At 64.2% G+C, this 111711-nt stretch carries 97 protein-coding genes and 1 pseudogene; 35 read left to right on the top strand and 63 right to left on the bottom strand.

The genetic code is table 11. The features are described from left to right. Positions 1-306 precede the first annotated feature (306 nt). Entirely contained in the window at positions 307-1899 is a 1593-nt protein-coding gene (locus FKZ61_RS16365) for an NAD(P)H-hydrate dehydratase (protein ID WP_141611209.1), read from the top strand. Between the two features lie 37 nt (positions 1900-1936). Here FKZ61_RS16365 and FKZ61_RS16360 read toward each other — a convergent pair whose 3' ends face one another. From FKZ61_RS16360 to FKZ61_RS16320, 9 genes are all read right to left on the bottom strand, one after another. Next, the gene (locus FKZ61_RS16360) at positions 1937-3220 is read right to left on the bottom strand and encodes an MFS transporter (RefSeq protein WP_141611208.1); all 1284 of its coding nucleotides are present in this window, start codon (positions 3218-3220) and stop codon (positions 1937-1939) included. A 253-nt stretch (positions 3221-3473) separates the two neighbouring features. Next, positions 3474-4205, bottom strand: a complete 732-nt coding sequence (locus tag FKZ61_RS16355; RefSeq protein WP_141611207.1) for an SDR family oxidoreductase — start codon at positions 4203-4205, stop codon at positions 3474-3476. A 60-nt stretch (positions 4206-4265) separates the two neighbouring features. Next, entirely contained in the window at positions 4266-5081 is an 816-nt protein-coding gene (locus FKZ61_RS16350; RefSeq protein ID WP_141611206.1) for an aldo/keto reductase, read from the bottom strand. Between the two features lie 193 nt (positions 5082-5274). Next, a complete protein-coding gene (locus FKZ61_RS16345; protein WP_141611205.1) occupies positions 5275-6264 on the bottom strand; it encodes a zinc-dependent alcohol dehydrogenase in 990 nt (329 codons plus the stop codon). A gap of 46 nt (positions 6265-6310) precedes the next feature. Next, a complete protein-coding gene (locus tag FKZ61_RS16340) occupies positions 6311-7456 on the bottom strand; it encodes a mandelate racemase family protein (RefSeq protein WP_141611204.1) in 1146 nt (381 codons plus the stop codon). Positions 7457-7648: 192 nt separating this feature from the next. After that, entirely contained in the window at positions 7649-8503 is an 855-nt protein-coding gene (locus FKZ61_RS16335; protein ID WP_141611203.1) for an NAD-dependent epimerase/dehydratase family protein, read from the bottom strand. Positions 8504-8669: 166 nt separating this feature from the next. Next, positions 8670-9725 carry an alpha/beta hydrolase family protein gene (locus FKZ61_RS16330; protein WP_170199843.1) on the bottom strand — a complete coding sequence of 352 codons (1056 nt, stop codon included), beginning with the start codon at positions 9723-9725 and terminating at the stop codon, positions 8670-8672. 402 nt (positions 9726-10127) lie between these two features. Then, the gene (locus FKZ61_RS16325; RefSeq protein ID WP_141611201.1) at positions 10128-11282 is read right to left on the bottom strand and encodes an ABC transporter ATP-binding protein; all 1155 of its coding nucleotides are present in this window, start codon (positions 11280-11282) and stop codon (positions 10128-10130) included. A 33-nt stretch (positions 11283-11315) separates the two neighbouring features. Continuing rightward, positions 11316-12182, bottom strand: a complete 867-nt coding sequence (locus FKZ61_RS16320) for an aldose epimerase family protein (protein ID WP_141611200.1) — start codon at positions 12180-12182, stop codon at positions 11316-11318. 264 nt (positions 12183-12446) lie between these two features. On the opposite strand from FKZ61_RS16320, the gene FKZ61_RS16315 reads away from it, so the two are divergent. Further along, positions 12447-13457 (top strand): Ldh family oxidoreductase, encoded by a 1011-nt coding sequence (locus FKZ61_RS16315; protein ID WP_141611199.1) that lies wholly within the window; start codon positions 12447-12449, stop codon positions 13455-13457. A gap of 50 nt (positions 13458-13507) precedes the next feature. Here FKZ61_RS16315 and FKZ61_RS16310 read toward each other — a convergent pair whose 3' ends face one another. Further along, positions 13508-15118, bottom strand: a complete 1611-nt coding sequence (locus tag FKZ61_RS16310) for an FAD-dependent oxidoreductase (protein WP_141611198.1) — start codon at positions 15116-15118, stop codon at positions 13508-13510. Positions 15119-15429: 311 nt separating this feature from the next. Here FKZ61_RS16310 and FKZ61_RS16305 point away from each other — a divergent pair, with 311 nt between their 5' ends. Further along, a complete protein-coding gene (locus FKZ61_RS16305) occupies positions 15430-15759 on the top strand; it encodes a hypothetical protein (protein WP_141611197.1) in 330 nt (109 codons plus the stop codon). 187 nt (positions 15760-15946) lie between these two features. Here FKZ61_RS16305 and FKZ61_RS16300 read toward each other — a convergent pair whose 3' ends face one another. The 6 genes from FKZ61_RS16300 to FKZ61_RS16275 form a co-directional block, all read right to left on the bottom strand. Next, positions 15947-17209: a mandelate racemase/muconate lactonizing enzyme family protein gene (locus FKZ61_RS16300; RefSeq protein ID WP_141611196.1), complete on the bottom strand. Its 1263-nt coding sequence runs from the start codon at positions 17207-17209 to the stop codon at positions 15947-15949. Positions 17210-17211: 2 nt separating this feature from the next. Further along, positions 17212-18684: a sulfatase-like hydrolase/transferase gene (locus FKZ61_RS16295; RefSeq protein WP_141611195.1), complete on the bottom strand. Its 1473-nt coding sequence runs from the start codon at positions 18682-18684 to the stop codon at positions 17212-17214. A gap of 12 nt (positions 18685-18696) precedes the next feature. Further along, positions 18697-19554 (bottom strand): carbohydrate ABC transporter permease, encoded by an 858-nt coding sequence (locus tag FKZ61_RS16290; protein ID WP_141611194.1) that lies wholly within the window; start codon positions 19552-19554, stop codon positions 18697-18699. Between the two features lie 91 nt (positions 19555-19645). Next, positions 19646-20575 (bottom strand): carbohydrate ABC transporter permease, encoded by a 930-nt coding sequence (locus FKZ61_RS16285; RefSeq protein ID WP_141611193.1) that lies wholly within the window; start codon positions 20573-20575, stop codon positions 19646-19648. Then, positions 20572-21960, bottom strand: coding sequence for an extracellular solute-binding protein (locus tag FKZ61_RS16280; protein WP_141611192.1), 1389 nt, complete (start codon positions 21958-21960; stop codon positions 20572-20574). The genes FKZ61_RS16285 and FKZ61_RS16280 overlap by 4 nt, the downstream gene beginning before the upstream one ends. 129 nt (positions 21961-22089) lie before the next feature. After that, positions 22090-23166 carry a LacI family DNA-binding transcriptional regulator gene (locus FKZ61_RS16275; RefSeq protein WP_141611191.1) on the bottom strand — a complete coding sequence of 359 codons (1077 nt, stop codon included), beginning with the start codon at positions 23164-23166 and terminating at the stop codon, positions 22090-22092. Positions 23167-23476: 310 nt separating this feature from the next. Between FKZ61_RS16275 and FKZ61_RS16270 the strand changes: the two genes are divergently transcribed. Further along, positions 23477-24874, top strand: a complete 1398-nt coding sequence (locus FKZ61_RS16270; protein ID WP_170199841.1) for an ABC transporter substrate-binding protein — start codon at positions 23477-23479, stop codon at positions 24872-24874. Between the two features lie 160 nt (positions 24875-25034). After that, a complete protein-coding gene (locus FKZ61_RS16265) occupies positions 25035-26282 on the top strand; it encodes a serine hydrolase domain-containing protein (protein WP_141611189.1) in 1248 nt (415 codons plus the stop codon). On the opposite strand, the gene hepT is transcribed toward FKZ61_RS16265, so the two are convergent. Together hepT and mntA are read right to left on the bottom strand one after the other, a co-directional pair. Beyond that, positions 26212-26637 (bottom strand): type VII toxin-antitoxin system HepT family RNase toxin, encoded by a 426-nt coding sequence (hepT, locus tag FKZ61_RS24485; RefSeq protein WP_141611188.1) that lies wholly within the window; start codon positions 26635-26637, stop codon positions 26212-26214. The two genes, FKZ61_RS16265 and hepT, sit on opposite strands and share 71 nt — an antisense overlap. Continuing rightward, positions 26537-27055 (bottom strand): type VII toxin-antitoxin system MntA family adenylyltransferase antitoxin, encoded by a 519-nt coding sequence (gene mntA, locus FKZ61_RS16260; RefSeq protein WP_141611187.1) that lies wholly within the window; start codon positions 27053-27055, stop codon positions 26537-26539. The genes hepT and mntA overlap by 101 nt, the downstream gene beginning before the upstream one ends. Before the next feature lie 86 nt (positions 27056-27141). Here mntA and FKZ61_RS16255 point away from each other — a divergent pair, with 86 nt between their 5' ends. The 4 genes from FKZ61_RS16255 to FKZ61_RS16240 are packed head-to-tail and all read left to right on the top strand — an operon-like array spanning position 27142 to position 30956. Then, the gene (locus tag FKZ61_RS16255) at positions 27142-28332 is read left to right on the top strand and encodes a hypothetical protein (RefSeq protein ID WP_141611186.1); all 1191 of its coding nucleotides are present in this window, start codon (positions 27142-27144) and stop codon (positions 28330-28332) included. Positions 28333-28355: 23 nt separating this feature from the next. After that, positions 28356-29549: a hypothetical protein gene (locus FKZ61_RS16250; protein ID WP_141611185.1), complete on the top strand. Its 1194-nt coding sequence runs from the start codon at positions 28356-28358 to the stop codon at positions 29547-29549. Positions 29550-29574: 25 nt separating this feature from the next. Beyond that, a complete protein-coding gene (locus tag FKZ61_RS16245; protein ID WP_141611184.1) occupies positions 29575-30717 on the top strand; it encodes an enolase C-terminal domain-like protein in 1143 nt (380 codons plus the stop codon). A 23-nt stretch (positions 30718-30740) separates the two neighbouring features. After that, a complete protein-coding gene (locus tag FKZ61_RS16240) occupies positions 30741-30956 on the top strand; it encodes a hypothetical protein (protein WP_141611183.1) in 216 nt (71 codons plus the stop codon). 102 nt (positions 30957-31058) lie between these two features. Here the strand turns inward: FKZ61_RS16240 and FKZ61_RS16235 are convergent, their stop codons facing one another. From FKZ61_RS16235 to FKZ61_RS16105, 27 genes and pseudogenes are all read right to left on the bottom strand, one after another. Continuing rightward, positions 31059-31859: a sugar phosphate isomerase/epimerase family protein gene (locus FKZ61_RS16235; protein WP_407659935.1), complete on the bottom strand. Its 801-nt coding sequence runs from the start codon at positions 31857-31859 to the stop codon at positions 31059-31061. A gap of 31 nt (positions 31860-31890) precedes the next feature. After that, positions 31891-32925, bottom strand: a complete 1035-nt coding sequence (locus tag FKZ61_RS16230) for a zinc-dependent alcohol dehydrogenase (RefSeq protein ID WP_141611181.1) — start codon at positions 32923-32925, stop codon at positions 31891-31893. An 18-nt stretch (positions 32926-32943) separates the two neighbouring features. Then, the gene (locus tag FKZ61_RS16225; protein WP_141611180.1) at positions 32944-34323 is read right to left on the bottom strand and encodes a sulfatase-like hydrolase/transferase; all 1380 of its coding nucleotides are present in this window, start codon (positions 34321-34323) and stop codon (positions 32944-32946) included. Positions 34324-34338: 15 nt separating this feature from the next. Then, on the bottom strand, positions 34339-35073 hold the full coding sequence (locus FKZ61_RS16220; RefSeq protein WP_141611179.1) for a sulfotransferase family protein: 735 nt from the start codon (positions 35071-35073) through the stop codon (positions 34339-34341). A 101-nt stretch (positions 35074-35174) separates the two neighbouring features. Next, entirely contained in the window at positions 35175-36029 is an 855-nt protein-coding gene (locus FKZ61_RS16215) for an amidohydrolase family protein (RefSeq protein ID WP_170199837.1), read from the bottom strand. Positions 36030-36129: 100 nt separating this feature from the next. Continuing rightward, the gene (locus FKZ61_RS16210) at positions 36130-37542 is read right to left on the bottom strand and encodes a sulfatase family protein (protein WP_141611177.1); all 1413 of its coding nucleotides are present in this window, start codon (positions 37540-37542) and stop codon (positions 36130-36132) included. 168 nt (positions 37543-37710) lie between these two features. Further along, positions 37711-38763: a Gfo/Idh/MocA family protein gene (locus FKZ61_RS16205; RefSeq protein WP_141611176.1), complete on the bottom strand. Its 1053-nt coding sequence runs from the start codon at positions 38761-38763 to the stop codon at positions 37711-37713. 110 nt (positions 38764-38873) lie between these two features. Next, a complete protein-coding gene (locus tag FKZ61_RS16200; RefSeq protein ID WP_141611175.1) occupies positions 38874-42527 on the bottom strand; it encodes a UvrD-helicase domain-containing protein in 3654 nt (1217 codons plus the stop codon). A gap of 52 nt (positions 42528-42579) precedes the next feature. Next, positions 42580-43572, bottom strand: a complete 993-nt coding sequence (locus FKZ61_RS16195) for a Gfo/Idh/MocA family protein (RefSeq protein ID WP_141611174.1) — start codon at positions 43570-43572, stop codon at positions 42580-42582. Positions 43573-43692: 120 nt separating this feature from the next. After that, complete coding sequence (locus tag FKZ61_RS16190; protein ID WP_141611173.1) at positions 43693-44706, bottom strand: Gfo/Idh/MocA family protein; 1014 nt, start codon at positions 44704-44706, stop codon at positions 43693-43695. Between the two features lie 224 nt (positions 44707-44930). Then, a complete protein-coding gene (locus FKZ61_RS16185) occupies positions 44931-45731 on the bottom strand; it encodes a class I SAM-dependent methyltransferase (RefSeq protein ID WP_170199835.1) in 801 nt (266 codons plus the stop codon). Positions 45732-45788: 57 nt separating this feature from the next. Further along, entirely contained in the window at positions 45789-46841 is a 1053-nt protein-coding gene (locus tag FKZ61_RS16180; RefSeq protein WP_141611171.1) for an ABC transporter ATP-binding protein, read from the bottom strand. Next, positions 46804-47844 (bottom strand): ABC transporter ATP-binding protein, encoded by a 1041-nt coding sequence (locus FKZ61_RS16175; protein WP_141611170.1) that lies wholly within the window; start codon positions 47842-47844, stop codon positions 46804-46806. The genes FKZ61_RS16180 and FKZ61_RS16175 overlap by 38 nt, the downstream gene beginning before the upstream one ends. Positions 47845-47848: 4 nt before the next feature. Continuing rightward, the gene (locus FKZ61_RS16170; protein ID WP_141611169.1) at positions 47849-48709 is read right to left on the bottom strand and encodes an ABC transporter permease; all 861 of its coding nucleotides are present in this window, start codon (positions 48707-48709) and stop codon (positions 47849-47851) included. A gap of 20 nt (positions 48710-48729) precedes the next feature. After that, the gene (locus tag FKZ61_RS16165; protein WP_141611168.1) at positions 48730-49728 is read right to left on the bottom strand and encodes an ABC transporter permease; all 999 of its coding nucleotides are present in this window, start codon (positions 49726-49728) and stop codon (positions 48730-48732) included. 121 nt (positions 49729-49849) lie between these two features. Beyond that, positions 49850-51823 (bottom strand): ABC transporter substrate-binding protein, encoded by a 1974-nt coding sequence (locus tag FKZ61_RS16160; protein WP_141611167.1) that lies wholly within the window; start codon positions 51821-51823, stop codon positions 49850-49852. Between the two features lie 671 nt (positions 51824-52494). Beyond that, entirely contained in the window at positions 52495-53220 is a 726-nt protein-coding gene (gene rsmI, locus FKZ61_RS16155; protein ID WP_141611166.1) for a 16S rRNA (cytidine(1402)-2'-O)-methyltransferase, read from the bottom strand. 17 nt (positions 53221-53237) lie between these two features. Continuing rightward, positions 53238-53831 carry an imidazoleglycerol-phosphate dehydratase HisB gene (gene hisB / locus FKZ61_RS16150; RefSeq protein ID WP_141611165.1) on the bottom strand — a complete coding sequence of 198 codons (594 nt, stop codon included), beginning with the start codon at positions 53829-53831 and terminating at the stop codon, positions 53238-53240. A gap of 60 nt (positions 53832-53891) precedes the next feature. Beyond that, positions 53892-55454 (bottom strand): N-acyl-D-amino-acid deacylase family protein, encoded by a 1563-nt coding sequence (locus tag FKZ61_RS16145; RefSeq protein ID WP_141611164.1) that lies wholly within the window; start codon positions 55452-55454, stop codon positions 53892-53894. An 83-nt stretch (positions 55455-55537) separates the two neighbouring features. Next, on the bottom strand, positions 55538-56659 hold the full coding sequence (gene hisC, locus FKZ61_RS16140) for a histidinol-phosphate transaminase (RefSeq protein WP_141611163.1): 1122 nt from the start codon (positions 56657-56659) through the stop codon (positions 55538-55540). 69 nt (positions 56660-56728) lie between these two features. Then, positions 56729-58057 (bottom strand): histidinol dehydrogenase, encoded by a 1329-nt coding sequence (gene hisD / locus FKZ61_RS16135; protein ID WP_170199845.1) that lies wholly within the window; start codon positions 58055-58057, stop codon positions 56729-56731. Positions 58058-58152: 95 nt separating this feature from the next. Then, the gene (locus tag FKZ61_RS16130) at positions 58153-58935 is read right to left on the bottom strand and encodes a potassium channel family protein (protein ID WP_141611162.1); all 783 of its coding nucleotides are present in this window, start codon (positions 58933-58935) and stop codon (positions 58153-58155) included. Positions 58936-59215: 280 nt separating this feature from the next. Continuing rightward, positions 59216-59671, bottom strand: a pseudogene (locus FKZ61_RS24325) (NUDIX hydrolase); the annotation flags it as partial. A 60-nt stretch (positions 59672-59731) separates the two neighbouring features. Further along, positions 59732-60700, bottom strand: a complete 969-nt coding sequence (locus tag FKZ61_RS16120) for an alpha-ketoacid dehydrogenase subunit beta (protein ID WP_407659937.1) — start codon at positions 60698-60700, stop codon at positions 59732-59734. Between the two features lie 230 nt (positions 60701-60930). Beyond that, a complete protein-coding gene (locus FKZ61_RS16115; protein WP_141611159.1) occupies positions 60931-61905 on the bottom strand; it encodes a thiamine pyrophosphate-dependent dehydrogenase E1 component subunit alpha in 975 nt (324 codons plus the stop codon). Between the two features lie 66 nt (positions 61906-61971). Beyond that, a complete protein-coding gene (gene cmk, locus FKZ61_RS16110; protein ID WP_141611158.1) occupies positions 61972-62781 on the bottom strand; it encodes a (d)CMP kinase in 810 nt (269 codons plus the stop codon). 85 nt (positions 62782-62866) lie between these two features. Beyond that, positions 62867-63664: a pseudouridine synthase gene (locus tag FKZ61_RS16105; RefSeq protein WP_141611157.1), complete on the bottom strand. Its 798-nt coding sequence runs from the start codon at positions 63662-63664 to the stop codon at positions 62867-62869. A gap of 244 nt (positions 63665-63908) precedes the next feature. Between FKZ61_RS16105 and FKZ61_RS24480 the strand changes: the two genes are divergently transcribed. From FKZ61_RS24480 to FKZ61_RS16085, 5 genes are all read left to right on the top strand, one after another. Next, the gene (locus FKZ61_RS24480) at positions 63909-64136 is read left to right on the top strand and encodes an FmdB family zinc ribbon protein (RefSeq protein WP_141611156.1); all 228 of its coding nucleotides are present in this window, start codon (positions 63909-63911) and stop codon (positions 64134-64136) included. A 44-nt stretch (positions 64137-64180) separates the two neighbouring features. After that, positions 64181-64969, top strand: coding sequence for an SRPBCC family protein (locus tag FKZ61_RS16100; protein ID WP_141611155.1), 789 nt, complete (start codon positions 64181-64183; stop codon positions 64967-64969). Between the two features lie 337 nt (positions 64970-65306). After that, positions 65307-65789 (top strand): (2Fe-2S)-binding protein, encoded by a 483-nt coding sequence (locus FKZ61_RS16095; protein WP_141611154.1) that lies wholly within the window; start codon positions 65307-65309, stop codon positions 65787-65789. 29 nt (positions 65790-65818) lie between these two features. Then, entirely contained in the window at positions 65819-68176 is a 2358-nt protein-coding gene (locus tag FKZ61_RS16090) for a xanthine dehydrogenase family protein molybdopterin-binding subunit (RefSeq protein ID WP_141611153.1), read from the top strand. Between the two features lie 44 nt (positions 68177-68220). Continuing rightward, a complete protein-coding gene (locus FKZ61_RS16085; protein WP_141611152.1) occupies positions 68221-69087 on the top strand; it encodes an FAD binding domain-containing protein in 867 nt (288 codons plus the stop codon). 492 nt (positions 69088-69579) lie between these two features. Here the strand turns inward: FKZ61_RS16085 and FKZ61_RS16080 are convergent. Next, positions 69580-70375 (bottom strand): IS5 family transposase gene (locus FKZ61_RS16080; RefSeq protein WP_407659933.1). Its coding sequence is split into 2 segments (ribosomal slippage): positions 69580-69807 and positions 69809-70375, totalling 795 coding nucleotides; the frame shifts between segments, so codons are not numbered across the junction. Between the two features lie 179 nt (positions 70376-70554). Between FKZ61_RS16080 and FKZ61_RS16075 the strand changes: the two genes are divergently transcribed. The 8 genes from FKZ61_RS16075 (at position 70555) to FKZ61_RS16040 (ending at position 79229) form a co-directional block, all read left to right on the top strand. Further along, entirely contained in the window at positions 70555-72708 is a 2154-nt protein-coding gene (locus tag FKZ61_RS16075; protein ID WP_141611151.1) for a DUF1156 domain-containing protein, read from the top strand. Between the two features lie 24 nt (positions 72709-72732). Further along, complete coding sequence (locus FKZ61_RS16070) at positions 72733-73773, top strand: hypothetical protein (RefSeq protein WP_141611150.1); 1041 nt, start codon at positions 72733-72735, stop codon at positions 73771-73773. A 474-nt stretch (positions 73774-74247) separates the two neighbouring features. After that, positions 74248-75156: an AAA family ATPase gene (locus FKZ61_RS16065; protein ID WP_211358593.1), complete on the top strand. Its 909-nt coding sequence runs from the start codon at positions 74248-74250 to the stop codon at positions 75154-75156. Positions 75157-75166: 10 nt separating this feature from the next. Further along, positions 75167-76321: a vWA domain-containing protein gene (locus FKZ61_RS16060; RefSeq protein WP_141611149.1), complete on the top strand. Its 1155-nt coding sequence runs from the start codon at positions 75167-75169 to the stop codon at positions 76319-76321. 13 nt (positions 76322-76334) lie between these two features. Next, the gene (locus FKZ61_RS16055; protein WP_170199833.1) at positions 76335-77081 is read left to right on the top strand and encodes a Uma2 family endonuclease; all 747 of its coding nucleotides are present in this window, start codon (positions 76335-76337) and stop codon (positions 77079-77081) included. Continuing rightward, the gene (locus FKZ61_RS16050; protein ID WP_141611147.1) at positions 77074-77400 is read left to right on the top strand and encodes an XdhC family protein; all 327 of its coding nucleotides are present in this window, start codon (positions 77074-77076) and stop codon (positions 77398-77400) included. The genes FKZ61_RS16055 and FKZ61_RS16050 overlap by 8 nt, the downstream gene beginning before the upstream one ends. A 2-nt stretch (positions 77401-77402) precedes the next feature. Next, entirely contained in the window at positions 77403-78149 is a 747-nt protein-coding gene (locus tag FKZ61_RS16045) for an XdhC/CoxI family protein (protein ID WP_141611146.1), read from the top strand. 162 nt (positions 78150-78311) lie between these two features. Continuing rightward, the gene (locus FKZ61_RS16040) at positions 78312-79229 is read left to right on the top strand and encodes a patatin-like phospholipase family protein (protein ID WP_141611145.1); all 918 of its coding nucleotides are present in this window, start codon (positions 78312-78314) and stop codon (positions 79227-79229) included. 48 nt (positions 79230-79277) lie between these two features. Here FKZ61_RS16040 and folE read toward each other — a convergent pair whose 3' ends face one another. The 6 genes from folE to FKZ61_RS16010 form a co-directional block, all read right to left on the bottom strand. Then, complete coding sequence (gene folE, locus FKZ61_RS16035; protein WP_141611144.1) at positions 79278-79949, bottom strand: GTP cyclohydrolase I FolE; 672 nt, start codon at positions 79947-79949, stop codon at positions 79278-79280. A gap of 56 nt (positions 79950-80005) precedes the next feature. Beyond that, the gene (gene folK / locus FKZ61_RS16030; RefSeq protein ID WP_141611143.1) at positions 80006-80488 is read right to left on the bottom strand and encodes a 2-amino-4-hydroxy-6-hydroxymethyldihydropteridine diphosphokinase; all 483 of its coding nucleotides are present in this window, start codon (positions 80486-80488) and stop codon (positions 80006-80008) included. 3 nt (positions 80489-80491) lie between these two features. Continuing rightward, positions 80492-80884, bottom strand: a complete 393-nt coding sequence (folB, locus tag FKZ61_RS16025) for a dihydroneopterin aldolase (RefSeq protein ID WP_141611142.1) — start codon at positions 80882-80884, stop codon at positions 80492-80494. 379 nt (positions 80885-81263) lie between these two features. After that, complete coding sequence (locus tag FKZ61_RS16020) at positions 81264-82022, bottom strand: alpha/beta fold hydrolase (protein ID WP_229964287.1); 759 nt, start codon at positions 82020-82022, stop codon at positions 81264-81266. A 33-nt stretch (positions 82023-82055) separates the two neighbouring features. Next, positions 82056-82958 carry an NAD(+) diphosphatase gene (gene nudC, locus FKZ61_RS16015; protein ID WP_141611210.1) on the bottom strand — a complete coding sequence of 301 codons (903 nt, stop codon included), beginning with the start codon at positions 82956-82958 and terminating at the stop codon, positions 82056-82058. A gap of 243 nt (positions 82959-83201) precedes the next feature. Beyond that, positions 83202-83978 (bottom strand): ABC transporter permease, encoded by a 777-nt coding sequence (locus FKZ61_RS16010; protein ID WP_211358592.1) that lies wholly within the window; start codon positions 83976-83978, stop codon positions 83202-83204. A gap of 190 nt (positions 83979-84168) precedes the next feature. On the opposite strand from FKZ61_RS16010, the gene FKZ61_RS16005 reads away from it, so the two are divergent. The 11 genes from FKZ61_RS16005 to FKZ61_RS15965 all read left to right on the top strand — a co-directional run bounded on the left by FKZ61_RS16005 (position 84169) and on the right by FKZ61_RS15965 (position 92446). Next, positions 84169-84498 carry a peptide ABC transporter substrate-binding protein gene (locus tag FKZ61_RS16005; RefSeq protein WP_141611140.1) on the top strand — a complete coding sequence of 110 codons (330 nt, stop codon included), beginning with the start codon at positions 84169-84171 and terminating at the stop codon, positions 84496-84498. Positions 84499-84645: 147 nt separating this feature from the next. Continuing rightward, positions 84646-85761 carry a hypothetical protein gene (locus tag FKZ61_RS16000; RefSeq protein WP_141611139.1) on the top strand — a complete coding sequence of 372 codons (1116 nt, stop codon included), beginning with the start codon at positions 84646-84648 and terminating at the stop codon, positions 85759-85761. A 56-nt stretch (positions 85762-85817) separates the two neighbouring features. Then, entirely contained in the window at positions 85818-86162 is a 345-nt protein-coding gene (locus tag FKZ61_RS15995; RefSeq protein ID WP_141611138.1) for a nucleotidyltransferase domain-containing protein, read from the top strand. A gap of 274 nt (positions 86163-86436) precedes the next feature. Continuing rightward, positions 86437-86670, top strand: a complete 234-nt coding sequence (locus FKZ61_RS15990) for a type II toxin-antitoxin system HicB family antitoxin (RefSeq protein ID WP_141611137.1) — start codon at positions 86437-86439, stop codon at positions 86668-86670. Then, positions 86663-86839 (top strand): type II toxin-antitoxin system HicA family toxin, encoded by a 177-nt coding sequence (locus FKZ61_RS24475; RefSeq protein ID WP_141611136.1) that lies wholly within the window; start codon positions 86663-86665, stop codon positions 86837-86839. The genes FKZ61_RS15990 and FKZ61_RS24475 overlap by 8 nt, the downstream gene beginning before the upstream one ends. After that, positions 86821-86931, top strand: coding sequence for a DUF433 domain-containing protein (locus FKZ61_RS24470; protein WP_141611135.1), 111 nt, complete (start codon positions 86821-86823; stop codon positions 86929-86931). The genes FKZ61_RS24475 and FKZ61_RS24470 overlap by 19 nt, the downstream gene beginning before the upstream one ends. Positions 86932-87095: 164 nt before the next feature. After that, complete coding sequence (locus FKZ61_RS15985) at positions 87096-89801, top strand: LuxR C-terminal-related transcriptional regulator (RefSeq protein ID WP_141611134.1); 2706 nt, start codon at positions 87096-87098, stop codon at positions 89799-89801. 212 nt (positions 89802-90013) lie between these two features. After that, complete coding sequence (locus FKZ61_RS15980; protein WP_141611133.1) at positions 90014-90997, top strand: NAD(P)-dependent alcohol dehydrogenase; 984 nt, start codon at positions 90014-90016, stop codon at positions 90995-90997. Between the two features lie 157 nt (positions 90998-91154). Further along, positions 91155-91295 carry a hypothetical protein gene (locus FKZ61_RS15975; protein ID WP_170199831.1) on the top strand — a complete coding sequence of 47 codons (141 nt, stop codon included), beginning with the start codon at positions 91155-91157 and terminating at the stop codon, positions 91293-91295. A gap of 197 nt (positions 91296-91492) precedes the next feature. Beyond that, entirely contained in the window at positions 91493-91639 is a 147-nt protein-coding gene (locus FKZ61_RS15970) for a hypothetical protein (protein ID WP_211358591.1), read from the top strand. Between the two features lie 48 nt (positions 91640-91687). After that, a complete protein-coding gene (locus FKZ61_RS15965; RefSeq protein WP_141611131.1) occupies positions 91688-92446 on the top strand; it encodes a DUF4386 domain-containing protein in 759 nt (252 codons plus the stop codon). A 130-nt stretch (positions 92447-92576) separates the two neighbouring features. Here the strand turns inward: FKZ61_RS15965 and FKZ61_RS15960 are convergent, their stop codons facing one another. From FKZ61_RS15960 to FKZ61_RS15940, 5 genes are all read right to left on the bottom strand, one after another. Continuing rightward, on the bottom strand, positions 92577-93329 hold the full coding sequence (locus FKZ61_RS15960) for an SDR family NAD(P)-dependent oxidoreductase (protein WP_141611130.1): 753 nt from the start codon (positions 93327-93329) through the stop codon (positions 92577-92579). An 18-nt stretch (positions 93330-93347) separates the two neighbouring features. Continuing rightward, positions 93348-96425, bottom strand: coding sequence for a hypothetical protein (locus FKZ61_RS15955; RefSeq protein WP_141611129.1), 3078 nt, complete (start codon positions 96423-96425; stop codon positions 93348-93350). Positions 96426-96679: 254 nt separating this feature from the next. Continuing rightward, complete coding sequence (locus FKZ61_RS15950; RefSeq protein WP_141611128.1) at positions 96680-97561, bottom strand: carbohydrate ABC transporter permease; 882 nt, start codon at positions 97559-97561, stop codon at positions 96680-96682. A 51-nt stretch (positions 97562-97612) separates the two neighbouring features. After that, on the bottom strand, positions 97613-98566 hold the full coding sequence (locus FKZ61_RS15945) for a carbohydrate ABC transporter permease (RefSeq protein WP_141611127.1): 954 nt from the start codon (positions 98564-98566) through the stop codon (positions 97613-97615). Positions 98567-98734: 168 nt separating this feature from the next. Then, positions 98735-100012 (bottom strand): ABC transporter substrate-binding protein, encoded by a 1278-nt coding sequence (locus tag FKZ61_RS15940; protein ID WP_268252039.1) that lies wholly within the window; start codon positions 100010-100012, stop codon positions 98735-98737. A 485-nt stretch (positions 100013-100497) separates the two neighbouring features. Here FKZ61_RS15940 and FKZ61_RS15935 point away from each other — a divergent pair, with 485 nt between their 5' ends. Continuing rightward, a complete protein-coding gene (locus tag FKZ61_RS15935) occupies positions 100498-102747 on the top strand; it encodes an ATP-binding protein (RefSeq protein WP_141611125.1) in 2250 nt (749 codons plus the stop codon). Here FKZ61_RS15935 and FKZ61_RS15930 read toward each other — a convergent pair. The 5 genes from FKZ61_RS15930 to FKZ61_RS15910 are packed head-to-tail and all read right to left on the bottom strand — an operon-like array spanning position 102698 to position 107851. Continuing rightward, positions 102698-103939 (bottom strand): response regulator, encoded by a 1242-nt coding sequence (locus tag FKZ61_RS15930; RefSeq protein ID WP_170199827.1) that lies wholly within the window; start codon positions 103937-103939, stop codon positions 102698-102700. The two genes, FKZ61_RS15935 and FKZ61_RS15930, sit on opposite strands and share 50 nt — an antisense overlap. A 4-nt stretch (positions 103940-103943) precedes the next feature. Continuing rightward, on the bottom strand, positions 103944-105029 hold the full coding sequence (locus FKZ61_RS15925) for an ABC transporter ATP-binding protein (RefSeq protein ID WP_141611123.1): 1086 nt from the start codon (positions 105027-105029) through the stop codon (positions 103944-103946). Positions 105030-105041: 12 nt separating this feature from the next. After that, positions 105042-105824, bottom strand: coding sequence for an ABC transporter permease (locus tag FKZ61_RS15920; RefSeq protein ID WP_141611122.1), 783 nt, complete (start codon positions 105822-105824; stop codon positions 105042-105044). Continuing rightward, positions 105817-106695, bottom strand: coding sequence for an ABC transporter permease (locus FKZ61_RS15915; protein ID WP_141611121.1), 879 nt, complete (start codon positions 106693-106695; stop codon positions 105817-105819). The genes FKZ61_RS15920 and FKZ61_RS15915 overlap by 8 nt, the downstream gene beginning before the upstream one ends. A 43-nt stretch (positions 106696-106738) precedes the next feature. Next, positions 106739-107851, bottom strand: a complete 1113-nt coding sequence (locus tag FKZ61_RS15910) for an ABC transporter substrate-binding protein (RefSeq protein ID WP_170199825.1) — start codon at positions 107849-107851, stop codon at positions 106739-106741. A 212-nt stretch (positions 107852-108063) separates the two neighbouring features. Between FKZ61_RS15910 and FKZ61_RS15905 the strand changes: the two genes are divergently transcribed. Next, positions 108064-111111 carry an OmpL47-type beta-barrel domain-containing protein gene (locus tag FKZ61_RS15905; protein WP_141611119.1) on the top strand — a complete coding sequence of 1016 codons (3048 nt, stop codon included), beginning with the start codon at positions 108064-108066 and terminating at the stop codon, positions 111109-111111. Positions 111112-111529: 418 nt separating this feature from the next. Here FKZ61_RS15905 and FKZ61_RS15900 read toward each other — a convergent pair. Then, the coding region (locus FKZ61_RS15900) for a hypothetical protein (RefSeq protein ID WP_211358590.1) at positions 111530-111711 on the bottom strand (182 nt) is incomplete at its 5' end.

Raw genomic sequence — 111711 nt, 5'->3', positions numbered from 1 at the left:
TTTCACCTGGTTCAAGCGTCAGATGGTTCCGTTTGCCCGGTCCGAGGAGCATTTTACGCTACCCCTTGTGGATCGGCCCTTTTTGTTGTCCCTTTCTGGTTGAATGACCCTTTTTACAGGGGAGTCATCCATAGGCCAGAGATGTTGATCCGGTGGGTAGTCCGCAGGTCACGCATCCTTGCGTGACCTGGGCGCAGGGGATGAAGGCCATTCTCTCCTGCGTTTCTTTGCGTCCTTGCGCCTTTGCGTTCAAAAATGCCCTTTTTGCAGGTGAGCCAACCTATTGTACCCCGATGAGGCAAGACCATGAAAGTGAGTACCGTTGCGGAGATGCGGGCCATGGACCGGGCTGCCATCGAGGAATATGGCATTCCCGAACTCCTGCTGATGGAGAATGCAGGCCTGGCGGCCTGTCAGGTCATTGAACGGCGGATGGAGATCGCCGGACACACCTTTGCCATCTTCTGTGGCGTGGGCAATAACGGCGGCGATGGTCTGGTGGTGGCCCGCCAGCTTCACGCCCGGGGGGGGCGGCTCCATGTTTTCATCCTGGGCGACCCGGATCGCTATCAGGGTGCGGCGGCTGTGAATTACCAGGCCGCCCGGCGCCTTGGGCTGGAGGTGGTGCGCCTGGAACAGGCCGATGGCGCAGTCCCTGCCCTGGCCACCTGCGACGCTGTGGTGGATGCACTGCTGGGCACCGGCCTGACCCGGGATGTGACCGGCCTGTACGCGGCAGTCATCGCCCACATCAACGCCAGCGGCAAGCCGGTCTTCAGCATCGACATCCCCTCTGGCGTCAACGGGGATACGGGCCAGGTGATGGGCGTGGCGGTTCAGGCCACGGCCACCATTACCTTCGGCCTGCCCAAGGTGGGCAACCTCCTCTATCCCGGCTATGGGCTGGGGGGCGAACTGTGGGTGAGCCACATCTCCTTCCCCCCGGCCCTGTACGACCGGGCGGAGCTCCCCATCGCCATCCACACGCCCCTGTCCCTGCCCCCCCGTCCCCCCGACGGCCACAAGGGAACTTTCGGCCAGGCCCTGTTCATTGCCGGCGCGGCCAACTACTACGGCGCGCCGTACTACGCAGCCGCGTCCTTCCTGCGGGCCGGCGGCGGCTATGCCCGGCTGGCTGCGCCCGCGCCGGTGGTGCCCCACATCGCCGCGGTGGGCAATGAGATCGTCTTCCTTCCCCAGGCGGCCACCGACGCCGGCAGCCTGGCCTATGGCAACAAGGAAGAGCTGCTGGAGCTCTGTGGCCGCATGGATTTCGTGGTCATGGGGCCCGGCCTCTCCCTCCACGAGGAAACCCAGCAACTGGTGCGGGAGCTGGCCCTGGCCATCGACAGACCCCTGCTGCTGGACGGGGATGGCATCACCGCAGTGGCCCACGGTCTGGCCGATGAGGGCTACCGGGTGGCTTTCCGCCAGGCGCCGGCCCCCCGCATCTTCACTCCCCACCTGGGCGAGATGGCCCGCCTCACCGGCCTGAGCACGGCCCAACTGCTCGCCGACCGGATCCAGCGCCTGCAACATGCCTGCGCCGATTTCAACGCCATCATCGTGCTGAAGGGCGCCCACTCCCTGGTGGGCTATCCGGACGGCCGGGTATTCATCAACACCAGCGGCAACTCGGGCATGGCCACCGCCGGCTCTGGCGACGTCCTCACCGGCACCATCGCGGCCATGACAGGCCTGGGGCTGCCGGTGGATGAAGCCGTGCGCCAGGGCGTCTTTGTCCACGGCCTGGCCGGCGACCTGGCTGCCCAGGCCATGGGCGAGGACGGCATGACCGCCCGGGACGTGCTGGCCCACCTGCCCCAGGCGGTGCGCCTGTGTCGCCAGGGCCTGCCTCCTGAACTTCAACATCGCTACAACGTGGTGCGTAGGGTGTAAATCCGGTTTCCATACCGGACAAGGGATCCAGGGCTGTTCAGGACAGCGGTTCCTGTTCCACCGGGCGGCTGGCTCCCCGGGAACGGAAGACCCAGACCATCCACAGCAGGCCGGGCAGGGCACCCAGCACGGCCATCCAGCCCATGATGCCGCTGACGCCCAGGTCGGTGACGTCCAGGCTCCAGCCCACCAGGGCCGCGCTGACCGCGTTGGCCAGGGTGAAGAGCGCGAACTCGGTGGCGAAGACCCGCCCCCGCACCTGGTCGGGCACGGTCTGGAGCAGGAGCTGGGTGGAGAAGACCCAGATGGTGCCGCCGCCGAAGCCCCGCAGGAACATGCCCACCAGCACCATGGCAAAGCTCAGCAGGGGCGCGGAAATGGCAATGCCGGCTGCGGCGACCAGGTAGGAGACGCCGATGGCGATGCGCAAGGGGCGCTCCCGGTCGCCCGTGAGCCGCCGGGCCAGGATGGGGCCAAAGCCCGTCCCGACGCCGTTGACGGCAAACAGGATACCCAGGCTGATGCCACCGCCCGCGCCGATGACAAAGATCCGCTCGCCCAGGATGACCTGGATCACCTGGAAGCCGCCGGAGAAGACCAGGGAGTTGATGGCCTTCTGCACCGCGATAAGGAGCACATCCCGGTGCTGGTTCAGGTAGCGAAGCCCGTCCACATACTGGCGGAAGACCTGGGTGACACCGCCCCGACTGTCGGCTGCCGGCACATGGTGGTGGCGGATCTGCGCGATGAGGAGCGCGGAGCCCAGGAAGGTCAGGGCATCGATGATGAAGGCCGGGTAGACGCCAAAGCTGCCCGAAACCAGGCCGCCTATGGCCGTGCCCAGGGCCAGCATCACCGACCAGGTGGCCGAGCTCAGGGCATTGGCCGCGCCCAGCTCACCCCGGTCCACGATGTCGGGCAGGATGGCATTGCGCGCCGGGAAGAAAAAACCGCTGATGCCCAGCTGCAGGGCGGTAAGGGCGTAGAGCAGCCAGATGTCGCCCGCATCCCGTACCAGGAGGAAGCCCAGCACCACTGCACCCCGCATGAGGTCGGTCACGATCAGGAGCTGCTTCCGGCTGTAGCGGTCTGCAGCCACGCCGGCGAGGGGGCTCACCAGGAACGGCGCCAGCATCCGGACGACAAAGAGGCCGCCCACTGCGGTGCCGGAGCCCGTCAGGCTGGCCACCAGGGAGGCCGAAGCCACCAGGTTGAACCAGTCGCCCAAGAGGCTGACGATCTGGCCGAGCCACATGTAGCGGAAGTTGCGATTTTCCCGTACCAGCGCCACGTAGCCGCCGGAGGTAAGCGTCTGCTGCATGGTTTATCCTTCTTTCATCTCCATTTGCGTATCAGGCTGGTAGAATTTTCGCGCTACGCTGGCGAAGGAGCATCCGGCCATGGGACAGCCAGGTGCTGATCGTTCGATCAGGAACATGGCAAAAGGGAGCGAGCCTCCAGGAGGGCAGGCGCTCACCGGAAAGAGCGAACCTCTCCGCCCCGATGCCCTGTCCCATGGGCACCGGGGTGGAGAGGTTCTGCGATGTTCAACGGCGGGTTTGGGCCGGACCTGATCAGCCCCGGCCCAGGTACTTCTGAGTGGTAGGCAGTACGATGGCTTCCAGCACGTTGACGTGCAGGGGCAGGGCCGCCATGGTCACGGCCACGGTGGCCAGCTCGTCCACGGTCATCATGGGCTCCTGATCCTGGGGCGCAGAGCTGGCTGCCCGGCGCTCGGTCAGGACGTTCCCGGGGTGCAGCATGCTGCAGACCACGTTGTAATCCCGTCCTTCCAGCGCAATGGATTTGGTCAGGCCCACCAGGCCATGTTTGGTGGTGTTGTAGGGCGCGGCGTTGGGCCGACACATCTGCGCGGAGATGCTGCCCACGTTGATGATGCGGCCGCCGCCCTGCTTCTTCATGATCTTCATGGCCTCCCGGCCACAGAGGAAGGGGCCGGTGAGGTTCACGTTGAGGACCTTCTGCCAGGTCTCCAGGGACAGCTCCTCGAACGGGCCGCCGTCGAAGGCGCCCGAGTTGTTGATGAGGATGTCCACCCGGCCGAATTCGGCCACGGTGCGCTCGAACAGGGCCACCACCTGGCCTTCGTCGGTCACATCGGTGGGGATCACCCGGGCCGTGGCGCCGTACCCCTGGACTTCCTGGGCCGTCTCCTCCAGCCGCTCCCGGTTGCGGGAAGCCAGCACCAGGGTGGCCCCCTCCTTGGCGAAAGCCCGGGCGATCCCCTTGCCGATCCCGGTCCCGGCACCGGTGATGATGGTGACTTTGCCGTCCAACAGTCCCATACCTGCTTCCTCCTCTGGTTGGTCAGGCTCTTGGTTGGTCAGGCTGTTTCATGGTGCGGACTAAGCCTGCAGGTTGTTGAGGCGCTCCGTCTCCTCGGCGGTGAGCTCCAGCCGAAGGGCGTCCATGTTTTCCCGGGCATGCTCCAGGTCGCTGGACTTGGGGATGGTGATGACCCTGGGTTGGTCGATCAGCCACTTGAGGGCAACCTGGGCCGGTGTAGCGCCGTGGGCTCGGGCGATCTCCACCACCGTGGGGTGAGTTAGCACGTCGCTCTTCAGGGGCGAATAGGCGGTGAGGACGATGCCCTGCTCCTGGCAAAAGGCCAGGACGCCGTTGGCCACATTCTCCCGGCTGAGCAGGTTATAGCGCACCTGGTTGGTGGCGATGGGCGTGTCGGAGAGGGCCATGGCCTCCTGCATGAGGGGGACGTCGAAGTTGCTCACGCCCACCCGCTTCACCCGGCCATCGGCGGTCAGCTCGTTGAGGGCCCGGAAGGTCTCGGGCAAGGGGATGGCGGGATTGGGCCAGTGGATCAGGTAGAGGTCTACATAATCCACCCCCAGGCGGCGCAGGCTGCCGTCGATGGCCCTGTGGACGTCGTCGTAGCCCAGGTGTTCCTTGGCCACTTTGGTGGTGATGAAGATCTCTTCCCGGGGCGTGCCTCGGATGGCCACCCCCACCAGCTCTTCGGCGTGGCCCTGGGCGTAGCTCTCGGCCGTGTCGATGTGGGTATAGCCCATGTCGATCAGCCGTTGCAGGATCTCCACGAAGTGGGCATCCTGGCTGCGGTCGGCCACATGACCGCCGCCGATGCCCCAAGTCCCCAACCCCAGGACCGGGATCTGGGTGCCATCCGGCAGGGTTTCGTATTGCATCTCTTCGTACTCCTCTGTGTTGGGTTGGCTCTGTGGGTTGCGGAGTAGAGTCATTGCGGATGGCCCTTCGTCAGCATTGCCCCGATAGGCCACACCGCTTATTCAGGTCGCTATCCTCACAGAGGGCAGTATAGCAGCTCCCCGGATGCCGGTCAATGAACAGGGCTCAGTGGCTAGGGTTCAACGAGCCTGACTACCACTTCAACAGTATGCCCAGCGCATCCAGGTTCCAGTGGATGAGCAGGTCGTAGGCCTGCTCCGCCTCGTCCCAAGAGAAGCGATGGGTAATTAACGGTAACACCTGCAGGCGTCCAGCCGCCATGAACTTGAGGACAGCATGCTGATCGTCTCGACGGGTCCACCATTGGGGCGCAGAGTCGTGGCCCGGGCGTGCGCTATCGTGGGCGCCGATGAGGCTTAGCCCCTTTTTGTGGACGTCTCGGTAGAAATTGACGTGATCCGTCTCGCCCCGGGTGCTGCCCAGCAGAACTACCCGACCGAAAGGCCGAGCCAGCGCCAGCGCGGTCAGGATGGCTTGGGGATGGCCGGTGGCCTCGATCACTGCGGCTGCGCCCGGTCCATCGCAGAGGACAGCCAGCTGCTCTTCCAGATCGTGGTTAGGCGTCAGGACCGCGTCCGCACCCACCTGCCGGGCAAACTCCAGGCGATGGGTGTTTTGGTCAATGCTAAGGGCTGGCAGGGCGCCGCTAAGGCGGGATAGTTGCAGGGCCAGCAGGCCAATGAGACCGGCACCGAGCACCGCCACAGGTTCGCCCAGCTCGATGCGGGCCTTGCGCACGCCCTGGGCCGCGATGGAGCCCAGGTTGAAGAAGACCGCTTCTTCATCTGCCAGCCCGTCCGGCACCGGGACACAGCGGGCTGCATCCATGACCACCAGGCGGGCGTGGGGCGCCGGGCTGGCCACCCGCTGGCCTGGTTGCCAGCCAGTTGTCTCAGGTCCACAGGCCACCACCTGGCCGATATTGCTGTAGCCAGCGCGCTGGGGATAGGTGGCTGGGGTGTTGGGCAGGCCCAGTAGCCAGGCTCGTTCGGTGCCGGGGCTGATGAGGCTGACTCGAGTGCGGATCAGCACCTGCCTTGGCCCGGGTACGGGCACTGGGCAGGACTCTAGCCTGACAAGTCCCCGCTCCACAAAGAGCACCTGATGGTTGATTTTTTCCATGATCTACCCCCTGGCTCGGTGCCGGAATGGGCAAGCTGTTGACTCGTCACTCCACCAGGTTATCCTGGATGTAGTCAAAGTTGATATCCTGCCCCAGCCCGGGCAGTTGGGAAACGTGGACGAAGCCTTCGTCGTCCATGGGGTCATCCAGGCGGTTGAGCCAGGGCTTGGGCTGCTCGTAGTCGATGAAGGGGTGGAGCAGGCCCCGCTCGTAGAACTCACCGGGGTTGCCCATGGCGCAGAGGACGTGGAGGTTGCCAGGGCCGCCGCCGTGGACCTCCATGCGCATGCCGAAGGCTTCCGCCAGGTGGGCGATCTTGATCAGGGGAGTGATGCCGCCCACATCGCCCACGCCGCCCCGCACCAGGTCGCAGGCGCCGTACTTGATCCATTCGGCCCGGGTGAACATCTTGCCCTCGGCGGTCTCCGGCCCACAGATGGGGAGGGAGGTGTTTTCGCATAGCCAAACATAGGACGACATGCTGTGCTCGTCCATGGGCTCTTCCATCCAGTAGTAGTTGAGCTTTTCCAGCCCTTTGGCCAGCTGCAGGGCCTCCTCCCGGCTGTAGTAGTGGAAGGGATCGAGCATGAGCGGCACGTCCGGGCCCACGGCCTCCCGCACCGCGGCGCAGGCCTCCAGGTCCCGCTTGACGCTGGGCGCGTTGGGGTAGGGGGGCTGCCACGTGTGGAGCTTGAAGGCCGGGTAGCCCCGCTCCTTGACGCACCATTCGGCGAAGCGGGCGTAGTCCTCCGGCGTGGCCAGGCCCCCTTCCAGGTCGTCCCCGCACATGGTGCTGGCGTAGGCCGGCACCTTGTCCCGCATGGCGCCCAGCAGCCTGTGGACCGGCTGTCCCAGGGCGCGACCGGCCAGGTCCCACAGGGCCATGTCGATGACCGTGAGGACCTTGTCGTGGAGGGTGGCCAGGTTCAGGCGCTGCCGCTCCTTGAGGGCCTGCCAGATCCGCTCCCGGTAGAAGGGATCCTCTCCCACCAGCATGGGCTTGATCAGCCTTTCCAGGGTGCTTCGGGGAATGTTGCCGAAGCAGTAGCCCTGGACGCCCTCGTCGGTATGAATGGTGAGTAGAGACTGGGTGGCCTCGTGTTCGGGGCCAGGGTGGGCGTGGCCTTCGCTGTCCCGCACAATGTTGGACGTATAGCGAAAGGTCTGGACAGTGATGTCTACAATTTTCATGGCTGTGGCTTCTCTCCTCGCTGTGGAAATCCTTGCTGTGGAAATCTTGACTCTACTGCAAAAAGGTCAAACAGGACGCTGGCTCACGCAGATGAACGCTGATTACAGGAATTCTCTCCTGAGATTCTCTGCGTCTTTGCGCCTTTGCGTTAAAAAACTTCTGAGGCCCTGAGGATGGCTGCCGACGTGGCTTCAGTCGGTTTCCGGGTGGCGGAGCGTTTCCGACCAGAGGTAGCGGGGGCGATAGCCGAAGGCTTCCCGGGCCCGGGCGCAGCTCAGGGGAGATTGGTGGCCGTCGAGTCCTTCCCGGATCTCGGTCTGGTCGCCAAAATGACGGGCTACCAGTTCCCGACTGGGTACGGAAAGCACCACCCGGGCGCCGGTGATGTTGTAGGGCCCGCTGGGGACGTCGGGGGTTTCCAGCGCCAGCCGGCAGGCCAGGGCCGCGTCCCGGGCGTCGGTGCGGGTCCAGAGCAGCCAGCTTCCACTGGCCGGATCGGCTGCCATGGCCTCGATCTCTGGCCCGATTTGGGCTGGGGGCCGCACGCCCATGAAGCGGAAGGAGAGGATGGTCAGGCCAAAGTTGGCCACGAAATAGTCCGCCACCTGCTCGCCCACCACTTTGGAGAGCGCATAGCTGTTCACCGGCCGCAGGGGGTGCTCCTCATCCACGGGCACGTAGTGGGGTGGTGCAGCGGCAAAGCCGTAGACCTGGGCGCTGGATGCAGCCACGATGCGGCGGATGCCCAGGTCCGCACAGGCCTGGAAGACGTGATAGGTGCCGCGGACGTTGTCGCCATAGGTGCGGGCATCGGGCACCATGCCGGCGTTGGCCCAGGCGCCCAGGTGGACGACGGCTTCGGCTTTGGCCCGGGCCAGGGCCTGGTAGACCTCGCCGGCGTCGGTGAGATCGACCCGCAGGAAGGTGCCCGGCTCTTCTGGCGCCGGGGCCAGATCCACATTGGTGACGTGATGGCCGGCGGCGGCCAGTTCGCGCAGCACGTAGCGGCCAATGCGGCCGCTGCCGCCGGTGACGAGGATGTTCATGGTTGGCGTATGCTTTCCAGGTGGAGTGGGTGGAAATGAGCCGCCATTCCCGGGAATGGCCTGCCTGTATTATATCGGATGCCGGGGCCTGGACCAAGGAAAGGGGGTGCCCGGCGGCTTTCCAGATGGAAATGGGCAGCGCCCCTGCCTCTCTTCCCCGGCCACGTCACCCCAGGTGGCGGCGAAAGAAGGCCAGGGATTTGTTGCCACCCCAGCCATGCTCGCCGGGGTGGAGATCCAGCTCCAGCATCTCCGCCGCGCCGGCCGTCTGGTAGATGTGGGCCAGCCGCCGGTAGCAGCGCAGGGCAGAATCCACCAGGAAGCAGGTGTCGTTGGCCCCGATGTCGATGAGCAGGGGCCGGGGTGCAATGAGCCCCTGGAGATCCGGCAGGTTGACCAGCTTGAAGAGGCCCGGCGCCACCTGCATGCCACAGTAGTTGATGTCCCGAATGCCGAAATCCTCGAAGAGGTCGCTGTAGCAGATGATCTCCGTGGCCTTGAAGCGTTCGTCGCACAGAGTCATCCACAGGGCCATGGTGCCGCCGCCGCTCAAACCCATCACCCCCAGGCGTTCCGGATCCACACCGGGCATGGATGCCACCACGTCGGTGGCCGCTTTGCCATGGGCTACGTTGATGGAGAGGGAGGTCATGCCCAACATGGTGGCGTGGAGGTAGTAGAGGTTACACCAGTCCCGACGCTCGCCGTGCATGGAGCGGGCATTGGGCTTGTTGGCGTCATTGCGCTCGCCGAAGCCGATCCAGTCGATGGCGTAGGTGACGAAGCCGGCCTGGGCCATGACTTCCCCGTAGTGGTAGTTGTGGCGCTGGATGTTCTCCTGCAGGGCCGGGCTGGAACGGTTGCCCATGACCGGCTCCTTGCCGAAGGGGCCGTGGCCATGGCAACAGAGGATGGCCGGGCGCTGCTCGCCGGGTTGGAGATCCAGGGGCCAGTTGATGCGCAGCACCGCGGCCAGATGGCGCTGGACGTTGAGGATCCAGCGCTGGCGGCGCAGGCCCCGCTCCTCCCACTCGGCCAGGAGCTCGGGTTCGGGTGGGGCAGGCGGGGGTGGATCGCCCAGGGTGGCCAGGACCTTGGGCAGGGTCTCTGCTTTCCAGTGCTGGAAACCCTCGGCATCGGCGGCCGAGAAGGCATGGGTGGGCCGATGTTCCCGGGCCAGGGCGATGAACATCTGCTGGGGACTGAGGTTGCGGGTGGTCATGGGCATTCCCTTGCAAAGGTGAGGCCAGGCGGCCTGATGGTGGGGCTGTCATTACGGTTTCACCAGCCCAGGCGGGTGAAGGGAGGGCGAGGGCTGCGCAGCTACGAGCTGCGCCTACGACGGGGTGCCCGTTTTCGTCGGGGCGGGGCTTGCCCCGCCCGGTACCGCCAGGGCTGTCATTCGCGCGGATTGGACGCGACGGATACGTAGGGCGGGTCTCCGGCCCGCCGGAGGTGGCCGGATCGACGGGGTACCGTCGTCCTTGCTGGCCGTAGGTGTGCCTCCGGCCGCACGGTTTCACCAGCCCAGGCGGGTGACGGGAGGGCGACGGCTGCGCAGCTACGAGCTGCGCCTGCTTGGGCACATCGCAAATGGACGGCGGGCCCTGTCCTGGGCTGTCACTCAAGGGGCCAGCCGCCGGCCGCTGGCTTCATCGAACCAGAAGAGGGCCTCCTGGGGGAAGTAGACAGTTACCTCCTGCCCCAGGAGCAGGAAATCGTCCATGGTAGCAGCGGCTGCCACCAGCCGGGAGCCCACCCGCAAATAGACCACCTGAGTGCGCTGGGCGAAGTCGGGTTCCAACACTTCCACCACCCCCTGCAGGGCCAGCCCCCCGCCGGCCTTCTTCCAGCAGGCGGCCTCGGGCCGGGCGCCCAGGGTCAGGGCCTGTCCCTGGTGGACCTGGTTCTGTACCCAAGGCGGCAGGGAAATCTGCTGGCCGGCGATGACCAGCACGCCGTCGCTGACCAGGCCGCCGGGGATCAGGTTCATGGGATGGCTTCCCAGGAAGCTGGCCACAAAGGTGCTGGCTGGCTTCTCCCGCAGGGTGGCATAGTCGCCCACCTGCTCGATGCGCCCCTGCCGCATAACCGCGATCTGGTCGCCCAGGGTGAAGGCTTCGACCTGGTCGTGGGTGACGTAGACGGCGGTGATGCCGAATTGGCGCAGGAGCCGCTTGATCTCGATCCGCGTCTGGACCCGCAGGCGGGCGTCCAGGTTGGAGAGGGGCTCGTCGAACAGGAACAGCTGGGGGTTGCGCACAATGGCCCGGCCGATGGCCAGCCGCTGTTGTTCGCCGCCGGAGAGGGTGCCAGGCTTGCGGCCCAGCAGCTGGCGGAAGCCGATGCCCATGATCTCCGACGTGATGCGGATCCGTTCCTCCGTCTCCCGATCCGGGGTTCGGCGCAGCCGGAAGAAGAAGGCCAGGTTGCCGTGGCCGTGGAAGTGGGGATAGAGGGCGTAGTTTTGGAAGACCATGCCGATATGCCGTTCCTTGGGCGGCACATCTTCCATGGGGCGGCCATCGTAGAGCACGGTGCCCTGGTATTCCCGATCCAGGCCGGCGATCACCCGCAGCAGGGTGCTCTTGCCACAGCCCGAAGGACCCAACACCGCCAGGGTGGTGCCATCGGGAATGGTGAGGTTCACCTGGTCCAGGGCCCGGATCGGCCCTGTCAACGTGCCAGTGCCGTTCCCGGTGCCATTCTCGGCGCCGGGTCGGGTAGGGGCAGGTCGAGTAAAGGTTCTGGTGATGTTAACGAGCTGAATGGTGGCCATGGGGGATGGTGCTCCGGACGAGACAGGTCGAACCTAGAACTGGTAGCGAATGGACCATGTGGCCGCTTCATGCCGGGCCAGTTCTGTCTGGAAATAGGGCTCAAACGAGAACGTGCGGTCATTGCCCCAGATGGGCAGAAAGGACGGCGGAAAGTCGGTTTCCGCCGTCACCCGGCCGAGCACCGGGTGGCGCTGTTCCACCACCAGGGGGTCGCCGGTGGGGCGGAAGTCCAGGGCCTGGTAGCAGCCCCGGGCCCAGTCGTAGTCGGATTTGCGGCAGATGTAGCCGGCGTCGTCCAGGTAGTAGCCGCTCCTGGCTGCCTCTTGCTCGGGCAGGTTGACAGGTATGGAAAAGCGACAGATTTCCGGACCGGCCGGCCAGGGAAAGAAGGGATGGGCAAACCAGACGATGGGCAAGGGGGCTTCCCCCAGGCTTTGGATGTGGGTTCGCGATAGGAGGGTGCGCCCGTGGAGTTCCACCTGGCGGGTCAAGCGGTAGGCCCAGGGGCCAAAGGTGTGCCCGGTGGCCATGGTGATGGCCGTCGGGCCGGCCTCCACCGTCCAGGGGACGAATTCGATCACGTGTGGGTTGTGGCGGACGGAGAAAGGCTCCACCGGGCTGCTGCGGCGCACCCGGCCCACGCCGATGACGCCCACCTCGCCGCCCACAGGGGCGGCATCTGCCCCCAGCGCAGCCACGAACATGTCCGGCGCGCCCTGTCCGTCGAAAACGTCGGGAAAGGGGTCCGGGTACTGGGGGCCGCTGAGCAGGGGCCCCCGCTTCCGGTCGGTGACCTGGTAGATGTAGCCGCCCACACAGTAGCGGGATCCACACCGGTCCAGGTCGTTCTCGGGATCCAGGATGGAGACCGCGAGGGTATCATTTTCCAGGGTGAACATAGGCTGATGGCTCCTGTGAGCATGGCGCCAGGTGGTGTGCCGTGGCGCGGATGGAGGCTACAGGGTCGGCTGCCAGGCACGGGACCTTGCGACGAAAGGAACGGCAGATCCATTCTAGTACATGGGGCACCATTCGCAAAAGTACCCGGTAGGAGCTCCGAAACTTCCCCTTTTTTCTCCTGGGATGGGATAATGATGGGGGAACCCCGACATACCGACATTCTCTCCCATTCTCCCTGAACCAATTCTAGAAGGAGTTTCGCCATGAACCGTCCGCCTGAAACCTTCGTGCTGGTGTCGGAAGAGCGGCTGTTAGCCTTTGCCACCGCCTGTTTTGAAAAGGTGGGGCTGGAGCCCGACCACGCCGCCCTCATCAGCCGCCTGCTGGTCAACTCCGATCTGCGGGGGGTGCGCAGCCACGGCACCCGCACAGTGAACCACTACTGCCGGGCCTTTGAGGAGGGGCGCCTGAACCCCCGGCCCCAGATTCGGCAGGTCCACGAGACGCCCACCGCGGTGGTCATCGACGGGGATGGCACCCTGGGCTACCTGCCCATGGTGCGGGCCACCGAAGCGGCCATCGCCAAGGCCAAAGAGGTGGGCATCGGTATGGGCCTGGTACGCTACATCGGCCACTACGGCTCGGCCGGCCACTATGCCCGCATGTGCATGGAAGCCGGCTGCATCGGTTTCTCGGTCCAGGGCTACCGGGACCAGGGGCGCTTTGGCAACGACGGCGGCGGCCCCAACCCCAACGCCTACCTGGGCTACTTCGGCAACCCACCCATCTGCTTCGCCATCCCCTCGGGCCAGGAGCCGCCCGTGGTGCTGGACGCGGCCACCTGCATCCTGGCCGATGATCAGCGGGGGCCCGAGTATGAAGCCCTCTTTTCCCTGATACCGGCGGCCTTCTTCAAGAGCATCGGCTATGGCGCGGTGGCCAGCCTGATGGGGGGCGGCCTCACGGGCTTCACCCTGTCGGACGAGATCCGCCAGCGCTATCCCAACGCGCGCAACGGCGGCATGGTGCTGGCCATCCACGTGGACTCGGTGGTGCCTGAGGCTGTCTTCCGGGCCGAAGTGGACCGCATGGTGCGGGACATCCGGGAGACCTATCAGCCCATGCCAGGCTATGACCGGGCCCTGCTGCCAGGCGCCATCGAGGAGGAGCGCATGGCCCAGTATCGCCAGGAGGGGATCCGCTACGGCGAGATGGAGCAGGCCGCGGCCCGGGCTGCGAGCGAGCGCCTGGGGGTGCCGCTCCCCTGGGCGTAGGGGCGGGTTCTGAACCCGTCCCCGCCCCCAAAAGGGAAACGCATCCCCGGTCACCGGGGGGTGATCCGCGCGTATTCCGGCCACTGGAGCACAAAGCCCAGCTTCGTCTCCAGCAAGTCCTGGAAGTCCGTCAGGTGGGCTTCCGTGTTGCGTACCTGGCGCGGTGTCACCCCCTTTTCCAGGCAGTAGGCGGCCAGGGCGCCGGCCGCCTCGCCGATGTTCCACTCCACCGGGTGGAGGCGATAGCAGCCGTTGGTGATGTGGGTGACGCCCAGGTTCTTGCAGGCGGGCAGCAGGTTCTCCACCCGGACGGGGATCAGCGCGCCCAGGGGAATCTGGAACGGATAGCTGCTGATGTCCACGTAGGTGCGGGGCGCGGTGCTGGGGTGCAGGTCGATGCGGTAGCTGCCTACGCCTACGCTGTCGGGGAAAAGCTCCGCGCCCACCAGCCCACTCCGCTGTTCCACGCCCACGTGCTGCTCCAGCACGGTGAACTCGGCCCGGATGCGCCGGCTCTCCCGGACGTAGACGTACTTGGCCAGGCCGTGGGAGGTGCCCACCACATCCGCGCGGAGGCGCAGGCCCGGGTAGCCGTAGCCGCCGTCGTGGCGGGGCGCCTCTGTCTGCATCCAGTAGAGGAAGGAGAGGCTGAGTTGCCTGGCGCCCTCCAGGGCTGCTTCCTGCTCCTGGGCGGAGACACCCACCAGCGGCTTCAGCCAGTAGTCGATCTGGGGCCAGTTGACCAGGGTGATGTCGCTGGCGTAGAAGCCGGGCTGGAAGTGGCCCTGGTAGAGGATGCGCCGGTAGTGCCAGAAGTCGCCGGGCGTCCGCTGCCCGCGGCGGTTCTGCTGGGGGCCGAAGAAGATCCCCCGGTGGCGCGTCTCCAGGGTCTGGGGATGTACGTCCTTCCAGCCCAACTGGGGTCCTGGCCAGAAATCCGCCTGGTAGCTGCGCCAGAAGTCGTAGTCCCGCGGCCGGTCGATGGTGTGATCCTGGCCGGGCAGGTAGTCCAGGGCAAAGCACCAGGTGACGGCCTGCTGGTCCAGGGGCTGGGGCGGGCCGGGGACCGCGTGGAGCTCCCCGGTCTCGTCCTGGCTTTCCGCGCCGATGACATGCTCCACCTGGGCCAACGCCAGCAGGTCGCCCAGCTCGGTGGCGTCCAGGATGTAGGGCGCGCGGAGGGTGACCTGATTCCCCGTCTCCTGATCCAGGAGGGTCACCGCCAGAACCCGGTCGCCGTCGGTTTCGGCGGCGATGGGGCGGTGTCGCAGGAGCACATCTACCTGGCGGTTGGAGCGGTAGGGGGCCAGCATCTCCTCCAGGACGGCCAGGGCCACCCGGGGTTCGTGGCAGAGTCGGCTGACGTTGCCCTGGCCGGGGTTGAGGAGCATCTCCTCCCGCGCGGCCTGGGTCATGGGATAGTTGCGCCAGTAGTAGCGGCGAATGCCCTGGCGCAGGCGTCGGTAGCTGGCCGTGCAGCCGGTGGTTTCGATCCAGGGGTGTTCATCGGGCGGGACGGCCTGGGCGGTCAGCTGGCCGCCGATCCAGTCGGTCTCCTCGGTGAGGATGACTTCCTTGCCCAGTCGGGCCGCGGCCAGGGCGGCTGCCACGCCCCCCAGGCCCCCGCCCACGATGAGAATGTCGGTCTGCCGTTCGATCATGCCCGTTTTCCCTTCCTCTTGAAATTTTGACAGGGTTCGGTGATAATCCAATGGAAGCACCATGATGATTCAGGAGTGTCCCTTTTGAATCGCCTTACACCAGAACTGATTGCCCGTTCGCGGGTGATCGCGAAGGGGAATCGCATCCGAGATGTACAACGGCTCGTGGAGACGTATGGAGGACGCCGCTCCCAGTGGGTCAAAAAGAGCAGTCCTCCCTTCGAAATTGACGGGCAGTTCTACGAGTATCACTGGTACGAGCACCACGGATTGGGGCGTTTTGAAGTAAAACGAAAGCGAGTCTAGGAACGATGATCGTTCAGTTAAAGCCAGAGAGAAGCACAGAGTGGCCAGATTTGACGCCGAATCAGCAATATGTCGTGATTGGGATCGAGGCGGACGATTTGCGTCTGTTGAACGATGCCGGGCAGCCTTTTCTCTACCCTGCCGATGCATTTGACGTCGTTGATTCCACTGAACCCAGCGATTGGGTGACCGAGTATGGCGACGACGGTGAACGGTATGCTTATCCGCCGGAATTGAACGAGCCCGGTTTCTTCGAAGATTTCTTTGACGCACGCACAGAAGCCGTGCGCACATTCTGGCGAATCATCAACCGCCGACTGGCGCTCCAGACCTGACCACCCTCCGGTGCAGACGGCCCTCGAACTCGCATTGATCTTCCTTTGGGAAGAGGGCCGTCACGCCACGCTTCCTTCCCCGCGTGAGACACATCCCCATTCGCCCCCGAAAGCCTTGGGCCGCGGATTGAAATCATCGGCCGGCACACCCCAAGTGCGTTGAAACGCACTCCACAGGACAGTGAACTCAGAAATGGCGCACCAGCAGGTCGTGCCCGGCCGGTGGAATCCGGTATTTCGCCTTGATCTCCTGCCAGAATTCGTCGTACTCCCGATGCTTCTCCGCCGTCAGTTCGTACCGGGCCAGCCTGGCATCGTCCAGCTCCACCCCCAGGCCGGGGCCCTGGGGCACCGGCATCGCGCCATCCTCATAGCGCAGCTTGCCGCCCACCAGCACGTCGTCCACGTATTCGTGGTAGATGGCATCGCCGGCAATATGGAGCTCCGGCCGGGCGGCGGCCACGTGGAGCTTGGCCGCCTGTTGCACGCCGATCTCCGTGCCGCTGTGGAGGGTGGCCGGCAGGTTCAGGACCTCGGCTATGGTGAAAAAGTCGAAGAGGCCCCGGATGCCCATGGCGCCCTGAATGTCCCCCAGCACCACATCGCCGGCCTGGTCCCGGGCCACCTGCCAGAGCAGGTCGATGCGGTAGGCGCCGTCCACCGCGATGGGCGTCCGGGTGGCGCGGCGGAGGGCCGCCAGCCCCAGGGTATCCAGGCTGGGGACGCCGGCCTGGGTGGTGTAGGGGACCCGGGCCGGCACATATTTGATGGGTTCCTCCACATATTCCAGGTCCAGCACTTCCAGCTGCCGGAGCATGCGTTTGGCCGTGGCCAGGGACCAGCAGCCGTTGGGGTCGATGCGCAGTTTCACGTGGGGCCCGATGGCCTCCCGCACCCGGGCGACGGCTTCGACCTCCTGCTCTGGCGGGTAGACGCCCAGCTTCATTTTGACACTGCGGAAGCCGTAGGTCTCCATGAGCTGCAGCACGTGCTCCACGCAGTTGTCCAGGTCCACTTGGTGCTGTCCGTGGGCATCTGCCGCCCGGAAGAAAGAGTAGGCCGCGGTGGGGATCCGGGCTCGATAGCCGTGGCCCCCCAGCAGTCGGTAGACGGGCAGCCCCGCCGCCTTGCCCATCAGGTCCCAACAGGCCAGTTCGATGGCGATGGCCTCCGGCATGTGGCGTAGCTTTTGGAGCAGGTAGCGGTAGTCGTACGGGCTTTCGCCCACCACCAGGGGCTTGACCACCTGCTCAAAGAGGCGCACCTGTTCGCCGTGGCGTACTGCGTGGGTGGCCGGCACGCCCGCCTCTCCGATGCCGACCAGACCCACGTCAGTGTGGAGCCGGATCAGGGTGCGCAGGCGTGCGGGGTAGCTGACGCCATAGGCGCTGAAGATGGGCGCGATGAAGGGGATGGCTACACTGTAGGCTTCCAGATCGGTGATCTTCATGGCTACCAGTTTCCGCCGTAGCCCTGACCGTAGCGCAGGGGGCCACGCCAGGCCCAGGGATTGCGCGCGTGGAGGGCGGCTTCATCCAGAGAGGGGTCGGTCACCAGCAGCTCGCCATCTCGGACCATGGGGCGCCGGAAGCGCTCCAGGTAGGCCACCAGCTGGCCGCGCAGCCGATCCCTGGCCCTGGCGTGCTGCGGTTCCCGAGCCAGGTTGTGGAGGTTGTCCGGGTCCTGGTGCAGGTCGAAGAGCTGTTCGATGCCCCCTTTGGTGTAGTAGATGTATTTGTAGTGACCGTCGGTGGCGAAGGCCGTGCCATTCTCTGCCGGGCCACACTCGCCGCAGACGATGCGCCCGGCGTCGCCCCTCCCCTCCTGGATGAAGGGCAGCAGGGAGACGCCGTCGATCTCGGCGGGTGAAGAGAGACCAGCCAGCTCCAGCACGGTGGGGTAGAGGTCCGCGGTGAGGATGGGCGTGTCGATCTCCAGGGTGGGCTGGGCCATGGGCATTCCCCGGGGCAGGCGCACGATGAAGGGCACGTCCACCGACCCGGTGAGGTAGGTGCTTTTGCCGAAAAGGCCATGGTCGCCCAGGTGCTCGCCGTGGTCCGCGTTGAAGAAGATGGCGGTTTCGTCGTAGAGCCCCCGGGACTGGAGTTCGCCCAGGAAGCGGCCCAGCTCATAGTCGATCTGGGAGATGAGGCCGTAGTAGCGGCGCCGACTTTCCCGGATGACTTCCGGGCTCAACTGGTGGGTCTTGCGGATGATGCGTTGGGCGCGCAGGTAGGGGGGATCTTCGTCGCTGTCGACCCAACTTCCCCGCAGGGGATCGGGGATGGTGAAGTTGTCGTACATGCGATCGTAGGGGGCGGGCGGGTCGAAGGGGCTGTGGGGCGCCTCGAAGACAATCCAGAGGAAGAAGGGCACCTCTGGATCCCGCTCTACCAGGAAGCGGATGGCCTGCTCCACGATCCAGTGGGTGTGGGTGAACCGCTGGGGCATGGGCGCGGTGGTCGGGTAGACTTCGTTGCCGCCCAGGCCGTGGCCCCGGTACATCCCGGCGTAGGGGGTCCCCTCCAGCCAGTTGACATAATCGTTGGGCAGAAGGGTGACATGCTCGAAGCCCATGCGGGCCCGCCCGGGGGAGAAGTGCATCTTGCCGATGGCCCTGGTCTGGTAGCCGGCCTCCCGGGTCAGGCGGCCGGGCAGGCTGCTCAGCCGGTCGATGGGCGAGCGCACGGTGAAGTTGCCGGGTAGTCCGAAGCGAGAGGCCACCTGGCCGGTCAGCATGGTGACCCGCTGGGGCATGCAGACAGGGCAGTCGGCGTACGCCTGGGTGAAGCGGGCGCCTTCTGCGGCCAGCTGGTTGATGTGGGGCGTCATGGCCGGGTGGGGGCTGGCTGCGCCGCCCAGGCAGTCGCCCCGCCATTGATCCGCGGTGATCACCACGATGTTGGGTTTGGTCTGGGAACCCATTGGGGGCCTCCCCTATCCTTTGAGTCCGGAGATGGTGACGCCCTGGATGAAATAGCGCTGGCCCAGGGCAAAGATGACCAGCATGGGGATGATCATCAACGTGGAGAGGGCCATCAGGTAGTGGGTGTCGGGCAACTGGCCGCCCCCGCCCCGCAGGGTGTAGAGGCCCACGGCCAGTGGCCGCAGGTCGGGCCGGCCGGCCATGTAGATGAGGGGCGCCAGGAAGTTGTCCCAACTGTCCCGGAAGGCAAAGATGGTCACCGCAGCCAGGGCCGGCTTGGAAAGGGGCAGCACGATGCGCCACCAGATACCGAATTCGCTGCAGCCGTCGATGCGGGCTGCGTCGGAGAGCTCGAAAGGAATCCCCCGGAAGAACTGGCGCAGCAGGAAGATGAAAAAGGGGTTGCGGCCCAGCAGCTGGGGGATGGTGACCGGCAAGAAGGTGTTGATCCAGCCGATCTGGTTGTAGATGACATAGAGGGGGATCAGGCGAACGATGTAGGGCATCATCAGGGTGCTCAGCAGCAGGAGGAAGAGCGCGTCCCGTCCGGGAAACTGGACCCGGGCGAATCCATACGCCACAAACGAGCAGGTAATCACCGAGCCGATGACGTTGGCCGCCACAATCACCAGGGAGTTACGTAGCCACAGGGTGACCGGCGCCGCCTGGAAGACCTCGATATAGTTGCGCCACATCACCGGGTTCGGTATCCATTCCGGCGGCCAGACGGCGATCTGTTGCATCGTTTTCAGGGAAGTGGAGATGGTCCACGCCAGGGGGATGAGCATCATGACGGAACCCGCGATCAGGATGGCGTGGAGGATCAGATGGCCGAGCAGCACTTGGGTGCGATAACTTCGCAAAACCATGGGCGTCTCCGCAAGTTATCAGCTGCCGATAGGATGCTGGATCCAGGGCTGGGATCCCGGTGGCAGAGGCCAGGCTCCCAGTGACCCCACGTCAGTGGTAGTGTACCCAGCGGTCCGACGTGCGATACATCAGGAAAGTCACGCCAAAGACCACGACGAAGAGCATCACCGCCAGGGCCGAGGCGTAGCCCATTCGGAAGTAGCGGAAGGCGTTGTTGTACAGGTGCAACATATAGAGCAGGGTGGCGTTATGGGGGCCGCCACCCGTCATGATGAAGGCGTTGTTGAAGGCCTGGAACGCCCCGACCAGGTTCATCACCAGGTTAAAAAAGATGGTGGGCGTCATGAGGGGGACGGTGATGCGCAGGAGGCGTTGCAGCCCGTTGGCCCCATCCACCTCTGCCGCTTCGTAGAGCTCCTGGGGAATGCCCTGGAGGCCGGCCAGGAAGATGATCATCATGGCGCCGATGGTCCACAGGCTCATGATGATGAGGGCCGGCATGGCCCAGTTGGGGTCGCTCAGCCACCGGATGGTGGGCAGCCCTAGCAGTTCCAGCCCGTAGTTGAGGATCCCCCGCCTGGTTTCGAAGATGAAGATCCAGACGATCACCGCGGCCACGGTGGGCACCACCGAAGGCAGGTAGTAGATGGTTCGGTAGACGCCGGTCCCTCGAATCTGTGCGTTGAGCATCAGGGCCAGCACAAAAGCTGCGACGATGCCCAACGGCACGCTGGCGCCGATGAAATAAATGGTGTTGCCCACGGAGGTCCAGAAGAGGGGATCCCGGGTCAACGCCTCCTGGTAATTGGCCCAGCCCAAAAACTCCGATGCCGTGCCCAGGGCGTTCCAGTCGGTAAAGCTGTGGTAGAAACCGGAGACGATGGGGATGGCATCGAAGGCCAGGAAGGAGATCAGCCACGGCGCGATGAAGACATAGCCGATCCAGCCGCGCAGGCGGGTGCGCAGCGGGCGGGAGCGGGCCGCCGCGACCCGCTCCACGCGCGCGCTCTGGGTGGTCATCCCTGCTTGCTCCAAAACTCGTCGATGACGGCCTGGGCCTGGGCCGCAGCTTCGTCCAGGGCCGCCTGGGGCGTCTTGTCGCCGAACATGGCGGCCTGGACGGCCTGGTCCACCATGTCCCGGATGCGGGCATGCTCTGGCAGAATGTCCACCGAGACGTCGCTCTCCAGGGACTTCAACACCTTGTCCCACTTGGGATTGACGTCGTAGTAGCTGGGATCCTCATTGCATGCCTTCAGGGGCGATGGTCGACCTTGCTGCTGCATGAACCAGCAGCCGCCGTCCATGTCGTAGGTGATCTTCTTCATCCAGAGGAAGGCGGCCTCGTGTTTGGATTCGGGCACGCCGGTGGGGATGGGGTAGCCCCAGGCGAACTGCTCGCCCGAAAGGCCGTGGGATTCGGCCTGGGGATTGGCGTCGTTGTACGGCCGCAGCCCCATGTCCCATTTCATCTCCGGCTTGAAGGTCTGCATGTGGAAGAAGATGGAAACGTTGGGGAAATTGATAAGCTGGATGTCGTTGTACCAGGGCTGGGCTTCGTTGGCCTCCTGGCCCGTGATAAAGAAGTCGGTGATGTTCTGGACGCCCCCGTTGATTTCGTTGGTGAAGTTCACCATCCACTCCAGGGTGGCCACCCCTTCCGGCGAGTTGAAGGCCGTCTGGCGCAGGTCGTCGCTGTAGATGCGGCCGTTGTTGCAGTAGAGCCAGGCGAAGAAGTCGCCCACGCCGGTGCCCACGTTGGCGCCCAGGGTGACAATGCCCCGGTCGTCTAGCACGGTGAACTCCCGGGCCACATCCTCCAATTCGGACCAGGTGGTGGGCACCACCGGCTCCTTTCCGGCCGCTTCGAACATGTCCACGTTGATGAGGGTCAGGCTGGTGATGCCGCCGCCGGTGGGCATGGGCATGCTGTAAAGCTGGCCCTGCCAGTAGAAGTTGCCGATTTCCGACGGGTAGAAAACGTTGAGATCCAGGTTATGGCCTTCCACCAGGTCATTGATGGGAATGATCAGGCCGTCGTGGGCCAGCTTCAAGATCTCGGCCCGGGTGGCCATGACCACTTCGGGCGGGTCGTTGCTGGCCAGCGCGGCGAACATGTTCTCCTGGCGTCGTTCCCAGGGCTGGGTTAAATTTTCCACGTGGATGTGGGGGTACTCTTCCTCAAAGTTGGCAATGATCTGATCCATCAACTCCACCCGGCCGGCGAGCCAGTGGTTCCAGAAGCGGATGGTGACCCGCTCCGCCCCTGGTGCCCCTGTGCCCTCTTCCGCCGCCGGGCCGGTCGCCACCGGGGCACACGCGGCCAGCGCGGCGCCGGTGGTGGTCACCCCGATCAGTCGGAGCAGTTCGCGCCGGCTGATTCCTCGTTTTGTGATGTGGGACATGCGCTACCTCCTGGTCTGGACTCCTGTTGGGATGGAAAAACGGCCGACAAGACGACAACCGCAGAGGGGAACCCTTGGGACAGGCGGAGACAGATGGCATCCGAGGCTACGGTCCATCCGTGTTGCCGTTCACGGGTTCGGCAACGGGGGCGGGGGCCCCACGGTGCTGCCGGGCACGAAGCGACACGGCAGGGTGAGCCGTCGCGGCCCTCCCCCCTCGGGGTTGCTCAACATTTGGGTCAGGAGACGCACAGCCTGGATGCCCATCTCTTCCCGGGGGATGGTGAAGGTAGTACAGTCTCGGGGGAGGTCGTCGTGGTCGTCGTTCAGGTGTGGGTCTCCCAGAAAGGCCAGGGAGAAGTCCCCGGGGAGGGACCAACCGGCGGCGTGGATGGCAGCCATCAGGGCCGGGACGTGCTCACCCATCTCGGTCACCATGCCGGTGATTCCCTGGGCTCGTAGCGTATGAAGCCAGGCGGCAGTGATTTCGGCCGAGGGACGTTGAAACAGCAGGTTGGGATCTGGCTCCAGGCCGGCCTCGCGATGGGCCAGGCGGTAGCCCGCCCGCCGGTCCGCCATGGACTCGGTCTCTATGGGATGGGCCAGGTAGGCCACTCGACGATGGCCGTGGGCGAAGAAGTGGGCCAGCACCTGGGCGGTCGCCGTGGTGTAGTCGGCAGCCACATAGGAGAGCTCGCCGCCGGGCACCTCTCGTCGCCCCACGAAGACAAAGGGGTAGCCCTCGGCCAGCAGGCGGCTGAGTTCCTGTTTGTTTTCTTCATTGCCCAGCAGCACGGCACCGTCGGCCATGCGCAGGCGGTTGTTTCCTCGCTGGTAGAGGCGGCGTTTGCCATCGGTGCCGGTGCTGCTGGTGAAGAGCAGCAGGTCGTAGCCCAGCCGGCCGGCCTCCCGCTCGATCCCTACCAGGAAGGGGTAATAGAAATCCCGTTGTTGGATAGGGAAGATGGCTTCAAAGGTGAAGACGCCCAGGAGACGGTTCTGGCCGCCGGCCAGGCTCCGGGCGGCGGGATCGGCCACATAGCCCAGCCGGGCGACGGCATCCAGGACCCGCTGGCGGGTTTCCGGGCGGATGCGCACATTGCCGCCGACGCGATTGTTGAGGACCAGCGAGACGGTGGTGGGCGATACGCCAGCCAATCGGGCCACATCGGCCTGGCGCGGCCGCCGTTTCACAGAGTGGCTCATGGCGCTACTTGTTGCAACGGAATCGAAAATTGACCGCTGGGAAAGTCGATAGGGAGTCAGTGCAAGGTTGATAATGCGCTTTATCAAAAGATATTACAAAAAGGGGAGTTTGTCAAGGGGGCGAAAAAAGTAAAAAATTAAAACAGCATATTGTACCGCTACCGCCCACTTCATGTATACTTAGGGCACCCGCGTGCGCGGTCCGACCATGGGTTGCTGCGTGGGGTGGCCAGTCCCAGGTCCCCAGGACGGCTGCGGATCCCTGAAGTTTGTGATGGCCCTATTTGGTATCCATGAGGAGTACACGACCATGCGCCGAGGCATGGCCTGGTGGGGAATCTTGTTGCTTGTCGCCTGGCTGGCCGCCAGTTGCGGGCCTGCTTTCCGGGACAAATCGCCAGGGGCGACGGTGGCCAACACCCGCGTGGGAGATGCCGGCTCTCCGACAGCGCTTGACACCAACCCATGCGCCGAGGTGGTCACCCTCCGCCTCTGGCACCACTGGGGCGGCAGTCGTCTGCCCCTCATGGAGGAGCAGATCCGGCGCTTTGAAGAACGTCATCCCTGTGTTCAGGTGGAAATGACCTTGCTGCCCTGGCCCCAGCGGCTGGCTACCCTCCTGGATGCCGTCGATGCAGGAGATCCGCCCGATGTGACCATGATCGGGCGTCAAGATGTGCCCGCGCTGGTGGAAGCGCAGGCCCTCTTGCCCCTGGACTCCTGGATGGAACAGGATGGCGTCTCTCCGGAGCTTTTCTACGCAGCCGAAATCGCCGGGACCCGTTATCAAAATCAGACCTGGATGCTGCCGATGCCCACAGCTGCCGGCAGCAAGATGCTCTGGATCAATGCCCCCTGGTTCCGGCGGGCTGGCCTGAATCCGGAGCATCCCCCCACCACGTGGGCCCAGCTGGGAGCCGCCTGTCGTTCTCTGACCCAGTTCAGGCGGGGCGCCCTGGAGCGCATCGGCCTGAACGTCCTGGATGTCCACGGCCAGCCCGGGGCCTTTCTCACCTGGCTCTATGCCAATGGTGGCACCTGGATCAGCGATGATCTGCGCACGGTCACCTTCGACGGACCCGAGGGGATCGAAACACTTCGCTGGATGGTCGATTTTACCAATTCCATCAACGGCGGTGTGGCGCGGGTAGAGGCCTTCTATCGCCGGACGGGCGACTGGGAGGACGGCCCGTTCTATCATGACTACGAGGCCATGATGGTCGCCGGGACCTGGGAATACCACAAGATTCAGACCTACGCGCCCCATTTAGCCCAAGATCTGATCGTCACAGCCTTGCCTCGAGGCCCCTCGGCCAGCACCAATCGGGGCGTCGCCTATGGCGGGTGGGGCTATGCCGTTCCCCGCAACGTCCGCCACCCGGAATGGTCCTGGGCCCTGCTCAAGTGGCTCACGGTGGAGCGGGACGGCGCCTGCTGGTTCCTGCAGCAGCAGAAGCGGCCCTCCCCTCTGAAGGCTTGCAACGAAGACCCAGCCACGGGGGCCGGAAACCCCTACTGGTCGGACTTCCTCGCCATCATGGCCCAGGATGTCCATGTGCCTGTTACGCCTGTGCAGCCCGAGGTGGAGCAGATCCTGCGTCGAATGGCGGAGGACGCCATTTATGGCGTCCGTTCGCCTGAGGAGGCCCTGGCTTGGGCGTCCGCCGAGATCCAGGCGCGCCTGGATCGATACTGGGCATCTCGCTAAAGGCGCCTGTGCCCGGCAGGGGTTCCATCAGGGATGCAGCGGGTCCAGGGGCACCCAAGGTTGTCAACCCTGGCAAACACAGGTCACGCCCCCTTGCGTGATAGGGAAACAAGAATACTTCTTTTTTCTGTTTTTTTTTTTGGCTGAAGGAGCATCATTCATGGCAATTGCGGACGTTGTGGCACCAGAGCGAGTGGGCTTCTCTGCCCAGCGGCTGGCGCGCGTTAGCCGCCTGTTGGACCGCTATGTGGAGCGGGGGCGCCTGGCCGGTGCCCTCAACCTGGTCTATCGCCGGGGGCAGGTTGCCCAGTTCAGCACCCACGGCTACCAGGATAAGGAAGCCGGCATCCCCATGGCGGAGGATACCATCTTCCGCATCTACTCCATGACCAAGCCCATCACCACAGTGGCCGCCCTGATGTTGTTCGAGGACGGCCATTTTTTGCTGGAAGATCCCATCGCCAAATACCTGCCCGAGTTTGAATCGGTCCAGGTCTACGCCGGCAGCCGCACCAACGGCTTCCGTCTGGTGCCGCCAGAGCGACCGCCCACCATTCAGGATCTCATGCGGCACACGTCCGGCCTGAGCTATGGCTGGTACCAGGACTCACCGGTGGACGAGCTCTATCGACAGGCCCTCCCCAACCGGATGGAGGGTTCCCTGGCTGAGCTGGTGGAAAAGCTGGCTGAATTGCCCCTTCTGTTCCACCCGGGTACAGCCTGGCGCTACAGCTTCGCCACCGATGTGCTGGGGCGTCTGGTGGAGGTGGTGTCTGGGGAGGCGCTGGATACGTTCTTCCATCAACACATTTTTAAGCCCCTGGGTATGGAGGACACGGACTTCTATGTGCCCGAGGAGAAGCACCACCGTCTGGCCGTGTTATACAGCGTGCTGGAGGGCATGGGGCTCGGTGTCGATGTGGCCCGGCTGCCGTCCGACCTGCCCCTGAAGCCTCTGGATGGGCCCCAACAGGATCGATTCCGGCGGCCGCCATCCATGCTTTCCGGCGGCGGGGGCCTGGTTTCCACCATTGGGGACTATTTGCGTTTCTGCCAGATGTTGTTGAACGGCGGCGTTCTGGATGGCGTGCGGCTCCTGGGGCGCAAGACGGTGGAGCTGATGACCCTGAACCACCTGCCGCCCGCCTTGATACCCATCGGGACAGATGTGGCGCCTCAGCATGGCTATGGCTTTGGCCTGGGGGTGAGTGTGCTGGTGGATGTGGCTGCCTCGGCGGCGCCGGGGTCGCCAGGGGCCTACGGATGGGGTGGTGCCGCAGCCACCCGCTTCTGGATCGATCCCCAGGAGGACCTGATCATCGTCTTCATGACCCAGATCATGCCCTCCAGCTACTACCCAGTGCAGCGGGAAGTGCGGACGGCTGTCTATCAGGCATTGGTGGAGTAGGGAGCCCCAAATCGACTTCGAGATACATGTGGACCAGAACGTTGCGCAATTTTGCCATGTTAACCAATTTTTGCGCGTGTTCAGGGGGAAGTACTCCAATCTCGCTCAGGGCGGGGAAGATCTCTGCATATGTATTGGGGACCTTTCGGGAGTGTGCCGCCAAGAGGATGCTTCCGACGTCGAGGGCAGCCTGGATGGCCACCTGTAGACTGCGTTCCGCCGCTGTATGGAAGAAGTAGTCCGCTACGAATTCTTCACGTGATAACTTTTGGATTTCTCGAAGCGCCGCCAACGCCGTGGCGATGACGCTCAAACGCTGCGTGATAGGAGTTAGATCCACGGAAGAGTTCTCCATTTCGAGCCTGGCGCAGAATGGCCTGGTTGTGTCGCTCCAGGACAGGCTGGAAGTCCAGATAACGTGTCACTGTGGCGGCTTCAAATTGAATTCGTATGTTCTCATCTCGACAGAAAAGAAGTCGACCATCCCGCAGCACGTGATATTGTAGAGCAAGGGGAGCTTCATTTAGGATAACAAGATCCACTTCCTCCCTTCCCAATAGACGGATCAAGTCAAACCCTATGTCCAGGCGCATGCGAAAGCGATTTTTCCGGTCCAGATGCCTGGGCAACAATACGGCCACATCCACATCGGACAGGGGGCCAGCATCGTTGCGGGCATAGGAACCGAATAGATATGCCAATTCTACATCAGGTTGTTCTGCAAAATAATCCTGAATCGCCCGGATATGTGCATCCAATAGTCGAATGTTCATAGCCTGCAGTATATCATGGGCGTGATCTGTGTCAACCGCCAGTGTTTTCTCCTGTTTTCATCTCCATCCGATCAAGGAAGTGACCCATGCCCCAGCGCCCCAAGATCGCGGCCATATGCACCATCTACCACAAGTACTCCCATGCCCAACACATTGTGGACCGTTTTCTGGAAGGCTACGGCTGGAACGGCCGCCACCATCGCCCCCCCATGGACCTGGTCTCCCTCTACGTGGACCAGGTGCGGGAGGATGACTTGAGCCACGAGCGGGCCCGCCGCTTTCCCCACCTGAAAATCTACCCCACCGTGGCCGATGCCCTGACCCTGGGCGGCGACGACCTGGTTGTGGACGGCGTCCTGCTCATCGGTGAGCATGGCGACTATCCCCGCAACGAGAAGGGCCAGCGCCTCTACCCCCGCTATGAGCTCTTTCGCCAGATCGTCGCCATCTATCGTACCACCGGCAAGACCGCACCCATCTTCAACGACAAACACCTTTCCTGGAAGTGGGCGTGGGCCAGGGAGATGGTCGACACCGCGCAGCAAATGGGCTTCGCCCTCATGGCCGGCTCCTCCCTCCCGGTGACCTGGCGCATCCCTTCCCTGGAAATGCCCCTGGGCGCCCAGGTGGACGAGGCCCTCTGCGTCTGCTACGGCGGGGTGGACAGCTACGACTTCCACGGCTTGGAGACCATCCAGTGCATGGTGGAACGCCGGGCCGGCGGTGAGACGGGCGTCGCCTGGCTCCAGGCCTACCGGGGCGATGCCTTCTGGGAAGCCCACCACCAGCGGGTCTGGTCTCGGGAGCTGTTCGAGGCCGCGCTCTGCCGCAGCCATACCCTGACGCCAGCCCGGGCCGGCTTCAACCATATCTTCCCCACCCTGGATGAGATGCGGGAGCTGGTGCAGGATCCCATCGCCTACCACTATCAGCACAACGACGGCCTCAAGTGCACCATGATCCTCATGAACGGCCTGGTCAAGGACTTCAACTTCGCTGCCCACGTGGCCGGCTACGACCGCCCCTTCTCGTGCCAGATGTATCTGCCCATGCCGCCGGATCGCACCACCCTGGCCAACTTCTTCTCGCCCCTGGTGAATAACATCGAGCAGATGTTCCTGACCGGCCGGCCCACCTACCCGGTGGAGCGCACCCTGTTGACCGGCGGCCTGACGGAAGCCGGCGTGGATAGTCTCCACCTGGGCCGCCGGGTGGAGACGCCCCACCTGGCCGTCACCTATCAGCCCAATCCGGCTTCCACCTTCTGGCAAACCTGACTGGCAATCTTGAGGAGTGTCCCATGCCTGCCCATACACCACCCCTGCGTCTGGCCGTCGTCGCCACCGTCTACCGCTACCGTTCCCACGCCCAGCACTTTTGCGACCGCTTCATGGTCGGCTATCCCCATCAGGGCCGCTGGCACCGCCCCAACACCCGGGTGGTCTCCCTCTATGTGGACCAACAGCCGGTCAACGACCAGAGCCTGGATCGGGCCCGGGAGTTCGGCTTCGAGATTTATCCCACAATCGCCCAGGCCCTGCGCTGCGGCGGCGACCGCCTGGCCGTGGATGCTGTCCTGATTATGGCCGAACACGGCGACTATCCCCGCAACGAAAAGGGGCAGATCCTCTACCCCCGCTATGAGTTTTTCAAGGAATGTATCCAGGTTTTCCAGGAGGATGGCCGGGCCGTGCCCATCTACAACGACAAGCACCTCTCCTACAGCTTCGCCAAAGCCCAGGAGATGGTGGCGGATGCCCACCGCCTGGGCTTCCCGCTGCTGGCCGGTTCCTCCTTGCCCGTGACCTGGCGCCTGCCTCCGTTGGAACTGCCCCTGGGCTGTGAGATCGAGGAGGCGCTCGTGGTGGGGGTGGGCGGCTCCGACCCCATGGACTACCATGCCCTGGAGGCCCTGCAGTGCATGGTGGAACGCCGCCAGGGCGGCGAGACCGGCGTGCGCGCGGTCCAGCTTCTGGAAGGCGATGCCGTCTGGCAGGCCGGGGAAGCGGGACGTTGGTCCCACGAACTGCTGGAATCTGCCCTCTCCCGCAGCGACTCCCCCCGGGGGCTCACCGAGGAGGACGGCCGCACCCAGGATCTGCTGGGCAGCGGCGAGCTCTATCGCCTGGTAGAAAATCCCGCTGCTTACTTCATCGAGTACAACGACGGCCTGCGGGCCACTCTCCTGATGCTCAACGGCGCGGTCAAGGACTTCTGCTTCGCCGCGCGGCTGAAGGGCGTCTCCGAGCCCCAGTCCACCCAGTTCTTCCTGACGCCGGGCCCCAACGTGAGCTACTCCGCCTGCCTGGTGGCCAAGATCGAGGAGATGCTCCTGACCGGACGCGCACCCTATCCCGCGGAACGAACCCTGCTGGTCAGCGGCGTGTTGGAGAGCTGCCTCACCTCTCGCGTGCAGGGGGGGCAACGGCTGGAGACGCCCCACCTGGCCGTCACCTACCAGCCGCCGGTCGAATCCCAGTTTGCCCGGGAATGAGGCATGGACGATAAAGGAGCAAGCCATGGATAACCCTCGGATCATCGCCGTGGAGTGGACAACGCTGGAAGGGCGCCGGCCCCGCCATGCCGGCAGCAACGCCCGGCTGGGCGCCCACGGTGAGATCGTCTCTGTCCCCCTGGCACGGCTTGTGGCCGAGGATGGTACATGGGGCTTTGGCCGCTGCCGGGCCTCTCTGGAGGATGCCCGCCAAATCGTGGGCAGGCGGCTTGATGACCTGTTTTCGCCCACGGCAGGGGCGAAAGGACCGGGGCTGGCCTTCGACCTGCCCCTCTGGGACCTGGCCGCCCGGCGAGAGAACCGGCCCGTTTATGCGTTGGCTGCCCGGTCCGTAGGCCGCCCGGCGCCCACCGCCCCGTTCCAGGTCCGTTGCTACGACACCTCCCTCTATTTCGACGATCTGCACCTGGCCGACACCCAGGCCGCGGCCGAACTGCTGGCCCAGGAAGCTCGGGAGGGTTATGCCCGGGGCCATCGGGCCTTCAAGATCAAGGTGGGACGGGGCGCCCGCCACATGCCCCTGGAAGAGGGGATCCGCCGGGATATCGCAGTGGTCCACGCGGTGCGCGCGACCGTCGGGCCGAACTGCCCCTTGATGCTGGATGCCAACAACGGCTACAATTTGAACCTGGCCAAGCGGGTGCTGCTGGAGACCAGGGACGCGGACATCTTCTGGCTGGAGGAAGCCTTCCACGAGGATGTCGTGCTCTACCGGGATCTCAGAGAGTGGATGGCGGCCCAGGGCTTGTCGGTGCGGATCGCCGACGGCGAAGGGCAGGCATCGCCCAGCCTGTTGGCATGGGCGCGCGAGGGGGTGGTGGATGTGGTGCAGTACGACATTTTCAGCTATGGATTTACCCGCTGGCTGGCCCTGGCGAGGCAACTGGACGAATGGGGCGTCTACACCGCGCCCCACCACTACGGCGGCCACGTGGGCAACCATGTCTCCACCCACCTGGCCGCTGCCGTGGAGCGCTTTGCCTTTGTGGAGTGGGACGAGGCCAGCACGCCCGGGCTGGATGCATCCGCCTACGTGGTGGAGGAGGGGCAGGTCCACGTCCCTGCCGCGCCGGGCTTCGGCCTGGAGCTGGACCTGGAGCGCTTTGCCCACGCGGTGCGCCAGGGTGGTTTTACGGCGACGGCATAAATCGGGATGGAGGAATGGCAGAGATGAGCAGGGTGATCAAGGCCTTTGACTCGGTGGAAGCGTTGGGGAGGCGCTTCGACAGCGAAGTCTTCCGGGATATCTCCGATGGCACCCTCTTTGTGTACGACCGGATGCACAATACCTGGTATCAATACCGTTGGACACCGGGCCACCGGGAGATTCGCTTTGTCGAAGCGCTCCAGGGGGAACTCCCCATCGTCACCCAGATCTACCCGTGAAGGCGGGCCGGAAAGGGGATAGCGTCGTGCATGAGGCGTCGAGCAACGGGCCAGGCAGCCGTTCACGTCCCACGCACGACGCCGCCCCCATGCGAGCGGTTGTCAGCGCGCGCCGCAAGCCTGCAGGCAGGCCTGCATGTGGCCCCGGGCTTCCGCTGCCATGATGCAGCAGTGCTCCAGGGGATATTCCTTGGCGCCGATGATCTCCAGATTCAGCGGCCCGGTGTAACCGTTTTCGTGTAGAACGCGAATGTAGCCTACCAGGTCAATGTCCCCCCGGCCGTTGACCTGCATCTCCGGCTTGCCCGGCCCCTGCTGTCGCCCCTTGCAGTCCCGGATGTGGACGTGCTTGACCCGGGAAATGACCGCGGCGATGGCTTCCACCGGATCTTCACCCGCCCGGTAGATGTGGGAGGGATCCATGTCGATGCCGAAGGCGGGCGAGGAGATGGCCTCCATGACCTTGAGGGTGGTGGGGGTGTTGTAGACGCTGGCGCCCACGTGGGCTTTGACGCAGAGGGTCACGCCGTAGCGTTCGGCCATCAGGGCCAGCTCCCCCAGCTCGTCGATGGTCTGCTGCAGGCTGGCCTCGTCGTCCGTCTTGCCGCCAGGCCCACAGTTGATGATGGGAATGCCGATCTCCACCGCGGCCTGCATGGCCTGCTCCATTTTGGCCTTGTCCCGGGAAGGCTGCTCCATGGCCAACAACTCCAGCCCATAGCGCTGGGAGAGCTCCTTGATTTGGGGCGCCAGTTCCCGCCAGCGCTCCAGCACCAGGTGCTCGCTCATGCGCTCGATGGCCGAGATCTCAATGCCATCGTAGCCGGCCAGGGCCAGGTATTTGAAGGCGGTTTCCATGTCGTAGCCGCCGAACAGCACAGAATTTGCGCCAAGTTTCACCATCTTTCTCCTTTCAATGTCATTCTTTTCAGTGTCATTCTTTGTCGTCGAAGACGACGCCCAGTTTGATGGTTCGTTCCGGCTCGGTGGCGATTTTCGGATACGCCTCCAGTAGAACCGAGAAGGGCACCACCGGCTGGACGATGGCCTCGGCCTGGAGTGCGCCCGTGGACAACAGCCGCCAGGCCACCTCCATCAGTCGGCCTTCGTCCCAGTTGGGATGGTCCGGGTTGGGTTCGCTGCAGGCACGGGAGAAGATGATCCGGGGGCGATTCATGTGGGCCTCCGCCCCCAGGTCCAGGCCAGCCGGATAGCTGCCCGGCCAGGCGCCGGCGACCACCGTGCCCAGGTACGCCACGCCCCGCAGGGCCGCCTGCAGGGCCAGATGACTGCCGCTGTATTCGATGCACACATCCGCGCCCCGGCGACCGGTGGCCCGCCGGATCTCCAGGCCGGCATCGCAGGCTGTGGGATCCAGCGTCAGGTCCGCGCCCAAGCTTTGGGCCACTTCCCGGCGCAGGGGGATGGGATCGATGGCAATGACGGGATACGCGCCGGCCCGTTTGGCCAGTTGCACGGCCATCAGCCCGATGGCCCCCAACCCGAAGACGGCCACCGCGTCCCCAATGCGCACGTGCCCGTCCCGCACCGCGCCCAGGGCAAAGTCAGCCGGATCCAGGCAGACGGCGGCCTGCCAGGGCACGCCCTCTGGCAACACCCGGACCGTCTCCGGCCAGACGTGCTCGGTGCGGAAGGGCCCGTAGTGGAAGACCCGGTCGCCCACCTGCAGGCGGGTGACGCCCGGGCCCACCTCGATGACTTCGCCCACGCACATGTTGCCCAGGGCTACGGGATAGCGGACGCCCGGCTCGTCGGGCATGAACACCTGCCACGCCGGATCATAGCGTCCCCGGCTGTTGGCATAGCCCTTGAAGAGGGCCATTTCGGTGCCATGTTTGGCCGCGCCGTACAGGCTGCGCACCCGCACCTGGCCGTTCCCCAGGGGCAGCCGCTCCACCTGGCGGAAGGCCACCGTCTCTCTCGCAGGGGCAATCAGTTCCGCAGGCATCCCCGCCACCTCCTTTCTTCAGATGCCGCTGCCCACCAGCTGGCGCCGGGTCCACGGGTTGAGGAGTCGATCCCCGGTGGCTTCCATCCACGCCAGCAGTCGACCCCGTAGCCGGGCCAGCTCCTGGCGACAGGCCGGATCGGCGGCCCGGTTGTGGATCTCCCCCGGATCCGCCTCCAGGTCGTAGAGCTCATCCTCGGCCGTCGCGTTCCAGACGTACTTCCAGCGCCGATCCCGCACCATCCGCTGGCTGTAGAGACCGAACTGGTTGCCGTGGTAGGTGGCGAAGATGTCGGTCCGCGCTTCGTCCGCCTCTCCCCGGGCCAGGGGGAGCAGATCCTGGCCCGCGAAGGTCTCCGGCACCTGGAGCCCGGCTGCCCGGCAGAAGGTCACGGCCAGGTCCAGGGCCGACGAGACGAAGGCATCACAGACGCGGCCAGCCGGGAGCCGCCGGGGCCAGCGCAGGAGGAGGGGCACCCGCACCAGCTCCTCGTACATGACGAAGTGCTTGTCCACCATGCCATGACCGCCACAGAGGTCGCCGTGGTCCGCGCTGTAGACGACCAGGGTTTCCTCGGCCAGGCCCAACTCGTCCAGGGCATCCAGCACCCGCCCGACCTGATGATCCAACAGGGTAATCTCCCCCAGGTAGCGGGCCACCACGGGCGCCCACTCCTGCCACGTCCAGCTCGCCACGCCCCAGGTCTCCCGCTGCTTCCGCTGGATGTAGGGCTTGCCCACCAGCGGATCCGGGTAGCTGGGCCAGGGGGCGATGGCCGCGGGCGGGTAGAGGCTGGCGTAGGGCTCCGGCACCACGTTGGGCAGGTGGGGCTCGGCCGGGTCCCAGCGGATGAAGAACGGCCTGCCCTGGTTGGCCGCCCGGCGCAGCAGCCCGATGGTGGCATCAGCACCCCAGGTCAGGCGGGATTGGGCCGGCGTGATGTAGGGATCTACCTCGCCGAACCAACTGTTCCGCCGGGGGCGCGGTGGCAGCCCCTGGGCTTCCCGCCAGCGGCCGTATTCGCCCTCGGGGATGTAGTCGTCGCAGCCGAAGGCAGTGGGTGGCTTATGCGGATGGACATGCCACTTCCCCACGTGGCCCACGTAATAGCCCGCCGCCTTGAACAGCCCGTTGAGGGTGGGGACGCCTTCCAGGGAGGGCCAGAGCGGCTCGGTGTCGGCGTTGGCAATGCAGCCATGCCGGGCCGGCCACTGCCCCGTGACCAGGGAGACCCGAGCCGGCATGCAGACCGGGATGGGACAGAAGGCGTGGGTGAAGTTCACCCCTTCCCGGGCCAGCCGGTCCAGGTTCGGCGTCTGGAGCAGCGGGTGGCCGTTGGCCGCCACACAGTCGTAGCGGTGCTGGTCGGCGTGGATGAGCAGGACGTTGGCCGGCATGGCGCCTCGGAGGGATCAGGCGTGCTCGTAGCCGTACTCCTCCAGGGCTGGCCTGAAGAAGTCGAAGTCGTGAACGCCCTCGTCCTGTCGCCAGCGGCCCACCGCGTCTGGGCGGACGGGGATGCGGGCCAGGGGGATGCCCAGGTACTCCTCCAGCCGCTGCAGCGTCTCCTCCTGGCGCAGGACGAAGTCCTCGAAGCGCACCTCGATCCAGTTTTCCGGCCGGGGGGTGGCCTTCACCAGGTCGTACTGGTATTTCCACGAGATGGCCCGGCGCAGGCGCAGGTCGTCCGTCTCGGGATACTGAATGCCGAAATCCCGCAGGTCGTCGGTGAGGTGCCGGTTCAGGATGCAGTCCCGGGGATCCCGGATCCAGAAGATGTATTTGATGTCGGGGAACAGGCGGCGGATCCAGGGGTAGACCAGGGTCGTCTCCGGGATCTTCCAGCCCTTGGGCGCGTCGGGGTGACGGGCGTGCTCGGCCAGCACGCTGGAGAGGTAGGATTCAATCAGGCGACGAAACTCCTCTGGGATCTCCATGGTGTGGAGCTGGCTGAAGTCCCAGGAGAGATCGCCCTGCCAGCGGACGTGGCGGGCCAGCACCCGACAGGCTTCGTACATGTCCTGGGGCGGGACCAGGTCACCCGAGCGGTTGAGGCACGCGCCCATGTAGACGCCGCTGGCGTAGAGGGTATGGGAGATGGCCCGGGTACCCGAATGGCCGCGGCCGATGATGGTGATGAGCGACATGGTTGTTTTCCTCTCTACTACAGTCTGGCGTAAATACCACGGCAGAAATTCGGCGGCATTACCCCTGGTGGATACTGTCGGCGAATTTCTGCCGGGATTTACTAGTGGGGCACCTGGCCCGTCTCCAGCAGGTGGGCCAGATTTTGGCCCAGGATCCACGGCTTTTCTTCCTCCGGCACGAAGGTGCAGTGGGTGCGGAAGGCTTCCAACGCCTGGCGGTAGGTCATGAATTTGCGCACCACCGGGTAGTCCGACCCCCAGCACATGCGCCGCGGCCCGTAGTGCTCGTACAGCGGACGGATCACCGGGTGGGTCTCCCAGTAGGGGAAATCCCACTGGACCGTGGCCACGTAGGCAAAGCCGGAGAACTTCAGGTAGATGTTGGGATACCGGGCCGACTCCAGCACCTCCTGCAGCAGGGGCCTGGGCGGCGCTTCGTCCTGGCGCACCCCGCCCAGGTGATGGATGAGGATGGGCAGAGTGGGAAAGGCGGCCGCGACCCGGCGGATGGCCGGCTGATGCTGGGGCCGGCAGGCGATGCTGGCGATGAGGCGACGCTGGGCCGCCACTTCGAAGAAGGCCAGCCCCTCGTCCGAATAGAGCCAGGCGCCGTCGTCGTCGGCCTTGAGGTAGTGGGTGAATCCCTTGATGGGCCAGCGGTCGGCGGCCTCGCGCAGGCGGTCAGCCGCCCCCGGCGTGTGGTAGGTGGGCCACCAGGAGCAGTCCACGTCGGCGAACTGGTGCAGGCGGTCGGGGTAGCGCTGGACCTGTTCGGCCACGTAGTCGTTGTTGTCCGGGTTGTGGTCGATGCGGGCGCAGACGATGACGGCCTGATCGACCCCGGCCTGGTCCATTTCATACAGCAGTTGTTCCACCCGCCCCCGGGACTCGAAGTCGGGTACCGGCGGCTGGTAGGGCCAGCGGGGCCAGGCATGGGAATGGCTGTCGATGATCATGGGAGGCCTCATTGGGTGATTGGGTCATTTGGTCATTGGGTGATTCGGTGATGGGGTATCGCCCAGTCCTCCAATCACCGAACCATCCAATGACCCAATATTACTCGCGTGAACGGGACTGGAGCCGCGCGGCCTGGGCCGGGTCGCCGATGTGCAGGGTGTCGTAGGCCTGCTGGGAGCTGGTGAAGTAGTCGATGCCTTCCCGGCCGTGCCAGCCCGGCTGGTTGAGGATGGGGTTGGGCAGGCCGGTCTCGGCTTCTCGCTTCGCGATCCAGGCTTCCATCCGCTCCTTGAGCATGGCCACCACCCCGGGTTCGCTTTCGGCCAGGTTGTGGTTCTCCTCGGGGTCTTCCACCAGGTTGTAGAGCTCCACCTCCGGCTTGAAGTGGAAGTCCGGCTCCAGGGCCACGATGAGCTTCCACTCGGGGGTGCGCCAGCCATGCTTGCGCATCCAGGTGCACTCGGTCAGGTAGATTTCGCTCTCGTGGGAAGGCACCTCGCCCCGCACCATGGGCAGCAGACTGCGGCCGTCGAACTGGATGTCGTCCCGCTGGATGTTGGCCAGCTCCAGCAGGGTGGGCACCAGGTCCTTGTGCTGGTTGTAGCCTCGCACCCGCTTGCCTGCGGGCAGGTGGCCCGGGTAGCGGATGATCAGGGGCACCACCAGGGTGGGATCGTAGAGGCCGTGGTGGTCGAAGTAGCATTCATGCTCGTAGAGGGTTTCGCCGTGGTCGCCGTTGATGACCACGATGGTGTTGTCGTCCAGGCCCAGGCTGGTGATGGCGGTGAAGATGGAGCGGATGGCCGCGTCCATGTAGGCGATGGCGCCGTCGTACTGGGCGATGACGTAGTCCTTGTCGGTGATGCCCGGCGGCATCCAGCTGGCGAAGAAGTCCCGGAAGGGCTTGAAGGCCATCACCGGCTCCATGGACTTGTTCTTCGGGTCGCATTCGTTGCCGTGGTAGAACATGCGCTCGAAGGGCTCCGGCGGCAGGTAGGGCGCGTGGGGATCCATGTGGCGCAGGAAGAGGAAGAAAGGCTTGCGCTTGCGGGCCAGCCGCTCCAGCTCGGGGATGGCCACCTCGTTGAGGTTCTGGGCCTTGGGGCTGCGGCCTTCATTCCAGCTGCCCCAGCCGGCATAGTCTAGGTAATTGTCAAAGCCCCGGGACGAGGGGTTGCCGCTGAAACCCACGCAGGTGGTGTTGTAGCCCTCTTCCCGCAGGATCTCGGCCAGGGTGCTCACCTCGGGGCGCAGGGGGCCTTTGTGGCGCAGGGCCACCACCTGGGTGGTGAAGACGTCCATGCCCGTGAGCATGGAAGCGTAGGCGCTGGTGGTGGGGATGTGCGCGCTGAAGGTCTGCTCGAAGAGGGTGCTCTCCTGGGCGAAGCGGTCAATGTGGGGCGTGGTCAGCCGATGGTAGCCGTAGCAGCTCATGTGGTCCCGACGCAACGAATCGATGCCCATCAGGATAATGTTTGGCGGTCTGCGTCTGCTGCGTGGACGTGTTGCCATGGTGTCGTCTAAACTCCTCTAGAATTGTGTGGACTAGAATTGTGTGGAATTGTACATTCAATTTCAAGCCGGGCGTCATCCGTCCCGTTGAGTGCGTTTCAACGCACTTGGGGTGTGCCAGCCGATGATTTCAATCATCGGTCCAAGGCTCGCCCGGCCTCGCCTGTATCACAGCGGAAACGTCACCCGCCGTCCCTCCCGGGCCGACTGGTAGGCACCCAGCACCATCTCCACCGAGACCCGGCCATCTTCCGCGGTGACGTCGGGCGGGGTGTCGTGGCGCAGGCAGTCCACGAAGGCCCGGGGGACGGCCGCGATGCGTTCGCCGTGGCTGGCCGGAATGGGAATGCCCAGATCTTGCCAGCGGGGTTGTTCCCGGGTGTAGAGCTTGAGCGCGATGGGGTGGGGCGGCAACGGCCCGTTGGTGGACGGCACGTCGTCGTGGTTCTGGATCAGCACCCCCTGGTCGCCGTAGATCTCCGTGGTGTTCTCGCCGGCCAGGGTCACCGACGAGTTGAGCAGCACGGCCATGGCGCCGCCGGCGAAGCGGTAGATGGCCACGCCCGTGTCGTCCGGCGCCACCTGGGTGACCGTGTTGCCGATTTCGGCCATGACGCTCACGGGCCGCCCCAGGATCCAGTGGATGAAGTCCGTGGCGTGGGAGGCATCGTCCATGAACATCCCCATGTTCTTCTCCGGGTCCAGGTGCCAGCGGGTGGGGCCGTTGACGAAGTCCGGGTTGAAGAGCACCGGGATGCAGTGGCGGCGGCGCAGCACGCTGATCTGGCCCAGCACGCCGCTCTCCACCACCTCTTTGATCTTGATGTTGGAGGGATCCCGCCGCATCTGGAAGGCCATCATGAACTTGACCCCGGCCCGCTCCACGGCCGCGGCCATGCGGTCGCAGTCGGCCAGGGTGAGGGCCATGGGCTTCTGGCAGAGGATGTCCTTCCCTGCGGCGGCAGCGGCCAGCACCATCTCGGCATGGCGGTGGGTCTCGCAGGTGACGATGACGCCCTGGATCTGGGGGTTGTGGAGGAGATCCTCCAGGTGGGGCGAGTAGGTCATGCCATACTTGGCCGCCGCCGCTTCCCCCCGGGCCGGGTCATCGTCCCAGCAGGCCACCAGTTTCACGTCGTCATAGGTCAGCATGCGCTGGCAGTAGGCGTGGGCATGTCCATGGGCAAAGCTGATCACGCCAATGCCGATTCGGCTACTCATCCGTCTTTCTCCCGTCTTTGGAGGACAATCATTGGGTGATTAGGTGATACAGTAACCCTGTCTTGACTCATCACCCTGTCACGTTGTCACGTTGCCACCCTGTCACGTTGTCACGTCTCGAACAGCCGCAACTGCTCCAGCGTTGGTCGCGCCCGGGAGGCGTCCGGCCGGGTTTTGCGCTGGGCCATCTCTTTCACTTCCTTCAGGGTCTCCTCGATGTCCGCCAGGAAGCGGGAAGGCTCGTTGGCCATCCGCCGACCGTAGAGGTGACGCCGCCGCGCGTGGGTCAGGATCAGCTTTTCCCGCGCCCGGGTCAGGCCCACGTAGAAGAGCCGGCGTTCCTCTTCCACATCTGCCTCCTCGCCGGCCGCTGTCTCCGCTGCATCGTCCGGTTTGTCCCCCCGCAACTCCTCGCCCCGCCGGTAGGGGAGGAGGCCCTCTTCACAGCCCACGATGAAGACCACCGGAAATTCCAGCCCCTTGGCCGCGTGGAGGGTCATCAGAGGGACCCGGTCGGCCCGGGGATCGTAGGTGTCGGCCTCCCCCTGGAGGGACAGGGCCTCCAGGAAGCCGTTCAGATCCTGGCCGAAGGGGATGGCCCGGCGCATCAGTTGCCGGAGCCGCTCCTGCCCGGCATCGTCCAGGCCCTCCAGGTCCTGGCTCAGGGATTCCAGCAGCCGGGTCAGCGGCGCCTCCCCCTGCAATGCCTCCAGCTCCTGCAGGCGGGCGCACACCTGATGCCAGCGCCGCGTCCACGCCGTCCCCGGCCGGCCGGCCAGGCCCACCGCGGCCGCCACCTGCTTCCCCGCATCCTCCGCAAGCTGCCAGAAGGGCCCAGGCAGGGACGCAAGAACCGTCCCCAGCGCCGCCGGGGGCAGGTCCAGCCCCAGGAGACGGGCCAGGTGAAAGGCGCTCCGCGGGTTGCGCAACAGCCAGAGGTAGGCCAGCACCTGGCGCACCTCCCGGTACTCTGCCAGGGGACGCCGCCCCACCACCTGGTACGGAATGCCGGAGCGGGCAAAGGCCTCCTCCAGGAGGCGGCCCTGGCCGTGGGTGCGGAAGAGCACCGCGAAGTCGGCGAAGGCGCGCCGCCCCTCTTCCGTCCCCGCTACCCGGCCTGAATCCAGAGAAAAGTAGCTGGTGCCGCCCACCATCTGCTCGATCTGGTGGACCACATACTCGGCCTCGGCGCGGTCGGTAGGCGCCTGATAGATCTCCAGCCTGGTGGCGTCGAAGAACTCGGACCAGATCTCCAGGGGCACGGTATCGCCCTCCCGGCCCGCGCTCTGGGCGATGACCTGGCGCGCTGCATCCAGAATGGACTGGGTGGAGCGATAGTTCTGGCGGAGCTGGAGCACCTGGGCGTCCGGGTAATCCTCGGTGAAGCGCAGGAAATAGCCCCGGTCCGCCCCCCGGAAGCCGTAGATGGCCTGGTCCGGGTCGCCGATGGCGCACAGGTTGGGCCGCCCGTCGGCGGACGGATCCGCGTCGCCGGTCAGGAGGCGCAGGAGCCGGTACTGGGCCAGGTTGACGTCCTGGTACTCGTCCACCGAGATCCAGCGGAAGCGCTGCTGCAGGGCCTGCCGCACCGTCGGCTCCTCCTGGAGCAGGGCCACCGCCTCGCCCAGCAGATCGTCGAAGTCCATCAAATGATGCTGGCGCAGGGCGGCCTGATAGGCCGCGTAGCGGGCGGGAAAGTCGGCCACCTCTGGGAAGCGGGTGGCCAGCGACGGCGCACCCGGCGGCAACAGCTCGTTCTTGGCCTGGGAGATGTGGCGGAGGGTCTGCCGGCAGGTCCCCTCGGTCAGGCCGGGGCAGGCATGGCGCAGCAGGGCCAGCCGCTCCTCTTCCTGGCAGATGGCGAAGTCCGCCGACAGGTCCCGGCGCTGGCCGTGTTCCCGCAACAGCCAGGCCGCGAAGGCGTGGAAGGTGCGCACCATCACCCGGGCCGCGGTGGCTGCATCGGTCAGGGCGGCCAGCCGCTCGGCCATCTCCTCCGCCGCCTTGTTGGTGAAGGTGATGGCCAGGATCTGCTCGGGCGGCACGCCATGGCAGGCCATCAGGTAGGCCAGGCGATAGGTCAGGGTGCGGGTCTTGCCGGTGCCGGGGCCGGCCACGATCAGGAGGGGCCGGTCGACACAGAGGACGGCGCGGCGTTGTTCGTCGTTCAGGTGGGCCAGGGGTGGCCAGGCATCCACCCGGGATGCTGCACCCTCGGGGGGACGCGGCGCCTCGGAGGGCGGCGCCGTTTGGCCGAAGAGCAGAGGCTGTTCCCAGGCATGGATGGGCGCATCCTCGGCGTGCTCTGGCCTGGTTTCTGCTGTCCCCTCCAGCGTTGCGTCTGCCGCCTGTTCCACTTCTGCCACGGCTGGCATCGGGGAAACCGCCGGGGCGTCGTCGGATGGAGGCGCCTGCTGCCCCGAGGGGTGCCGTGGCCCGGCGGGTGCCTCTGCCAACGCTTCGTCGTCCATCTCCCCGAAGAGATCCAGCTGGGGCGCGGCGCCCGGATCTTCGTCGGCAAAGACCTGGATCACGCCGTACTCCCCGTCGAAGCCGGGGTTGCTGGCGATCTGGCCGGCCCGCATGCGTCGGATGCCCTCGGCCAGGAGGGGCCCCCCGGCCTGTTGGATGGCGTCCAGGGGCAGGTGAAGCAGGATTTCCAGCTCGGGGCCCAGGGTTGCCAGCAGGGCCTGGTACGCGGCCTGCACCGTCTTGCTGCCGGGGCCGACCTGGTGGATCTCGCCCAGGAGCTCTGGCAGGGGAATCAGGCGGTGGAAGGGATGACGCCCTGATGCGCTCACATCCTCCTCCGGCCGGTCGGCCAGGCTCTCCACCCGGTGCATCACCCCCACGGTGACCGGCTTCTGGCAGACGGGACAGAGGCCCTGGTGGACCCGGGTCTCCCGGGGATGCCAGCGCACGCCGCACTTGCGGTGGCCGTCGAAGTGGTATTTCCCCTCTTCGGGGAAGAACTCCACCGTCCCCAGGAAGGCCTCGGGATCGCCGCTCTTCAGCGCGGCGTGGATGGCCGGGTAGGAGAGCTCGGTGTTGAAGAGGTTGGCTTCCCGGGCCAGCTTCTGGGGCGAGTGGGCATCCGAGTTGGAGACCAGGGTGTAGCGGTCCAGGGCGGAGACCCGCCAGTTCATGGGGGGATCCGACGAGAGGCCCGTCTCCAGGGCGAAGATGTGGGGCGTCAGATCCTCGAAGCACTCCTCCACCGAGTCGAAGCCGGACATGGAGCCCAGCAGGGAGAACCAGGGGGTCCAGATGTGGGCCGGGATCAGGTAGGCCCGGGGATCGGTCTCCAGCAGGATCTCCAGCAGTTCCCGGGAGTCCAGCCCCAGGATGGGGCGGCCGTCCGCGCGGATGTTGCCGATCTGTTCCAGCCGGGCCTGGAGCTTCTCCACCGCTGTCAGGTCGGGCAGGAAGAGCACGTGATGGAGCTTGCGGACCCGGCCGTTTTTCTTGTAGATGTTGCTCACCTCGCCGGCCAGCAGGAAGCGCACCGGGGCCTGGCAGGCAGGCGGCACCTGGGCCTGGACAGCCTGCTCCAGTTCTGGTTTCAGGCGGAAGAGCCCCTCCTCGGCGGGTTCCAACTTCTCCCGGATCTCGGCCAGCCAGCCAGGATGCGCGATGTCGCCTGTGCCCACCACGTGGACGCCCTTCATCTGGGCCCAGCGGGCAAGGTGCTCCAGGGTTAGATCCCGGCTGGTGGCCCGGGAGTAGTGGGAGTGGATGTGGAGGTCCGCAACGAAGCGGGTCATGGTCACCGTAGTCCGTTCGCCCTGGCTAGGCGTGGGTCTGTTGAATGGACTCCTACTTGACGTACACGACGGTCTCGTTCTGCAGCGACTCGATGGCCGCGGCCAGGACCTTTTGGGCGGCCAGCCCCTGGGCGCCGGAACCGTCGATCTCCTCGGGGTCCACCCCCTCGCTCACCTGCTCCAGGAAGCGGTGGATGCGGTTGCGGAAGGTGTCCTCGAAGTCCCGCATGCCGCCGAAGATGGGGTTCGTGTAGACCAGCTTGATGGGATCGCCGGCCGGGTAGAGGGTGACTTCCCGGTACATGTCTTCGATGACGAAGCGGCCCTTGACCCCGGCCACTTCGCAGCGTTCCATGGGGTGTCCCCGCTCGATGTCGTAGCTGCCGGTCAGGGTGCCCACCGCGCCGTTCTTGAAACGCATGTTGAAGGTGGCGGTGGACCAGATCTGGCGGCCGGGGGCCTTAGTGGCGAAGCAGTGGACGGCTTCGATGTCGCCGCCGAAGTAGCGCATGATGTCCACCGTGTGGGGGTGGAGGGCCTTGATCTGGAACCAGGGCGAGGTTTCGCGCGGGTTCTTGATCCACATACTCATGTTGATGAAAAGTAGATGGCCGATGCGCCCTTCTTCCTGCCACTGCTTGGCGATGCGGGCCGCCGGGGTGAAGCGGTGGTTGAGGTTGATGCCGTAGCAGACGCCCTTTTCTCGGGCCTTGGCCACCATCTCCTCTGCCTCGTGGATTTCGTTGGAGATGGGCTTTTCGCCCAGCACGTGGCAGCCGAACTCCAGGGCCTGCATGGTGGGCAGGTAGTGCTCGCTGCCGTACTCGTGGCCGCCGGTGGCCACGCTGCAGACGTCCGGGTGCAGGGCTTCCAGCATTTCCTGGACGTCGTAGAAGGCTGGCACGCCGTAGCGGGCGGCCGCCGCGTCGGCCCGTTCCCGATCCCAGTCACACACCCCCACCAACTCGGCCAGGGGATCCTCCTGGTAGATGCGGGCATGCCGGTTGCCGATGGGGCCCAGTCCAATCACACAGACGCGTAACATAAGATTTCCCCTCGTTCATGGGAATGACGTTCATAGGAATGAGATAGAGCGAGCGAAACATGAAATGGGGGTGTCGCCGCCACCGTACTTTTGGACCGTGGCAGCCACCCAATCCCCTGATCACCCAATCAGCTCACTCACCACCGGCACCTCTTCGGCCCGGCCGCTTTCGTGGGAGCGGATGGCGGCCTCGATGATCTCCTGGACGGCCAGGCCATCCTTGCCGGAAGCCTCGATCTGGTCCCGGGGGACGCCGGCGGTGATCTGTTCCAGCCAGCGGTGGATGCGGTTGGTGAAGGTGGCGCCGAAGCCGCTCAGGCCGCCCATGATGCTGTTGCGGATGACGGTCAGCTCGTCGCTGCGCCGGGGGTAGAAGGTCAGCTCCTCGTAGAGGTTGTCCAGGACGAAGCGGCCTTCCGTGCCCATGACCTCGCAGCGTTCCAGGTTGTGGCGGGGGTTGGCGTCGTAGCTGCCGGTGAGGTGTCCCACCACGCCGTTGACGAACTCCAGGTTCACCTGGACGTTGGAGTAGCAGACCCGGCCCGGCGCCCGGTTGAAGAAGGCGTGGACCCGCTTCACATCGCCGCAGAAGTAGCGCATGATGTCCAGGGAGTGGGGGTGCAGGGCGCGGATGTGGAACCAGGGCGACGTGTCATTGGGGTTGCCGATCCACATGGTCATGTTCATGAGCAGCAGGTGGCCCAGCCGGCCTTCCTCCACCCACTGTTTGGCCCGGGCTGCGGGAGGGACGAAGCGGTGGTTGAGGTTGATACCGTAGTAGACGCCCTTCTCATCGGCCTTGGCGACCATTTCCCGGGCCTTTTGAATGTCATTGCAGATGGGCTTTTCCCCCAGCACGTGCAGCCCCGCCTCCAGGCACTGCATGGTAGGCTCGTAGTGGTCACTGCCATTTTCGACCCCGGCCGTGGTGATGCTCACCGCGTCCAGTTCCACGTTACGCAGCAGGTCGTCCACGCTGTAGAAGGCGGGCACGCCAAACCGCTCCGCGGCCTTGTCGGCCCGCTCTCGGATGATGTCACAGACCGCGACCAGCTCGGCCAGGTTGTCCTCTTTGTAGACGGAGGCATGGGTGTTGCCGATGTTGCCCATGCCGATGACCGCAACTTTGAGCATGTTTGTTCTCCTGTGAAAGGTGTCAAGGTTTTACTGCCAGAGGCAGGTTGATAGGCTCTACTGCAAAAAGGTTAAATTAGGACGCTGACCCACGCAGATGAGCGCTGATTCGGTTGATTCTCTCCTGCGTTTCTTTGTCCCTTTGTGCCTTTGCGTTCAAAAATACTCTTTTTGCAAGGGTGTCAAGTTGATATCTTCGTGAATCCGTGGTTTTTTCAGCTGCGTCATGTATGGTTTTTTCTTGCCCGGCCCAGCACGAAGAGCACCCGGTGGCGTCGGTCCCGCTGGCCGGGATCGATGGCGGTCAGTTCCCGGAACGGGGCCGCTACCCCCATGGTCCGGGATAGCTGCCGGGGCAGGGGCGTCAGATGGCCGTAGCTCAACCGCTTCAGCAGCCGGGTGAGCCGGTTGTCCTGCGCCAGGATGCCCAGGCGCAGGAGATGGCGGCGCAGCCAGGCCACCAGTACGGTGTGAAATCGGCGCCCCATCTGATCCACCGGCAGGGATCCATAGAGGTGGATGGACTCAAAGCCGGCCGCCCGAAGCCAGCTGACCAGCTCCGGTGCGGTGGGGTAGTGCACGCTGAGCTGGCCAGGCACGAAAAAAGGCCAGTCTGGATTGCTGGTGCCCACCAGGATCTGCCCTCCCCGGGTCAGGAGGCGATGGCATTCCCCCAGGAATTGGATGGGCCGCGCCAGATAATAAATCATCTCGAAGCTGAAGATGAAATCGAAGGTGTCCTCACGATAGGGCAGGTAGTGGGCATCGGCCTGGGCCAGGGGGACGGCATGGCCCAGGGACTGCCGTGCCAGGGAGACGGCCCCGAAGGAGCCGTCACAGGCGACCAGCGGGGCCGCCCGATCCAGCAGCAGGCCCAGGCCAATGCCAGCACCACACCCCACCTCCAGGGTAGGGCGGCCATCCGCCAGGGCGGCAGCCAGGCTGTAGCGGAGCACCATGCGCCCCAGTTGCTCTCGGTTGACCGGCGCGCCGGGTACTTCCGTGATGGACAGGTAGTCGGGCATGGGCATTGCTCCCTGACGACGTGACCCGCGACGGGATGACAGGGGAACCAGGAGGCATCAGGTCATGGCCGGCATCAGCGGGATCTCACCCTGGACATGGCGGGCGACCGATTCAGCACCCACAGTCTTTTCGTCGTAAAGGAAGCATTTGACGGTGCGTCCGGCGACTGCGTAGTTGTCGGGCACGGTCGTTTTGCAGACATCCATCGTTGCCGGACAGCGGCTGGCAAATTTGCAGCCTGCCCGCAAGTATTCCTCTGTCTCAAGAGTGGCCAGGGTGGCGGTCTCCTCCCACTTGCGGTCGGGATCGGCCTGGGGCACCGACTCCTTGAGGATTTTGGTGTACGGATGGAGCGGGCGGGCCAGCACATCTTCCACCGGGCCGGCTTCCACGATCCAGCCACGCAGCATCACCGCGATGCGGTCGGCGGCGTAGTAGGCCGTGGCCAGGTCGTGGGTGATGTAAATCACGCTCACCCCCCGCTCTTCCTTCAACCGCATGAAGAGATTGACGATGGACATGCGCAGGGAGGCGTCCAGCATGGAGACCGGTTCATCCGCCACCAGGAGGGAGGGTTTGGTCAGCAGTGCGCGGGCGATGGAGATGCGTTGCACCTGGCCGCCTGAAAGTTCGTTGGGATAACGCCCCTTCACCTCCTGGAGGGAAAGCCCCACCGAGTGCAGCGCTTCGTCGATGTAGGCGTCGACGCGGTCGCGTTTCACCATGCGGTAGTTGCGTGCGGTTTCGTACAGGTAGGAATCCACGCGCTTGAGCGGGCTGAAGGTGGCGAATGGATCCTGAAAGATGGGCTGGACCTCACGCATGAACCAGGAGCGCCGTTCTTTCTTGTTGATCTTGGTGACGTCCCGGCCTTTGTAGTAGATCGCGCCTGCGCTAGGATCCTCCAGGCCCAAAATCATGCGCGCTATGGTAGTCTTGCCGCTGCCGCTTTCACCCGCGATGGTCAGAATTTCTGGCCGGTCGGCGTGGATGGAAAAGTTCGCACGGTCCACAGCGGTGAAGTGCTTGGTGGACAGTCCCTGGCGAATGTTGAAAATCTTGGTGAGATCTTTAACCTGCAGCAAATTCTCGGTAGCGTTCTGGGACATTCTCTTGTTCCTCTGACACCAAAAAACAGGCAACCCGATGTCCCCGTTCACTTTCAATGAGCGGAGGTGCCTCCTTCTTGCAGATGGGCATGGCGTAGGGACAGCGGGGATGGAATCGGCATCCGCTGGGTGGATTATCCAGGGCAGGTGGGCGCCCGGGGATGCTCACCCGCTCTGTCTTGTCCTCGATTTTGGGAAGCGATTGGATCAGGTACTGGGTATAGGGATGTTGGGGCCGTTTGAAGATGGTACGGGTGTCGGCTTCCTCAATGAGCTTGCCAGCATAGAGAACAGCAATGCGGTCGGCCAGGTTGGCGTGGACGCCCATGTCATGGGTGACCACCACCAGCGTGTTCTTCTTCTCCTGCTGGATTTCCTTCAGCAGCTGAATCACGCCCCGCTGGACCAGCACATCCAGCGCGGTAGTCGGTTCGTCGGCAAAGGTCAGCTTGGGCCAAAGGATCGTGGCCAGGGCGATGGTCACCCGTTGGCGCATGCCGCCAGAGAGCTGGTGGGGATAGGCCGCGAGGACCTTTTCCGGCAGCCCCAGCTCGGCCAGATAGGCGCGGGTCATCTCCAGGGCTTCTTGTTTGCTGACGAACTGATGTGCAGAGATAAAGTCGTGGAAGGTGTCGCGAATGCGGCGCACCGGGTTCAAGACATGCATGGACCCCTGGGGAACGTACGAGACTTGCTTCCAGCGGATCTCCCGCAGTTCCTCAGGCGTCAAGGAAAGGGCGGAGATCTCCTCATCATCAAAGCGGTAGGTGACCGAGCCTTCCACCACGGTCAGCGGTGGTTGGTGGGCCGCCAGCATCACCCGCATCAGCGTGGACTTGCCACAGCCGGACTCGCCGGCAATGCCGTAGACCTCGCCTCGTTTGATGGCCAGCGAGATGCCATCCACGGCCTGCACCGTGCGAGCAACCCCGTAGGCCTTCGTGATGTAGTAGGCTCGCAGGTTGTTGACTTCAACAATATTGGATTCGACAGTGGCTTGCATGCTTCTATCCCTGTACCTGCAGACGGAGCAGACGCGTGCGCGGATCCAGGTAGTTGCCCAGGCCGAGGGAGACTAGGTAGAATCCGACCACGGTCAAGACAGAGGCCGCGATGGGCGCAATGAGCACCCAGGTGCGATTGGTGAGCAGGGCCTGATAGTAGTTTCCCCAGTAGATCATTGTCCCTACAGTCTGGGTATTCAGATCGCCCAGGCCGAGTACTGCCAGCGTCACCTCGAAGCCGATGGCAAAGAGGAAGCCACTGACCACATCGGCCATCAGAAATGGAATCAGAAAAGGTAGGTGCTCCCGGGTGACGATCTTGAAGGTGCCCATCCCCGCATAAATGCCTGTGTAGGTGAATTCCCGTTCCCGAAGGCTCAATATCTGCGAGCGGTATCGTTTGGAGGGGTAGGCCCAGTCTAGAAGGCCCAGCAGCAGGCCCAACCCAATAAACGACAATTGCCCTCGCAATATGGCGGCAATCAGAATCACCAGGGGTAACCGGGGAATGACGATGAAGGTATCTACCACCGAAGAAATGGTCCGGTCGAACGTCCCTCCCAGATAGCCGGAGATCATGCCCAGCAGCACGCCGATGCTGCGTCCGATGAGGACGGCGATGCTGGCAATGATCAGGGTGTTGCGCACCGCGTAGGTCAACATCCAAAAGACATCCTGGCCAGTGGACGTTGTGCCCAGCAGATATTCCTGGGAAGGAGGTTGATTGCGCGGCACCACCCGCCGATCATCCGGCGCGTAGGGGGAGAAGAACGAAAGAACCACCAGCGCCAGGACAACCACCAGGATGAGGGCGCCGACCCGAAAGGATGGACTGAAACGAAGAAGATCTCGTATGACAACCATGGGTGTGCCTTTCCCGTGAACTATCGGTAGCGAACGCGCGGGTCGAGGAGCGGATAGGTGAGATCGACCAGCAGGGACGCCGTGGCAATGCCAAAGATGGAGAGCAGGGCGATCCCCATGATCAGGTTGTAGTCCGCAGAGACAATGGCGACGTAGAGGGCGCTGCCAAGACCCGGATAACCAAATACAAACTCGGTGATGAGTGCGCCTTCAAAGATCGCACCCAGGGAAAGGCCCAGATCCGTCACCTGGGGCAACATGGTGTTGCGGAGTACATAGGAGAAGAGGATCCTGCGCCTGGGCAAAGAAGCCATCTCCGCATACTGCACGTAGTCGCTGGACACTTCGGTGCTGGCCAGCGCCTTTGACATGATGAAGCGGAAGGCGGTGGCACCAAGAATGATGGACAGCGCCGGCAGGAAGGCATGCTCCAGCAGGCTGCTGAGGTAGCTCCAAGAGAAGCTGGGTGTACCCCGTGCTCCACCGACCAGCGGGAAAATGGGGAAGTAGTAGGCGAAGATCATCAACAGGACGAAGGCCACGATGTAATAGGGGATGGGGTAGATAATGATCAGCGTATTTTCCAAAAGCTGGGACCACCAGCGATTGCGAAAATAGCCGGCCAATCCCCCCAGAATCACTCCCAGGATCCAGGAGAGCACGACGGTCGTGCCCAACAATCCCACCGTCCACCAGATGGCGTTGCCGATAATGGCGTTGACGGTCATGGGAAAGGATGTGAAGGAGGGGCCCAGGTCGGCTCGCAGGACCCGTTTCCAGAAGTTGAGGTACTGGTCCAGCAACGAGCCCTCCAGACCATACAGATCCAGCAGGGATTGGCGCAACTCCAATGTAGCCTCGGGGCTGAGGGTCTGAAAGGCCGTCATGCGGCCGAGGGCCTGGTCGACCGGATTAACCGGCGAGAGACGCGGAATGAGGAAGGTAACCGTGACCCCGATGAAAATGACCAGGATCCACTGGACAAGTCGGGGCAAAATGTACTCTTTGAATAACGTCATGACAGTATCCCTCTACACGGGAAAGCTCTGGAACCTGACTCTGGTGGCACGGCGAGGCGTGAAACGGGATAGGTAAAGGGAGGCCACCCCCTCGCATCCCGTTTCACGCCTCATGGGCCTGTTACTGGCCTACAGGATCCAGATCCTGAATGGGGAACTTGCCACCCTGGAACCAGTAGAGCGGCATGTAGGTGGGATTCTCCGCCGTGGGGAACCCGGTCCAGTAGCGCTCATCCCAGGTGACAAACTTCTTGAAGGAAATGGCGGTAATGTCGTACATGTTCTCGATCCAGTGCTTGAGGAACTCGCGGCCGAGCTCGAAGTTCTCCTCGCTATCTGGATTCACGGCCTGCATGGCGTCCAGCAGCTCGCCGATGCGAGGATCGTTGACGCGGCCCACATTACTACCACCCAGGGAGCGGTGATCCTCAGGCGCCGGCACGTAGTATTGGGGGTGCAGGCCGCGGCTCTCGGGCCAGATGTCACCGGAGGCCAGGGCCATGCTGTGCCACGGCGTGGTCACGTCAAACTGGCCGACGAAGTTGTTCTGATCCCAGACGCTTCGCTCCAGCCCCTGCAGGTTGACGTCGATGCCGAAGTCGCTCCACATGTCGGCGGCGGCGTTGGCCATACGGAAGGCATCGTTCTCGTCCGGCGGCGAGATCAGGTTGATAACCCAGGGTTCGCCGTCTGGCGTGAGCCATTTGCCGTTGCCATCCCGGCTGAAGCCGTGCTTGAGGAGCAGCCGTTCAGCAACCTCAGGATCGTGCTTCCACCAGCCGGTGCCAAAGACTTCCCGGGGCGTGCCGGGCACCTGGTACCCTTGCGATTCGGCCCAGGCTGCAATCTGGTCAGGCACGGTCGGGTCGTAGGGCTTGTACATCACGCCCGGTTCGATCTCAATCTCCAGGTTCTGCAGCCACTCCTCCAGCGGATCCAGGTAAATCCGGGTGAGGGTGGAGGTGGGCGGGATATGCACCGGTGTCACTTTGGCCACGCCACCGATGTATTCGGTCTGTAGCTCCACGATGTTCAGGGCCAGGGCCAGGGCCCAGCGCACGTCCTTGTTGGCATAGAGCGGGTTGTCCAAGTTGAAGGTCAGCTGGCGAGTCGAGACCTCGTTGGGGTAGGCCCAGGGGAAGTCCGTGTACCAGGACCGGGCAGTGGGCGTAGTGTCCAGGGTGGTTTCGAAGGCCTCAATGTCCGCGTCGAAGTAGACATCCAGCTCACCCCGGGACATGGCGATGGCCTTCTTGGCGCTGTCGCCATAGAAGATGGTGAGCACATAGGGAGGACCCGGTTCACCGACGACGATACCGGCAGGGGTGCGCTCCCAGTCTTCACGCAGCTTGAAGAGCTCCCAGTAGCCGTTGGGATCGCTCTCAACAGGCACATAGGCGCCCAACACCACCGGCGGGCTGAAGTTGAAGGTGGCCGGATCTTCCACCTCTTCAAAGATGTGTTTGGGCATCATGTAGATGCCGTTCCAGCGGGCTTCGAAGAGGTTGTGGAAGCGGGGGTTGGGGCCGGTCAGGTGGAAGCGTACGCTGAAGTCGCCGGTCTTTTCCACCGATTCCATGAATTGGTTCAACTGGGTGGACCAGCCCGCCTTGTTGAGGCTGGGGTTTGACTTGAGCAATTCAACGGTATAGATCAGGTCGTCTGCCGTGAACTGAACGCCGTCGCTCCAGTAGATATTGTCGCGCAGCTGCACGTCCATCTGGGTGAAGTCGTCATTGTAGACTGGCCCAGAAGCCGCGACGTCGTTGATGCGTTCACCGGTCTCCTGATCCCGGATCCAGAGGGTTTCCATCATCAGGGCATGGCGATGGGGCTCATGCGGACCGTTGATCCAGAAGTTGTAGTTGTCGATGACGCTGTAACGGAAGATCTGGTCCATAACGAACAGATCCTGACGTGGCACATCCACGGGGAGCTGGGAGCTGCCTGCGGCGACCTGTGCCGGGGCCGCCGCCTGCCCGGCTGCACCGCTCCCGGCCGGGGCTTCCGCCGCAGGGGCGGGCCCGGAGCAGGCGCCGATGAGCAGGCTGAGTATCAGCAGCACAGCCAGCAGCCAATATTGCTTCTTGAACATCTCTCTGTCCTTTCAGCGGGTGAACAGCAAGTCGATACAACACCGAATGCCATGGGGAATGAACTGTATGGCAGGGATAAACCGTGGAAAAGGTCCCTGTGACTGGGGGCAGGGCTATGCCGCTTGCAGGCTCCATACAGAAGACCTTTCCCGACCCTGTCTACCTGGAATCTTGAGCCATCCTCACCTCCTTCACCATGAGTTGGAAACTTTACGAAGGGATTTCGAACCCTTTTCCCTCTTGATCCACCTTCGGCTGGCAGCCATGCCAACCGGGTTATGAAGGGCTTGTGGCCCATGGGGCCATCCAGCTCGGGGGAGTCCGGTGACCATGCCACCTGGGCGCGGGCAACGGCCCATGGATCCAGCAGGGGCAAAGCGAACAGACCCTGTATATACTCTGCCGCCCACAGCCGGGGATGGGACGAGTTCCTGCGACCCTGGCTGGGGGTGATGGGTGCTCACCGCCTCTCGGGGAGGGAGGCATCCGGGCCAAATGAGACAACCTGGCCCCGTGAACGACGGAGATAGATGGCTGATGTTGAGAAAACTAAGATTGGCTGGGAAGCTAAGACGAATATAACGAAAAGCTTACGTTAGCGTTTCGAATTTACTTTAGCACAGATTGAGAGGGGTGTCAACTACCGTTTCACACGCGTTTCATACGCGCATCAGGTCGCTCTGGGCTCCTGCGCGCCGTGGATAATCACCACGTACTCGCCCCGCAGGCGGGTTCCGGAGAGTTCTTCGTGTAGTGAGGAGAGGGTGCCGCGCAGAACACTTTCATACAGCTTGGTCAGGTCGTTGGCCACCGCAGCCGGACGGTCGCCGTAAATCTCCAGTGCATCGGCCAGGAAAGCCAGCAGCCGGTAGGGGCTTTCGTAGAAGATGAGGGTGTGGGGGGAATCCTTGTCCACGGCCAGAAAGCGCCGGCGGGGGCCCGGCTTGCGGGGCGGGAAGCCCCGGAAGGTGAAGCTGTGTACTGGCAGGCCCGAGAGAACCAGGGCCATCACCAGGGCGCTGGGGCCCGGGATCATGGTCAGGCCGATGTCGGCGCCAGCCTGTTGGGCCTCCACCACTTTGCGCACCAGGGTGAAGCCCGGGTCGGAGATGCCGGGCGTGCCAGCGTTGGTCACCAGGGCCACCGATTTGCCCTCCTGCAGCAGTGCCAGGATGCGGGCGCCGGCCTGGGCCTCGTTGTGCTCGTGAAAGGCAATCTGGGGCTTCTGGATATCGAAATGTTGAAGCAGACGGCCCGTCTTACGGGTATCTTCACTGGCCACGAAGTCCACCTGGCGCAGGGTCTCCAGGGCACGTAGGGTGATGTCCCCCAGGTTGCCGATGGGCGTGGCCACCAGATAGAGGGTTGCGCTGCTGGGCGTGGGGTTGTCGGTCATGGTGCCCGGGCTCGCCTTCAGGCCGTCAGGGTGCCCTTGGTGCTGGGCACATCCTGGCGTCGAGGATCCAGGCGGGTGGCGCCGTCCAGGGCCCGGGCCAGGCCCTTGAAGAGGGCCTCGGCCTTGTGGTGGTCGTTGCGCCCGTAGAGTACCCGGGCGTGGAGGTTCATGCGGCCATGGATGGCCAGGCTCTCGAAGAGGTGGAAGAGCAGGTCGGTGCCCAACTGGCCCAGCCGAGGGGTGACAAACTGGGCATCGAAAACACAATAGGGACGGCCGCCCAGGTCCACCGCCACCAGGGCCAGGGCCTCGTCCATGGGGACATAGCTGTGGGCCGTGCGCACAATGCCCCGACGGTCACCCAGCGCCTGGTCCAGGGCCTGGCCCAGGCAGATGAAGGTATCCTCGGCGGTGTGGTGCTCGTCGATGTGCAGGTCGCCCTGGGCCCGGACCGTCAGGTCGAAGAGCCCGTGGCCGGCCAGCAGGGTCAACATGTGGTCCAGAAAGCCGATACCTGTCTGGATGTCGGCCTGCCCCCGGCCATCCAGGGCCAGGGTCAACTCAATTTGGGTCTCACGGGTGGTGCGGACAATCTGCGCAGTCCGGGTCACAGTCACTCTCTCCGTCTACGGGCTACAGGTTGTAGGTTCCAACTCTTCAATCTTCAATCTTCACCCCCGAAAACGCAGGGTGCGGCCAGGCAGGGGATCGGGCAGCGGCTCTACCGGCGCGCCATGCTGGATGACGGGCACGCCGTTGACGATCACGTGCTCCATACCCACCGGGAGCTGATGGGGATCACCGTAGGTGGCCCGGTCCTGGATGATCTCCGGATCGAAGATGGTGATATCGGCGAACCAACCTTCCTGCACCTGGCCCCGCCGCGTCAGGCCGAAGCGCGCCGCCGGACGGCCGCTCAGCTTGTGGATCGCCTCCTCCAGGCTGAAGAGGCCCTTCTCCCGCACGCACGGGCCCAGCAGCCGTGGGGCAGATCCGTACTGCCGGGGATGGATCCCGCCGTCTTCGTGGTAGATGCCGTCGCTGCCCATCATGTAGCAGGGGTGGGCCAGGAAGGGGTCGATGAGGGCATCCTCCCCCTGGTGCATGACCAGCAGCACGGCCAGGTTCTCCTCGATGAGCAGATCCGCCAGCGCGTCGGCCGGCGATCGCCCCACCTCATCCACATACTGGGCCACGCTTTTGCCCTGGTGGTGGCTGTTCTCTTTGCTGGCCACCCAGGCGATGTAAGTCTCTTCCAGGTCCAGGAAGGCCAGGCCCTGGGCAAAGTGGGCCCGGACCTGGGGATCCGCCAGCCGGGGCAGCACACCCAGAGGACCCTCCACCCATACTTCGTAAGGCAGCAGGTAGTTGAGCATGGTCGAGCCCGGCATGTAAGGGTAGACGTCGAAGGAGAAGTCCACCTCGTTGACCGCGACCCGGTCGATGTAGTCCAGGATGGCCTGGGTGAGCTCGGGGCTACCGCCCTTGAGGTGAGAGATGTGGACCGGCACCCCGGCCCGTTTGCCGATCTCCACTGCCTCCTCCAGGGCGCGCAGGATACCCACCTTGTAGCGCATGTGGGTCACGTAGAGCCCCTGACTGGCGGCCAGGGGACGGCAGGCTTCCACCAGTTCGTCGGTACTGGCGAAGCATTGGACAATGTAGTCCAGGCCGGTGGAAAGGCCCACCGCGCCGGCCTCCATCCCCCGTTCAATTTCGGCCACGATGGCCCGGCGCTGGAAGTCATCGGGCGCGGCGGGGCCGAAGCCACAGACCAGGGCGCGCACGTTGGCGTAGGGGATGTGGGGGATGCTGTTCTGGACGTTGCGGCCGGCCAGGGTGGCCATGTAGTCGGCCAGGCTCTCCCAGCCGGTGTACTCCTCCTGGCGCAGGGCGTTGAGGGCGCGCAGGTAGTAGATCCAGGGGCGGACCGTGTGGGCGTTGACCGGCGCGTAGGAGATGCCGTCGGCCATGATCACCTCGGTGGTGAAGCCCTGGGCCGTCTTAGAGACCAGGTGGGGCGTCTTGAGCAGCCAGGCGTCGGAGTGGTTGTGGACGTCCACAAAGCCGGGCGCCACGACCTTGCCGGCGGCGTCGATGGTCCGATGGGCCGGCGCTTCCCGCAGATCGCCGATCTGGGCGATGGTGTCCCCCTGGATGCCCACGTCGGCCTGGTAGCGCCGGGCGCCGCTGCCGTCGATGATGGTACCGTTGCGGATGAGTAGGTCGAACACGGGTTGCTCTGCTTTCCGGTGGAAATGTTCTGGGATTGGCTCTGCTGCGCTAGATCTACGGCGATGGTTTGGCGGTGGGGGGGTCAGCGTGTTTCAAGGGCCAGGCTGTGTAGCTCTTCCAGCAGCCGGTCGGTCTGGTCCGGACGCCCCACGGAGATGCGGATGCAGTTGGCCAGGCCGGGCTTGTTGTAGTGGCGCACCAGCACGCCCCGCTGCTCCAGGGCCTGCTTCAGGGCCAGGGCATCCAGCCCCACCACGTCGCACAGGATGAAGTTGGCCTGGGAAGGATAGGGGCGCAGGTAAGGCACCTGCTGCAGGCCGGCCAGGAGCCGTTCCCGCTCCGCCTTGAGGCGCCCCACCACCTCCAGGATCTGGTCCACATGGCGGAGGCTGGCCAGGCCGGCCACGGTGGCGGCCACGTTGACGTTGTAGGGCTGCTTAAACTTCCAGAGTTGGGCCATGAGCCAGGCCGGGCAGATGCCGTAGCCCAGGCGCAGGCCGGCAATGCCCGCGGCCTTGCTGAAGGTGCGCAGCACCACCAGGTTCTCGTGCTCCAGCACCCAGGGCGCCCGGCTGGGGTGGTCGGCGAACTCCACGTAGGCCTCGTCCAGCACCACCAGCAGGGGCAAAGCCAATAGCCGGCGCAGATCTTCGTCGGGCAGCCAGGTGCCGGAAGGGTTGTTGGGTGAAGTGAGGAAGAGCAGGCGGGGGAAGGTGTCGGCCTGCGCCTCTTGCACGGCCCGTTCGATGCCGTCCACGTCCACGCTGTGGTCGTGCCGTCGCCACACTTCCACCACCTGCGCGCCCACCAGGCCGGCGTCGAAGCTGTACATGCCGAAGGTGGGCGGGCAGTTGATCACCCGGTCGCCTGGCCCCAGGAAGAGGCGGCAGAGGTAGTCCAGCATTTCGTCGGCGCCGTGGGTGGGCAGGATGTGTTCCGCGGGCACGCCCACGAACCGGCTCAGGGCCGCGCGCAGTTCTTCCTGCTGGGGATCCGGGTAGATGTGGTAGAAGGGATACTCGGCCAGGGCCTCGGCCACCCCGGGAACGGGACCGTAGGGGTTCTCGTTGGCGTCCAGTTTTACAATGCGGGCAGCCGGGATGCCCAGGCGTTTGCTCAACACTTCGAAGGGTTGGATGGGGGTATACTCCTCCATCTCCCGGATGTGGGGGCGCAGATATTGTTGTGGGTGGAAGTCGCTCATGGTCTGAACCTGGTGCGCGTTAGAAGTCCGAAGTCCTGATTCTTGACTTCGGACTCCGGACTTTGGACTTCATTTCGGACTTTCATCCTGAAGGCGGCGGCGAACGGCCGCGGCGTGGCCGGTCAATCCTTCGGCATGGGCCAGGGTGGCTGCCGCCGGGCCGATGGCCGCCAGGGCCTGGGCGTTGAGCCCGACGATGCTGACAATTTTCACAAAGTCGTTGACGTTGATGGGGCTGGCAAAGCGGGCGGTGCCGCCGGTGGGCATCACGTGGCTGGGGCCGGCCACGTAGTCACCCAACACCTCGAAGCTGCCTTCACCCAGGAAGACACCCCCGGCGTGGCGTACCTGCTCCAGGTGACGCCAGGGATCCGCCACCAGCAGGCAGAGGTGCTCCGGCGCATACTCGTTGGCCAGCTCGAAGGCCTGGTCCAGGTTTTCGGTGACCACAATCCCGCTGCCCCGGGCCAGGGAGCCCTGGATGGTCTCGCTGCGTTCCAGCTCTTCCATCTGGTGGAGGACCGCCGCCTGGACAGCCTCTGCCAGGGGGCGGCTGGGAGTCAGGAGGATGGCACAGGCCAGGATGTCGTGCTCGGCCTGGGCCAGCAGGTCCGCCGCGGCCAGCTCAGGGTTGGCGTGCTCGTCGGCGATGACCACCGTCTCCGTGGGGCCGGGCAGGCCATCAATGCCCACCAGGCCGAAGACCTGGCGCTTGGCCAGGGTGACGTAGAGGTTGCCGGGGCCGCAGATCTTATCCACCCGCCGGACGCTTTCGGTGCCGAAGGCCAGGGCGCCGATGGCCTGGGCGCCCCCGGCCGCGTAGACCACATCCACACCGGCGATGTCCGCCGCCACCAGGGTGGCCGGGTGGGGCAGGCCGCTCTCTCGCTGGGGCGGGGTGATGACGGCCACATGGGGCACGCCGGCCACCCGGGCCGGGATGGCCGTCATGAGCAGGGAGCTGGGCAGGGGCGCGGTGCCGCCTGGGATGTAGACGCCCACCCGTTCGATGGGGCGCACCAGTTGGCCCACGGTGCCCTCATGGTCGTTGTGGATCCAGCTCAGGGCCGGTTGGCGCCGGTGGAAGGCCTCGATGCGCCGGGCCGCAACCCGCAACGCGTCCACCACCGACGGCTCCACCTGGTCGTAGGCCGCCTGGATGGCCGCTCCATCCACCACCGGGTTCGGCACCTCCACCCCATCCAGCCGGGCTGTCCACGCCCGGAGGGCTTCGTCGCCCCGGGTCCGCACATCGGCCAGGATGCGGCGCACCGCTTCGTCGGGCGTCAGGCGTTCGCCGAAGAGCGCCTGGTTGCGGTCCAGGACCTGATCGGGAACCTGGATCTCATCCCATGCCGGCCGGCGCAGGATGGTGCGCCGGGCCGTGCTCACATCCATGATGCGCACAATACGTCTCTTTCTATGATGACATCGGGCGGGGCAAGCCCCGCCCCTACGGGCATGATGACATCGGGCGGGTTGCGAACCCGCTCCTACTGATTCAATCGCTCGGCATCTTCGATCTTGCCCAGCACCACCAGGATGTCGTTGGGCTCGATGCGGAAGTTGGCGCTGGGGCTGACGATGAGCTCTGACCCCCGGCGCACGGCCATGGCGGTGAGGCCGTAGCGCTGGCGCAGGGCCAGCTCGGCAAAGGTATGCCCCCAGAAGCTGGAAGGCGCCACCAGCTCCACGATGCCCACGTCGTTGCTGACTTCCAGGTAATCAATGAAGTGCCCGGCGGCCAGCTTGCGGGCCAGGCGCACCCCCGCTTCGTGCTCAGGCAGGATGACTTCATCCGCGCCCACCCGGAGCAGGATCTCCTTCTGGGTGCGGGTGCGGGCCTTGGCGATGACCCGCTGCACGCCCAGCCGGTTCAGCAGCACCGTGGCCAGGACGTTGCTCTCGAAGTCGGTGCCAATGCAGACCAGCCCTGTGTCGAACTCGTCCACGCCGGCCTGTTTAAGGGCTTCGTAGTTGGTGGCATCCAGCTGGATGACGTGGGGGAGGGAGGTGCTCAACTCCTGCACCCGGTTGTAGTCGCTGTCGATGGCCAATACGTTGCGCCCGTAGCTGACCAGGGTCTTGGCCACGGAGGTGCCAAAACGCCCCAGGCCGATGACCACATATTCGTTGGTTTTGCCCTTTTTGGCCGCGGGGTAGGGGAGGACAGCCTCGCCGTGTTCCGTTTCCCGGCGCGGGGGGCGCACCTGCTCCGTGCCCAGGGGATTCAGGCGGTTCAAAAAATGGAGCCACTTTTCACGTGCCTTGGTCATAGGTTCGTTCCCCGGTGGTCTGATTCCCCGGCCTCTTCATCATCTCTCCGAGCGGTGGGTCATCCGTCTGTTCACGCCGCCGGCTTCAGGGATCGCTGCAATCCCGGGTGAAGCCACAGCGCAGACAGACAATCTTGCAGTGCCGTTTGATCACCGGCCCATGGCAGACCCAGCATTCGGCATCGTCTTCCGGCCGGTAGGTGGGGACGGCAGGCCCCGATTCCCTTGCGGGACTGTCGGCCACTCCCCCCCTGCCAGCGGGCGTGTATCCATCTGGAGTATAGAAGACGACAGAGTAATCCGTCAATTTGCCCGCCTGATAGACGAATTTGGCGGAGAAGAAGCGTTCCTGTTCCAGCCACGGCAGGAAGATGCGGTCGCCCTCCCACAGCTCCAGCTCCAGGAGCCGGTGGTCGTCGATCCAGGCCAGCTCGCCCTCGCTGGAGTCGATGAGCTGGCCGTGAAAGCGATGGGCCACGAAGACGAAGGCGTACCAGTCTTCCTCCTGGTTGAAGGCGGGAAAGGTGAGGATGCCCCGCAACTGGGGCGCCACGATGGTCAGGCCACTCTCTTCCCGCACCTCCCGGATCACACACTCCTCGGGCGTCTCGCCCGGCTCCAGCTTGCCGCCCAGGCCGTTCCACTTGCCGGCGTGCATGTCGTTTTCCTTCTTGATCCGGTGGATCATCAGGGTCTTGCCGCCGAACTTGACATAGCAAAGAGTGGCCAGTTTCATGGGGCTTCCCGGTGGCTCCAGGATGGTGAATGGGGTGGGTTGTGCAAGGGGGGCGATCCGCTAATACGCTGCCAGCTCCCTGGCCAGGCGGTAGATCTTTTCCGCGTCAGGGCGATAGGCGTCCTCCAGGGGCGGGCTGAAGGGGATGGGTGTGTCTGCCCCGCCCAGACGCCGAATGGGCGCGTCCAGCCACTCAAAGGCGTCCTCCGCGATCTGCGCGGCCAGCTCTGCCCCCACGCCGGCCAGGCGGTTGGCCGAGTGGACGATCAGGATCTTGCCCGTCTTGCGCACGGTCTGGAGAATGGCCTCCCGGTCCAGGGGCTTGAGGGTGCGCAGGTCCAGCACCTCGGCCTCGATGCCCTCCTGAGCCAGCCGTTCTGCCGCGGCCAGGGATTCCCGGAGCTGGGTGCCGTAGGTGATGATGGAGAGGTGTTCCCCCTCCCGGGCCAGGCGGGCCTGGCCGATGGGCACCACGTACTCGCCGGCCGGCACGGGCCCCTTCAGGCTGCGGTAGAGGGTCTTGCTCTCCAGGTAGATGACCGGGTTGTTGTCCCGAATGGCGGCGATGAGCAGCCCTTTGGCGTCGGCGGGCGTGCCCGGCGCCACCACCTTCAGCCCCGGCGTGTGGACGAACCACGCTTCCGGGTTCTGGCTGTGGAAAGGACCGGAGCGGATGCCGCCGTCCGCCGGCGCGCGGATGACCCAGGGCACCGGAGCCTGCCAGCGGTAGTAGTTGGTGGCGGCGAACTGGACAATGCTGTCGAAGGCGGTGGTGATGAAGTCGGCGAACTGGATCTCCACCACCGGCCGCAGGCCCATGAGGGCCATGCCGGTGGCCGCGCTGACAAAGGCCAGCTCTGCCAGGGGCATGTTCATCACCCGGCGGTCGCCAAACTCCTCGGCAAAGCCCTGGGTCACCTTGAAGGCGCCACCGAAAGTGCCCCCCACATCCTCGCCCAGGATCAGCACGTTGGGGTCCCGGCGCATCTCCTCCTGCAGGGCTTCCCGGATGGCAGCCAGGTAGGTCATCTCCCGGACGGCTGCCGGGGCATCGGCCTGGTCGGCTGTGGCCACGTGGGCCTCCGTTGCAACGGCTGTCTTCATCTTCCTCTCCGAAATGACTCCGCTGTAGAAATCACAGATTCCACAGATGAACACAGGTTTTGCCAGGATTCTCTCTGGAAATCCTTTGCGCCTGCTGCGCCTTTGCGTTAAAGAAGGCCCTTGTTGCAGGAGAGTCAAAAAGGGACTTGCCTGCCTCAGGGAGCGTAGACTCCTTCTTCCAGGGTCTCGGGATCGGGGTAGGGGCTCTGCTCGGCAAATTCGATGGCGTCGGCCACCTCCACCTGGCAGCGCTGGCGGATCTCGTCGATCTCCGCCTGGTCGACCAGACCCTCCGCCAGCAGGCGCTGTTCAAAGCGAAGTACCGGGTTTTTGGCCTCCCACTCGGCCAGCAGCTCCCGGGGGACGTACTCGGCGCCGTCATGGATGGCGTGGCCCAGCATGCGCATGGTCTTGCACTCGATGAGGGTCGGCCCTTCCCCCCGCCGGGCCCGGTCCACCGCCTCCTTGGTGGCGGCGTAGACCGCCTCCACGTCGTTGCCGTCCACCACCACGCCGGGGATGCCGTAGCCTGCAGCCCGGATGGCGATGTCCTGGATGTTCATCTGCTGGTGCAGGGGCGTGGAGTAGGCGTACTGGTTGTTCTCCACAATCACCACCACCGGCGCCTTGTGGACCGAGGCCAGGTTCAGGGATTCGTGGAAGAGGCCGGCGCTGCTGGAGCCGTCCCCCACGTAGGTCATGGCCACCCGGGGCTCGTTGCGGTAGCGGAAGCTCATGGCCACGCCCACGGTGACGGGCAGGGACTGGGGCAGGTGGCTGATGTAGCCGATGATGTTGTGGTTCAGGTCGCCCATGCCGTGGAGGTTGGCGTCCCGCCCCCGGCTGACGCCGGTGGCCTTGCCCAGCAGGTTGGCAAAGATGCGCCGGGGGGTGATCCCCCGCAGCAGGTAGCAGCCCAGGTCCCGGTGCATGGGCGCCACCACGTCGTCGGGCTCCAGCGCGTAGGCGCTGCCCACGCTGATGGCCTCGTGGCCTCGCTGGCTGAAGGTGCCGCCCAGGCCCTTGCCCTGTTTCCAGTAGGCCACCATCATGTCGTCAAAGATGCGGGTCAGGCACATCCAGTAATAGAGTTCGATCTTCTGCTCGCGGGTCAGGGATGACTCGGACATGGTACCTCCCGTGGGCAGGTGTGGATGATCGGTGGTCGGTGGGTTGGGGCCGGCTGGCCCCTGGTACTATGGGTTAACCGCCAGCCGGGCGCAGGCCAGGTCCAGAATGCGCTCCAACACCTGGTCCGGGGTGAGGCCGGTGGTGTCGATGACCAGGGCATCGGGGGCGGTCCGCAGGGGAGAAAGGTCCCGCTCGCTGTCCAGCCTGTCCCGCCGGACCATATCCGCCAGCACTTCCTCGAAGGAGACTGCCTTGCCCCGGGCGAGCAGTTCCCGATGGCGGCGGCGGGCCCGCTCCTCGGCCGAGGCATCGATGTAGAGTTTGAGCGGGGCCTGGGGAAAGACCACCGTGCCGATGTCCCGGCCCACCATGACGATGCCGGCTTTCTCCTGGGTGCCGGCGCCGTAGGCCTGGCCGATGCGGCGCTGCTGCACTGTGAGGGCCCGCCGGACCCGGCCCATGGCCGAGACCACCGAGACCTGGCGGTCCACCTCCGGCGCGCGGATCTGCCAGGTGATGTCTTCCCCATCGGCCAGGACGGTGCAGTGGCGGCCGTCCTCCTCGCCTGCCCTGGGCGGGCGGACGTCCAGCTCCACCGTTTCGGCCAGGCGGCCGACGGCTTCCGCGTCCTGGATGTCGACCCCCCGGGCCAGGGCGACCCAGGTTACCGCCCGGTACATGACCCCGGTGTCAAAAAAGAGGAAGTCCAGCAGCGCGGCCAGGCGATAGCCCACAGTGCTTTTGCCCGAGGCGGCGGGCCCGTCCATGGCGATAATGGCCGGGCGCAGATGGGCCCGCAAGGCCTGCACCCGTGGGTCGTCTGGCCCGGCTGACTGGTGGCCGGGAGCTGCTCCATCCCGTGGCTGAATGTCCATCCCCACTCTCTCTCCAGGTTGGGCCTGGCCCGCTGAGCTCCCCCCTGCGACGCCACCGCCTCGTTCGTTGCCCCTGGCTGTCCTGTCACCGCCGCCGGGGGCGTCTGCCCTTGCGGCTTTCCTGCCCCTGCTGGATGGTCTGGCGCAGCGCGGCCACCTCCTGGCGGCTCAGGGGAGCAGTCTGGCCTGCGGGTAGGTCGCCCAGGGTCAGGGGGCCGATGGCCCAGCGCACCAGGCGGAGGGTCGGGTAGCCCACTGCGGCGGTCATGTGGCGGATCTGGCGTTTTTTCCCTTCCCGCAGGACCATTTCCAGCCAGACGCCCTTTTGGGGGCCTGGGGCCAGCCGCAGCTCCGCCGGCAGCCTGGGGATCACCCGCACCCGGGCCGGTGCGGTTCGCCCGGTGGGCAGATCGATACCCTCCCGGAGCTGGGTCAATGCCTCGGCCGAGGGGCGCTCTGGCACGAGCACGAAGTAGGTCTTCTCGTGCTCGTAGCGGGGATGGGTCAACCGGTGGGCTAGCTCGCCGTCGTCGGTCAGCAGCACCAGGCCCTCACTCTTCAGATCCAGGCGGCCCACGGGAAAGACCCGGCGCAACTCCGGCGGCAGCAGGTCGGCCACCGTCTGCCGTCCGTGGGTCGCGCCACCCATGTCACTGATGACGCCCCGGGGCTTGTGGACCTTGATGTAGACGTGGCGTTTGGGCAGGGAAATGGGCCGACCCCGCACCGTGATCTGGACCTGTTCCGGGTCCACCTTGGTGCCCAGCTCGGTGACTGTCTGGCCGTTCACCTGGACCAGGCCGGCCTCTATCAATTTCTCGCAGGCCCGGCGGCTGCCTACCCCGGCCGCCGCCATGACCTTCTGCAATCGTTCTTCTGCCATTGTCTAACAAGATACCACAGGCCGGGCGTCCCGGCGAAAATCCAACCCAGGGACAAGGGGGGAGTCGGTGATCGGGGGATCGGGTGATTCGGTGATTGGGCGAGATACTCTCCTGGTCACCCAATCACCCAATTACCCAGTCCCCTGGTCACCTCCTTGACGTCGGCCGGTCAACCGCATACAATGGGGCCAGATCACTGGCCTGAACAATGGTAAGCGACCCGTCCAGATCAAGGAGCTGAGCATGCCACTGTACGAGTATTTCTGCCCGGAATGCAACACCACGTTCGAGTCGCTGCGCCCGTCCTCCATGGCGGATGCGCCGGTCGCCTGTCCCCACTGTGCCCGGGAGTCCTCGCAGCGCATTCTATCTTTATTCGCCAGCAGCGTCAAAGCCAGCGGTGAGGGGGGCCTTCAGCCGGTCGGCGTCGGAGGGGGCTGTTGTGGCGGCGGCACCTGTGGCTGCCATTAAGATGTTGAAACCATCCGGCGTTTCAACGTCCCAAGGAGCCGACCATGGAAATTAAAGGCACACACACCTTCAGCGCTCCCCGGGATGTGGTCTGGGACGCGTTGATGGATCCCACCGTTTTGGCCAAGGCGCTGCCCGGCGGTGAAAAGCTGGAAAAGGTGGACGAAAATCGCTACAAGGCCGCCATGCACGTTCGAGTGGGGCCGGTCCAGGGGCGCTTTGAAGGCGAGGTGGAGTTGACGGACATCCAGCCCAAGGAGCGCTATCGCCTGCGGGTGAGCGGCCAGGGCACGCCGGGCTTCGTCAACGGCGAAGGGACCCTGGAGCTGCAGGACACCGAGGACGGCGGGACCCTGCTTCAGTACGCGGGGGAGGCCCAGGTGGGCGGCCGCATCGCCAGCGTAGGCCAGCGCCTGTTGGACAGCACCGCGCGCTCCCTGGTGCGCCAGGGGCTCCAGGCCCTGGAGGAACAACTCCAGGCCCGCCTCCACCCGCCGGAAGAGGCCCCGGCTGCAGAGGCGGAGCCCGCGCCGGCGAATGGCGGCCAGGCGAAGGCGGCCAGTGCGACCGAGGGCGATGCGACGGAGGGCGGTGATGCCCAGGCGTCCGCCCCGTCCACGTCCAAGGACGCTTCGACCTCTACCTCCTCTACCTCCGCGGGAACCGGTCCATCGGCCACCCGGGTCGCCGTCCAGGTGGCCAGGGACGTGGCCCAGGACCTGGCCTCGGACTACATTCCACCGGAAAAGCAGGAACGGGTCTTCTTCTTCATGCTGGGCGCGCTGGCCATGCTCCTCTTCACGGTGCTGGTGCGCCTGGTCCAGCGGGACTGACAGAGCCGTGCCCCGTGGCCGCGCGGGGCACGGCGGTATTCCTCGATTTTTCGCCTCCATTGACACTGTTCAACGCTTGCGCTAGAATCAGAATCGTCGGTGTAGACCGTGGGGGCTCCCTGCTCGCGGGGCCTACCTCAGTGCCGCCCCACCCCACGATCAGACCCGCAACGCCCTGACCACATCCCAACCGGCTTTCGTCTTTTTTCTGATAACCGCTTTCAGCCCGATTTCCATATCAGACGCCGAACCCGTTTCGGTGGAGTTCTCCAGCCTCCTGGCTGTTCAACCACGGTTTTCAGGATCCTTTTCGGACTCACACAGGAGAATACTCACCATGAACGTACCGATCCAACTGGAAATCAACGGAAAGTCGGTCGCGCAGGAGGTGGAACCCCGCCTGCTGCTGGTCCACTTTCTGCGGGATGTCCTGGGCCTGACCGGCACCAAGGTCGGCTGCGACACCAGCCAGTGCGGCGCCTGCACCGTGCTGATGGATGGCAAAGCGGTCAAATCGTGCACCGTCCTGGCCGTCCAGGCCGACGGCAGCCAGATCACCACCATCGAAGGCCTGGCCCACGACAGCGAATACCATCCCGTCCAGCAGGCCTTCTGGGAACAGCACGGCCTCCAGTGTGGCTACTGCACCCCCGGCATGATCATGTCCGTCCTGGACCTGCTCCAGAAGCACCCCCAGCCCACCGAGGCCGAGATTCGGGAGGGGTTGGAAGGCAACCTCTGCCGCTGCACCGGCTACCACAACATCGTCCGGGCCGTCCAGGAAGCTGCCACCCGCCTGCAGGCTGAACCCGTCGCCTGAAGGCCCACGGGAGAGAGGAGAGACTGACCATGACTGAGCAAGGGATTGGTGCTGCTATTCGCCGCCGGGAGGACCCGGCCCTCATCACCGGCAAGGCCAAGTATACCGACGACCTGCAACTGCCCAACATGGCCTACGTGGCCATCCTGCGCAGCCCTTATAGCCACGCCCGCATCCGCAGCATCGACACCTCCGCCGCCAAAGCCCTGGACGGCGTCGTCGCCGTCTTCACCGGCCAGGACGTGGCCGACAGCGGCATTCCGGGCACCGTGCCGGTAGGCTGGCTGCTGCCCAACCTGAAGACCCCCGCCCATCCCATCCTGGCCAAGGACACGGTGCGCTACGTGGGGGACGGCGTGGCCGTGGTGGTGGCCGAGGACCGTTACACCGCCTACGACGCCCTGGAGCTGATCCAGGTGGACTACGAGCCCCTGCCCGCGGTGGTCAACCCCAAGGCCGCCACCCAGGAAGGCGCTCCCCAGATCCACGAAGAGGCGCCCCGCAACATCGCCTTCGACTGGGAGATCGGCGACAAGGCCGCCACCGATGCCGCCTTCGCCAACGCGGCCCACGTGGCCCGGCTGGAACTGGTCAACAACCGCCTGATCCCCAACGCCATGGAACCCCGGGCTGCCCTGGCCGACTACAACAACATCACCGGCGAGCTCACCCTCTACATGACCACCCAGAACCCCCACATCCACCGGCTGCTCATGTCCCTGGCCTCCCTGGGCCTGCCTGAGCACAAGATCCGGGTCATCGCGCCGGAAGTGGGCGGCGGCTTCGGCAGCAAGATCCACCACTACCCCGACGAAGCCATCGTGTCCTGGTGCTCCATGCAGCTGGGGCGGCCGGTCAAGTGGACGGCCACCCGCTCCGAAACCTACCTGACCGACGCCCACGGCCGGGACCACGTGACCACCGCGGAGATGGCCCTGGACGAGAACGGCAAGATCCTGGGCTTGCGGGTGGAAACCTACGCCGCCATGGGCGCGTACCTCTCCACCTTCGCCCCGGCCGTACCCACCTACCTCTACGGCACCCTGCTCTCCGGCGAATACGACATCCCGGCCATCCACTGCCACGTCATCGGCACCTTCACCACCACCGCACCGGTGGATGCCTACCGGGGCGCGGGCCGGCCCGAGGCCACCTACGTGGTGGAGCGGCTGATGGACCAGGCTGCCCGGGTCACCGGCCTGGATCCGGTGGAGATCCGCCGGCGCAACTTTGTCTCCCCGGACAAGTTCCCCTTCCAGACCCAGGTGGCCCTCCAGTACGACAGCGGCAACTATCCCGCCGCCCTGGAAAAGGCCCTCTCCATCATCGACTACGACAAGTTCCGCCAGGAGCAGGCGGCGCTGCGCCAGCAGGGCCGCTATCTGGGCATCGGCTTCTCCTGCTACATTGAAGCCTGTGGCCTGGCCCCCTCCCAGGTGGTGGGCTCCCTGGGCGCCCAGGCCGGCCAGTGGGAGAGCGCGGTGGTGCGGGTGTTGCCCACGGGCAAGGTGATGGTCTACAGCGGCTCCTCCGGCCACGGCCAGGGGCACAAGACCACCTTCGCCCAGATCGTGGCCAGCGAACTGGGCGTCCCCTACGAGGATGTGGAGATCATCGAGGGCGACACCGCGCAGATTCCCCACGGCTGGGGCACCTACGGCAGCCGCAGCGCGGCCGTGGGCGGCAGCGCCATCGCGGTGGGCGCGCGCAAGGTGGTGGAAAAGGCCCGTAAGATCGCGGCCCATCTGCTGGAGGCCGCGGAGGAGGACCTGGCCTTCGAGAACGGCAAGTTCTACGTCAAGGGCTCGCCGGACCAGGCCAAGACCATCCAGGAAGTGGCCTTGCAGGCCTACCTGGCCCACAACCTGCCCAAGGGCATCGAGCCGGCCCTGGAGTCCACCACTTTCTACGACCCGTCCAACTTCACCTTCCCCTTCGGCACCCATGTGGCCATCGTGGAAGTCTTCCCGGAGACGGGCCGGGTGGAGCTGCGCCGCTACCTGGCGGTGGACGACGTGGGCAACATGATCAACCCCATGATCGTCCACGGCCAGATCCACGGCGGCATCGCCCAGGGCGTGGGCCAGGCCCTCTTCGAGAGCGCAGTCTACGACGAGAGCGGCAACCTGGTCACCGGCACCATGATGGACTACGCCGTGCCCAAGGCCCACTTCCTGCCCTCCTTTGAGACGGAGCACACGGTGACGCCCTGTCCCCACAACCCCCTGGGCGTGAAGGGGGTGGGCGAAGCCGGCACCATCGCCTCGCCCGCCGCGGTGATCAACGCGGTGGTGGATGCCCTGTCGCCCTTCGGCGTCGAGCACGTGGATATGCCCGTCACACCGGAGAAGGTCTGGCGCCTTTGCCATCGCAACGGCGGCCAGTAGGCCCATGCCCTTTCCGCATCGCCCATTCCAAGGGGAGGATTGACATGTACCCAGCCAAATTCGACTATCATCGTCCATCATCGGTGCAGGAAGCCGTGAGCCTGCTTCAGGCCAACCCGGATGCCAAGGTCCTGGCCGGGGGGCATAGCCTCCTGCCGGCCATGAAACTGCGCCTGGCCCAGCCGGCGGCCCTGGTGGACATCGGCCGCATTCCGGGCCTCTCTGGTGTCAGCCTGGCTGACGGCCGGCTGCGCATCGGCCCCCTGACCACCCACGCAGAGCTCGCCTCGTCGGAGCTGGTGCGGCAGCACTGCCCCCTCCTGGCCGAGGCCGCGGGGGTCATCGGCGACCGGCAGGTGCGCCACCGGGGCACCATCGGCGGCAACCTGGTCCATGCCGACCCGGCCTCGGACCTGCCGGCGGTGGTGGTGGCATTGGACGGCGTCCTTCACCTGACGGGGCCGGGCGGCGAACGGCAAGTCTCGGCCGCCGACTTCTTTGTGGATCTGCTCACCACCGACATCCAGCCTGGTGAGTTGCTCACGGCCATCGAGGTCAGCACCCTGGGGGCCGGCAGCGGCTCCTGCTATCTCAAGTTCGAGCACCCGGCCTCGGGGTACGCCGTCTGCGGAGCGGCGGCCATCGTCCAGCTGGACGGCAGCGGCCGGTGCAGTGGGGCGCGGCTGGCCCTCAACGGCGTCTCGGTCAAGCCGGTGGACGCAGGCGCGGTCACCGGTGCGCTGGTGGGCCAGGCGCTGGACGACGCCACCATCGACCAGGCGGTGGACGCCCATCTCTCCATCCAGGATCCCATGGGGGACATCTACGCCTCGGAGGAGTATCGCCAGGCCCTGGCCCGGAGCTATGCCAAACAGGCCCTCAAGCTGGCCCGGGACCGGGCCCGGGGGTAGAGGATGGCTACGTGGCACCAAGGGGGGCGGGCCTGCAGGCCCGCCCCCCTGTTTTGTTGCCATTGGCCTGTTGCCGTTTGACAGGTCAAATCTCCTATGGCCTGAAAAGCTAAACATTACTCGATTCCCATGGTACACTACGGCTGGATCTGACCGGAGGGGCAGCCCGTCGGCATATGAGACAGTAGTAGGTATATACCAAAAGAACATCATTCATCATGGTGGACTCGGCGGGAATTAGGAAGATGTACGCGTTGTAGGAAGTATCGGCCTCAACATGCGCACCGCTTGTCAATGTCAATCTCGAGTTGTCTCGCCGGATACTGGACCTAACCGAACGCGAACTGGCTCTGCAGCTATCGCGGTTCTTAAGAAGTGTTTGCGAAGAGCTTCGGCTCGTGCCGAAGAACTACGCCGTAGCGCTGAATCTCGAGTTCATCTCGAGCGGCTCGCCAAAGCTGCCTATGAGTCTAAGAACCTGTATGAAAAGGGTCATGTAGGCGCCAAACGGCGCAGCATGATGCGAATCATGGCGATATGAATGAACGCTTCACTGCTTGCCGGCAGCCGTTCGTAGTCTTTGGAGAGCCGGCGGTTGAGACCCAGCCAGGCGAAGGTCCGTTCGACAACCCAACGCCGAGCCAGAATGGTGAAGCCCTTCTGTCCACGGGGCGGTGTCACCGGCTGCAGACGGAAACGAAAGCGCCGGGCCACCCAGTCTTAAAGGGGGATCTCGATAGGCACCGTCGACCCAGAGAAGACGCAGTTTCTTGCCGAATCCGGCCAGTCGTCCCAGGAGCATGCGGGCGCCGTCTCGGTCCTGCACCGAGGCCGCCGTCACCAGCACAGCCAGGAGGAGACCGGTGGTATCGACCAGGATGTGGCGCTTGCGTCCCATGGTCCGTTTCCCGCCGTCGAAGCCGCGGATGCCCATCGGGTTCACCCCCGTCTTGACCGTCTGGCTGTCGATGCTGCCAGCCGTCGCATGTTTGTGTCGCCCTTCCCGGCGGCACACCTCGGCCCGCAGCGTGTCGTGGATCCGCTGCCACGTACCGTCGTCTCGCCACTGGCGAAAGTAAGTGTAGACACTTGGCCACGGCGGGTACTCTCTAGGCAGCATCCGCCACTGGATGCCACTGACGGTCAGATAGAGAATCCCATTGACGACCTGGCGCATATCCAGGCTGCGCGGTCGTCCTCCAGGTTTAGCCGGTGGAATCAGATCCTGGATAATGGCCCACTGGCTGTCGGTCAGGTTGGTTGGGTATCGTTGCGTGTTCACAAACACAACGTTTACCACGATTTGGCCGATAGCCGCTACTTTTCATACAGGTTCTTAGGCTATCGGATTCAAAGCTACCAGGCTGCCGTAACTAGAAGCTGCAATGCCCATTTATGAGCTGGTCCACTTCAGCAATTTTAGAAGTCTCGAGTCTACTCTACCACGACTGCTTGGAGGATGGTGGCATGATTGAACATGATTTTGACATTAGTTTCATTGCAAACCTCGCCTTACGTGAAAAGCAAATTCAGCAGAACTACCGTCCGGTCATCGCTGTCCACAAATGGTTCGCCCGCCGTCCCGGAACACTGTTCCGCGGCTTGTTGTTGTCTGAGTTCGGTAGCAGACCACTTACGCAAACCTTCTTCGACTCCAATGATCTTTCTGGCATTCGTGTTGCGGATCCGTTTATGGGAGGGGGAACTCCGTTGTTGGAGGCTAACCGAATGGGCTGCGAGGTTATTGGCTTTGACATCAATCCGATGTCCTACTGGATTGTCAAGCAGGAGCTTGAACACCTTGACCTGGCCGCATATGAGCGAACCGCAAACCGGTTACTTGAAACGTTGGAGAAGGAACTCGGCCATCTTTATAAGACACAGTGTATTTACTGTGGTTCCGATGATGCTCATGCCAAGTATTTTCTCTGGGTCAAAACACGTGCTTGCACAAAATGCGGAGAAAAAATCGATTTGTTCCCGGGCTTCTTAGTGGCTCGAAATGCTAGACACCCAAAGAACGTTATTATCTGTATGGAGTGTGGCGAACTTAACGAAGTAGAAGATAAATCCCAACTGGGTAAATGTCGCTACTGCCGCTCGTCACTCCGACTAGAAGGACCCGCGAGGCGGGGGGTATGCCAATGCCCAAGTTGCGGGACCGATAATCATTTTCCCACATCGGATAAACGCCCCGAACATAAATTGTTTGCTATCGAATACTACTGTCCTATATGTAAGCCCAGCCATCAGGGAAGATTTTTCAAAAAACCGGACGAACTGGATTTAGAAAGAATAAGAGAGGCTGATTCCAAGTGGCAGAACATTCACTCCAGATTTGTTCCGGATGATCCTATACCCAGTGGAGACGAAACAAACCGCCTTCACCGTTGGGGATACCGGTATTACCGAGAAATGTTCAACAGCAGGCAGTTGCTTGGCCTGGAAATGGCCGCGCGTTTCATTTCCCGAATAACGGATGAACGGGTGCGTGGCGCGTTGGCCACCAATCTCTCAGATCTTCTTCGTTACCAAAACATGCTATGCCGATATGATACCATGGCCCTGAAATCGCTCGATATATTCTCGGTTCACGGATTTCCGGTTGGTCTAATCCAGTGCGAATCTAACATGCTAGGTATCGTCGATCCGGATAAGGGAACAATCGTCGGTAGCGGTGGGTGGGCGAACATAATCGAAAAATTCAGGAAAGCAAAGTCATACTGCGATGCCCCGTTCGAAGTGCGTAATAAGGGGCGGAAGAAGGAAATTGTTCCTATTCCTGGTGAATGGATAGGTGATTACCACCATAGCCCACTGGAAGGGGAAAAGAGAAAAATCGAACTTATTTGTGGTGACGCTGCCGAAGCCGATTTACCAGATAATAGTCTGGATGCGGTCTTAACCGATCCACCGTATTTTGGAAACGTGCAATACGCGGAACTAATGGATTTTTGTTATGTTTGGCTCCGACGGCTAGTTGAGAGGGATGCTCCTTTCGCGTTCCTAGCGTCTTCCACACGTCGCCCGGAAGAATTAACGGTCAATGAAGTCATGGGCCGAGGATTGGAACATTTCACACAGGGCCTCAGCACAGTTTTTAGGAAGATGGCGAGAGCACTGAAACCAGGAGCCCCTCTCGCCTTCACCTACCACCACAACGACATAACCGCCTATCTCCCCCTAGTTGTTGCCATTCTTGATGCAGAACTAACCTGTACAGCTTCGCTCCCGTGCCCGGCAGAGATGGGCGCCTCGATACATATCAATGGAACTGGATCATCAATCGTAGACACGGTCTTTGTGTGCCGTTCTACAGGATCGATTTCCGAAGAAGACTTGGCGAGAACACCTCGCGAGGTCGCTGTTCTGGTGAAACGTGATGTGGAAGCACTTAAAGCTGGTGGTGTAAAAGTAACTGAAGGAGATTTACGCTGTATAGTCTACGGCCATTTGACTCGATTGGCGATTTGGGGTCTCCGACACGCTTGGGATAATGCCAGTGAGACTGCCGAAAAACTTTCTAAAGTCGAAGCGTGGCTTCAGAAATTCGGCAGTTGGGAAGATATAAGACGCTATCTTAATACGATTACGGGGCGCGACAGCATTCCAACGCTGTAACCATGACGAAATACGGAGGAAAACATGCAAAAGTTTCCTTTTGAAGCCACGGTTGAAGAGATTCTGAATGACCCAGAACCGTTTGTTAACGCAGTTTTTTCTTGTTTGGAGTCGGAATTTCTTGTTATGCCCAAGGGAACAGGTTTTGTCGAGTATGCTGTCTTCGAACGGGGATACGAAGCACTGAAGGTAGCAACCAGAAATTTTACGCAGATGTTACCGGAGCGGATATTTTCGGTAACAGTCGATGAGCCTATCTCCATCGTTGTTTTACGAACTATGTTGGGATTTACACCGCCCGAATGGGCATATGTGGCGACTCAGAGGACTGGAGTTGAGATCTCACAGGGCTTCATACGTTCTCTTGACCGCAAAGTGCGAATGACCCCAGAAATGCCACTGAACATTAGTGGTGTTACAAGGCCTCGTCTGGAAGCGTTAATCCGTACAGCGTGCCAATTGCTGGCCGAAGGGGTTCCTGAGATTCGTGAAGATCAGATTCACAGACTGGATAAAGCTGACACGAAAAGGGGGCTGGAAAGTGTCCGGAATCTTGCCGGGATGGGTGTCCCCTACGCCATGTTACTATACGAGAGGTTTCTCGGTAGACCTTTCGCCGGGCATAGGGACTCAGTGAGTGAGCTTATCGGCGATAGCCTTGAATCTGCGATTGAGGAGATACTGAGCAAGGCAGGGATAAGCTTCCGCAAGACCAGGCGGGCCGAAAAAATCGAAGGCTTTGATCAAGCACCAGACTTCATCATACCGAGTGAATTTAATCCTCAGGTGATTATAGAAGCAAAGATTACAGAGGATGATGGGACAGCGCGAGATAAGGTTACCCGCATACAGCATCTTGGCGAATTGAGTCTCGCAGGGCGGTCTACAGATGATCCCAAATATGAAGTCATCGCTTGTATCGGTGGACGCGGTTTTGGCGTTCGTCGGGAAGATATGAAAAAACTACTTATCGCCACCAGAGGTAAGGTTTTTACCGCAAAGACGTTGGATCAGATGCTTCAGCACACACGCCTCAAAGAGTTTATATCTAAAAATCTGCTTTAATAGGGGTAGATAAGATCCAAGCGGCACAGCATCAATTGATGGCCTATTGCGTACCTGGACTACGATAGCGTCCACTGGCTTTTGTCCAAAAAATCATTGGATTGATAGTGTGTCACTGACTGTCGGTCAGAGCGTTTGGGTATAGTTTATGCTGCCTTTTGGCCGACAGCTGTTACTTTTCAAATAGCACTTTAACTGAGGCCAGAACGAACATTGTCCTCCAATGGAGACAGGCAGTTCAATCTAGTTGGCTTGTTGGATTGCAGGTGAAGCGGACGCCGTTGGGCTTTGCTCCTCCGCCCCATCCTTGACCCCCACCGCAAATCCGGTACAATACCCCATGGGGCCCGGCGCCCCACCCGTCCCTGCCTGAACTGCGGGAATCCAGTCCGCCGGCACGAAAGCGGAGGGAACGGCGCCAAGACAGCGACGCAGATTAACCGGCGCAGATAAACCGGAGCGGAGATAGCCACCTTGACAGCCATCGACCAGATCACCTCCATCGCCCAGGTGGAAGCGGCCCTGGCCGACCACCACTACATCAGCGAGCGCAGCCTGGCCACCGCCATCTTCCTGGCCCTCAAGCTGGGCCGCCCCCTCTTCCTGGAGGGCGAGGCCGGCGTGGGCAAGACCGAAGTGGCCAAGGTGCTGGCCTCCCTCCTCCAGCGCCCCCTCATCCGCCTCCAGTGCTACGAGGGGCTGGACGTCAACACCGCGGTCTACGAGTGGAACTACACCCGCCAGATGCTCCAGATCCGCCTCATGGAGGCCGCCGGCCACGTCCATCTGGACGCCGCCCAGCAGGAGCTCTTTAGCCCCGCCTTCCTCCTGCGGCGGCCCCTGCTCCAGGCCATCGACTACGGCCAGGGCGAACCGCCGGTCCTCCTCATCGACGAGCTGGACCGGGCCGACGAGGAGTTCGAGGCCTACCTGCTGGAGGTCCTCTCCGACTTCCAGATCACCGTGCCCGAGCTGGGCACCATCAAGGCACCCACGCCGCCGGTGGTGGTCATCACTTCCAACCGCACCCGGGAGATCCACGACGCGCTCAAGCGGCGCTGCCTCTACCACTGGATCGACTACCCCTCCTTCGAAAAGGAGTACCGCATCGTCCTGGCCCGGGTGCCCCAAGCTCCCGAACAACTGGCCCGCCAGGTGGTGGCCTTCGTCCAGGAGCTGCGCCGCCAGGAGCTCTACAAGCTGCCCGGCGTGGCCGAAACCCTGGACTGGATCACCGCGCTGGTAGCCCTGGATCAACGGGAGCTGGACCCCGCGGTCATCGCCGATACCCTGGGGACCCTCCTCAAGTACCGGGACGACCTGGAACAGGTCCAGCAGCTCGGCGTGGAGCGGATCCTGGCCCGCTCCCAGATGATGGAGTGACGGACAGGCCATGACCGACGGACGGCTGGAGACGGGCGGCCACCTGCTGCGCCACTGTGTGCTCTTCGGCCAGTACCTGCGCAGCCTGGGGGTGCCGGTGACGCCCACCCAGATGGTGGATCTGGTGGAGTGCCTGCGCTTCATCCAGATCGGCAACCGGGAGGACTTCAAACACAGCGCCCGGGCCGTGCTCATCAACCGCCGGGAACACCTGCCCATCTTCGAGCTGGCCTTCGAACGCTTCTGGCGGCTGTACCCGGACGGGGACAAGGCCCGAGCCGAGCTGGGGCAGATCCTCCAACGCCGCCGGGGCCAGATCCAGCAGGCGCTGGTGGCCAACGGCCAGGAGCCGCCTCCGGCCCAGGAAGAGCGGGATGAGCCCCACATCGACAAGATCTACACCTACAGCGACCTGGAGGTGTTGCGCCACAAGGATTTCGCCCAGCTGGACGAAGCCGAGCTGGCCGCGGTGCGACAGGCCATGGCCGCCATCCGCTGGGATCCGGAGCCCCGGCGCACCCGGCGCACGGCCCGGGCCTCCCACGGCGCCCTGGTGGACCTGCGCCGTACCCTCCGCCAGAGCCTGCGCCACGGGGGCGAGCCCCTGACCCTGGCCCGTCGTCGCCGCCGCTACAAGCGCCGGCCCCTGGTGGTGCTCTGCGATATCAGCGGTTCCATGGAGCGCTACGCCCGGCTGCTCCTTCAGTTTATCTACGTGGTCACCAACCAGTGGGATCGGGTGGAGTCCTTCGTCTTCAGCACCCGGCTCACCCGCATCACCCGCCAGCTCCGCCAGCGGGATGTGGACCGGGCCCTGGACGACGCGACCCGCGCCGTCCACGACTGGGGCGGCGGTACCCGCATCGGCGAGGCCCTCAAGCACTTCAACTACCGCTGGGCCCGCCGGGTCCTGGGCCAGGGCGCCATCGTCCTCATCATCAGCGACGGCTGGGACCGGGGCGACATCGACCTGCTGGCCCGGGAGATGGACCGGCTGCATCGGAGCTGCCACCGGCTGATCTGGCTCAACCCCCTGCTGGGCGCACCCAACTACCAGCCCCTGGTGCGGGGCATCCAGGCCGCCCTGCCCCATGTGGACGACTTCCTGCCTGTCCACAACCTGGCCAGCCTGGAACAACTGGCCGAGGTGCTGGCCCAGACGTGAAAGGAAGATGCCCGTGGACGAGTTTACCTACGGCCGCCGTCAGGTGGTGACCTATGACCACACCGGCCAGCCCCACTACCAGTACCGGCCGCTGACGCCCGAGGATTTCCTGGATCCCCAGGAGGGGGACGCCTTTTTCCATGGCCAGCGCCACGACCAGGTGGTCCAGGCCTTGACCCGGGCCCTGCGCTGGCACTACCGCTTCCACCCCTCGACCATCGTCCTCCAGGGCGTCAAGATCCGCTGGGCGGACCGCTCCCTGCCCGGGCCGGCGCCGGATCTGGCCGTGGTCCTGAAGGGGAGCGAGCCCCGACGCCCCCGGACGTTTTTCGACGTCCAGCAGGAGGGCGCCCACCCCCGCTTCGTCCTGGAGGTGACCTCTCCCCGCCTGGCCCACCTGGACCGGGAGGCCAAACGGGAGATCTACGCCCGGGCCGGGGTGGAGGAGTATTTCCTGGTCGACTGGGACGACCCTGGGGCCGAGCCCCGGCTGGTGGGCTACCGCCTGGCGCATGGCGCCTACGTGCCCCTGGCGCCCGACGTCCAGGGGCGGCTGGTGAGTCAGGTGCTCCATCTGGCCCTGCAGGCGCAGCCCGGCGAGACAGGCGTGGCCTGGGTGGACCTGCGCACCGGGCGGCCCATCACGCCGGAGCCCGGCTGGACCGATTCCCCGGCTGAAGCCCAGGCCGAGGCCCACGCCCGGGCCCGCTCCATCGCCGATTCCTTGAGTTCGTTCCTTGCAGGAGGAGACCATGCGTGAACTGCTCCCCGAAATCGAACGCTGGCAGCGAGAAGGCAAACAAGTGGCCCTGGCCACGGTGGTGAAGGTCTATGGATCCGCGCCCCGGCCCCTGGGCGCCAAGATGGCCATCTCCTCCGCCGGTGAGATGGCCGGCTCTGTCAGCGGCGGCTGTGTGGAAGGGGCCGTGGTGGAAGAAGCCCTGGCGTGCCTGCAGCAGCCTCCCGGTGCCGGACGCTCCCGCCTGGTGGAATATGGCATCAGCGATGAGCTGGCCATGTCCGTCGGCCTGGCCTGTGGCGGCACCATCCAGGTTTTTGTGGAACCGCTGGACTGGTAGCCATGGGACCCATCTTCAACGCCTGGCGGGAGGCGGTGGAACAGGGGCGGCCCGTGGCCCTGGCCACGGTGCTGGCCGGCCCCCGCACGGGCCAAAAGCTCCTGGTGTATGGTGACGGCTCGGGGTTGGGCAGCCTGGGCGAGCCCGGGCTGGATGACCGGGTGCGGGAAGAGGCGGCGACCTTGTTGGCCAGGGGAGAGTCCGGCCGCTTGACCGTGCCCTGGGGGCAGGAGTCGCTGGATCTCTTCGTGGATGTCCAGCTCCCGCCGCCCCGGCTCATCATTGTGGGCGCGGTCCACATCGCCATCCCCCTGGTCACCTTCGCCAACGTGCTGGGCTTCCGCACCATCGTGCTGGACGCCCGGGGCGCCTTTGCCACGCCGGAGCGCTTCGGCCATGCCCACGAGCTCATCGTCCGCTGGCCGGCGGATGTCCTGCCGGAGCTGAACATCGACGAGAACACCTGCATCGTGGTGCTGACCCACGACGAGAAGATCGACAACCCCGCCCTGGCCTACGCGGTGCGGAGCCGGGCCCGCTACATCGGCGCGCTGGGCTCCCGCAAGACCCACGCCCGGCGGGTGGCCGTCCTCAAGGAGATGGGCGTCAGCGACGAGGAGATCGCCCGCATCCGGGCGCCCATCGGCCTGGACCTGGGCGGGCGGTCGCCGGAGGAGATCGCGGTGGCCATCATGGCCGAGATCGTGGCCGTGCGCAACAATGCGGCGCTCGTGGATCCCCGCCGCTGATTTCACCGTGCTGATGCCTCCACAGACAAGCTCCGCAGGTCCGGTTTCCATACCGGACAGGCGGTCACGTATGGAAACGTGACCTGCCAAGCCCCATGGTCGGACAATCGGCATTCACCGTGGCTGCGCGGGGAAAGACACCGAAACAAGGAGGGAAGCCCAATGATCGCGCTGGTCTTGAGTGGTGCAGGGAACCGGGGTCCGGTGGAAGTGGGCGCGCTGCGGGCCCTGGTGGAGCACCAGATCCGACCGGATTTTATTGTGGGGACGTCGGCAGGCGCCATCAACGGCTGCTACGTGGCAGCCCGGGGGATGAGCCGGGAGACGGTGGAGGCCATGGAAGCCCTGTGGCAGCAGGCCTCGGCCAACGTGATCTACCCCGGCGGCATCCTGGGCGCGGCCTGGCGCCTCTGGCGGCGGGCGGACAGCCTCTTCAGCAGCGACGGCATGCGCACCCTGATCCGCAACGCGCTGCCGGCCGGGGTCACCACCTTTGGCCACCTGCAGCTTCCCCTCTACGTCACCGCGGTGGATCTCCTCAGCAGCCGTCTCTTCCTCTTCGGCGAGGACGGCAACGTTCCCCTGGTGGACGCGGTGCTGGCCAGCGCCTCGGTGCCGGCCATCCATCCGCCCGTGGCCTATCACGGCCTGCAGCTGGTGGATGGCGGCGTGCTGGCCAACGTGGCTGCCAGCGTGGCCATGGACAAGGGCGCGACCCAGGTCTACGTGGTCAACGCCGGCTACGGCGGCGGCCCTTTGACGCCCGCCCAGGGGGTGCTGGAAGTCATCGGCCACACCATCAACGCGATGATGGCCCAGTCCCTCCTGCAGGATCTGGACCGGGCCATCCGCGATACGGCTATTGATTTGCACCACATCCACATCCCGGCCTTCCAGGGCATCTCCTTCCGGGATTTCAGCAAGACCCGGGAGATGATCCAGGCCGGCTATGAGGCGGCCCAGGCCTACCTGGCTGCGCCCCGGCCCCACGTGGTGGCGCCGGCCGCGGTGGCCCAGCCTGCCCTGGGGGCTGCGGTTCCCGGTGCCCGGGAGCTCATTCCACCTTACCCGCGTCCTTGACATCCTGGCCCACCGGCGATCGTTGGGCGACCTGGACGCCGCCTGCCATCAGCCCTGCCTTTGCCCGACAGCGTCCATGAACTCCCGGCGCAGTTGGGCATCGCTCTTGAAGACGCCCCGCATGGCCCGGGTCAGGGTGGCGCTGTGCTGCTTCTGCACCCCCCGCATCATCATGCAGAAGTGGACTGCCTCTGCCACCACTGCCACGCCCCGGGGGGCGAGCACCTGCTCCAGGGCATCCGCAATCTGGTTGGTCAGCCGCTCCTGGACCTGCAGCCGCCGCGCGTACAGGTCGGCGATGCGGGCCAGCTTGCTCAAGCCGATGATCTTGCCGTTGGGCACATAGGCGATGTGCACCTTGCCGAAGAAGGGCAACATGTGGTGCTCGCACAGGGAGTAGAACTCGATGTCCCGCACCAGGACCATCTCCTCGCCGTCGTCCTGGAAAATGGCGTCATTGACCACCTCGTCCAGGGAGATGTGATAGCCGCTGGTGAGGAAGCCCATGGCCCGGGCCACCCGCTGGGGCGTGCGCACCAACCCCTCCCGTGTCGGGTCTTCGCCCAGCCGAACCAGCATCTGGCGGACCAGGTCGGCCAGGACCGGGTCGTAGGGCTTGTCCTCGCCAGCGGCCGTGGGGGCGTCGGGCTCGTGGACCTTTTGGGACTGGGCGACGGTTTCCGCATGCCCGTTCACGGGCAGGATTGTCTCGTGTTTCATCATCGATACCTCCGCAATAATTTTTGCAATAGAGTCGTGGATACCCACCCCTGTTCTCAGCCTGCTGGCCTGGCAGTGGGGCGGAAGCGGGCGGCCAACTCCTGGAGGCTGTGGCCCGTGGTCGGGTCCTGCCAGTCTGGCGCGATCTCGGCCAGGGGGAGGACCACATGCGCGTACCGGGCCAGGTCCGGGTCGACCACAGGCGGCCCGCCGTCGTCCGGCGCGTACCAGACGATGTCCAGGTCGATGGGGCGGGGCGCGAACTTGTCCTCGGTGCGCACCCGGCCCAGGCGGGCCTCCACCTCCCGCAGGCGCTGGCGCAACTGTTGGTAGCCCAGCTCTGTTTCCACCCGCAGGGCCACGTTGTGAAAATTGGGCTGGCCGCTGGGCCGGCCATCCGGCCCGATGGCTGGGGTGTCATGGATGGCGCTGACGGCCTGAACCCGGAGGCCGGGCAGGCGGCGGAGCGCGTCCAGCGCGGCCGGCAGGTTGCGTTCCCGGTCCACATTGCTGCCGGCCAGGATCAGGGCTGTGGCCATGGCCTACCCCTTGCCCAACACCTCGTCCCGGGTGCGGAAAATGGTCAACCCCACGCTGCGGGCAAAGCGGACTGCGCCGGGCTTCTCCACCGTCAATTCCACCGCCTGGACTCGGGGGTCGGCCTCCAGGCAGAGGCGGACCAGGTCTGCGGCCAGCTTTTCCACCAGGAAGGGCTGGCCGCTTTCCACGTGGGCGATGAGGGCCTTGGCCACTGTGCGATAGTTGACCGTGTCGGCGATGTCGTCGCTGCGGCCGGCGGCCCGGGTGTCCGCCCACAGGGTGGCATTGATGAGAATATCCTGGCGGTTCTTGCGCTCGTCGGGGTTGATGCCGACGATGCCCCGCACCAACAGATCCCGGATGTGGATCCGGTCGAGTTCAGATAAAGGCTGCATGGATACCTGACACCTTCTTTGATTGATCACTTCTTTGATTGATCATTGATGACTTCCCTGCACAAAGGGCGTTTTTGAATGCAAAGGCGCAAAGAAGCGCGGGAGAGAATCACCCGAATCCGCGTTCATCTGTGTGGGTCAGCGCCCTCACTTGACCTTTGTGCAGTAGAGCCATTGATTGAGCATTGGTTCACGCACCCTGTCGCAGAGCCCTCCCTGCCATCTGTGGAGCGAAATCGGTAGCTCCAGTCCAATGGGCAAAGATGTTTCTGGGCCTGGCAACGTGCATCGGGAAGATTATGGACCCGATTAATCTTTTTGACTGTGTGGTGGGTTACGTTCTGGCGGGGAAAATCTGGGCAAATTCTGGGCAAATCATCTACATTCCGCTGTGCAGGGCCTGCAGGGTGGCCCGGACCACGGCCTCCTGCTGCTCCCCATAGGAGATGGTGGCAGGTTGGTCCCCGGCCTGGAGCTCGTACCAGCCGAACTGGGTGTGGTTGCCGCCCGGGATGGGGATGAAGGCGGTGTCCGGCGGAAGCAAGGCCCGGGACGCCTGGATTTCGTCCGCCGAGACCAGGCCATCCCGGGTGCCGTAGATGGAGGTTACCGACAGCTCCGCCAGGGCGGCCAGGGAGTCTTCGGATGCCGGGTACGCTGCCCAGAGGACGAGGCCGGCTACGGCGTCGGGGTGGCGGTGGACGAAGCGGGCGGCCATGGTGCCGCCCAGGGAGTGGCCGGCCAGGAACCAGCGGTGGATCTGGGGATAGGCGGCCATGACCTGGCTGGCCTTGTTCGGGGCCAGAACGGCCAGGTTGAGGGGCATGGGCACGATAATGACCGGGTAGCCCTGGGCGGCGATGGCGTGGGCGGCCGGCGCGTAGGCCCGGAAGTCCACCCGGCCGCCGGGGTAAAAGATGAGGGCGGTGTCCGGCGTGCCGTGGGTGGGCCAGAAGACGAACCAGGGGCCGCCGTGGACCTGGACCTGCTCGTCGGAGTGGAGGGCGGCCAGGGCTTCAGGGCGCAGGGTGGGGGTCTGGGTCACCCAGATGATGGTGAGGGCGGCGCCCACCAGGAGGAGGAGCAGGATGCCGGCGGCCAGGCGCAGGAGGCGCCCTCTTTTTGTTCGTGTAGTCATAGATAGTGTGGTGGTCATGGTAAGCCCCGTTCTTTAGCGGTTTTGGCCGGCGACACCGGTGGCCTGTCGGGCCACAAAGGCGTCGATCAGGCGGCGGGCGATGCTCATTTTGGGGGGGAGCTGGGGCAGGTTGTCGGCGGTGAACCAGTCCGCCTGGGCAATTTCGCTGTCCTCCAGCCGGATCTCCCCGCCGGCATAGGTGGCGGTGAAGCCGATCATGAGGGAGTTGGGGAAGGGCCAGGGCTGGCTGCCGAAGTATCGGATCTCCCGGATCTCGATGCCCACTTCCTCCCGCACCTCCCGCCGGGCACACTCCTCCAGGGTTTCGCCTGGCTCCACAAAGCCGGCGATGACGCTGTAGCGGCCAGGCGGAAAGCGGTGGTTGCGGGCCAGCAGGATCTCCTCGCCCTGGGGGCCGGGGCGGGTCACCGCGATGATGATGGCCGGGGAAAGGCGGGGGAAGTGGGTCAGGCCGCAGCTCGGGCAGCGCTTGGCCCGCTCCCCAGGGACCGGCGCCATGGCCGTGCCACATCGCCCACAGAACTGGTGGGTCCGGTCCCATTCCAGCACCTGGATGGCCCGGCCGGCCAGCATGAAGAGGCGCTCGCCCAGCAGCTCGTAGAGCTGGCGCAGGCCGTCCAGCCGGTAGCCCGGGGGCACGGCGGCATCCTCCGCCAGTTCCGCCACATAGCAGGGTATCCTGGCGCTGGGGCCGCCGTCCAGGAAGCCCAGGTAGTGTTGTCGCACAGGGGAAATGCCCAGGCGTTGGCAGTCCGGCAGCAGGGGGAGGGGGAAGTGCCCGGCCTGGACGTCCTGGACCAGCAGTTGGTCCCCCCGGAAGAGGAACCAGCAGGCCGCCGCCCCGACCAGCGGGTCCGGTGGCGTCACCCCGGGCTCAAAGGGCGCGGCGCTGAGATCGTTGACCGATAGATACATGCTCATGACTCCACGATAGAAACCACAGATTTCACAGATATGGCTCTGCTGCAAAAAGGTCCAATGAGGACGCTGACCCACGCAGATGAACGCTGATTTGGGTGATTCTCTCCTGCGTTTCTTTGCGCCCTTGCGTTCAAAAATGCCCTTTTTGCAGGGGAGCCACAGATGACTTTACTGCAAAAACACCGCCGAGACCCGGAGTACGCTGGACATGGGTGTGTTGGGATGGCCGTTGGCCCGTCACGCGGAGGCGCCGGCGTAGTGGCGGAGGCCCAGGCGCCAGAACCAGCGGGCCAGGGCGAAGATGCCCACCGCCAGGCCCACCGCGGTGGCCAGCACCTGGCCGGTCAGGCGCCCGATGAGGGCTTCGGCGGGCACCGTCACCGCGAAGGCCACCGGCACCAGAAAGGTCAGGACGAAGCGCAACACATCCGGGTAGATCCCCACCGGCCAGCGGCCGGCCTGGTAGAGGCTCTGGAAGATGACCAGGATGTTTTCGATGCGGATGAACCAGAAGGCGAAGGTGGCCAGGATGAGCCAGAAGCTGTAGACGATCACCGCGCCGGCGCCCAGGGCCAGGACAAAGGCCAGGATCTGCAGGGGCGAGAGCAGGTAGCCCACCTGCACCAGTGCGTAGGCCAGCACCGCCACGCCCAACACCAGGTCGAAGGTGCTCCAGAGGGAGAGGCGCCGCAGGCTGATCAGGAGCTGGGCGTCCGCCGGCTTGGTGAGGACGAAGTCCAGGGTCCCCCGGCGGATATCCTCCAGGAAGGCCTCCATGCTGGGCTGGATGACGGTGTTGATAAAGCCACCCATGATGAAGTAGATGCCCACCAGGGCCAGCAACTCTGCCGGGCGCCAGCCGGCCAGGGTGTCCGTGTGTTGGAAGACCACCGCCAGCCCCCCCACGGCGGTGACCATGCCCAGCACGGAGCGCAGGAGCTGGACCCAAAAGTTGGCCCGGTACTGGAGTTCGTTCAGGATGCCCAGGCGAATGAAGGTCACAACGAGGCGCATCAGATCCATAGGGGTAGTATAGCACAAGCCCCTGGGAATGGCGGACGCCAGACCTGTTTGACATCCCCTTTGAATCGCCTATACTCACAGGTGCATCGCCCCATAGCCACAGCTCCCAGGACACAGCTCCCAGGACATGGGGGAAGCGGCACCCGGCACTGGCCAAACCGAAATCAAAACGGAGGATTCCATGAACTTACCCGAATCGGACTGGAAGCATCTTTCCCGCCTCCGGCCCCTGGCATTGGACCGGCTCTGCCGGCGCATCCTGCAGGAAGCCGAGGCCATCATCGCCAGCGCGGCGGACAGGGGGAGCCATCGCGCCTACCTGGATCTCTATCAGCACCTGCGGGAGCAGGACCGGGTGGTCGCCGACTGTTTCGACAACTGGCGCCGCTCCCAGGGCTTCTTTCTCCTCTCGCTGTGGCACCGGTATGGCCTCATTACCGACGAGGAGCTGGCCGGCTTCACGCCGGAGATCCAGGAGCGGGTGGCAGCCTCACTCCCCGGCCAGGGGTAAGCCCGGGCCATCTCTGTGGCGCTCACGATTTCGTAGGTCCAGTTTCCATACCGGACCAGCGGTCACGTATAGAAACGTGACCTGCGATACCTTTTGATGAGACAGTTTGATGAGACAGTCGGTATAACTGGAACTGTAAAGACGTCCATGAGCGAATACCAGTACTACGAATGGCAGGCCCTGGATCGGCCCCTCACGCCCGAAGAGCAGGCCGAGGTCGGCGCCCTCTCCAGCCACATCGACGTCACTGCAACCCAGGCGGTTGTCACCTACAGCTGGGGAGGGGGCTTCAGGCACGATCCCCTCCAGGTGCTGGCCCGCTACTTCGACGCCTTCATCTACCTGTCCAGCTGGGGCAGCCGGCAGCTCGCCTTTCGCTTTCCCAGAGATCTGTTGCCCTGCCATCAGATAGAGCCGTACCTGTGGGATGAGTACGTCCAGCTGAAGACGTGCGGCGATGCCTTGATCCTGGATATATCCCCGTTGGATGAAGATGGCGAAAGGTGGGGAGGATGGGTCGAAGGTGAGGGCCGGCTCAGCATCTTGAGCAGACTGCGCAACGACTTGTTGGCTGGCGACTATCGATTCCTCTACCTGGCCTGGCTGCTCGCTGCTGACCTGGACTGGGCCCATGAGGAGGTCCTGGAGCCGCCCGTTCCATCTGGCCTGCAGGATCTCTCACCGGCCCTGGTGAGTTTTATGGAGTTCTTCCAGTTGGACGAGTACCTGGTCCAGGCGGCTGCGGAGGCCAGCCCGCCCCTGGGGCAGAGTCCAGCCGTCCCTGTGGAAGAAGCCATCGCTCGCCTTTCGCCGGAAGAACGCAACGACTTCCTCATCCGCCTGGCGCTCGGGGAGCCCCATCTCACCGTGAAGTTCAACCGTCGCCTGCAGGAGCTTATGGGCACCGCTGCCCCGGAGACTCCGGGACCCCGGCGCACGTGGGGCGAGCTCCAGGCGCGCGCCGAACAACTGCGTCAGGAAGCAGAGCAGCGGGCCAGGGAAGAGGCGGAGGCGAAACGTCTCCAGGAGTTGCAGGCCCTGGCCGCGCGGGAGGACGCAATCTGGCAGGAGGTAATGGCCCTTATCGAGGCGAAAACGAGCGCCTCCTACGACGCAGCCCTCGACCGGCTCTTCCAATTGCAGGCTCTGGCGGACCACCAGGGCCGCACGGCCGAATTCCAGGCGCGGATTGCCGAGCTGCGCGAGCGGTATCCAACCCGGTATGGCCTGCGCAGGCGCCTGGATCGGCTGCAACGGTCCTGACCGCGCCCCGGCGCTCTGGCGGCGGGTGCGGTTTCCTTCGTGGAGTCATAGATGCCATGAGCGAATCCAAACTATCGCGACAGATAGAATCGGACGATACGCTTCAAGAGATGGTGCGGCGGATCAGGCGCATCGGTAACCCACAGAAGATCATCCTGTTTGGTTCACGCGCCCGTGGTGAGGTCCATCCGGACAGTGACTATGATTTGCTGTTAATTGAGCCATCCGACCAACCGCGCCATCGCCGGGCAGCGCGCTATCGCCGGGCATTGCGCGGTCTGGCGCAGAAAGACATTCTGGTGTGGACCCCAGAAGAGGTAGCCGCATGGCGTGATGTACCCAACGCCTTCATCACCACAGCCGTGCGCGAAGGAATTGTCCTGTATGAGCAACGAAATTGATCTGGCCCTCCGACCGAACATAGACGCCAGGGCATGAGCGGCATTGTACCCGCAGCTGGGCGCCGGGCGGACTGGCTGGAATTTCCGCTCAGTGGTGATATATAATGACTTCACGACAAGAACACCGCAAAGACGCAGAGCACGCTGAGTTTTCTCCGGTCTTCCGCTGCGCCCTCTGCGTTTCCGCGGTGTTAGAACCCCTTGTTGCAGGGAAGTCATAGAATCCAACTGGGTCATCCAAACGACCCGCGAGTTCATCAGCACGGAGATTGCCATGAAACAGCGATACACAATTCAGGCTGTGATCTACCCGGGGGAAGAACGGGGTTACGTGGCTGAATGTCTGAACCTGGCCGTCGTCACCCAGGGCGAGACGTTGGACGAAACGGTGCGAAATCTTCGCGAGGCCATCCAACTTCACCTGGAGGGTGAAAACCTGACCGATCTGGGACTGGCCCCACACGCTCCCGTGGTCGTAACCATGGAGATGGAGCCGGTCTATGCCTAGATTGCGCCGTCTTTCCGGCCCTGAGGTGATTGGGATCCTGAAGGGGTTCGGATTCGCCGTGCACGCGCAGAGTGGTAGTCACGTCAAGTTACGACGGTTAAGCCCTGGCGGCCAAAAACAGACCTTGACCATTCCGAGTTGTCCGGAGGCATGGCCGTTCACGAGGTAGCGGAAGAATACGGGATCACCCATGAAGACGTTCTGGCAGCGCTCGGTTACGCTGCCAAAAGATTAGTCATGGAATCGTCATCGTTGAAGTAGGTCGGATACGCATTCTATACCCTAACACCCCAGGCGCATCCCAGGCTTGATGGAACCGCCCCGATGGGGTAAGATGCCGGGGTCCGGATGCCGGCACGGCCGGCTTCCCCTGCCCGGGTGGTTGGACAGGTCGTCCCCACCCTTTGCCTGAAAGCGCCTGCCCCATGTCTGCTCCCATCCTGGCTACGAAGCTCTTCATGCCCACACCCCGCCCCAACGCAGTCCACCGCCCCCGCCTGCTGGCGCAGCTCCGCCAGGGGCTGGATGACCCCGGCCCGGGCTTTGCCCGCAAGTTGACCCTCATCTCTGCGCCGGCCGGCTTCGGGAAGACCACCCTGGCCGCCGCCTGGCTGGCCCCCACCCCGGACCAGCCCGGGCCGCCGGTGGCCTGGCTCTCCCTGGAGCCGGCGGACAACGACCTGGCCCGCTTCCTGGCCTACCTGGCGGCCGCCCTGGGGACCGTGGCCGGCCACGTGGGCGAGGGGCTGGCCGCGGTCCTGCGAGGGCCCCATCCGCCGCCCATGGAGCCCCTGCTCACCGCCCTGGTCAACCGGCTGGCCGACCTGCCCAACCCTGCCGTCCTGGTCCTGGACGACTATCACGCCATCCACTCCAGGGCCGTGGATGAGGCCGTCACCTTCCTCCTGGAGCACCTGCCGCCCACCCTGCACCTGGTCATCGTCACCCGGGAAGATCCACCCCTGCCCCTGAGCCGCCTGCGGGCTCGGGGCCAGCTCACCGAGCTGCGGGCCCGGGACCTGCGTTTCACGCCAGACGAGGCGGCCGTCTTCCTCAACCAGGCCATGGGCCTGGCTCTGTCGGCCGAGGCCGTCGCGGCCCTGGAAGCCCGCACGGAAGGCTGGATCGCAGGCCTGCAACTGGCGGCCCTCTCCCTGCAGGGCCGCGCCGACCCGTCCGGATTCATCCAGACGTTCACCGGCAGCCACCGCTTCGTGCTGGACTACCTGGTGGAGGAGGTGCTGCAGCGGCAGCCCGAATCCATCCGCACCTTCCTGCTGCAGACCGCCATCCTGGACCGACTGTGCGGCCCCCTGTGCGATGCGGTCACCGGGCAAGAGGGCGGCCAGGAGATGCTGGAGACCCTGGAGCGGGGCAACCTCTTCGTCGTTCCCCTGGACGATGAGCGGCGCTGGTATCGGTATCACCACCTCTTTGCCGAGATGTTGCTCGTCCGGGCCCAGGGAGAATGGCCGGACCGGCTGCCCTGTCTGCATCGGCGGGCGAGTGGGTGGTACGCCCAACACGACCTGCCGGCCCAGGCCATCCGTCACGCCCTGGCCGCCCAGGACTGGCCGCGCGCCGCCGGGCTTATCGAGCTGGCGTGGCCGGCCATGGACGGGCAGTTCCAGGCGGACGCCTGGATCGCGTGGGCCGGCAAATTGCCGGAGGAAGTGATTCGGGCCAGGCCGGTGCTCAGTGTGGCGTATGCGTGGGCCCTGCTCAACGGCGGTGAGCTGGAGGGCGGTCTGGCCCGGCTAGACGAGGCCGAGCGCTGTCTGGAGAGCGCCGTCGCGCAGATGGTCATTGCGGATCCGGAGCAATTGGCCACCTTGCCCGCGTCCATGGCCGCGGCCCGTGCCTACATTGCCCAGGCCTTGGGCGACACTCCTGGCAGCGTGGTCCACGCCCGCCAGGCTCTGGATCTGCTGCCCGAAGACGACTACTTGACGCGCGGACAGGCGGGCGCGCTGCGGGGGCTCGCCGAATGGGCCATGGGCGATCTGGATGCTGCCCATGACTCCCTGGCCAACGCCATGCACTGCTTCGCCCAGATGGGCAACGAGATCTTCGCCCTCAGCGGCACCTATGGCATGGCAGACATCCGGGTGGCTCAGGGGCGTTTGCGGGAGGCCACGGCCATCTACCAGCGGGCAACCCGGCTGGCCCAAAGGCTGGGCGAGGAACTGGGCGAAGCGGTGCCAGGCACAGCCGACATCCACCTGGGACTGAGCCAGATCTACCGAGAGCAGGGCAAGCTGGACGCCGCCCGGCAAGAGATGGAGCGGTGCGAAGCCCTTGGCGAGCCGGCGGGGCTGGGCGATTTTCCCTTTCGCGTGCGTCGGGCCAGGGCAGAGGCCATGCTGGACCAGGGGGACCACGCCAGCGCGCTACTCCTGCTGGATGATGCGGAGCGCCACTACCTGCGCTCCCCTGTCCCCATGGTAAAGCCCATCCCGGCCATGCGGGCCCGGGTGTGGCTGGCCCAAGGCCGTCTGGCCGAAGCCCTGGCCTGGGCGCGGGAACGGGGGCTGTCCCTCGACGACGAGATCAGCTTCCTGAGCGAGTTCGAGCACCTGACCCTGGCCTACCTCCTCATGGCCCAGGACAAGCATGGCGCGGCGCTCCCCCTGCTGGATCGCCTGGGCCGCGCGGCGGAGGCGGGGGGACGAACGGGCAGCGTCATCGAAATCGGGATCGCCCAGGCCCTGGCCCACCATGCCCAGAATGACATTCCCGGGAGCCTGTCCGCACTGGAACGGACGCTGACATTGGCCGAACCGGAAGGTTATGTGCAGGTCTTCGTCCGCCACGGTGCGGCCATGGCCGCGCTGCTGGCCGAGGCGGCGAAGGCAGGCATTTCGTCGAATTATGTGCGCCGGTTGCGGGCGGCCATGGGTGCGCCGACGGCCGGCGCCCCGGTGGACCCCCCATTGCTCGACCCGCTGAGCGACCGGGAATTTGATGTCCTCAAACTGCTGGTCACCGAGATGAACGGCCCCGAAATCGCCCGGGAGCTGGTGGTTTCCCTGAACACCCTACGCACCCATACCAAGAACATCTACGGCAAGCTCGGCGTGAACAGCCGACGGGCGGCCATCAACAGGGCGCAGGATCTCGGTTTGATCTGATCTGCTCTTCCCAACTTTCTAACTTACCCCGGCCCTGGCAGGGAAATGGATTCCCCTGCCGGGGCTTTTTCTTGCCCTCGTATCATGCCGCTTGCTCGATGACATCAATCACCACCTGAATCACCAGATGATGTGAGGACGCCTCACCACATCTGCCGCTATGCTTGGACCGTAGCAGCAAGGCAACGAAGCAACAGCAAGGAGGAATAGATATGAAAGCCATTTTTGCCCCAAAGTACGGATCGCCCGATGTTCTCGAGCTACGGGAAGTTGAAAAACCCACCCCTGAAGCAGACGAAGTTCTGATCCGCATCCACGCAGCATCGGTCAACGCTGGAGACTGGCATCTCTTGCGGGCGGACCCATTCCTGATCCGGCTGATGTACGGGCTAACGGCCCCCAGGCATCCCATCCTCGGCTCGGACGTGTCCGGCACGGTAGAAGCCATCGGCAAGGATGTCACGCAGTTTCAGGTCGGTGATGAGGTCTTCGGGGATCTGTCCGGGAGCGGGTTTGGGGCCTTTGCGGAATATGCAACAGCCCCCGAAAGCCGGCTGGCCCACAAACCGGCGGGGTTGACTTTCGAGGAAGCCGCGGCTGTGTCCGTGGCCGCCGTCACCGCCCTCCAGGCCCTGCGGGACCACGGGCAGATCCGCCCGGGTATGAAGGTGCTGATCAACGGAGCATCCGGCGGGGTGGGGACATATGCGGTACAGATCGCCAAAGCCTTGGGCGCTGAGGTTACCGGCGTGTGCAGTACACGCAAAATGGAAATGGTGCGCTCGATTGGGGCTGACCATGTCATCGATTACACCAAGGAAGACTTCACCCAAAACGGACAACGCTATGACCTGATCCTGGCCGCCAACGGCTATCAGCCTCTCTCCGCCTACGAGCGAGCATTGAGCCCACAGGGAATCTATGTCATGACTGGCGGCACCATGGCCCAGATGTTCCAGGCCATGTTGCTGGGACCGTTGAAGTCAAAGAAGGGGGGCAAGAAGATGGGGAACATGCTGGTGAAATCCACCCAGCAGGATCTGGTCTTCATGAAAGAGCTGCTCGAAACTGGCAAAGTCGTGCCGGTGATCGACAGGCGCTACCCGCTGAGCCAGGTTCCCGATGCTATCCGCTATCTGGAAGCGGGGCATGCCAAGGGAAAAGTGGTGATCGTTTTGGACCAAACCAGCGGGTAACCAATGGGGGAGCAGGGCGGAACGGCTGGCCATACAAGACAGCATCCGAACCTTACCCCATGCCGGGGGATGCTGGGGGCGTCTTGAAAGGGTAGCCGTAACAGGTGTTGATATTCGGTTTTCGTATGTCAATTTGTATTGTTTGAAGGGGGAAAAGATGGAAGTGCTTTATGTGGTTTTGTCTTGGGGCTCGCCGTTTGGCATCGGGCTATTTTTCACAGGGCTTGGCCTGTTTTTCTGGGGCTTCTCCCGTTTTATTTCATCCATAGCAGTCCGCAATGCCCGGGACGACAGGTAGTCCCCGGCCCCATCACCGGGTGGGACCGGGCCGTCATAGAGTTCACCGACACACAAACAACGCACAGAATAGCGCACAGAATGAGGTGAAGGATGGGGCAACAACGCCGTTCAAGCGAGGACCATGACAGAGCAGGGATCTATGAAATTCGCATCGCAGGACATCTCGATGACCGGTGGGCCGGCTGGTTCGAGGGGATGAGCATCACCCTGGAGGAGAACGGCGAGACCCTCTTGACCGGGCCGGTGGTCGACCAGGCGGACTTGCATGGATTACTGCGGAAGGTGCGGGACCTGGGCATGCCCTTGCTCTCGGTCACCTGCACTGAAGTTCATCACCCATAGCGGTTTGTCGATTCAACTTGAGCGTTCAACCCAACAGGAGAAATACCCATGACCGACCAGACCCGATCCATTGCAGACATCTCCCCGGGCAAGGCTGCCCGAGTCGCCGGCGTTCTGTATCTCGTGATCACCGTGGCCGCGATCGTCGCCCATATGTATGTCCCCACCCGGCTGATTGTCCCCGGCGACGCGGCCGCCACCGTCGCCAACATCGCGTCATCTGGCTCGCTCTTCCGTGCCGCGATCGGCGGCGAATTCGTGGTCCTGCTGAGCGAAATCGTGCTCTCGGTCATCCTCTACAGCCTGTTTCGCACGGTCAACCGGACAATTTCCCTGACCGCGGCGGTCTCCCGGCTGACCATGACCGCCATCCATGGCATCAACCTGCTGAACTACTTCTTCGTCTTGCTGCTGATCGGTGAGCCGGACTATGTCGCCGTCTTTACCAAAGCGCAGGTGGACGCACTGGTGTCGCTCTTTCTGGAAGCCCACAGCTATGGCTTCACCATCGGCATCGCGTTCCTGACCATCCACGTCTTTGCCCTTGGCTACCTGATCGTCAAGTCGGGCTACGTGCCCAGGGTGCTCGGGGTCTTCTTCATCGTGGCGGGTTTCGGCTACCTCTTCGACAGCTTTGCCTTGCTGTTCCTCGCCAACTACGAAACGACTCCGGTCTATTTTGCCCTGCCCATTGCCCTCGCCGAGATCGCCTTCCCCCTGTGGCTGCTGGTGAAGGGCGTCAACGTCCAGGCGCAGGCCAAAGGCCTCTCCCTGGCTTCTCCCCAGGTGGAGGGCAGTGGTGTGTAAGAGACGCTCAGGCGAAAGGTGCCCATAAAACATACCGCGCGGGGAGCTAATCCGTCATGCGAATCGGCTCCCCGCGTGCCTCATCTGTGCCATGGCCAGGCGCAGGCGGACAAGGAACAGATCGTTCAATTCAAAAGGTAATGGTCAGACCGCCATCGACGGTGATGACTTGGCCGGTAATGTAGGAAGCATCAGGTCCGGCCAGAAACCAGGCAACGCCCGCGATCTCCTCTGGGCGGCCAGGCCGCCTCAAGGGCAGGTGGTGGCCCTCCACGTAACTTTGCCGAAACCAGTCGGTTTCCAGCTCGTTGACGCCGTCGATGACGCTCATGGGGGTGTCCACAAAGCCAGGGGCGATGGCGTTCACTAGGATGCCCCGATCTGCCAATTCCACGGCCAGACAGCGACAATACTGGTTCAAGGCCGCCTTGGCCATGGCGTAGGCGCTGGCCCGTGCCTCGGCCCTTTCTCCATGGATAGAGGTGATGTGGACGATCCGGCCTCCATGGGACATGAGGGGGACCGCCAGGCGTGTCAGGTGTACGGCTCCGTTGACCATGATGTCCAGGGGCCTGCGCCACGCATCCAGCGGCGTTTCGACGGCATGGCCCGGTATGAAGACACCGGCACAGTTGATCAGAGCGTCCAACCGTCCCCAGGCACGCTGGACCTGGGCGGCAATCTGGGCGACCACGTCCGGATCGCTGTAGTCTCCAGGACAGACCAGATGCTCCCCTGGCGGCAGCAAATCCCGCACGGCCAGCAGCTCCTTTTCCCGCCGTGCGGTCAGACAGACCTCATATCCCTCCTGGGCGAACCGGATCGCTGTTGCCTTGCCAATGCCCGAAGAAGCGCCAGAAATCAAAGCTTTCTTTCTATCCATGGCCGATGCTTTTCCTCTTCAGTAGCTTATCTGGACCAGTAGGTTCTCTTCCACAGGGCGGACGCGCACGACTTCAGCGGCCGGGTCGAAATCGGCGTGGGGTCGGCCGTTGACGGTGACGGCCTGGATGGGCCGTTGTTCTGGGTGCCGGAGATGCAGGTGCAGGGCTTGCGGCAAACGGCCTGCGGTCAACCTGACTTGCCCGGTGATTTCGGTGTCGCCGGCTTCCACCTGGTAGCTCACCGGGCCGAAGAAGCTGGCCATGCCCTGTACGCCAAAATGCTGCCCCGGAGCCAGCCAGGCGCGGGGAACGCCCTGGGCCAGGTGCAGCGTCTCCCCTTCTTCCCGCAACAGGAAAGCCCGCAACCAGATCAGGGACTTGGACTCATCCGGCGTCTTGTAGAACGGGCCCACGCCATGGCCCAATTCGACCACCGGATGCTCGGTGAAGACCCGCACATCCGGGTAGAGGCTGCTGGTGAAGTTGTTGAAAAGGGCGCGCAGGGCGTGCTTGATCTGACCGCGGCGCAGGTAGTCGATGGCCAGGTCCATCAAGTTGGGCTGGATGGTGATGCCGCCGTGACTGAACCAGTGTCGTTCCCGGTCCACCGGCCGGCCCCATTCGCGGCTGACGAAGAGGTTGTCCTCCAGGTCCTTGAGGAGCCAGGTCACCTCCGGTTCCCATGGCTCGAAGACGCCGCATTCCATGAGGTGGAGGGCACCATAGGCCGCTTCCCGGAACCACCCCCACTCCCGGCCCCGGAGGCCGGCCCGGGTGGGAATATGGGGGACCGCTGTACCGTCAGAGAGGCGCTCCACCGGGGCAAGGGCCATGCTGCGTCGGGCCGCCTGGCGGATGTCGTCGCGATAGGCGGTCGCTGCCTCTGCCAAGCGGGAGGCCTCGGGGTGGTCGATGTCGGCCAAGACGTCCGCGATGGCCTGGAGACCGGCATAGGCGTGGGCGTTGACGGCAAACCAATGGCGCCACTCCGGATTGTCCTCCAGATGGCCAGGCGGCAACAGGCCCCAGGTCAGGGCGGGTTCGCCCTGGTCATCGGTTACCTGGGTGGCCTGGCGTTCCCGGATGACGAAGTCGCAGGCGGCTACCAGGTGGGGCGAGACCCGTTCCAACCAGCGGGTGTCGCCGGTGTAACGATAGTGGTTGGCCAGACACTCCATGATGTAGCCATGGTCCAGGTTGTAGCCAAAATGGCTCCAGATAGGCTGGCCGTCGTCCAGGTCCAGCCCCTGGAAGGCACCCTCCTTGCTGGCGAAGAGGCCGTCAGGGCCGATGGTGCCCTGGGTGGCCAGGAAGGTTTCCAGGTAGGCCTCAGCCCGACGGTGATGGCCGGCCTGGTCGAGCATGGTGATCTGCCAGCAGGCCTCATTGCCACAGGCACCGTAGCGCCAGGTGGCGGCGGGCACCACGAAGAGGCCGCTGGCCGGGTCCTTATCCGCCGTCAGCGCCACGTGGATCCGCACGGCCTTGTGGAAATCGCTCAACACCCTGTCCGGAAGCTCCATCCGGCCACCGGTCTCCACTAGCTCCCGCCAGTAATGAATGACATTCTGCAGCTTCTCGTCGAACTTCAGGGCCTGCACAGCCTGCCATTCGTGCTGCTGGCTCAGGCTGACAAAGGGAAAGGCGAAGGTGAGAGAGTGGGACTCGCCGCCGGCCAGCTCGACACGGTAGAGTACAGCCGTAGCCACTGCCGCTGGAGCGGCAACCTCCTCCGGGAGCGGCAGGGCCGAGAGGTGGCCTCGGCCGTGGATGTCGATGGCGCTGCGCAGGTAGGGGGTAGGATAGGGGTCCACCTGCCACTGTCGCTGGACCGGGACGTCCGGCACCACCCGACCCAGACCCAGGAGCAGGCCATCGCGGAGTTCCACCTGTTCGTGGGGGGCAATGACGGTCCAGAGCAGGGCCTGTTTGGTGCCATGGGTGGTATTGCGCAGGGTGAAACGCACCAGGGCCACCACGTCCTCGTCGCCGCGAATGCTTTCGGCCGCCTGCATTGGGCCTGCCAAGGGCGCCGCAAATGCGGTCTGCTCGTACTCAATCTCCCGGTCCAGCCACCGGCTGGTGAAGACCGGCAGCCACCCTTCCAGTCGGCTCTGCTGGGTCGCCTTCCGTCCTTCGCGAAAGTCGGGTGGGTCACCGCTGCCAAAGCGGAAGCGCAGCTGCTGGCCGGGCCACAGCAGGCGAGCCGCATCCCGCCCGGCCAGCTTCAACTCTCGCTTGTCGGCGAAGAGCTCGCCGTTGTAGCGCAAGGCCCATTCCTGCCTGCCCCCGTCGATGCCCAGCGCCACGTAGCGGCCGAAGGGGGCCTGTTTGGTCACGTCCAGGGGCGGGATCTCCGCCATGGCCCGGGCCAGGTTCTGTTCGGGCTCGTCCTCCACCCGGTCGTAGAGGTTTTTGGGTTTGGTCTCCAGTTGGCGCAGGTAGTCGGCGAAATGGGGATGACCGGGGCGGGCAATGTAGACCTTGTAGTCGGGAAGGTAGAGCGGCCCTGACTCCAGGTCCCTCAGCCGAAAGGTGAAGGTATGCTCTGGTGTGCGGAGGGTGAGCAGGGTCTCGTCGCCAGGGGTGGTGGCGCGGCTGGCATGGTGCAGATGCAGCTGTAGCCCGTCCGGCGTGGTTGTGGACTCCAGAACCTCGCCGTTGAAGGCCTCCACCTGCAAGCCGTCCACTTCCCCCCCATCCACCCGTATGATTGCGATGGTTCCTTCCGCCCATCGGGCCGTGGAGAAGACCTGGATCCGTTTCACCTGGGGGGCCTCGTCTCCTCCGCTTACCACCCGCAGCTTGAGGGTGCGTCGAAAAGGGGCCAGGTAATTTTCGGCCTCCTCCAACTGCGCCCCACTTTCCCGTCCCAGCTCGGGGAGATCGATAGGGTCGAAGTGGACGGTGACGGTGTGGCCATGCTGGCGGTACTCGCCTCGGACCCGGGTCCAGCGGCCGTGCCAGGGGTCGTCCCGTCCGATCCAGCCACGACGGGCACCGGGTCGCCGTTCGGGGGCAGGGGTGGGCCAGTGCATGCGCCAGTAGTGGACCTCCAGGCCGAGTGGGGGTTGGTGGGCATATTCGACAGCCACACTATGGATGTCCCGTGGAGCGTCCCACTCCAGGCCCAGGTGCCATAGACCCGTCTGAGGGTCCTGGCCAGGACGCCAGCAACCTTGGGCGTCTCGTTCCACCGGGTGTACCCGCAGGTCGTGTCGCTCCCCGCCCGTCCACCAGCGTAGCTCTCCGCAGGCTGCTATGTCAACGTGCTCAGCGTGCTCACCCATGGTGTTAGCTCCAGATTCGATTGAAATATATTCCATCAGGCATCCGAACGTGGCCTGATTTAGCCCTTTATGCCCGTCAGAGTAATACCCTGGATGAACTGCCGTTGCGCGAAGAAGAACAGGATGACCACCGGCAGGGTGACCACAGTGGCGGCCGCCATCATGAGGTCCCACTGGGTGCGGTATTGGCCCCGGAAGGCTGCCAGGCCCACCGCCAACGTATACTTGCTGCCGTCGGTCAGGTAGATGAGCGGCCCCAGGAAGTCATTCCAGGTAAACAGGAAGGTGAAGAGTGCCACCGTCGTCAGGGCTGGCTTGGACAGGGGCAGGACGATGCGGGTGAAGATCCCCAGTTCGCTGGCGCCGTCGATGCGGGCGGCATCGGAGAGATCCAGGGGGATGGTCAGGAAAAACTGGCGCAGCAGAAAGATAAAGAATGCGGTTCCCAGGAAGTTAGGCACGATGAGGGGCTTGAAGGTGCCCACCCATCCCAACTGCTTGAAGACCAGAAACAGCGGTATCAGGGTCACCGGATAGGGGATCATCATGGTGCTCAGCGTCACCACGAACCAGAAGTCCCGCCCCCACCAGCGGAGTCGGGCAAAGGCGTAGGCCACAAAAGAGCAGGAAATGACGATCCCCACGGTGGACAGCCCGGCATAGATCAGGCTGTTTTTCAGAAAGAGCAGAAATTTGAATGAAGGGTTGTTGAGGGCCTTGGAATAGTTGGCCCATTGGGGCGGATCGGGGAGCCAGATCAGCGGATAGGTGAAGATCTGCTCCTTGGGCTTGAGGGACGTGCTGATCATCCACGCCAGGGGTAGAAGAAAAGCGATGGCCGCGCCAATCAACACGGCGTAGGCGACTGTCTGGTTCAAGATGGTCAGCACCCGTTTGCTTTGGAGAACCGGTTCCAGCAGGGCGTCGGATTTTTTGCCCATGGCTTGTTTCCCTTGGGGAGGGGCTCCCCTCCGCAGCATAATCGGCATAGCTCACCGCAACTCAGCGCCTTCGTAGTAGACCCATCGCTTTGATGTGACCAGCACAATCAGGGTCAAGATCAGGATGATCGCGAAGAGCACCAGGGCCAAAGCCGATGCGTAGCCCATGTTGAAGTATTGGAAGCCATGCCGGTACAGGTAGTACACATAAAAGAGCGTTGACCAGAGGGGCCCACCCTCGGATATGATGTAAACCTGGGTAAAGATCTGAAAAGCGCCGATCAATCCGATCACCAGGTTAAAGAAAATGGTGGGCGTGAGCATGGGGACTGTCACGTGACGAAAGCGCTGGAAGCTATTGGCGCCATCGATTTCGGCCGCCTCATACAGGTGCGCCGGGATGTCCTGCAATCCGGCCAGGAAAATGATAGTCGTGGGCCCGATGCCCCAGAGGCTCATGAGGATAAAGGCCGGCTTGGACCAGATCTCGCTGGTCAACCAGGGAGGTCCCGGGATGCCAACCCGGGCCAGCAGGTCATTGATCAGGCCGTACTCCGGGTGCAGGATCCAGGCCCAGACGATGGATGCGGCCACCGCCGGCACGATGGAGGGCAGAAAGAAGGTGGTCCGAAAGAACGAGATGCCCCGGATGCGGTAGTTCAGGAGCACAGCCAGGAAGAGCGAGAGGGCCAGGCCCAGCGGCACCGCAAAGAGGCAATAGTAGACGGTGTTGTAGATGGCCGTCCAGAACAATTCGTCCACGAAAAACATCTCGTGATAGTTTCCCAGTCCGATCCACCGGGGCGCCTGCAGCACAGAGTATTCGGTAAAACTGTAGTAGATGGCCGCGCCGATGGGGAACGCGTTCAACAAGATCAGGTTGATCATCCAGGGTGCAAAAAAGAGGTAGCCGGTGAGATTGTCGCGGATTTGCCGGCGGGATGGTCGCCGCAGGCGCGCACGGGCTCCCTTTTCCCCTGGCCGGGTTTCCGTGATGGTCGTCATGGCTGGTTTCGCTCAGCTTCCTCGCGTGCCAGGGGCACTACTACAGTCTGGCGTAAATACCACGGCAGAAATTCCGGGTGCCCTCTGGACGCACTCCCTCTGGTGGAAATCATCAGCGAATTTCTGCCGGGATTTACTACGCCCCCGGCACATATCGCCCGTTCTATTTTATGCCTTCCCCAAGGCTTTATCGAGCTCCCGCTGGGTGGCCTCCTGGGCATCCTGAAGCGCCTGTTCGGGGCTCTTGGCCCCACGCACAATGGCATCCACCGCCGCGCTTAACTGATCGTTCCAGAAGCGGCGGGCGGGCATGGCCGGCTCGTGGTGGGCGTAGGCCAGGGCATCGTTGTAGAGCTTCCAATAGCCCCGGAATTGTTCGTTGTCGGGCAGGGCGTCGGGGTAAATGTCCGTCTGATCCTTGCGAGAGACCATGTCGGCCGCGAAGGGCACCCACATGGCCACGCCATGGATGGACATCCAGGTGAGAAATTGGTAGGCGGGATCGGGGTGGGGCGAGCCTTTGGGTAGGACACACGCCGAACCCTGATTGACACTGTCGTTACTGGTACCGTCCCGGTAAGGCAGAGGGCGTACATCAAAGGGGACATCTGGCGCGTACTCCACCTTGGCCGACAACGACCAGCTTCCTTTCCAGACTGAACCCAGCTGATCCCGGTAGAAGGGATCATCCTCGGTGTCGCCGCCGCCCAGGCTCTGGCGGAAGCGCTCCAACGCCTCGCCGCCATACCTGTCCGCGTACTGTTTTACCCACTCCATGGCAGCGATATTTTCTGGCGTGACGGCTGTAATTTGCTGGGTCTCTTCGTCATACCATTCGCCGCCGGCCAGCCAGCCGAGCAGGTCCTGCCGGGATCCCCAGGGGATGAATCCCACGCGGGTATAGCCATCTTGGGGGGTGCCCTGGGTGATGGCTTCGGCCATGGCATCCACCTCCGACCAGGTGGTGGGCAGCGCCGTGGGGTCCAGGCCAGCTTCTTCGAAGAGACCGATGTGATACCAGGCGGCGTAGGTGCCACTCTCGAAGGGCTGGGCGTACGCCTTACCCTCCCATACGCATTCTGTCCAGGCAGATTCAAACCAGTCTTCCGGGTGCACCTCATCCGACGCGGCGATATAATCGTCCAGGGGAAGCACACCGCCCCGCACGGCCCACTCCACCACCTCACTGCGGTTGATGATGCTGAAGTCGGGGGGATTGCCGGCGGAGACGGCGGTGAGCAGTTTGGTGGCCAGTTCTCCCCATGGCACGATTAGCATTTCCACCCGAATGTCATTGTGGGTCCTGTTGTATTCTTCCACAATTTTTCCCTGAAATTCCCCCCACCGATCCGCCCAGAATGTCCAATACTGGATGGTTACCGCTTCCTGGGATGGCGTCTGAGCCTCTCCGCCTCCGGTCTGGGCTGTTGGCGCTACAGCCGGCATACAGGCCGCTAACGCTGACATCGCGCCCATGCCCAGGCCGAATCTTCCCATCCCCAGCAGTAGCTGTCTTCGGGTGAACGGTTTTCCTGTAAATACCGCTTGACCTGCCATATTGTTCCTCCCTTTGTGGTCAATCTCATCTCATTGCGCCCCTGGAGCCTGGCGTGAATCCGTCTGGGCACCGTCAGAAGCGTCTGCGTGGATAGCCATTGAAGCTACAGCGATTGAGGCAAAACAGATTTTCCTGAAACTTCGCGAAGGGCAGCGGAGTTTCCCTTTAGGGCGCAGTGGGCAAACCCTTCGATGTCTGTGAGTGCTGTGCGGGGAGCCATATACACTTCATTTTAGCCATGGGCCGAAGGCAGATCAATACCCGGGCGGACTTGATGCGGACCTGATCATGACTTTCGTCGTGCAGATTGCAGGACTTGGTCTATAATGGACAGCGCCGCCATCTTGTTCCACTTCTGCTCAGGGAGCGTGTGATGGAAATTTCGCAAGTCAACTTACAGTTGCCCCAATACAGGGTGGAAGTGATGGGAGATCTGCATGGGGCCATGCTGCGCAGGGTCCTGGCGCTGGTCATGCTGGTTGCATGGGTTACCGCCGCGCCCTTTTCTGGGGCAAGCCCGAGCCCAGCCTTCGTGCTTTGCCTCGCCACCATGGGCCTGGGATTGCTTGGCTTCTGGATCCTGGCCTACAGCTATTGGCTGGCTGCCACCACCCTGCTTGTTGGCCTGACCGGACTCGGGCTGTGGGCCACCTGGCTCTATCCCAGCGCTCCTCTTCCCCTTTTTTTTCACCTGACCGTGGCCATCGCGGTCTTCACGTTGGGACCCGCCGTAGGATTCGTTTCTGCCGCGGTAATGAGCGCTCTGCTGCTGTACGCCATGGACGTACATCCGGCGAACCTGTCGGTTACGGCCGCCTGGATCGGCATTCTGCTGTGTTGGCTGAGCTTTCTGCTCACCTGGCAGGGAACCAAGCCCATGCGGACATTGACCCTCTGGTCCTGGCACAGCCATCTTCAGGCCCGGCAACGAGCTGCTCAACTGGAGGAGGTTCAGGCTAAACTCCAGCAGACCCTCAAGAGCCTGGACGCGGCCTACCAGGAGCTGGCCAAAACCAATCGGAAGTTGGCTGTGAGCAAGGCCATCGTGGAAGAGGCCCGCCAGGCCAAGGCCGAGTTCGTGGCCAATGTCAGTCACGAACTGCGCACCCCCATCAACATGATCACCGGCTTCACCGAAATGATCCTGCGGGCACCCCGGACATACGCTCGCAACGGTCTGCCGCCTGCACTCCTGGCCGACCTGGATGTGGTCTTCCGCAATGCCCAACATCTCTCTGAGCTGATCAACGATATCCTCGACCTGAGTCAACTGGATGTGGGGCGCATGGGCCTGGTCCGGGAGTGGGCCAGGATGCCCGAAATTGCCGAAGCAGCTGCCGCGTCCATCCGTCCTCTGGCCGAAGCCAAGGGACTATCCCTACGCGTTGACATGGAACCTGACCTGCCGGCGGCATTTATGGATGCTACACGGGTCCGCCAGATCCTGCTGAACCTTCTCAGCAATGCTGTTCGCTTTACTGAAGTCGGCCATGTCATCCTGCGCGTGAGTCGACATCGGGATCAGATCGTCGTCTCCGTCTGCGATACAGGCCCTGGCGTTGCCCCTCACGATATCGCCAAGCTATTCGAGCCGTTTCGTCAAGTGGATGGATCCGCGCGAAGAAGGATGGGGGGGACTGGTCTGGGGCTTCACATTTCCCGGCGCTTTGCCCGGTTGCATGGTGGGGATTTGACGGTGGAGAGTGAAGTAGGCCGGGGGACTACCTTTCACCTGAGTCTGCCCATTGACAATGACCTGGATCTCTCGCCTGTTGGACATTCAACAGCCCCGGATGCGCTCCTGTTGGCCAGGAAGAGCGCCCCGTATATTGTGGTGGAACCGCAGCCGCTGCTGGAAAGATTGTTGCGGCGCTATCTGGATCATACGGAAGTTCTGGCCGTGCCTTCCATCCAGGAGGCCATGGCCTTGAGCCGTTCACAACCCATCCAGGGCATCGTGTTGCGCACCACGCACCAGCGGGAAAGCCTCTCTCTGCTGCAGGAAGCCAAGAAGATGGTCTGCGATGCACCCCTGATCGTGTGTGCCATGCCCGGTTCCCTGGAGGCGTACAGCCAGGAACGAGGGCTGGCAGGCTACCTGTTGAAACCGCTGGAACGCACACAATTGATGGCCATCCTGGCCCGGTTTCCCCACGCCCGCACCCTCTTGCTGGTGGATGACGACCGGGATTTCCGCCATCTGTTTTCCAGAATGCTCAAAACAGCAGACAGGGAATACATCTTATGGCAGGCCATGGGCGCTGAGGAAGCGCTGGCTATCCTGAAAGAACGCCAACCCGATCTGCTTTTCCTGGATGTCCTCCTGCCCCATCTGGATGGGCCCTGGCTCCTGGATCATATCCGGGCACAGCCAGAATTGAGAGACCTTCCCGTGTTTTTTATCACGGCCCAAGACGCCTCCGGCAGTCCACTGGTGGCCAGCCTCCTGGAGATTACCCATCGGGGCGGGCTCTCTGCCGATGAGCTCATGCGCTGTATTCAGGCGGTGGGCCAGGCTTTTACCGGCGCCATTCCCCCGGTCGAGCGAGCCACGGAGGTAGAGGATACCAACGCTATGGCTGAATTACCTGGTCAAGTGCTGCCAGTAGTTGTTCCTGGCTGACTGGTTTATGGAGAAAGTCGTCGGCTCCCAACGAGAGTGCCAGCTCCCGGTCCGTGAGGATTGTGGCCACGATCACCGGGATGGTCGCGGTCAAGGGATGGGCTTTGAAGAGGATCAGCGTCTCCCATCCATCCTGTTCGGGCATCATGACGTCCAGGATCATGGCCCTGGGCTTCACCCTTTGGGCCAGAAAGATGGCTTCCTGGCTGGAGCTGGCGATAACCGGACGGTACGGGCTCCCTTCCAAATAGCGGCTGAACAGTTCGGTGGTATCTTCATTGTCTTCGACCAGCAGGACGGGCAGACGCCGGACCACAGGGACTTGGAGGGTGAGCATGGGGGCTCCAGACTCAATCCGGCCGACCTGCAGGTTGCCGTTGTACATGTCCAGCAGTTGGCGGGGAATAGCCAGCGCTTCCAGGGCAGAGGGTTTTGTGAATAGCGCTGCCGATTGGGGTGGAGCAGGGGCGGAGGAATCGGAACATGGCTGAATGGTAATCTGGATAACTTCCCCTTGGGTACGGGCTTCAACCCGGACACGATGGGCCAGTGTACGGTCAAGCATGAAGGCCAGGGTGCTCACCATCGCCTGGCGTATGGCCTGTGGATGAATCCGCAGCAGTGGAAGATCCGGGACAAGATGGAATTCAATGTGAACACCTCTGTTTCGGGCTAAAGGTGCCAAGAGCTGCTCCACTTGAATAAAGATTTCGTACAGTTGGGTCTGTTGCAGGGTGCCTTCACGCTGCAGCCAGTCCAGGTCAGAGCCCACCTTGGGCTCCGGCCAGCTGCTGTCTGGGAGCCCTGCTTCCTCCTCTCCTGCTTCAGTGATTTCCAGGTGCCGTACCCATAAAAGCCTGGCAAAGCGTTCAATGGCCCGGGCTTGAAGTCGCCGATAATGGCGCTCACCCAGTCCCAGTTGACCGGCGACTTCTTGGGTACTCATGCCCTGGACAAAACGGTAGAGAAGGATCTGGTAAATGCGCCAATCGGGTGCATCCATGGGCGTTTCGGCCTCTGGCCTGAGGGCTTCTACGGCATCGATCAGGATCTGTTTTAGGCTTCGAGGACCTGTAAAGCCGGGTTCAGCCTGCAGCCATGCCCTGAGATGCAATGACCGGAGCCGGTCATAGTCGTAGAGATGATGTAATGCTTCCCGGACTTCCTCGTAGAACACCTCTTGATCAACCATGGTGCTAGCCCTCCAACACCAGGGTGTGGGCCGGATCCCAGGTGACGTAGACCCGCTGACCGAGGGCAGGCGGCTCAGGCAAGAGGCCATTCTGGGCGAAGACCACAAACTCGTCCCCACCGGCCCGGCGCAGATGGTAGTTCACACTGGGTCCATTGTAGGCGATGTGCTCCACAGCCCCTTCCAGGGCAAATGGGGTGGCCGGTGCCTCTACCGCCAGACGGACATTCTCCGGCCGCACTGCGCAGATGATGGACGCCCCTGGCTGCCAGGCCCGGCCGGCCACCTGCTCCCCCCGGGCCTGGATCTGGCCGCCGCCTGCCAGGCCAACGGTCAGGGCGTCCCCGGTCACCGCCTGAACCGTGCCAGGCAGGATGTTGGCTTCGCCCAGGAAGTCGCAGACGAAGAGGGTCCGAGGGCGTTCGTAGACCTGACGCGGTGGCCCCTCCTGGGCAATTCGCCCCTGGTTCATCACCGCAATGCGGTCGGCCAGGGTCAGGGCCTCCTCCTGGTCGTGGGTGACGAAGAGGGTGGTGATGCCCAGCCGCTGCTGCAACTGGCGCAGCTCCACCTGCATCTGGGTGCGCAGCTTCTTGTCCAGCGCGGCCAGGGGCTCATCCAGTAGCAAAACCTGGGGCTGGGTCACAATGGCCCGGGCCAGGGCCACCCGCTGCTGTTGCCCCCCGGAAAGCTGGGCCGGACGGCGCCCGTCCAGCCCGGTCAGCTGGACCAGATCCAGCACCTCGCTCACCCGCCGACGGATCTCCGCCCGGGGCACCCCTCGGCTCTCCAGCCCAAAGGCCACGTTCTCGGCCACGGTCATGTGGGGGAAGAGGGCATAGTGCTGAAAGACAAAGCCAATGTGGCGCTCATATGGCGGAATGCCCGCCACAGGCCGGCCGCCAATGGTGATAGCGCCCGACTGAGGCTGGAGAAAGCCGGCTACCAACCGCAGGATGGTGGTCTTGCCGCTGCCGCTGGGGCCCAGCAGGGCAAAAAACTCCCCCTCCCTCACATGCAGGGTGACGTCGTCCGCGGCCATCACATCGCCGTAGCGAAAGGTCACATGCTCCAGGCGTACGTCGCTCATGTCCAGGTCCAGTTAACGCAGGCTGATCTCCCGCCCCACCACCAGGATGCTGGTGGCGGAGAGCAGGAAGACGATGGTAGAAATGGCGTTGATCTCCGGCGTGAAGCCCTTGCGGATGGCGGAGTAGATCTCCACCGGCAGGGTAGAGACGCCCGGCGGCGCCAGGAAGTAGGAGATCACGAAGTTGTCGAAGGAGACGGTGAAGGCAAAGAGGCCCGCGGCCAGGATGCCGGGCAGGGCCAGGGGGAAGGTGACCCGCCAGAAGGTTCGCCAGGGCCGCGCGCCCAGGCTGGCCGCCGCTTCCTCCAGGGCAGGATCGGTATTGGCCAGGCGGGAGCTCACCACCAGGATGGTGTAGGGCAGCTGGATGGTCACATGACCCAGGTAGAGGGTCGCCAGGCTGCGGGGGATGCCGGCCCAGAAGAAGAGCAGCAGCATGGCCACCGCCAGGATCAGCCAGGGGATGGTGATGGGCGGGATGAGGAGCGCCTGCAACAGCTGCCGCCCCCGAAAGCGGTAGCGAGCCAGGGCCAGCGCGGCCAGGGTCCCCAGCGCGGTGGCCGTCAGCGCGGAGAGGAGGGCCAGGGCCAGGCTGTTCAGGGTGGCCAGGATCAGGCGTTCGTTTTGGGCCAGGCGCCGGAACCAGACCAGGTCCCACACGATGGGGAATTCGTTGAGCTGGGAGCGGTTGAAGGCCATGAGCATCATGACCAGCACCGGCGCGTAGAGAAAGAGTAACGACAGCCCAATGTAGGTGCGGGCCAGCCAGGCCCCCAGGGCAGGCCGGTCACCCATGGCCCGCCTCCTGGCCGCGGTCCCATGTGGCCAGGCCGAGGAGCCGGGCCGACAGGGCCATGATGAGGATCACGATGAGGAGCAGGATGAACGAGAGCGCCGCGCCCAGGGGCCAGTTGAAGACCTGCACGAACTGGTCCTCGATGATGGTGCCCAACATGGTGCCCGCCGGCCCGCCCAACAGCCGGGGCTCCACAAAGGAGCCGATGGCCGGGATGAAGACCAGGATCACGCCGGCCAGCACGCCCGGCAGGCTCAACGGCCAGATCACCCGGAGGAACGTCCGCCAGGGCCGGGCCCCCAGGCTGGCCGCCGCCTCCAGCAGGGAGGTGTCGATGCGATCCAGCGCAACGTAGATGGTCAGCACCATGTAGGGCAGGTAGGCGTGGACCAACCCGATGATGATGGCGGGGTAAGTGAAGAGCAGCCCATCCTCCAGGGGAATGCCCAACCGGCTCAACAGGGCGCTCACAATCCCGCCTTTGCCCAAGACAATGATCCACGAATAGAGCCGGATCAGGGAGTTGCTCCAGAAGGGCACGATGATCAGCAGGAAGAGGGCCGTCTGCCAGCGTCCCTGCACGTATCGGGCCAGGGCATAGGCCAGGGGATAGCCCAGGAGCAGGCAGCCCAGGGTGGTGTACGCGCCCATCACCAGGGAATCCAGGGTGAGGCGGCTGTAAAAGCCCCGGGAGAAGAAGCGGGCGTAGTTCTCCAGGGTCAGGTGGACGGTCCGGTTGCCCAAGGGCACATCGCTCAGGAAGCTGAAGTAGAGCATGATGAGCAGGGGCAGGAAACCGAAGAGGGCCAGCCACAGGTAGGCTGGCCCCAGGAGGGCCACCAGACTCCACCGGGAAGGCGCTTTTCTCATGCCAGATGACTTGCCCTGTGATTGGGTTTAGGCTGGACGGCGCTTACTTGGCGCCGGCCTTCACCTCTTGCCACAGCTCGATCCACTGCTCCCGGACCTCCGGCGGCGTGTAGGTGATGAAGGCCAGTTTCTCCACCACCGACGGATCGCCGAAGACGGTGTTGGTGAAGGAGTCCTCGGGCATCTGGGCCAGGCTCTCGGGGTTGGCCGGCACCGGCGCGCCCGCCACCCGGTCCCACTCTACGTAGAACTCCGGGCTGCTCATGAAGTCGATCCAGGCGTAGGCCAGCTCCGGGTTGGGCGCGTCCGCAGGGATGGACCAGGCGTCGATCCAGCCGATGGCCCCTTCCTGGGGGATCACAAAGGCGATGGGCAGGCCAAAGACCGTCTGGGCCCGGGAGGTGGAGCCGCTCCAGTAGACGCCCAGGGAGATCTCGCCGCTGCTGAAGAGGCGGTTGAACTCATCCTCCGACTGCCAGAAGGCCCGCACGTTGGGCATGAGGGCTTCCAGCTTGGCCCGCACCGCGTCCAGGTCCTCTGGCTGGCTGGGATTCTCCAGGCCCAGCGCCAGGGCCGCGAAGATCACCGCGTCTTCATAGTTGTCCTCGAAGCCCACCTGCCCCGCATAGGCCGGATCCCACAGGACGTTCAAGGAGTCGAAGCCTTCGGGGTAAAGTTCCGTGTTGTAGACCAGGGAAGTGGCACCCCAGGCCCACGGAACGCCGTAGACTTCGCCCTCGTGGACGATCTCCGGCAAGGTCTGGAAGCGCTCCGGCAATTTGGACCAGACCGCCAGCCGGCTGACGTCGATGGGCTGCAGGAGCCCGTCCTGAATGGCGGGCGGGATGTAGGCGATGTTGGGCAGGACCACGTCGTACTTGCCGGGGCTGGTGCGCAGCTTGGTCAGCAGTTCATCCTCGGAATTAAAATAGTCGTGGATGACCCGGGCGTTGTGGGCCTGTTCAAACTGCTCGATGGCCCACGGCTCGTCCGAGCCGTACCCCTGCCAGTTGAGCACGTGGAGCTCCCGGACAGCGGCCCCCTCGCCCGATTCGCTGGTCGTAGGGGCCGCCCCGGGAACCGGCGCACAGGCCGCCAGCAGCCAGAGGACCAGGATGAGTCCAACGCAGGTGAGTGATTTCAGGCGTGTGGTCATGGGATTCTCCTTTGTACTCATCGTATTTGTCCTCGTATTTGTCCTCATCGTATTTACCACTTTACCACTGTTGCGCAGAGCAACTCTGTCATAAAGCGGATGTCAGGCTGTCACAGGTGTGGTTGAATGGGGGAAACCAATGGGTGGTTGAAATCAGTTATCTCGCTAACAGTGTACTATAGAGTGGCCCCACAGAAAAAAGGGGCTCAAGTGTGAGCGTCGCGGGCGTAGGCCCACGGGAAGAGGTGCGCATGGTGATGGTGAATCGACGGTGGGGCTGTAACCGGGCGGCCAGGGGGGTGGCGTTGCAGGCCGTGGCGCTGGTGGCGGCCGTGGGTGTCGGGCTGGTGCTGTTGCTGTTGACAGGGATGGCCCGGGTGGCCGCGGCCTCCACCCCGCCGGCCCCCCAGGTGGAGACAGGCACGGATCCCCGCCATGCCTACCTGGCCGTGGACGGAGTGGTGCTCCTGGACGAGGCCCACGCCCACCTGGGCCCCCTGCAGTGGCGCCCGGATGGACGTCTGGTGGCTGTGGCCGTCGCGCCCCTGGGCACCCAGACGGCCGCCCAGGCCCGGGTCTACCTGGTGGACGTGGACGCAGCCCAGCTCATCACGGTCATCCCGGGCTTTTCGCCCGAGTGGCAGGCAGACGGCTCCCTGCAGGTGGCGGCTGCCAGCGGCGTCGTGGCGTACGACCCGGCCACGGGGCAGCTGACGTCCCTGGCTCAGGCCGATGCCGTCCACCCGTTCTCCCAGGCTGAGCTGGCCTGGGACCTGGTTAGCGCCGACCACGTCCCCCCGTACCCCGCCACCATCCGGGTGGCCCACCACCCCAGCAACGGCTGCCGGGATGTGCCCGCCTGGCAGGTGGATGTCATCCCCTTCGAAGAGTATGTGGCCCGGGCCGTGCCTGCCGAGGTGCCGGCCAGCTGGCCCTTCGACGCGCTGGCCGCCCAGGCCGTGGCCGCCCGCACCTACGCCTGGCGCCAGATCCTGGTGGGCCGGCCCGATTACGACGTCACCGACTGGGCCAACTTCCAGATGATGTGCGACCAACGCTATCCCAGCACCGATGCCGCGGTGGCAGCCACCGCAGGCCAGTACCTGAGCGCCCGGGATGATCCCTTCGGCTGGCCCATCGTGGCCATGTACAGCGCGGAGAATGGCCATCCGACCCGCACCAATCCCAACGTGAGCTACCTCCAGGCCGTGCCCGACCTTTTCGCCCTGGGGCAGGCGCGTTGGGGGCACGGCTACGGCCTGAGCCAGTGGGGCGCCTTCCGCCGCGCCCAGGCCGGCCACAACTACCGCCAGATCCTGGGTCACTACTACACCGGCGTCTACCTCCAGGACGCGACTGACCCTGGCCGTCCCCTGGGCGCGCTGCTGGACCTGGGGCCGGCAGCGGTCCTACCCGGCCCGGCCGTGCGCTGGCGGCCCCTCTTGCCCCACGGCGTGACTGCCACCCTGGCCATCCAGATGCCTGGCGGCATCAGCGTCACCTACCCCATCAGCCCGGACGGTGGCCTCTGGCGGCCGGATCCGGCCCCTGCCGCTGTCACCTACACCGCTACCCTGCGGGTGGCCGACACGCAGATGGACCAGGTCGTGGTGGCCTTCGACGCTACGCCGCCGGCCACGCCCGCCCTCTCCCTGCCGGCTGTGGTCACCGGATCCGTCATCCCCATTTCGGTTACCCGCCCCGGGGATGCCCGCTCGACGGGATGGCTCGGCCTCAGCCGCAATTGGGTGTGGGAGGGGGAGTCCCTCTACCAAACGCCAGGCAGTGGCCAGGTGGTGAGCGACACAGCCGCGGCCAACGGACAGGCCCTCCAGGCCCGCGCAGGGGTGGATCAGGCCGGCGTCTGGTACGGCCCGTACACCACCCGCCTACCGGCTGGCCGCTCCTACCGCGCCCTGTTCTGGCTGCGGGCCACGCCACCCGCCACAACGACGCTTACCACCACGACGTTCACCATGACCGGCGCCATGACGGGCACCCTGACGCCAGCCCGGCGGGTTGCCCGCCTGGATGTGGTGGATGACCTGGGTAACCAGATCCTGGGGCTGCGGGATGTCTGGCCCAGCGATTTCATCTCCGGCGGCGTCTACAGCCCCGTAGCCGTGGACTTCTACCTCTTCACACCGCCCCGGGGGCTGGAGTTTCGGGTGGCCTGGCCGGGGGAGGTGGACCTGGCCCTGGATCGGGTGGAGGTCTGGCAGTTGCCGCCCGTCCCGGCAGCGCCCCACGCCACGGTGAGCTGGCCCGCCTACGGTGGTGCCGGTCCCACGGCCATCCAGGCCATCGCCTTCGACGAGGCGGGCAACCCCAGCCGGCCGGCCAGCGGGCAGGTCACCATCCAGGATGAGACCTCGCCCGAATTTGGCGCAGATTTTTCGCCCCAGGGCTGGCAACGGGAAAGCGTGGCCCTTTCCGTCACCCTCCCGGTCACCGATGGGGTCAGTGGATTGGCTACCGGCGAACTCGTGCTGGAAGGGCCGGGCCTGTCGGGAACGAGGACGGCCAGCTTTTCCTTCCCGGAGAACCCGTGGGCTCCCCAGCACATCGCTGCCTCCCTGCCACCCCTGCCCGACGGCCTGCACCGGATCCAGTTCCGGGCCACGGACCACAGCGGCAACGTGGCCCTCAGCCGGGTCTTCACCCTGGGAGTGGACACCACCCCGCCCACGGTGACGGCCATCCTGACCGGCCCCCAGATGAACGGGTGGTACACTGGGGCGGTGACGGTGACTTTGCAGGGCGAGGACAGCGTCAGCGGCCTGGCGGGAATCTGGTATGGGGTGGACGGCGCCGGAGAGCAGCTGTACACCGGCCCGGTCCGCCTGGAGTCGGCCGGCGTCCACCGGCTGACCTACTGGGGACAGGACCAGGCCGGCAACGTCAGCCTGACCCACTCTATCACGGCGGCCCTGGATCTGGCGCCGCCTGTTGTCCTTCTCTGGCAGGCGCTTGCTCCGTCGGGCGCGCCATCCGGGAGCGTGGCCATCCACTGGTCGGCCAGTGACGATGCCGCCGGCGTGGAGCGGGTGGAGCTGGCATCCCGTCGGGGCAGCGGGGAATGGCAGGCGGTGGGCGGCGCCTGGCCGGCCAGTGGCTCCACGGCCCTGCCGCTGGCACCCGACGAGCCGGTTTGGGTACGGGCCCGGGGGATCGACCGGTTGGGGCGGACAGGGCCATGGGTGGAGATGGCGCTTCGGCTCACCGGCGGCCAGCTCTTCTTGCCCCTGGTCCAGCGTTGACCGCCGGCGCCCTTTGGGCCATACTGAGGGCCACCCGATTCGTTTTTTTACTTTTGGCTGTGCGGTAGGGGCGGCTCCCAGCCGCCCGAGGGTGCCAGATCCAGGTGGGTGAAGGGACGGCGACGGCTGCGCAGCGACTGGGTCGGCATCCTCAGATGCCGACTCCGCGTGGCGGTGGTGATCCTTATATCCGTGGCGTCCGATCTGTGCGGATGGCGGCTCTTGTCGTAGGTGCGGTCTCCGGCCGCACGGTGGTGCCCGGAAGGGCGCCCATTCCCGTAGGGGCGGGCCGCCGTGCCCGCCCGCTGTCGAACCAGCCACCCACGGCGGGCCAGAGACCCGCCCTACCCACGTGTTGCACCCAATCCGGACAGGTGCAGGGACGCCGCCGCATGGGGCGTTGTCTGTGTAATCCGTGTTATCTGTGGCTGAAAATAAAGTGCAAAGATGACTCCTCTGCAGAAAAGTCAAATAGGACGCTGATATGTCTCGGTAACAATCGACAAAACGGCACCTCTGATCCTTGAGAACCGAATAACACTTCCTGAACGGCGTGCGGGGCGACCGCGCAAAGCTGGCTAGTTGCTCCGGCCGCTTCCT

The organism is Litorilinea aerophila, assembly GCF_006569185.2.
In the GTDB taxonomy this organism is placed as follows: domain Bacteria; phylum Chloroflexota; class Anaerolineae; order Caldilineales; family Caldilineaceae; genus Litorilinea; species Litorilinea aerophila.
This window is presented reverse-complemented; position numbering and strand designations above follow the sequence as displayed.

Excerpts from the sequence above, each read along its gene's own strand:
- FKZ61_RS16365 (WP_141611209.1), top strand. The coding sequence starts at position 307 with ATGAAAGTGAGTACCGTTGCGGAGATGCGGGCCATGGACCGGGCTGCC.
- FKZ61_RS16360 (WP_141611208.1), bottom strand. The coding sequence starts at position 3,220 with ATGCAGCAGACGCTTACCTCCGGCGGCTACGTGGCGCTGGTACGGGAA.
- FKZ61_RS16355 (WP_141611207.1), bottom strand. The coding sequence starts at position 4,205 with ATGGGACTGTTGGACGGCAAAGTCACCATCATCACCGGTGCCGGGACC.
- FKZ61_RS16350 (WP_141611206.1), bottom strand. The coding sequence starts at position 5,081 with ATGCAATACGAAACCCTGCCGGATGGCACCCAGATCCCGGTCCTGGGG.
- FKZ61_RS16345 (WP_141611205.1), bottom strand. The coding sequence starts at position 6,264 with ATGGAAAAAATCAACCATCAGGTGCTCTTTGTGGAGCGGGGACTTGTC.
- FKZ61_RS16340 (WP_141611204.1), bottom strand. The coding sequence starts at position 7,456 with ATGAAAATTGTAGACATCACTGTCCAGACCTTTCGCTATACGTCCAAC.
- FKZ61_RS16335 (WP_141611203.1), bottom strand. The coding sequence starts at position 8,503 with ATGAACATCCTCGTCACCGGCGGCAGCGGCCGCATTGGCCGCTACGTG.
- FKZ61_RS16330 (WP_170199843.1), bottom strand. The coding sequence starts at position 9,725 with ATGACCACCCGCAACCTCAGTCCCCAGCAGATGTTCATCGCCCTGGCC.
- FKZ61_RS16325 (WP_141611201.1), bottom strand. The coding sequence starts at position 11,282 with ATGGCCACCATTCAGCTCGTTAACATCACCAGAACCTTTACTCGACCT.
- FKZ61_RS16320 (WP_141611200.1), bottom strand. The coding sequence starts at position 12,182 with ATGTTCACCCTGGAAAATGATACCCTCGCGGTCTCCATCCTGGATCCC.
- FKZ61_RS16315 (WP_141611199.1), top strand. The coding sequence starts at position 12,447 with ATGAACCGTCCGCCTGAAACCTTCGTGCTGGTGTCGGAAGAGCGGCTG.
- FKZ61_RS16310 (WP_141611198.1), bottom strand. The coding sequence starts at position 15,118 with ATGATCGAACGGCAGACCGACATTCTCATCGTGGGCGGGGGCCTGGGG.
- FKZ61_RS16305 (WP_141611197.1), top strand. The coding sequence starts at position 15,430 with ATGATCGTTCAGTTAAAGCCAGAGAGAAGCACAGAGTGGCCAGATTTG.
- FKZ61_RS16300 (WP_141611196.1), bottom strand. The coding sequence starts at position 17,209 with ATGAAGATCACCGATCTGGAAGCCTACAGTGTAGCCATCCCCTTCATC.
- FKZ61_RS16295 (WP_141611195.1), bottom strand. The coding sequence starts at position 18,684 with ATGGGTTCCCAGACCAAACCCAACATCGTGGTGATCACCGCGGATCAA.
- FKZ61_RS16290 (WP_141611194.1), bottom strand. The coding sequence starts at position 19,554 with ATGGTTTTGCGAAGTTATCGCACCCAAGTGCTGCTCGGCCATCTGATC.
- FKZ61_RS16285 (WP_141611193.1), bottom strand. The coding sequence starts at position 20,575 with ATGACCACCCAGAGCGCGCGCGTGGAGCGGGTCGCGGCGGCCCGCTCC.
- FKZ61_RS16280 (WP_141611192.1), bottom strand. The coding sequence starts at position 21,960 with ATGTCCCACATCACAAAACGAGGAATCAGCCGGCGCGAACTGCTCCGA.
- FKZ61_RS16275 (WP_141611191.1), bottom strand. The coding sequence starts at position 23,166 with ATGAGCCACTCTGTGAAACGGCGGCCGCGCCAGGCCGATGTGGCCCGA.
- FKZ61_RS16270 (WP_170199841.1), top strand. The coding sequence starts at position 23,477 with ATGCGCCGAGGCATGGCCTGGTGGGGAATCTTGTTGCTTGTCGCCTGG.
- FKZ61_RS16265 (WP_141611189.1), top strand. The coding sequence starts at position 25,035 with ATGGCAATTGCGGACGTTGTGGCACCAGAGCGAGTGGGCTTCTCTGCC.
- hepT (WP_141611188.1), bottom strand. The coding sequence starts at position 26,637 with ATGGAGAACTCTTCCGTGGATCTAACTCCTATCACGCAGCGTTTGAGC.
- mntA (WP_141611187.1), bottom strand. The coding sequence starts at position 27,055 with ATGAACATTCGACTATTGGATGCACATATCCGGGCGATTCAGGATTAT.
- FKZ61_RS16255 (WP_141611186.1), top strand. The coding sequence starts at position 27,142 with ATGCCCCAGCGCCCCAAGATCGCGGCCATATGCACCATCTACCACAAG.
- FKZ61_RS16250 (WP_141611185.1), top strand. The coding sequence starts at position 28,356 with ATGCCTGCCCATACACCACCCCTGCGTCTGGCCGTCGTCGCCACCGTC.
- FKZ61_RS16245 (WP_141611184.1), top strand. The coding sequence starts at position 29,575 with ATGGATAACCCTCGGATCATCGCCGTGGAGTGGACAACGCTGGAAGGG.
- FKZ61_RS16240 (WP_141611183.1), top strand. The coding sequence starts at position 30,741 with ATGAGCAGGGTGATCAAGGCCTTTGACTCGGTGGAAGCGTTGGGGAGG.
- FKZ61_RS16235 (WP_407659935.1), bottom strand. The coding sequence starts at position 31,859 with ATGGTGAAACTTGGCGCAAATTCTGTGCTGTTCGGCGGCTACGACATG.
- FKZ61_RS16230 (WP_141611181.1), bottom strand. The coding sequence starts at position 32,925 with ATGCCTGCGGAACTGATTGCCCCTGCGAGAGAGACGGTGGCCTTCCGC.
- FKZ61_RS16225 (WP_141611180.1), bottom strand. The coding sequence starts at position 34,323 with ATGCCGGCCAACGTCCTGCTCATCCACGCCGACCAGCACCGCTACGAC.
- FKZ61_RS16220 (WP_141611179.1), bottom strand. The coding sequence starts at position 35,073 with ATGTCGCTCATCACCATCATCGGCCGCGGCCATTCGGGTACCCGGGCC.
- FKZ61_RS16215 (WP_170199837.1), bottom strand. The coding sequence starts at position 36,029 with ATGATCATCGACAGCCATTCCCATGCCTGGCCCCGCTGGCCCTACCAG.
- FKZ61_RS16210 (WP_141611177.1), bottom strand. The coding sequence starts at position 37,542 with ATGGCAACACGTCCACGCAGCAGACGCAGACCGCCAAACATTATCCTG.
- FKZ61_RS16205 (WP_141611176.1), bottom strand. The coding sequence starts at position 38,763 with ATGAGTAGCCGAATCGGCATTGGCGTGATCAGCTTTGCCCATGGACAT.
- FKZ61_RS16200 (WP_141611175.1), bottom strand. The coding sequence starts at position 42,527 with ATGACCCGCTTCGTTGCGGACCTCCACATCCACTCCCACTACTCCCGG.
- FKZ61_RS16195 (WP_141611174.1), bottom strand. The coding sequence starts at position 43,572 with ATGTTACGCGTCTGTGTGATTGGACTGGGCCCCATCGGCAACCGGCAT.
- FKZ61_RS16190 (WP_141611173.1), bottom strand. The coding sequence starts at position 44,706 with ATGCTCAAAGTTGCGGTCATCGGCATGGGCAACATCGGCAACACCCAT.
- FKZ61_RS16185 (WP_170199835.1), bottom strand. The coding sequence starts at position 45,731 with ATGCCCGACTACCTGTCCATCACGGAAGTACCCGGCGCGCCGGTCAAC.
- FKZ61_RS16180 (WP_141611171.1), bottom strand. The coding sequence starts at position 46,841 with ATGTCCCAGAACGCTACCGAGAATTTGCTGCAGGTTAAAGATCTCACC.
- FKZ61_RS16175 (WP_141611170.1), bottom strand. The coding sequence starts at position 47,844 with ATGCAAGCCACTGTCGAATCCAATATTGTTGAAGTCAACAACCTGCGA.
- FKZ61_RS16170 (WP_141611169.1), bottom strand. The coding sequence starts at position 48,709 with ATGGTTGTCATACGAGATCTTCTTCGTTTCAGTCCATCCTTTCGGGTC.
- FKZ61_RS16165 (WP_141611168.1), bottom strand. The coding sequence starts at position 49,728 with ATGACGTTATTCAAAGAGTACATTTTGCCCCGACTTGTCCAGTGGATC.
- FKZ61_RS16160 (WP_141611167.1), bottom strand. The coding sequence starts at position 51,823 with ATGTTCAAGAAGCAATATTGGCTGCTGGCTGTGCTGCTGATACTCAGC.
- rsmI (WP_141611166.1), bottom strand. The coding sequence starts at position 53,220 with ATGACCGACAACCCCACGCCCAGCAGCGCAACCCTCTATCTGGTGGCC.
- hisC (WP_141611163.1), bottom strand. The coding sequence starts at position 56,659 with ATGAGCGACTTCCACCCACAACAATATCTGCGCCCCCACATCCGGGAG.
- hisD (WP_170199845.1), bottom strand. The coding sequence starts at position 58,057 with ATGGATGTGAGCACGGCCCGGCGCACCATCCTGCGCCGGCCGGCATGG.
- FKZ61_RS16130 (WP_141611162.1), bottom strand. The coding sequence starts at position 58,935 with ATGACCAAGGCACGTGAAAAGTGGCTCCATTTTTTGAACCGCCTGAAT.
- FKZ61_RS16120 (WP_407659937.1), bottom strand. The coding sequence starts at position 60,700 with ATGACCTACCTGGCTGCCATCCGGGAAGCCCTGCAGGAGGAGATGCGC.
- FKZ61_RS16115 (WP_141611159.1), bottom strand. The coding sequence starts at position 61,905 with ATGTCCGAGTCATCCCTGACCCGCGAGCAGAAGATCGAACTCTATTAC.
- cmk (WP_141611158.1), bottom strand. The coding sequence starts at position 62,781 with ATGGACATTCAGCCACGGGATGGAGCAGCTCCCGGCCACCAGTCAGCC.
- FKZ61_RS16105 (WP_141611157.1), bottom strand. The coding sequence starts at position 63,664 with ATGGCAGAAGAACGATTGCAGAAGGTCATGGCGGCGGCCGGGGTAGGC.
- FKZ61_RS24480 (WP_141611156.1), top strand. The coding sequence starts at position 63,909 with ATGCCACTGTACGAGTATTTCTGCCCGGAATGCAACACCACGTTCGAG.
- FKZ61_RS16100 (WP_141611155.1), top strand. The coding sequence starts at position 64,181 with ATGGAAATTAAAGGCACACACACCTTCAGCGCTCCCCGGGATGTGGTC.
- FKZ61_RS16095 (WP_141611154.1), top strand. The coding sequence starts at position 65,307 with ATGAACGTACCGATCCAACTGGAAATCAACGGAAAGTCGGTCGCGCAG.
- FKZ61_RS16090 (WP_141611153.1), top strand. The coding sequence starts at position 65,819 with ATGACTGAGCAAGGGATTGGTGCTGCTATTCGCCGCCGGGAGGACCCG.
- FKZ61_RS16085 (WP_141611152.1), top strand. The coding sequence starts at position 68,221 with ATGTACCCAGCCAAATTCGACTATCATCGTCCATCATCGGTGCAGGAA.
- FKZ61_RS16075 (WP_141611151.1), top strand. The coding sequence starts at position 70,555 with ATGATTGAACATGATTTTGACATTAGTTTCATTGCAAACCTCGCCTTA.
- FKZ61_RS16070 (WP_141611150.1), top strand. The coding sequence starts at position 72,733 with ATGCAAAAGTTTCCTTTTGAAGCCACGGTTGAAGAGATTCTGAATGAC.
- FKZ61_RS16060 (WP_141611149.1), top strand. The coding sequence starts at position 75,167 with ATGACCGACGGACGGCTGGAGACGGGCGGCCACCTGCTGCGCCACTGT.
- FKZ61_RS16050 (WP_141611147.1), top strand. The coding sequence starts at position 77,074 with ATGCGTGAACTGCTCCCCGAAATCGAACGCTGGCAGCGAGAAGGCAAA.
- FKZ61_RS16045 (WP_141611146.1), top strand. The coding sequence starts at position 77,403 with ATGGGACCCATCTTCAACGCCTGGCGGGAGGCGGTGGAACAGGGGCGG.
- FKZ61_RS16040 (WP_141611145.1), top strand. The coding sequence starts at position 78,312 with ATGATCGCGCTGGTCTTGAGTGGTGCAGGGAACCGGGGTCCGGTGGAA.
- folE (WP_141611144.1), bottom strand. The coding sequence starts at position 79,949 with ATGAAACACGAGACAATCCTGCCCGTGAACGGGCATGCGGAAACCGTC.
- folK (WP_141611143.1), bottom strand. The coding sequence starts at position 80,488 with ATGGCCACAGCCCTGATCCTGGCCGGCAGCAATGTGGACCGGGAACGC.
- folB (WP_141611142.1), bottom strand. The coding sequence starts at position 80,884 with ATGCAGCCTTTATCTGAACTCGACCGGATCCACATCCGGGATCTGTTG.
- FKZ61_RS16020 (WP_229964287.1), bottom strand. The coding sequence starts at position 82,022 with ATGACTACACGAACAAAAAGAGGGCGCCTCCTGCGCCTGGCCGCCGGC.
- nudC (WP_141611210.1), bottom strand. The coding sequence starts at position 82,958 with ATGTATCTATCGGTCAACGATCTCAGCGCCGCGCCCTTTGAGCCCGGG.
- FKZ61_RS16010 (WP_211358592.1), bottom strand. The coding sequence starts at position 83,978 with ATGCGCCTCGTTGTGACCTTCATTCGCCTGGGCATCCTGAACGAACTC.
- FKZ61_RS16005 (WP_141611140.1), top strand. The coding sequence starts at position 84,169 with ATGAACTTACCCGAATCGGACTGGAAGCATCTTTCCCGCCTCCGGCCC.
- FKZ61_RS16000 (WP_141611139.1), top strand. The coding sequence starts at position 84,646 with ATGAGCGAATACCAGTACTACGAATGGCAGGCCCTGGATCGGCCCCTC.
- FKZ61_RS15995 (WP_141611138.1), top strand. The coding sequence starts at position 85,818 with ATGAGCGAATCCAAACTATCGCGACAGATAGAATCGGACGATACGCTT.
- FKZ61_RS15990 (WP_141611137.1), top strand. The coding sequence starts at position 86,437 with ATGAAACAGCGATACACAATTCAGGCTGTGATCTACCCGGGGGAAGAA.
- FKZ61_RS24475 (WP_141611136.1), top strand. The coding sequence starts at position 86,663 with ATGCCTAGATTGCGCCGTCTTTCCGGCCCTGAGGTGATTGGGATCCTG.
- FKZ61_RS24470 (WP_141611135.1), top strand. The coding sequence starts at position 86,821 with ATGGCCGTTCACGAGGTAGCGGAAGAATACGGGATCACCCATGAAGAC.
- FKZ61_RS15985 (WP_141611134.1), top strand. The coding sequence starts at position 87,096 with ATGTCTGCTCCCATCCTGGCTACGAAGCTCTTCATGCCCACACCCCGC.
- FKZ61_RS15980 (WP_141611133.1), top strand. The coding sequence starts at position 90,014 with ATGAAAGCCATTTTTGCCCCAAAGTACGGATCGCCCGATGTTCTCGAG.
- FKZ61_RS15975 (WP_170199831.1), top strand. The coding sequence starts at position 91,155 with ATGGAAGTGCTTTATGTGGTTTTGTCTTGGGGCTCGCCGTTTGGCATC.
- FKZ61_RS15970 (WP_211358591.1), top strand. The coding sequence starts at position 91,493 with ATGAGCATCACCCTGGAGGAGAACGGCGAGACCCTCTTGACCGGGCCG.
- FKZ61_RS15965 (WP_141611131.1), top strand. The coding sequence starts at position 91,688 with ATGACCGACCAGACCCGATCCATTGCAGACATCTCCCCGGGCAAGGCT.
- FKZ61_RS15960 (WP_141611130.1), bottom strand. The coding sequence starts at position 93,329 with ATGGATAGAAAGAAAGCTTTGATTTCTGGCGCTTCTTCGGGCATTGGC.
- FKZ61_RS15950 (WP_141611128.1), bottom strand. The coding sequence starts at position 97,561 with ATGGGCAAAAAATCCGACGCCCTGCTGGAACCGGTTCTCCAAAGCAAA.
- FKZ61_RS15945 (WP_141611127.1), bottom strand. The coding sequence starts at position 98,566 with ATGACGACCATCACGGAAACCCGGCCAGGGGAAAAGGGAGCCCGTGCG.
- FKZ61_RS15940 (WP_268252039.1), bottom strand. The coding sequence starts at position 100,012 with ATGCCGGCTGTAGCGCCAACAGCCCAGACCGGAGGCGGAGAGGCTCAG.
- FKZ61_RS15935 (WP_141611125.1), top strand. The coding sequence starts at position 100,498 with ATGGAAATTTCGCAAGTCAACTTACAGTTGCCCCAATACAGGGTGGAA.
- FKZ61_RS15930 (WP_170199827.1), bottom strand. The coding sequence starts at position 103,939 with ATGGTTGATCAAGAGGTGTTCTACGAGGAAGTCCGGGAAGCATTACAT.
- FKZ61_RS15925 (WP_141611123.1), bottom strand. The coding sequence starts at position 105,029 with ATGAGCGACGTACGCCTGGAGCATGTGACCTTTCGCTACGGCGATGTG.
- FKZ61_RS15920 (WP_141611122.1), bottom strand. The coding sequence starts at position 105,824 with ATGGGTGACCGGCCTGCCCTGGGGGCCTGGCTGGCCCGCACCTACATT.
- FKZ61_RS15915 (WP_141611121.1), bottom strand. The coding sequence starts at position 106,695 with ATGAGAAAAGCGCCTTCCCGGTGGAGTCTGGTGGCCCTCCTGGGGCCA.
- FKZ61_RS15910 (WP_170199825.1), bottom strand. The coding sequence starts at position 107,851 with ATGACCACACGCCTGAAATCACTCACCTGCGTTGGACTCATCCTGGTC.